Annotated in this window: 105 protein-coding genes, 2 tRNA genes and 2 pseudogenes (1 of these 109 running past the window's edge); 62 read left to right on the forward strand and 47 right to left on the reverse strand. The window is 67.0% G+C overall.

Annotation, left to right across the window (positions count from 1 at the left end; translation table 11 throughout):
• The 5 genes from sucD to recA form a co-directional block, all read right to left on the reverse strand.
• On the reverse strand, positions 1-882 hold the full coding sequence (gene sucD, locus HTY53_RS00255; RefSeq protein WP_174104405.1) for a succinate--CoA ligase subunit alpha: 882 nt from the start codon (positions 880-882) through the stop codon (positions 1-3).
• A gap of 73 nt (positions 883-955) precedes the next feature.
• Complete coding sequence (gene sucC / locus HTY53_RS00260) at positions 956-2122, reverse strand: ADP-forming succinate--CoA ligase subunit beta (RefSeq protein ID WP_149316813.1); 1167 nt, start codon at positions 2120-2122, stop codon at positions 956-958.
• 99 nt (positions 2123-2221) lie between these two features.
• Positions 2222-2893, reverse strand: a complete 672-nt coding sequence (locus tag HTY53_RS00265; RefSeq protein ID WP_174104406.1) for a DUF2889 domain-containing protein — start codon at positions 2891-2893, stop codon at positions 2222-2224.
• Between the two features lie 234 nt (positions 2894-3127).
• Entirely contained in the window at positions 3128-3595 is a 468-nt protein-coding gene (gene recX / locus HTY53_RS00270) for a recombination regulator RecX (RefSeq protein WP_174104407.1), read from the reverse strand.
• A gap of 215 nt (positions 3596-3810) precedes the next feature.
• Complete coding sequence (gene recA / locus HTY53_RS00275; RefSeq protein WP_174104408.1) at positions 3811-4863, reverse strand: recombinase RecA; 1053 nt, start codon at positions 4861-4863, stop codon at positions 3811-3813.
• Between the two features lie 427 nt (positions 4864-5290).
• On the opposite strand from recA, the gene HTY53_RS00280 reads away from it, so the two are divergent.
• The 5 genes from HTY53_RS00280 (at position 5291) to HTY53_RS00300 (ending at position 10354) form a co-directional block, all read left to right on the forward strand.
• On the forward strand, positions 5291-5983 hold the full coding sequence (locus tag HTY53_RS00280) for a response regulator (RefSeq protein WP_149316809.1): 693 nt from the start codon (positions 5291-5293) through the stop codon (positions 5981-5983).
• Positions 5984-6072: 89 nt separating this feature from the next.
• The gene (locus HTY53_RS00285) at positions 6073-7644 is read left to right on the forward strand and encodes a sensor histidine kinase (protein ID WP_174104409.1); all 1572 of its coding nucleotides are present in this window, start codon (positions 6073-6075) and stop codon (positions 7642-7644) included.
• A complete protein-coding gene (locus HTY53_RS00290; protein ID WP_174104410.1) occupies positions 7641-7985 on the forward strand; it encodes a DUF4212 domain-containing protein in 345 nt (114 codons plus the stop codon). The genes HTY53_RS00285 and HTY53_RS00290 overlap by 4 nt, the downstream gene beginning before the upstream one ends.
• 405 nt (positions 7986-8390) lie before the next feature.
• Positions 8391-10091, forward strand: coding sequence for an MFS transporter (locus tag HTY53_RS00295; RefSeq protein ID WP_174104411.1), 1701 nt, complete (start codon positions 8391-8393; stop codon positions 10089-10091).
• Positions 10092-10277: 186 nt separating this feature from the next.
• Positions 10278-10354, forward strand: a tRNA-Met gene (locus HTY53_RS00300).
• An 89-nt stretch (positions 10355-10443) separates the two neighbouring features.
• On the opposite strand, the gene HTY53_RS00305 is transcribed toward HTY53_RS00300, so the two are convergent.
• Entirely contained in the window at positions 10444-11400 is a 957-nt protein-coding gene (locus tag HTY53_RS00305; RefSeq protein ID WP_174104412.1) for a helix-turn-helix transcriptional regulator, read from the reverse strand.
• Positions 11401-11815: 415 nt separating this feature from the next.
• Between HTY53_RS00305 and HTY53_RS00310 the strand changes: the two genes are divergently transcribed.
• Positions 11816-11995, forward strand: coding sequence for a hypothetical protein (locus tag HTY53_RS00310; protein ID WP_174104413.1), 180 nt, complete (start codon positions 11816-11818; stop codon positions 11993-11995).
• A gap of 194 nt (positions 11996-12189) precedes the next feature.
• Entirely contained in the window at positions 12190-12627 is a 438-nt protein-coding gene (locus HTY53_RS00315; RefSeq protein WP_174104414.1) for a universal stress protein, read from the forward strand.
• A 73-nt stretch (positions 12628-12700) separates the two neighbouring features.
• Here HTY53_RS00315 and HTY53_RS00320 read toward each other — a convergent pair whose 3' ends face one another.
• The gene (locus tag HTY53_RS00320; RefSeq protein WP_438820911.1) at positions 12701-13732 is read right to left on the reverse strand and encodes a serine/threonine protein kinase; all 1032 of its coding nucleotides are present in this window, start codon (positions 13730-13732) and stop codon (positions 12701-12703) included.
• 31 nt (positions 13733-13763) lie between these two features.
• Complete coding sequence (locus HTY53_RS00325) at positions 13764-15287, reverse strand: DEAD/DEAH box helicase (RefSeq protein ID WP_174104416.1); 1524 nt, start codon at positions 15285-15287, stop codon at positions 13764-13766.
• A gap of 486 nt (positions 15288-15773) precedes the next feature.
• On the opposite strand from HTY53_RS00325, the gene miaB reads away from it, so the two are divergent.
• The 12 genes from miaB to gloA all read left to right on the forward strand — a co-directional run bounded on the left by miaB (position 15774) and on the right by gloA (position 28800).
• Positions 15774-17090: a tRNA (N6-isopentenyl adenosine(37)-C2)-methylthiotransferase MiaB gene (gene miaB / locus HTY53_RS00330; protein ID WP_254599739.1), complete on the forward strand. Its 1317-nt coding sequence runs from the start codon at positions 15774-15776 to the stop codon at positions 17088-17090.
• 66 nt (positions 17091-17156) lie between these two features.
• The gene (locus HTY53_RS00335; protein WP_174104418.1) at positions 17157-18152 is read left to right on the forward strand and encodes a PhoH family protein; all 996 of its coding nucleotides are present in this window, start codon (positions 17157-17159) and stop codon (positions 18150-18152) included.
• Between the two features lies 1 nt (position 18153).
• Positions 18154-18975, forward strand: coding sequence for an rRNA maturation RNase YbeY (ybeY, locus tag HTY53_RS00340; RefSeq protein ID WP_174104419.1), 822 nt, complete (start codon positions 18154-18156; stop codon positions 18973-18975).
• Positions 18976-19178: 203 nt separating this feature from the next.
• On the forward strand, positions 19179-20051 hold the full coding sequence (locus HTY53_RS00345) for an HlyC/CorC family transporter (protein WP_174104420.1): 873 nt from the start codon (positions 19179-19181) through the stop codon (positions 20049-20051).
• Complete coding sequence (lnt, locus tag HTY53_RS00350) at positions 20048-21700, forward strand: apolipoprotein N-acyltransferase (RefSeq protein WP_174104421.1); 1653 nt, start codon at positions 20048-20050, stop codon at positions 21698-21700. The genes HTY53_RS00345 and lnt overlap by 4 nt, the downstream gene beginning before the upstream one ends.
• Before the next feature lie 411 nt (positions 21701-22111).
• On the forward strand, positions 22112-23095 hold the full coding sequence (gene glyQ / locus HTY53_RS00355) for a glycine--tRNA ligase subunit alpha (RefSeq protein ID WP_174104422.1): 984 nt from the start codon (positions 22112-22114) through the stop codon (positions 23093-23095).
• Entirely contained in the window at positions 23092-23685 is a 594-nt protein-coding gene (locus HTY53_RS00360) for a hypothetical protein (protein ID WP_174104423.1), read from the forward strand. Before glyQ ends, HTY53_RS00360 begins: the two co-directional genes overlap by 4 nt.
• A gap of 64 nt (positions 23686-23749) precedes the next feature.
• Entirely contained in the window at positions 23750-25873 is a 2124-nt protein-coding gene (gene glyS, locus HTY53_RS00365; RefSeq protein ID WP_174104424.1) for a glycine--tRNA ligase subunit beta, read from the forward strand.
• 56 nt (positions 25874-25929) lie between these two features.
• Positions 25930-26598, forward strand: a complete 669-nt coding sequence (gene gmhB / locus HTY53_RS00370; protein ID WP_174104425.1) for a D-glycero-beta-D-manno-heptose 1,7-bisphosphate 7-phosphatase — start codon at positions 25930-25932, stop codon at positions 26596-26598.
• A complete protein-coding gene (locus HTY53_RS00375) occupies positions 26595-27347 on the forward strand; it encodes a lysophospholipid acyltransferase family protein (RefSeq protein ID WP_174104426.1) in 753 nt (250 codons plus the stop codon). The genes gmhB and HTY53_RS00375 overlap by 4 nt, the downstream gene beginning before the upstream one ends.
• On the forward strand, positions 27344-28225 hold the full coding sequence (locus HTY53_RS00380; protein ID WP_174104427.1) for a M48 family metallopeptidase: 882 nt from the start codon (positions 27344-27346) through the stop codon (positions 28223-28225). Before HTY53_RS00375 ends, HTY53_RS00380 begins: the two co-directional genes overlap by 4 nt.
• Before the next feature lie 167 nt (positions 28226-28392).
• Entirely contained in the window at positions 28393-28800 is a 408-nt protein-coding gene (gloA, locus tag HTY53_RS00385; RefSeq protein ID WP_174104428.1) for a lactoylglutathione lyase, read from the forward strand.
• Between the two features lie 18 nt (positions 28801-28818).
• On the opposite strand, the gene HTY53_RS00390 is transcribed toward gloA, so the two are convergent.
• From HTY53_RS00390 to HTY53_RS00410, 5 genes are all read right to left on the reverse strand, one after another.
• Positions 28819-29928: an ankyrin repeat domain-containing protein gene (locus HTY53_RS00390; protein ID WP_174104429.1), complete on the reverse strand. Its 1110-nt coding sequence runs from the start codon at positions 29926-29928 to the stop codon at positions 28819-28821.
• A gap of 120 nt (positions 29929-30048) precedes the next feature.
• On the reverse strand, positions 30049-30861 hold the full coding sequence (rsmA, locus tag HTY53_RS00395) for a 16S rRNA (adenine(1518)-N(6)/adenine(1519)-N(6))-dimethyltransferase RsmA (protein ID WP_174104430.1): 813 nt from the start codon (positions 30859-30861) through the stop codon (positions 30049-30051).
• Positions 30862-30870: 9 nt separating this feature from the next.
• Complete coding sequence (pdxA, locus tag HTY53_RS00400; protein WP_174104431.1) at positions 30871-31971, reverse strand: 4-hydroxythreonine-4-phosphate dehydrogenase PdxA; 1101 nt, start codon at positions 31969-31971, stop codon at positions 30871-30873.
• Between the two features lie 33 nt (positions 31972-32004).
• Positions 32005-33510, reverse strand: a complete 1506-nt coding sequence (locus tag HTY53_RS00405; protein WP_174104666.1) for a peptidylprolyl isomerase — start codon at positions 33508-33510, stop codon at positions 32005-32007.
• A 9-nt stretch (positions 33511-33519) separates the two neighbouring features.
• Complete coding sequence (locus tag HTY53_RS00410) at positions 33520-35943, reverse strand: LPS-assembly protein LptD (RefSeq protein ID WP_174104432.1); 2424 nt, start codon at positions 35941-35943, stop codon at positions 33520-33522.
• A 157-nt stretch (positions 35944-36100) separates the two neighbouring features.
• Between HTY53_RS00410 and HTY53_RS00415 the strand changes: the two genes are divergently transcribed.
• The 10 genes from HTY53_RS00415 to purH all read left to right on the forward strand — a co-directional run bounded on the left by HTY53_RS00415 (position 36101) and on the right by purH (position 45377).
• Positions 36101-37144: an aminoglycoside phosphotransferase family protein gene (locus HTY53_RS00415; RefSeq protein ID WP_174104433.1), complete on the forward strand. Its 1044-nt coding sequence runs from the start codon at positions 36101-36103 to the stop codon at positions 37142-37144.
• Positions 37144-37899: an AzlC family ABC transporter permease gene (locus HTY53_RS00420; protein WP_174104434.1), complete on the forward strand. Its 756-nt coding sequence runs from the start codon at positions 37144-37146 to the stop codon at positions 37897-37899. Before HTY53_RS00415 ends, HTY53_RS00420 begins: the two co-directional genes overlap by 1 nt.
• A complete protein-coding gene (locus tag HTY53_RS00425; RefSeq protein ID WP_174104435.1) occupies positions 37896-38219 on the forward strand; it encodes an AzlD domain-containing protein in 324 nt (107 codons plus the stop codon). Before HTY53_RS00420 ends, HTY53_RS00425 begins: the two co-directional genes overlap by 4 nt.
• Positions 38216-38977: an N-acetylmuramate alpha-1-phosphate uridylyltransferase MurU gene (gene murU / locus HTY53_RS00430; protein ID WP_174104436.1), complete on the forward strand. Its 762-nt coding sequence runs from the start codon at positions 38216-38218 to the stop codon at positions 38975-38977. The genes HTY53_RS00425 and murU overlap by 4 nt, the downstream gene beginning before the upstream one ends.
• 99 nt (positions 38978-39076) lie before the next feature.
• Positions 39077-40462: an aminopeptidase P N-terminal domain-containing protein gene (locus HTY53_RS00435; protein ID WP_174104437.1), complete on the forward strand. Its 1386-nt coding sequence runs from the start codon at positions 39077-39079 to the stop codon at positions 40460-40462.
• Positions 40462-40962 carry a hypothetical protein gene (locus HTY53_RS00440; RefSeq protein WP_174104438.1) on the forward strand — a complete coding sequence of 167 codons (501 nt, stop codon included), beginning with the start codon at positions 40462-40464 and terminating at the stop codon, positions 40960-40962. Before HTY53_RS00435 ends, HTY53_RS00440 begins: the two co-directional genes overlap by 1 nt.
• Entirely contained in the window at positions 40943-42226 is a 1284-nt protein-coding gene (locus HTY53_RS00445; RefSeq protein WP_174104439.1) for a UbiH/UbiF/VisC/COQ6 family ubiquinone biosynthesis hydroxylase, read from the forward strand. The genes HTY53_RS00440 and HTY53_RS00445 overlap by 20 nt, the downstream gene beginning before the upstream one ends.
• Before the next feature lie 271 nt (positions 42227-42497).
• Complete coding sequence (gene dusB / locus HTY53_RS00450) at positions 42498-43556, forward strand: tRNA dihydrouridine synthase DusB (RefSeq protein ID WP_174104440.1); 1059 nt, start codon at positions 42498-42500, stop codon at positions 43554-43556.
• Positions 43553-43786, forward strand: a complete 234-nt coding sequence (locus HTY53_RS00455) for a Fis family transcriptional regulator (RefSeq protein WP_006578759.1) — start codon at positions 43553-43555, stop codon at positions 43784-43786. The genes dusB and HTY53_RS00455 overlap by 4 nt, the downstream gene beginning before the upstream one ends.
• A 16-nt stretch (positions 43787-43802) precedes the next feature.
• Positions 43803-45377 (forward strand): bifunctional phosphoribosylaminoimidazolecarboxamide formyltransferase/IMP cyclohydrolase, encoded by a 1575-nt coding sequence (gene purH, locus HTY53_RS00460; RefSeq protein ID WP_174104441.1) that lies wholly within the window; start codon positions 43803-43805, stop codon positions 45375-45377.
• 148 nt (positions 45378-45525) lie between these two features.
• Here the strand turns inward: purH and HTY53_RS00465 are convergent, their stop codons facing one another.
• Together HTY53_RS00465 and HTY53_RS00470 are read right to left on the reverse strand one after the other, a co-directional pair.
• On the reverse strand, positions 45526-45816 hold the full coding sequence (locus HTY53_RS00465) for a HigA family addiction module antitoxin (RefSeq protein WP_174104442.1): 291 nt from the start codon (positions 45814-45816) through the stop codon (positions 45526-45528).
• Positions 45817-45836: 20 nt separating this feature from the next.
• Complete coding sequence (locus HTY53_RS00470; protein WP_174104443.1) at positions 45837-46115, reverse strand: type II toxin-antitoxin system RelE/ParE family toxin; 279 nt, start codon at positions 46113-46115, stop codon at positions 45837-45839.
• A 229-nt stretch (positions 46116-46344) separates the two neighbouring features.
• Between HTY53_RS00470 and ruvC the strand changes: the two genes are divergently transcribed.
• The 5 genes from ruvC (at position 46345) to HTY53_RS00495 (ending at position 50720) form a co-directional block, all read left to right on the forward strand.
• Positions 46345-46890 carry a crossover junction endodeoxyribonuclease RuvC gene (gene ruvC / locus HTY53_RS00475; protein ID WP_174104444.1) on the forward strand — a complete coding sequence of 182 codons (546 nt, stop codon included), beginning with the start codon at positions 46345-46347 and terminating at the stop codon, positions 46888-46890.
• Positions 46891-46978: 88 nt separating this feature from the next.
• Positions 46979-48175 (forward strand): glycerophosphodiester phosphodiesterase, encoded by a 1197-nt coding sequence (locus HTY53_RS00480; protein WP_174104445.1) that lies wholly within the window; start codon positions 46979-46981, stop codon positions 48173-48175.
• A gap of 105 nt (positions 48176-48280) precedes the next feature.
• Complete coding sequence (gene ruvA, locus HTY53_RS00485; RefSeq protein WP_174104446.1) at positions 48281-48862, forward strand: Holliday junction branch migration protein RuvA; 582 nt, start codon at positions 48281-48283, stop codon at positions 48860-48862.
• A gap of 165 nt (positions 48863-49027) precedes the next feature.
• Entirely contained in the window at positions 49028-50107 is a 1080-nt protein-coding gene (gene ruvB, locus HTY53_RS00490) for a Holliday junction branch migration DNA helicase RuvB (protein WP_174104447.1), read from the forward strand.
• Between the two features lie 25 nt (positions 50108-50132).
• On the forward strand, positions 50133-50720 hold the full coding sequence (locus HTY53_RS00495; RefSeq protein ID WP_174104448.1) for a hypothetical protein: 588 nt from the start codon (positions 50133-50135) through the stop codon (positions 50718-50720).
• 202 nt (positions 50721-50922) lie between these two features.
• On the opposite strand, the gene cobA is transcribed toward HTY53_RS00495, so the two are convergent.
• The 7 genes from cobA to HTY53_RS00530 all read right to left on the reverse strand — a co-directional run bounded on the left by cobA (position 50923) and on the right by HTY53_RS00530 (position 58126).
• Positions 50923-51687, reverse strand: a complete 765-nt coding sequence (cobA, locus tag HTY53_RS00500; RefSeq protein ID WP_174104667.1) for a uroporphyrinogen-III C-methyltransferase — start codon at positions 51685-51687, stop codon at positions 50923-50925.
• 48 nt (positions 51688-51735) lie between these two features.
• The gene (locus tag HTY53_RS00505) at positions 51736-53052 is read right to left on the reverse strand and encodes a sulfate adenylyltransferase subunit 1 (protein ID WP_174104449.1); all 1317 of its coding nucleotides are present in this window, start codon (positions 53050-53052) and stop codon (positions 51736-51738) included.
• A 91-nt stretch (positions 53053-53143) separates the two neighbouring features.
• Positions 53144-54130 carry a sulfate adenylyltransferase subunit CysD gene (cysD, locus tag HTY53_RS00510; RefSeq protein WP_174104450.1) on the reverse strand — a complete coding sequence of 329 codons (987 nt, stop codon included), beginning with the start codon at positions 54128-54130 and terminating at the stop codon, positions 53144-53146.
• Positions 54131-54138: 8 nt separating this feature from the next.
• Positions 54139-54984 carry a phosphoadenylyl-sulfate reductase gene (locus HTY53_RS00515; protein WP_254599727.1) on the reverse strand — a complete coding sequence of 282 codons (846 nt, stop codon included), beginning with the start codon at positions 54982-54984 and terminating at the stop codon, positions 54139-54141.
• The gene (locus tag HTY53_RS00520) at positions 54981-55559 is read right to left on the reverse strand and encodes a DUF934 domain-containing protein (protein ID WP_174104451.1); all 579 of its coding nucleotides are present in this window, start codon (positions 55557-55559) and stop codon (positions 54981-54983) included. The genes HTY53_RS00515 and HTY53_RS00520 overlap by 4 nt, the downstream gene beginning before the upstream one ends.
• Before the next feature lie 41 nt (positions 55560-55600).
• On the reverse strand, positions 55601-57280 hold the full coding sequence (locus HTY53_RS00525) for a nitrite/sulfite reductase (protein ID WP_174104452.1): 1680 nt from the start codon (positions 57278-57280) through the stop codon (positions 55601-55603).
• A gap of 72 nt (positions 57281-57352) precedes the next feature.
• Positions 57353-58126 (reverse strand): sulfite exporter TauE/SafE family protein, encoded by a 774-nt coding sequence (locus tag HTY53_RS00530; RefSeq protein ID WP_174104453.1) that lies wholly within the window; start codon positions 58124-58126, stop codon positions 57353-57355.
• Between the two features lie 153 nt (positions 58127-58279).
• Between HTY53_RS00530 and HTY53_RS00535 the strand changes: the two genes are divergently transcribed.
• From HTY53_RS00535 to denD, 16 genes and pseudogenes are all read left to right on the forward strand, one after another.
• Positions 58280-59221, forward strand: coding sequence for a CysB family HTH-type transcriptional regulator (locus tag HTY53_RS00535; protein WP_174104454.1), 942 nt, complete (start codon positions 58280-58282; stop codon positions 59219-59221).
• Complete coding sequence (locus HTY53_RS00540; RefSeq protein ID WP_438820912.1) at positions 59218-60435, forward strand: methyltransferase; 1218 nt, start codon at positions 59218-59220, stop codon at positions 60433-60435. The genes HTY53_RS00535 and HTY53_RS00540 overlap by 4 nt, the downstream gene beginning before the upstream one ends.
• 100 nt (positions 60436-60535) lie before the next feature.
• A complete protein-coding gene (locus tag HTY53_RS00545; RefSeq protein WP_174104455.1) occupies positions 60536-61735 on the forward strand; it encodes an ABC transporter substrate-binding protein in 1200 nt (399 codons plus the stop codon).
• 75 nt (positions 61736-61810) lie between these two features.
• Positions 61811-62680: an NAD(P)-dependent oxidoreductase gene (locus HTY53_RS00550; RefSeq protein ID WP_174104456.1), complete on the forward strand. Its 870-nt coding sequence runs from the start codon at positions 61811-61813 to the stop codon at positions 62678-62680.
• 144 nt (positions 62681-62824) lie between these two features.
• Positions 62825-62909: transfer RNA gene (locus tag HTY53_RS00555), tRNA-Leu, on the forward strand.
• A 281-nt stretch (positions 62910-63190) separates the two neighbouring features.
• Positions 63191-63397 carry a hypothetical protein gene (locus tag HTY53_RS00560; protein WP_174104457.1) on the forward strand — a complete coding sequence of 69 codons (207 nt, stop codon included), beginning with the start codon at positions 63191-63193 and terminating at the stop codon, positions 63395-63397.
• The gene (locus HTY53_RS00565) at positions 63390-64772 is read left to right on the forward strand and encodes a DNA cytosine methyltransferase (protein WP_174104458.1); all 1383 of its coding nucleotides are present in this window, start codon (positions 63390-63392) and stop codon (positions 64770-64772) included. Before HTY53_RS00560 ends, HTY53_RS00565 begins: the two co-directional genes overlap by 8 nt.
• Positions 64773-64774: 2 nt before the next feature.
• The gene (locus tag HTY53_RS00570; protein WP_174104459.1) at positions 64775-65881 is read left to right on the forward strand and encodes a PmeII family type II restriction endonuclease; all 1107 of its coding nucleotides are present in this window, start codon (positions 64775-64777) and stop codon (positions 65879-65881) included.
• Between the two features lie 947 nt (positions 65882-66828).
• Positions 66829-67575, forward strand: a complete 747-nt coding sequence (locus tag HTY53_RS00575; protein ID WP_174104460.1) for a nucleotide-binding protein — start codon at positions 66829-66831, stop codon at positions 67573-67575.
• 691 nt (positions 67576-68266) lie between these two features.
• Positions 68267-68971 (forward strand): FadR/GntR family transcriptional regulator, encoded by a 705-nt coding sequence (locus tag HTY53_RS00580; RefSeq protein WP_174104461.1) that lies wholly within the window; start codon positions 68267-68269, stop codon positions 68969-68971.
• A 33-nt stretch (positions 68972-69004) separates the two neighbouring features.
• Positions 69005-69901: pseudogene (ltnD, locus tag HTY53_RS00585) on the forward strand (L-threonate dehydrogenase); the annotation flags it as partial.
• A gap of 55 nt (positions 69902-69956) precedes the next feature.
• Positions 69957-71327, forward strand: coding sequence for a 3-oxo-tetronate kinase (gene otnK, locus HTY53_RS00590; RefSeq protein WP_174104463.1), 1371 nt, complete (start codon positions 69957-69959; stop codon positions 71325-71327).
• Entirely contained in the window at positions 71324-71962 is a 639-nt protein-coding gene (gene otnC / locus HTY53_RS00595) for a 3-oxo-tetronate 4-phosphate decarboxylase (protein WP_174104464.1), read from the forward strand. Before otnK ends, otnC begins: the two co-directional genes overlap by 4 nt.
• Positions 71963-72053: 91 nt before the next feature.
• Positions 72054-73375, forward strand: a pseudogene (locus HTY53_RS00600) (MFS transporter).
• Positions 73376-73429: 54 nt separating this feature from the next.
• Positions 73430-74212, forward strand: a complete 783-nt coding sequence (gene otnI, locus HTY53_RS00605) for a 2-oxo-tetronate isomerase (RefSeq protein WP_174104465.1) — start codon at positions 73430-73432, stop codon at positions 74210-74212.
• Between the two features lie 69 nt (positions 74213-74281).
• Positions 74282-75253 (forward strand): D-erythronate dehydrogenase, encoded by a 972-nt coding sequence (denD, locus tag HTY53_RS00610; protein WP_174104466.1) that lies wholly within the window; start codon positions 74282-74284, stop codon positions 75251-75253.
• 24 nt (positions 75254-75277) lie between these two features.
• Here the strand turns inward: denD and HTY53_RS00615 are convergent, their stop codons facing one another.
• A complete protein-coding gene (locus HTY53_RS00615; protein WP_174104467.1) occupies positions 75278-76078 on the reverse strand; it encodes an APH(3'') family aminoglycoside O-phosphotransferase in 801 nt (266 codons plus the stop codon).
• A gap of 179 nt (positions 76079-76257) precedes the next feature.
• On the opposite strand from HTY53_RS00615, the gene HTY53_RS00620 reads away from it, so the two are divergent.
• Entirely contained in the window at positions 76258-76830 is a 573-nt protein-coding gene (locus tag HTY53_RS00620; protein WP_174104670.1) for a GNAT family N-acetyltransferase, read from the forward strand.
• Positions 76831-76861: 31 nt separating this feature from the next.
• On the opposite strand, the gene HTY53_RS25115 is transcribed toward HTY53_RS00620, so the two are convergent.
• The 3 genes from HTY53_RS25115 to HTY53_RS00640 all read right to left on the reverse strand — a co-directional run bounded on the left by HTY53_RS25115 (position 76862) and on the right by HTY53_RS00640 (position 80671).
• The gene (locus tag HTY53_RS25115) at positions 76862-77608 is read right to left on the reverse strand and encodes a tripartite tricarboxylate transporter substrate-binding protein (RefSeq protein ID WP_238511202.1); all 747 of its coding nucleotides are present in this window, start codon (positions 77606-77608) and stop codon (positions 76862-76864) included.
• A 148-nt stretch (positions 77609-77756) separates the two neighbouring features.
• Entirely contained in the window at positions 77757-79871 is a 2115-nt protein-coding gene (locus tag HTY53_RS00635) for a TonB-dependent siderophore receptor (protein WP_174104468.1), read from the reverse strand.
• 149 nt (positions 79872-80020) lie between these two features.
• Positions 80021-80671, reverse strand: coding sequence for a LysE family translocator (locus HTY53_RS00640; RefSeq protein ID WP_174104469.1), 651 nt, complete (start codon positions 80669-80671; stop codon positions 80021-80023).
• 170 nt (positions 80672-80841) lie between these two features.
• On the opposite strand from HTY53_RS00640, the gene HTY53_RS00645 reads away from it, so the two are divergent.
• Positions 80842-81885 (forward strand): transporter, encoded by a 1044-nt coding sequence (locus tag HTY53_RS00645; RefSeq protein ID WP_174104470.1) that lies wholly within the window; start codon positions 80842-80844, stop codon positions 81883-81885.
• 42 nt (positions 81886-81927) lie between these two features.
• Here HTY53_RS00645 and HTY53_RS00650 read toward each other — a convergent pair whose 3' ends face one another.
• Positions 81928-82728, reverse strand: a complete 801-nt coding sequence (locus tag HTY53_RS00650) for an aminoglycoside adenylyltransferase family protein (RefSeq protein ID WP_174104471.1) — start codon at positions 82726-82728, stop codon at positions 81928-81930.
• A 199-nt stretch (positions 82729-82927) separates the two neighbouring features.
• On the opposite strand from HTY53_RS00650, the gene HTY53_RS00655 reads away from it, so the two are divergent.
• The gene (locus tag HTY53_RS00655) at positions 82928-84049 is read left to right on the forward strand and encodes a Fic family protein (protein WP_174104472.1); all 1122 of its coding nucleotides are present in this window, start codon (positions 82928-82930) and stop codon (positions 84047-84049) included.
• 35 nt (positions 84050-84084) lie between these two features.
• Here HTY53_RS00655 and HTY53_RS00660 read toward each other — a convergent pair whose 3' ends face one another.
• Positions 84085-85005 carry a LysR family transcriptional regulator gene (locus tag HTY53_RS00660; RefSeq protein ID WP_174104671.1) on the reverse strand — a complete coding sequence of 307 codons (921 nt, stop codon included), beginning with the start codon at positions 85003-85005 and terminating at the stop codon, positions 84085-84087.
• Between the two features lie 114 nt (positions 85006-85119).
• On the opposite strand from HTY53_RS00660, the gene HTY53_RS00665 reads away from it, so the two are divergent.
• Together HTY53_RS00665 and HTY53_RS00670 are read left to right on the forward strand one after the other, a co-directional pair.
• Positions 85120-86127, forward strand: a complete 1008-nt coding sequence (locus HTY53_RS00665) for a zinc-binding alcohol dehydrogenase family protein (RefSeq protein WP_174104473.1) — start codon at positions 85120-85122, stop codon at positions 86125-86127.
• Between the two features lie 393 nt (positions 86128-86520).
• Positions 86521-87198: a M48 family metallopeptidase gene (locus HTY53_RS00670; RefSeq protein ID WP_274383259.1), complete on the forward strand. Its 678-nt coding sequence runs from the start codon at positions 86521-86523 to the stop codon at positions 87196-87198.
• Between the two features lie 72 nt (positions 87199-87270).
• Here the strand turns inward: HTY53_RS00670 and hutG are convergent, their stop codons facing one another.
• The 11 genes from hutG to HTY53_RS00725 all read right to left on the reverse strand — a co-directional run bounded on the left by hutG (position 87271) and on the right by HTY53_RS00725 (position 100169).
• The gene (gene hutG / locus HTY53_RS00675; RefSeq protein WP_174104474.1) at positions 87271-88086 is read right to left on the reverse strand and encodes an N-formylglutamate deformylase; all 816 of its coding nucleotides are present in this window, start codon (positions 88084-88086) and stop codon (positions 87271-87273) included.
• A 196-nt stretch (positions 88087-88282) separates the two neighbouring features.
• Positions 88283-89674, reverse strand: a complete 1392-nt coding sequence (locus tag HTY53_RS00680) for a formimidoylglutamate deiminase (RefSeq protein ID WP_174104475.1) — start codon at positions 89672-89674, stop codon at positions 88283-88285.
• Positions 89671-90951: an imidazolonepropionase gene (hutI, locus tag HTY53_RS00685; RefSeq protein ID WP_174104476.1), complete on the reverse strand. Its 1281-nt coding sequence runs from the start codon at positions 90949-90951 to the stop codon at positions 89671-89673. The genes HTY53_RS00680 and hutI overlap by 4 nt, the downstream gene beginning before the upstream one ends.
• Positions 90951-91625 (reverse strand): HutD/Ves family protein, encoded by a 675-nt coding sequence (locus tag HTY53_RS00690; RefSeq protein WP_174104477.1) that lies wholly within the window; start codon positions 91623-91625, stop codon positions 90951-90953. Before HTY53_RS00690 ends, hutI begins: the two co-directional genes overlap by 1 nt.
• Positions 91622-93322 (reverse strand): urocanate hydratase, encoded by a 1701-nt coding sequence (hutU, locus tag HTY53_RS00695; RefSeq protein ID WP_174104478.1) that lies wholly within the window; start codon positions 93320-93322, stop codon positions 91622-91624. The genes HTY53_RS00690 and hutU overlap by 4 nt, the downstream gene beginning before the upstream one ends.
• 235 nt (positions 93323-93557) lie before the next feature.
• Positions 93558-95150 carry a histidine ammonia-lyase gene (gene hutH / locus HTY53_RS00700; protein ID WP_174104479.1) on the reverse strand — a complete coding sequence of 531 codons (1593 nt, stop codon included), beginning with the start codon at positions 95148-95150 and terminating at the stop codon, positions 93558-93560.
• A 116-nt stretch (positions 95151-95266) separates the two neighbouring features.
• Positions 95267-96064, reverse strand: coding sequence for a histidine utilization repressor (gene hutC / locus HTY53_RS00705; protein ID WP_254599729.1), 798 nt, complete (start codon positions 96062-96064; stop codon positions 95267-95269).
• Between the two features lie 64 nt (positions 96065-96128).
• Positions 96129-96908, reverse strand: a complete 780-nt coding sequence (locus HTY53_RS00710; RefSeq protein WP_174104480.1) for an ABC transporter ATP-binding protein — start codon at positions 96906-96908, stop codon at positions 96129-96131.
• A complete protein-coding gene (locus tag HTY53_RS00715) occupies positions 96905-97804 on the reverse strand; it encodes an ABC transporter permease (RefSeq protein ID WP_438820913.1) in 900 nt (299 codons plus the stop codon). The genes HTY53_RS00710 and HTY53_RS00715 overlap by 4 nt, the downstream gene beginning before the upstream one ends.
• Positions 97805-97819: 15 nt before the next feature.
• Positions 97820-98800 (reverse strand): ABC transporter substrate-binding protein, encoded by a 981-nt coding sequence (locus tag HTY53_RS00720; RefSeq protein ID WP_238511186.1) that lies wholly within the window; start codon positions 98798-98800, stop codon positions 97820-97822.
• Positions 98801-99203: 403 nt separating this feature from the next.
• Entirely contained in the window at positions 99204-100169 is a 966-nt protein-coding gene (locus tag HTY53_RS00725) for an NAD-dependent epimerase/dehydratase family protein (protein WP_174104481.1), read from the reverse strand.
• A gap of 9 nt (positions 100170-100178) precedes the next feature.
• Between HTY53_RS00725 and HTY53_RS00730 the strand changes: the two genes are divergently transcribed.
• The 3 genes from HTY53_RS00730 to HTY53_RS00740 all read left to right on the forward strand — a co-directional run bounded on the left by HTY53_RS00730 (position 100179) and on the right by HTY53_RS00740 (position 103391).
• Positions 100179-101234 carry a CDP-6-deoxy-delta-3,4-glucoseen reductase gene (locus HTY53_RS00730; protein WP_174104482.1) on the forward strand — a complete coding sequence of 352 codons (1056 nt, stop codon included), beginning with the start codon at positions 100179-100181 and terminating at the stop codon, positions 101232-101234.
• A 323-nt stretch (positions 101235-101557) separates the two neighbouring features.
• A complete protein-coding gene (locus HTY53_RS00735; RefSeq protein WP_174104483.1) occupies positions 101558-102745 on the forward strand; it encodes an acetylornithine transaminase in 1188 nt (395 codons plus the stop codon).
• A gap of 229 nt (positions 102746-102974) precedes the next feature.
• A complete protein-coding gene (locus tag HTY53_RS00740) occupies positions 102975-103391 on the forward strand; it encodes a nuclear transport factor 2 family protein (RefSeq protein ID WP_174104484.1) in 417 nt (138 codons plus the stop codon).
• A 25-nt stretch (positions 103392-103416) separates the two neighbouring features.
• On the opposite strand, the gene HTY53_RS00745 is transcribed toward HTY53_RS00740, so the two are convergent.
• From HTY53_RS00745 to HTY53_RS00780, 8 genes are all read right to left on the reverse strand, one after another.
• The gene (locus HTY53_RS00745; protein WP_174104485.1) at positions 103417-103818 is read right to left on the reverse strand and encodes a type II toxin-antitoxin system MqsA family antitoxin; all 402 of its coding nucleotides are present in this window, start codon (positions 103816-103818) and stop codon (positions 103417-103419) included.
• A 282-nt stretch (positions 103819-104100) separates the two neighbouring features.
• Positions 104101-104817, reverse strand: coding sequence for an ABC transporter ATP-binding protein (locus HTY53_RS00750; RefSeq protein ID WP_174104486.1), 717 nt, complete (start codon positions 104815-104817; stop codon positions 104101-104103).
• Positions 104818-104830: 13 nt separating this feature from the next.
• A complete protein-coding gene (locus HTY53_RS00755; protein ID WP_174104487.1) occupies positions 104831-105607 on the reverse strand; it encodes an ABC transporter ATP-binding protein in 777 nt (258 codons plus the stop codon).
• Positions 105608-105621: 14 nt separating this feature from the next.
• Positions 105622-106779, reverse strand: coding sequence for an ABC transporter permease subunit (locus HTY53_RS00760; RefSeq protein WP_174104488.1), 1158 nt, complete (start codon positions 106777-106779; stop codon positions 105622-105624).
• A gap of 13 nt (positions 106780-106792) precedes the next feature.
• The gene (locus tag HTY53_RS00765) at positions 106793-107728 is read right to left on the reverse strand and encodes a branched-chain amino acid ABC transporter permease (RefSeq protein WP_149316719.1); all 936 of its coding nucleotides are present in this window, start codon (positions 107726-107728) and stop codon (positions 106793-106795) included.
• A gap of 221 nt (positions 107729-107949) precedes the next feature.
• Positions 107950-109146, reverse strand: a complete 1197-nt coding sequence (locus HTY53_RS00770) for a branched-chain amino acid ABC transporter substrate-binding protein (protein WP_174104489.1) — start codon at positions 109144-109146, stop codon at positions 107950-107952.
• Positions 109147-109736: 590 nt separating this feature from the next.
• Positions 109737-110696: a 4-hydroxy-3-methylbut-2-enyl diphosphate reductase gene (gene ispH / locus HTY53_RS00775; protein WP_174104490.1), complete on the reverse strand. Its 960-nt coding sequence runs from the start codon at positions 110694-110696 to the stop codon at positions 109737-109739.
• 48 nt (positions 110697-110744) lie between these two features.
• Positions 110745-111230 carry an FKBP-type peptidyl-prolyl cis-trans isomerase gene (locus HTY53_RS00780; RefSeq protein ID WP_174104491.1) on the reverse strand — a complete coding sequence of 162 codons (486 nt, stop codon included), beginning with the start codon at positions 111228-111230 and terminating at the stop codon, positions 110745-110747.
• 112 nt (positions 111231-111342) lie between these two features.
• On the opposite strand from HTY53_RS00780, the gene radC reads away from it, so the two are divergent.
• The 4 genes from radC to nadB all read left to right on the forward strand — a co-directional run.
• Positions 111343-112017 carry a RadC family protein gene (gene radC / locus HTY53_RS00785; protein WP_174104492.1) on the forward strand — a complete coding sequence of 225 codons (675 nt, stop codon included), beginning with the start codon at positions 111343-111345 and terminating at the stop codon, positions 112015-112017.
• Positions 112018-112195: 178 nt separating this feature from the next.
• On the forward strand, positions 112196-112429 hold the full coding sequence (rpmB, locus tag HTY53_RS00790) for a 50S ribosomal protein L28 (protein ID WP_006575661.1): 234 nt from the start codon (positions 112196-112198) through the stop codon (positions 112427-112429).
• A 13-nt stretch (positions 112430-112442) separates the two neighbouring features.
• Entirely contained in the window at positions 112443-112613 is a 171-nt protein-coding gene (rpmG, locus tag HTY53_RS00795; protein WP_006575662.1) for a 50S ribosomal protein L33, read from the forward strand.
• 205 nt (positions 112614-112818) lie between these two features.
• On the forward strand, positions 112819-113578 hold the start of the coding sequence (gene nadB / locus HTY53_RS00800) for an L-aspartate oxidase (protein WP_174104493.1). Its footprint extends 839 nt past the window's final position; 760 of the gene's 1599 nt are visible here — the first part of the coding sequence; its start codon is at positions 112819-112821; its stop codon lies off the right edge, out of view.

Genomic DNA, 113578 nt, shown 5'->3' on the forward strand with positions numbered 1-113578 from the left:
TTACAGGATCGACTTCAGCAGACGGCCCATTTCCGACGGGTTCTTGGTGACCTTGATACCGCAGGACTCCATGATCTCCAGCTTGGCCTGCGCCGTGTCGGCACCGCCCGAGATCAGCGCGCCGGCGTGGCCCATGCGCTTGCCCGGAGGCGCGGTCACGCCCGCGATGAAGCCGACCACCGGCTTCTTCATGTTGTCCTTGATCCAGTAGGCGGCATTGGCCTCGTCCGGACCGCCGATCTCGCCGATCATCACGACGGCATCCGTGTCCGGATCGTCGTTGAACATCTTCATCACGTCGATGTGCTTCAGACCGTTGATCGGGTCGCCACCGATGCCGACGGCCGACGACTGGCCCAGGCCCAGCGCGGTCAGCTGGCCCACGGCTTCATAGGTCAGCGTGCCCGAGCGCGACACCACGCCGATGCGGCCCTTCTTGTGGATGTGGCCCGGCATGATGCCGATCTTGATTTCGTCCGGCGTGATCAGGCCCGGGCAGTTCGGTCCGAGCAGCAGCGTCTTCTTGTTTTCGCGGCGCATGCGGTCCTTGACTTCCATCATGTCGCGCACGGGGATGCCTTCGGTGATGCAGACCACCAGATCCAGGTCGGCGTCCACCGCTTCCCAGATCGCGGCAGCGGCGCCTGCGGGCGGGACGTAGATCACCGACACGGTGGCGCCGGTCTGTTCCTTCGCTTCCTTGACGCTGGCGTAGATGGGAATGCCCTCGAAGTCCTCGCCGGCCTTCTTCGGGTTCACGCCGGCAACGAACGCGTTCTTGCCGTTGGCATAGTCGCGGCAGCCACGGGTGTGGAACTGGCCGGTCTTGCCGGTAATACCTTGGGTGATGACCTTGGTGTCTTTGTTGATCAGAATCGACATGCTGTAATCCTTTGCTTGGCTGTCGCGGCGGGCGCACGGCGCCCCACCGCTCGCTTTCGGTTTCGCGTCTGGCTTACTTGCCCGCGGCCGCGGCCACCACCTTCTGGGCCGCTTCTTCCATGGTGTCGGCGGAGATGATCGGCAGGCCCGACTCGGCCAGCATCTTCTTGCCGAGGTCTTCGTTGGTGCCCTTCATGCGGACCACCAGCGGCACGCCCAGCTGCACGGCCTTCGAGGCCGAGATCACGCCTTCGGCGATCACGTCGCAGCGCATGATGCCGCCGAAGATGTTGACCAGGATGGCCTGCACGTTCGGGTTCTTCAGCATCAGCTTGAAGGCCTCGGTCACCTTCTCGGTGGTGGCGCCGCCGCCCACGTCGAGGAAGTTGGCCGGCTCGCCGCCGAACAGCTTGATGGTGTCCATGGTGGCCATCGCCAGGCCGGCGCCGTTGACCAGGCAGCCGATATTGCCGTCGAGCGAGATGTAGGCGAGGTCGAACTTCGAGGCTTCGATTTCAGCCGGATCTTCTTCGTCCAGGTCGCGGTAGGCGACGATTTCCGGGTGGCGGAACAGCGCGTTCGAATCGAAGTTGAACTTGGCGTCGAGCGCGATCACCTTGCCGTCGCCGGTCAGGATCATCGGGTTGATTTCGGCCAGCGAGGCGTCGGTGTCCCAGAACGCCTTGTACAGGCCCTGCAGCGCCTGGCGGGCTTGCGACAGGCTGGCGTCGGGCACGCCGATCTTGCGGGCGATGTCGTCGGCGTCCTTGTCGGTCAGGCCGATCGACGGCTCGATGATCAGCGTATGGATCTTCTCGGGGGTCTGGGCGGCGACTTCCTCGATATCCATGCCGCCTTCGCTCGAGGCCATCAGCGCGACCTTCTGCGACACGCGGTCCACGACCAGGCTGACGTACAGTTCCTTCTTGATGTCCGCGCCTTCTTCGATCAGCAGGCGGTTGACCTTCTTGCCTTCCGGACCGGTCTGGTGCGTGACCAGCTGCATGCCGAGGATGTTGCTGGCGTAGGTCTTGACCTCGTCCAGGCTCTTGGCCACCTTGACGCCGCCACCCTTGCCGCGACCGCCGGCGTGAATCTGCGCCTTGACGACCCACACCGGGCCGCCGAGCTGTTCGGCCGCCTTCAGCGCTTCTTCGACCGAGAATGCGGGGATACCGCGCGGAACCGGCACATTGTATTTGCGCAGGATTTCCTTGCCTTGGTACTCATGGATATTCATGCGTGTTTCCTTTCGGGTAGGCGTAAATGGGTAGAAAAGCCGGGTAGTAAAGCGTGGTGATAAAGCGGGAGAGATCGAGATCTCGGCGATCCCGGGACCTCACCCGGAGGTTCCGGTGGACCTGCGCGAGGCGACGCCGTCGTCGTCGGGGATCGCCTGCGGTGACTGCGGCGTCGAGGCCGGGGGCGCATCGGCCCTGGCTCTCGGTTTCGGCTGGTGTCCGTACCAGCGCGGATAAAACTGGCGAACCACTTCCCCTTCGAAGTGCAGCGCATGGCAGCCATGCAGCTGATAGGGGGGTTCGGGATTGCTGTCGTCGCTGGCGCCGTCGCGAATCTTGAAGACGTCGCCAGCAAAGGCCTGGATTGCCGTCGTCGGCAGGATTCCGGCCAGTTCGGTCAGATGGGTGCAGCCGGCCACGCCGCCCAGGCGCTCGCGCACGGCCTTGCGGAACCCCTTCATCAGGTTCAGGCCGATCAGCTTGCGGTAGGCGGGGCCGATGGTGTCGCAGTGGTCCGGATACGGAACCCAGTCGGAACAGGCTTCGGCGTCGACCACGTTCATGCGCAGGTCGATGGTCACGCGCAGCCACAGGTCGTGCAGCGGCTGGCCAACCGGCCGAACGCCGCCGCCGGCGAGCGGAATGTCGCGGGGCTTGGTGTCGGTGAGCCGGGCCTCGATGTCCCACAGGCCGTCTTCGCGGAGATACGCCTCGGCCGTGATGGCGCGACGATGACGCAGAGCGCGATTGACGGGGGCGGAAAGCGGCATGGCACCAGGCTGTGACAAGGGAAGGCGCGGCGGAACCGGCGCCTGAAGACGATTTGCTGCGGGCGCACGAATTCGCGCCGCGCTTGCGGAAAACTCGTGGAGTTTAACATGCCGAACCGCATTGGCCGGGAATACCCGGATGCGTGCAGTGTTGAGCCGGATTGTCGGCGCGGCTCGTCGGTCCGCCGCGGCGCCTGCATCACAACTCACGCGCCGACCGATTTCGCCAGGCGTTCACTCGGCCTCCTCGCCGGGCGGCAGATCGGCGTCGCGGATCACGCGGCTGATCGCCGCCTGGGAGAACCCGCGCGCCGTCAGGAAGCGCAGCTGTTTGGCCTTCTCCTCCGGCGTGGCCGGCGCGACGCCGAAGCGCTTACGCCAGACCTCGCGTGCTCGTTCCAGCTCGGTGGCGCGCAGCTGCTGCTGCAGGTCGGCCAGCTGTTCGCTGTCGAGCTGATGCGTGCGCGCTTCCTGCATGACGCGGGAAGCGCCGTAGCGGCTCGCGCGCCGGTGCACCAGGCTCTCGGCAAAGCGCGCGTTCGACAGCCAGTTCTCCCGCTCGAGCGCATCGAGCAGGCGCTCCAGTTCCTCGGGCGACTCGGCATGGGGCGCGAGCTTGCGGGCCAGCTCCGCGCGGCTATGCTCGCGGCGCGACAGATAGCCGACCGCGCGCGCTTTGAGGGATAGCGGGGGACGGGGCATGAAGAGGGCTTGAGGCTTAGCGCAGTGCGCGGGGCGCGCTCCCTCTCCCGCTCGCGGGAGAGGGGTTGGGGGAGAGGGCAAGCAGCGCCTGGCATGCCATCGCGCTTTGAAACCACCCCCTCTCCCCGGCCCTCTCCCCCGGAGGGGGCGAGGGACAACACCGCAGGGAGCGTCACGCAGCGGGAATGAGGCGACCTGCGGGGCAAACCCCCGGTTTACTCTTCCGCCAGCGCGGGCGTGCCGTTCATCGGCACCACGCCGAGGGCGGCGCGGACCTTGTTCTCGATCTCCTTGGCGATGTCGGGATTCTCGCGCAGGAATTCGCGCGCATTGTCCTTGCCCTGGCCGATCTTCTCGCCGTTGTAGCTGTACCATGCGCCCGACTTCTCGACGATCTTGGCGTCCACGCCGAGGTCGATGATCTCGCCCTGCCGCGAAATGCCCTGGCCGTACAGGATGTCGAAGAAGGCCTCGCGGAACGGCGGCGACACCTTGTTCTTGACCACCTTCACCTTGGTCTCGTTGCCGATCACGTCGTCGCCCTTCTTGATCGAGCCGATGCGGCGGATATCCAGGCGGACCGACGCGTAGAACTTCAGCGCGTTGCCGCCGGTCGTGGTTTCCGGCGAGCCGAACATCACGCCGATCTTCATGCGGATCTGGTTGATGAAGATCACCAGGCAGTTGGTGCGCTTGATGGTGCCGGTCAGCTTGCGCAGTGCCTGGCTCATCAGGCGGGCCTGCAGGCCCGGCAGCGCGTCGCCCATCTCGCCTTCGATTTCGGCCCGGGGCACCAGCGCCGCCACCGAGTCGATCACGATCAGGTCGACCGAGCCCGAGCGCACCAGCGCGTCGGTGATTTCCAGCGCCTGCTCGCCGGTGTCCGGCTGCGAGATCAGCAGATCGCTGACGCTGACGCCCAGCTTGCTGGCGTAATTGACGTCCAGCGCATGCTCCGCGTCGATAAATGCGCAGGTGCCGCCCAGCTTCTGCATCTCGGCGACCACCTGCAGCGTCAGCGTGGTCTTGCCCGACGATTCCGGGCCGTAGATCTCGACGACCCGGCCGCGCGGCAGCCCGCCGACGCCCAGCGCGATGTCCAGGCCCAGCGAGCCGGTCGACACCACCTGGATGTCCTGCTCGACCTCGCCATCGCCCATCCGCATGATCGAGCCCTTGCCGAACTGCTTCTCGATCTGGGCCAGCGCGGCGGCCAGCGCCTTCTGCTTCTCGGCGCTTACGCCAGCTGCCTTCTTGCCGTCATCCATGGTCGTCCTTCCGTCAATGGTGTATAAATAGGCCGCATGCGGCGCGCCGCCTGCTGTCCGATGCCGATATTGTGCGGCAACTCGTTGTGCAGACCCACGCGCCCGACCCGCGTCACCCCGGCGGTCTGCATCGTCGGAGCGCGCTGCGGCAACGCATTCTAGAGGCGGAGCATGGCAGCCGTGTATCAGCATCGGCTCAAAAATGCGGCCGAGTTGGGCAACGGTACTGCCTGACGAACCGGCGCGATCTCGAACGCGTGGCTCGGTTGCGATCCAGCCCCTTGCGCCCGCCTGGAATCAGCGGGTACTGTATAAAAAAACAGTATGCTTGGCAAGCCCCATTTCATCCCATAGTGCGCATGACTATCGGACGGACACGGGGAGCGGCGCGGGCCAGCACCCGCCTGCCAAGCCAGGGGAGACCACCATGCGCATTCTGATTGCCGAAGACGACGACGTGCTGGCCGACGGCCTGACCCGTTCGCTGCGCCATTCCGGCTATGCCGTCGATCATGTCGCCAATGGCATGGAAGCCGATTCGGCGCTGTCCACGCAGGCCTACGACCTGGTGATTCTCGATCTCGGCCTGCCCCGCATGCCGGGCCTCGAAGTCCTGAAGCGGCTGCGCGCCCGCGGCGCGATGGTGCCGGTGCTGATCCTGACCGCCGCCGACAGCGTCGACGAACGCGTCAAGGGCCTGGACCTCGGCGCCGACGACTATATGGCCAAGCCCTTTGCGCTGTCCGAACTGGAGGCGCGCGTGCGCGCGCTGGTGCGGCGCGGCACCGGCGGCGGCGCCACGCTGATGCGGCACGGACCGCTCGCGTTCGACCAGGTGGGCCGCATCGCCTATCTGAACGACCAGATGCTGGACCTGTCGGCCCGCGAGGTCGGCCTGCTGGAGATCCTGCTGACGCGCTCCGGCCGGCTGGTGTCGAAGGAGCAGCTGGTCGACCATCTGTGCGAATGGGGCGAGGAGGTCAGCAACAACGCGATCGAGGTCTACGTGCACCGGCTGCGCAAGAAGATCGAGGTCGGCGGCATCCGCATCGCCACCGTGCGCGGGCTCGGCTATTGCCTGGAGAAATTCCAGCCGGCCCCGGCCGCGGCGCACTCCTGATTGCTGCCGACGACAGCGCCGCCGCGGTTCGCCCTGCCCCCTGCCCGGCCCCCCGGCCGCCCTGACACCAAGCGCCCACGCCTTCTCGCATGTATTTGCTGCGCCTGCCCTGGAAACGCCCGTCGCCGGCGCTGACCGACGCACGCCGCCGCGCCGCCGCCGCGGCCAGCGCCGAGGACGAGGTCAGCGACGAGATGCTGGCCGACGCCCTGCCCCATCTCGAGGACGACGCCGCGCACACGTCGCCGCGCTCGCTGTTCGGCGAGATCCTCGACTGGATGCTGGCGCCGCTGCTGCTGCTGTGGCCGCTGAGCATCGCGGTGACCTATCTGGTCGCCAAGTCGATCGCCAACGGGCCCTACGATCGCGCGCTCGAATCGAGCGCGATCGTGCTGTCGCAGCAGGTGCGCGAGGTCAACGGCGGCGTGACGCTGCAGCTGCCGCTGTCGGCGCGCGAGATCCTGCGCGCCGACGAGACCGACGCGGTCTACTACCAGGTGGTCGGCACGCGCGGCGAGCTGGTGGCGGGCGACCGCGACCTGCCGCTGCCAGTCGAGGAGGACCGCGGCCACGCCGGGCTGGTGTCGCTGCGCGACGACCAGGTGGCCGGCAACGATGTACGCGTGGCGTACACCTATGTCGAGATGCCGGCTGTGCCGGGCGGCCACCCAGTGCTGGTGCAGGTCGCCGAGACGCTGGACAAGCGCGCGCGCCTGGCCAACGAGATCATCAAGGGCGTGATCCTGCCGCAGTTCGTGATCCTGCCGCTGGCGGTGCTGCTGGTGTGGTTCGGGCTATCGCGCGGGCTGGCCCCGCTGACCGCGATCCAGCAGCGCATTCGCGCGCGCAATCCCGGCGACACCAGCCCGATCGACGAACAGGCCGCGCCGCAGGAGATCACGCCGCTGGTCGCCTCGTTCAACGAACTGCTCGAGCGGCTCGATCAATCGGTGCAGACGCAGAAGCGCTTCATCGCCGATGCCGCGCATCAGATGAAGACGCCGCTGGCCGGGCTGCGCATGCAGGCCGAGCTCGCCCAGCGTGAGCAATCGCCCGAAGAACTGCGCAGGTCGCTGGCGCAGATCGCCGGCAGCTCGCAACGCACCGCGCATCTGGTCACGCAGCTGCTGTCGCTGGCACGCATGGAGAACTTTGCCGGCAGCGGCAATATGGCGCCGCTCGATCTGACCGCGCTCGCGCGCGAGGTGGTCAAGGACTGGCTGCCGCAGGCCTGGGCCAAGCGCATCGATCTGGGCCTCGATGCGTCGGACCACCCGGTGATGGTGCAGGGCAATCGCCTGATGCTGACCGAGATGCTGAACAATCTGCTCGACAACGCGATCCGCTATACGCCCGCCGGCGGCCACGCCACCGTGCGGGTCAGCGCCGATCCGTTCGAGCCGTTCGCCTATCTGGACGTCGAGGACACCGGCCCGGGAATTCCGCCGGCCGAGCGGCCGCGCGTGATGGAGCGCTTCTACCGCGTGCTGGGCACCAGTACCGAGGGCAGCGGCCTGGGCCTGGCGATCGTGCGCGAGATCGTGCAGCAGCATGGCGGCGACGTCGCCATCGAGGATCACGTCTACCAGCAGCAGCCGCGGCTGGCCGGCGCGCGGCTGCGCGTCACGTTGCGTCGTCCGTCGTCCGCGGAGGCGGCATGAGCGCCCCCGATCCCGTTCGGCTCGCCCGCCTGCAGCGCGCCGCGGCCGCCTGGCGCACCAATCTGCGCTGGACCGCGGTGCTGCTCGCGCTGTGGTTTGCCGGCACCTTCGGCGTCAGCTGGTTTGCGCGCGAGCTGCGCTTCGACTTCTTCGGCTGGCCCTTCTCGTTCTGGGCCGGCGCGCAGGGGCTGCTGATCCTGTACGTGCTGATGGCCGCGGCCTATGCCTGGCGCATGAACCGGGCCGATCGCGAGGTTGGCGAGCCGGCGGACGAGGCGGGGGACGAGCCGAGGAACGATGGCGGACATGCCGACGACGGCGATGCAGCGCGGCACCGCTGAACGCCGCGGCCGCGCTGGCCAGCCCGCTCACCAACCTGCTCACCAACCTGCTCACCAACCTGCTCGGCGCCCTGCTCGGCCCTGCGCACCGCCCGCAGCACCGCCTGCAGCATCGCCTGCAATCCGGCCTGCAACACCGCCTGCAGCCCTGCTCGCCGTGTCATCCCGCTCCGCGGCATCGTGCATCGCAGCATTGCCAGCGCCAACGAAAAGCGGGCTCCAGCGCCGCGCGACGCTAGCGTATACCCCGAGCAATATCGACCCCTGGGCACCCTGTCCTGTCAGAACGCCGTAAGTTTCGCCTCCCAGAATCCACACACATTCGACGGCCCGCGCCGGAACGCGGCGTGGCCGCCTGCCTTGCGCGGCCGTGCGAAGGACCCCTGAACAGTAGGAGGAGACAAAATGGCTAATGCCCCAAATGTCGCGGTGCCGGGAGGCAGCGCGCAGAACACCCCGATGACGGCCGAGGAGAGGAAAGTCATCATCGCCTCGTCGCTCGGCACGGTATTCGAGTGGTACGACTTTTATCTGTACGGTTCGCTGGCGGCGATCATCGCCAAGCAGTTCTTCGCCGGCCTGGATCCGACCTCGGCCTTCATCTTCGCTCTGCTCGCCTTCGCCGCCGGCTTCATCGTGCGGCCGTTCGGGGCGTTGGTGTTCGGTCGCCTCGGCGACATGATCGGACGTAAATACACGTTCCTCGTGACGATCCTGATCATGGGCGTCTCGACCTTCATCGTCGGCCTGCTGCCCAGTTATGCCACCATCGGCTGGGCCGCGCCGATCATCCTGATCGCGTTGCGGATGCTGCAAGGTCTTGCGCTCGGCGGCGAGTACGGCGGCGCGGCCACCTATGTGGCCGAGCACGCGCCACACGGCAAGCGCGGTTCGTACACCTCGTGGATCCAGACCACCGCCACGATGGGCCTGTTCATGTCGCTGATCGTGATCCTGATCTGCCGTCAGCTGACCGGCCCGGACTTCGAGGTCTGGGGCTGGCGCATCCCGTTCCTGCTGTCGATCGTGCTGCTCGGCGTCTCGGTCTACATCCGGCTGTCGATGGCCGAATCGCCGGCGTTCCAGCGCATGAAGTCGGAGGGCAAGACCTCGAAGGCACCGCTGACCGAATCGTTCGGCCAGTGGCGCAACCTGAAGATCGTGATCCTGGCGCTGGTCGGCCTGACCGCCGGCCAGGCGGTGGTCTGGTACACCGGCCAGTTCTATGCGCTGTTCTTCCTGACGCAGGTGCTGAAGGTCGACGCCAAGACCGCCAACCTGCTGATCGCCGGCGCGCTGGTGATCGGCACGCCGTTCTTCGTGTTCTTCGGCGTGCTGTCCGACAAGATCGGCCGCAAGTGGATCATCATGGCCGGCTGCGCGCTGGCGATGCTGACCTACTTCCCGCTGTTCAAGGCGCTGACCCACTACGCCAACCCGGCGCTCGAGCGCGCCCAGCAGTCGGCGCAGATCGTCGTCACCGCCGATCCCAACCAGTGCTCGTTCCAGGGCAGCCCGATCGCGCGCGAGATCGACTTCCGCAGTTCCTGCGACATCGCCAAGCGCACGCTGGCGCAGTCGTCGGCCAGCTACGAAGTCGTCGAGGCGCCGGCCGGGACCACCGCCACCGTCAAGATCGGCGACCGCGAGATCCAGTCCTTCAACGCCGCGCTGGTGCCGCAGGGCCATAGCTTCGAACCGGAAAGCAAGGCCAGGATCGACGCCTTCAAGAAGGAAGTCGCCGCGGCGATGTCCGCGGCCGGCTATCCGACCAAGGCCGATCCCGCCGAGATGAACACGGTGATGGTGCTGGTGATCCTGGTGATCCTGGTGATCTACGTGACCATGGTCTACGGTCCGATCGCCGCGATGCTGGTCGAGCTGTTCCCGACCCGCATCCGCTACACCTCGATGTCCCTGCCGTACCACATCGGCAACGGCTGGTTCGGCGGCATGCTGCCCACCATCTCGTTCGCGCTGGTCGCGCAGAACGGCAACATCTATTACGGCCTGTGGTACCCGATCGTGATTGCCGGCATCACGCTGGTGATCGGCTCGCTGTTCATCCGCGAGACCAAGGACGTGGATATCTACGCGAACGACTGATATCCGACCCGCGCCACGCCGGCTTCGGTGCCGGCGGCGCAACCGGCGGACCGCGAGGGCCGCGAGGGCCGCCGGTTTTTTTCGCTTCGCTGCCGGGACCGAGCAGCGGCCGGGCGAGCCGGATGCAAGGGGCCGCACAAAAGTGTTGACAGCGATCGAACGGCCCGTATAATGGCGGTCTTCGTCGGCGAATTAGCTCAGTCGGTTAGAGCGACGGAATCATAATCCGCAGGTCCGGGGTTCGAGTCCCTGATTCGCCACCAGTATTTCGAAGGGGTCAGCGCAAGCTGACCCCTTTTTGTTTTGGCGCCCCGGCTTGCCGCCGGGCGAGCGCCTCCCCTCGGTTCCGGCCTCAGTTGCGACAATAAGTCCGCGCCATCGTCTTGACCTCATGCGCGAGCAGGCGCCGCAGCGTGACCGGCTCCAGCACCTCGACCTGCGGGCCGAACGAGCGCAGCCAGCGCACCAGCCAATCGGCCATTTCCACCGTGCAGCGAACCACCAGCGAACCGTCCGGGCGGATCTCCTCGGTCTGATCGGCCGACATCGGCGCGTCGCGCACGATGTCGCCGCAGCCCTTGGCAAAGCGGACCGCCAGCTTGATATTCCCGTCCGAGTGCAGCCCGAATTCGGCCGCCTCTTCCACGTAGTCGCCCAGGCAGAAGTGGTCGGGATAGATGAAGCGTTCCTTCAGCGCGTGTGCCGCGTGGACCCGGTCCAGGCGCAGGCATTGCGGCACCAGCTCCTCGCCTTCCAACGCGACCAGGTAGACCAGCCCGGCCTTCTCGACCACGCCGAGCGGCATCAGCACGCGCTTGCGCTCGGGCTCGAAGCGCGGCCGATAAACGACCTCCACGCAGCGCTCCTCGAATACCGCAGTCAGTATCGGCAACAGGACGGTCTCGCGCAGCCGCGGCGGCACCAGCGGCGAACTGCGCTCGACCACCGACAGCTTGCGATGCCAGGCGATTCGCCCGGCGCCGCTCTCGCGGCCGCGCCGCCGCAATTGCGACTCGGCGGCGTCGAACAATGGCCGCAGCAGTGTCGCCATCACCGAAGTGATCTGGCGACCGGCGAAGCGCTTGAGCACCAGCAGCGCCAGTGCCTCCTCGTCGCTGAGCCAGGTGTCGGGGTTGTCCAGTACGCGGCCGGTGCATTCGGCGCGGCGCCACATCAGGCCGCGCCCTTCCGCGCGGCATTCCGCGGAGCCGTCGGCGACCAGCAGCACCAGGCGCTGCTGCAGCACATCGGCGGGCGGCACGGCCACGCCGAGGGCGGCAAGGCCGCGCGCGACCTCGTCGGCGCTCATCCACCGCCGGGGGCCACCGTCGTCAAGCAGGACGGAAAGAATGGAAACGTCGAGTTGCGAATCGAACTGGAGGGCCATAAAGCGCGATCAGAAGTTGGTCATGCGTGGGGAGAGCGAAGCCTATCAAGCGGAGCGTCCGGAAATGAAGGAAATGGACAGGGAACGACGGTTCCCGGCAAGCACTTCGGCCCTCCGATTCGAAAGTGCGAGCAACAGCCTATGCGATGCCCGCCGGCACGCGGAGTAGGCAGCGCCCACGCCGGGACCGCACAAGCGTCCGCATAGTTAAAAACTTTGAATAACTGATACGAGGCAGCGTCGCGTCGCCTCCGTGATGTGAGCCTATTCTTCTCACATCGGCTGACGACATCCCCGTGCAAAACGATTCTCAAAAATTCAACAACTGGAGAAAATCATGAAGATCACGACCGCCCGCCTCGTTCTAAGCGCCGCCATCGCCGGTACCGCGCTGCTGTCGCTGAACAGCGTGTTCGCCGCGCCGGTACGCGGATCGCATGCCGGCGACGACTATGGCTACAGCTTCCGCGCGGTGGACCGCTTCGGATCGGCGCCCGTGTCGGCAGTGGCTGGTTGACCACCTATACCGGACGACTGATGGCCCAGTAAGTGCCGCATCAGGCATGAATGCCTGCCGCGCGCCGCGTTTTTGACGTGAATCATGGCGAGATCGCCGCCTAGCTGCCATCATGAATTCAGTCAGGCACGGCGCCGCCGACCCGCCTGGCCGTCCACAACGCCTGCAAGGCCCGTGATAGGAGAACCCTCGCCATGACCCAACTCGTGCTCGCCACCGACGGCTCCGCCTTCAGCGACGCCGCCGCCCGCTTTATCGTCGATGGGAAGTTGCTGCAGGGCGACCTCACCGTGCACGTGGTGCACGTCGCGCCCGAGGTTACCGGCCAGGTGCGCGCCTTCGTCAGCAAGGACGCGATCGATGACTGGCACCGGGAAGAAAGTGAGAAGGCGATGCGCCCGGTTTGCGACATTCTGGCCGCGGCGCAAGTGCGCGTGGAAAAGCATGCGCTGAGCGGCTTTCCGCCCGACCGTATCGTCGGGCTGGCCAAATCGATCCATGCCGATGCGATCGTGATCGGCACCCATGGCCGCGGATCGTTCTTCGATGCGGTGCTCGGCTCGGTTGCAGGGCGCGTGGTGGCCCATGCGTCGTGCCCGGTGATTCTGGTGAAGGCGCCCGACAAGGCCTGATACCCGGCCGGTCAAAGCGCATGGCGGGACCGGAGCGCTGCGATCGCGCCCCGTCGACCCCGGCATCAGCCGTTCAGGTCGACCACAGCGGCGGTTCGTCCATCAGCGCGATCTGTTCGCGCAATTCGAGGATGCGGTCCTGCCAGTAGCGCGCCGTGCCGAACCACGGAAACGCCGCCGGGAATGCCGGATCGTTCCAGCGGCTCGCCAGCCAGGCGCTGTAGTGCAGCAGGCGCAGCGTACGCAGCGCCTCGACCAGATGCAGCTCGCGCGGCGAGAACTCGGCGAAATCCTCGTAGCCGGCCACGATATCGGCCAGCTGGCCCTGCATCGAGGCGCGGTCGCCCTCCAGCAGCATCCAGAGGTCCTGCACCGCGGGGCCGGTCCGGCTGTCGTCGAAATCGACGAAATGCGGCCCGGAGTCGCGGCCGCGGGCCTGATCCGGTTCGATCCACAGCAGATTGCCGCGATGGCAGTCGCCATGCAGCCGCAGCGTCGTCACGTCGCCGGCGCGCTCGTAGCAGCGGCGCACGCCGTCGATCGCCATGTCGGCCACGGCCTGCCAGGCCGGCCGCAGATCGGCCGGGATGCAGCCCTGCGCCAGCAGCCAATCGCGCGGCGCCACGCCGAAGGTCTCGACATCGAGCGCGGGCCGATGCACATAGGGTTGGGTCGCACCGACGGCATGGATGCGGCCGATGAAACGGCCCAGCCAGGTCAGCGTGTCCGTGCGGTTGAGCTCCGGCTCGCGGCCGCCGCAGCGCGGGAACACGGCAAACCGAAAGCCCCCATGCGACAGCAGCGTGCCGCCGCCGCACGCAAGCGGCGGCACGGCCGGAATCTCGGCCTCGGCAAGCTGTTGCACGAAGGCATGTTCTTCCAGGATGGCTGCGTCGCTCCAGCGCCCGGGGCGGTAAAACTTCATCACCATCGGCGCGCCGTCCTCGACCCCCACCTGCCAGACCCGATTCTCGTAGCTGTTCAGCGCCAGCAGCCGGCCGTCCGGCATGAAGCCGGCCGCCTCGAGCGCATCGAGGATCAGATCGGGAGTCAGCCCCGCGAACGGAATGTCCGGCGAGGCGACGGGATCGGGCGACATCACCATGGCTAAGCGCTAGCTTAGGACACCGCGCGCGTCAGGACCCCTGCCGCGTGCGCTGTCCGCCGAGCAGCGCGGCCTGCGCGCCGGGCCGGCGGTTGCGCGACGGACCCGGGGAGCCGGCGGCGCTGCGCGGGGCCGACTGGGGGCGCTCGCTCTTGTCCGCCGCACGCGCGCCGCCCTTGGGCTGGCCGCCGCGCGTGGCGTTGCTCTCCTGCGCCGCACGCGCGGGCCGCGGCGGGCGCGCTTCGGCGCGGCGCTCGCCGGAGGCGCCGACGGCCGGCTTCGGCGAGCCGTTGCCGCCGGCGCGGCCGGAGGATCCGTTCGAGCCGCCATTGGCCTGCGGACGCCCGCGTCCACCGCCACCATTCTGGCCGCGCGCCTGCCGGCCCTTCTGGATCGGTTCGGGTGCGATATTCGGATCGGGTTCGAAGCCCGGCAGCACGATCTGCTCGAGCTGGCGCTTGATCAGCCGCTCGATGTCGCGCAGCAGGCCATGCTCGTCGACGCAGACCAGCGACACCGCCTCGCCCTCGGCGCCGGCGCGGCCGGTTCGGCCGATACGGTGCACATAGTCTTCCGGCACGTTCGGCAGGTCGAAGTTGACCACGTGGGGCAGCTGATCGATATCGATGCCGCGCGCGGCGATGTCGGTGGCCACCAGCAGCCGCAGCGTGCCGGCCTTGAACTCGGACAACGCACGCGTGCGCGCCGACTGGCTCTTGTTGCCGTGGATCGCCAGCGCCGACAGGCCTTCCTTGCTCAGCTGCTCGGCCAGCCGGTTGGCGCCGTGCTTGGTGCGCGTGAACACCAGCACCTGGTGCCAGTCGTGTTCGCGCACCAGATGGGCCAGCAGTTCGCGCTTGCGCTCGCGATCGACCGCATAGACGCGCTGCGCCACGGTTTCGGCCGTGGTGTTGCGGCGCGCGACCTCGATCGAGGCCGGGTTGTCGAGCAGGCGGTCGGCCAGCGCGCGGATCTCGTCGGAGAAGGTCGCGGAAAACAGCAGGTTCTGCCGCTTGGGCGGCAGCACGTTCAGGATCTTGCGGATGTCATGGATGAAGCCCATGTCGAGCATGCGGTCGGCCTCGTCCAGCACCAGCATCTCGACATGTGACAGATCGATGGTGCGCTGCCCCACGTGGTCGAGCAGACGGCCCGGCGTGGCCACCACGATATCGACGCCGCGCTTGAGCTGGTCGATCTGCGGATGGATGCCGACGCCGCCGAACATCACCATCGAGCGCAGGCGCAGATATTTGCCGTAGTTGCGCACGCTCTCTTCGACCTGCGCGGCCAGTTCGCGCGTCGGCGTCAGCACCAGCGCGCGGATGCGGGGCCGTTCGCCGCGCGCCGGCGGCTCGGCACGCGACAGCAGTTGCAGCATCGGCAAAGTGAAACCGGCGGTCTTGCCGGTACCGGTCTGGGCGCCGGCGAGCAGGTCGCCGCCCTTCAGAATCGCGGGAATGGCTTGCGCCTGGATCGGCGTGGGCGTGGTATAGCCCTGCTCCGCCACGGCGCGTACAAGCTTGTCAGACAAGCCTAGTTCGGAAAAAGACATGGAATTCGTTTCGGCCGCCCCTTGCGCACGGATGCGCCAATCGTCGGGGCCGGCATGGATAGTGGCGACTGGCCGGCTGCCGCCGTCATGGCCTGCATGGGCTGGACGAAGGGCGCCGGGGAAGCGGAACGACTGCCTCCGCTTCCAGGTTCGGAAGGCCCGTAGTGTATCAGCCCCGGCGCATTCGCACCGGACGCGCCACGGGGCGAGCGGGTAGAATAGCGGGCTGTCCCGCCTGCGCCGCCCGACCGGCCCGCTCGACAGCTCGCCCGGCAGCCGGCCAGCTCGGCGCTGCCCCCTGCGGCGGGCAACCAGACACTCCCTGAAGCATCCGATGCCCCCAGGTCAACCACTGAGATCGGCACCATGAATCCACGCTCCGAGGCCGCCGAAGCGGCCCCAACCGCGGCCCCAACCGCGGCCCAACCCGCGGCCGCCCCCTCCGCGCCCACGAAGAAGGTCTTCGTCAAGACCTACGGCTGCCAGATGAACGAGTACGACTCCGACAAGATGGTCGACGTCTTGCACGCCAGCCAGGGCCTGGAGAAGACCGACAATCCCGAAGAGGCCGACGTGATCCTGTTCAACACCTGCTCGGTGCGCGAGAAAGCGCAGGAGAAGGTGTTCTCGGAACTGGGACGGATGAAGGCGCTCAAGGCCGTCAAACCCGATCTGGTGATCGGCGTCGGCGGCTGCGTGGCCAGCCAGGAAGGCGCGGCCATCGTCTCGCGCGCGCCGTATGTCGACGTCGTGTTCGGCCCGCAGACGCTGCACCGGCTGCCGGACATGATCGCGCGCCGCCGCCAGAGCGGCCATTCGCAGGTCGACATTTCCTTTCCGGAGATCGAGAAGTTCGATCATCTGCCGCCGGCGCGTGTCGAGGGCCCGAGCGCCTTCGTGTCGATCATGGAAGGCTGCTCGAAGTACTGCAGCTACTGCGTGGTGCCCTACACCCGCGGCGAGGAAGTCTCGCGTCCCTTCGACGACGTGCTGGCCGAGATCGCCGGCCTGGCCGACCAGGGCGTGCGCGAGGTCACGCTGCTGGGGCAGAACGTCAACGCGTACCGCGGCCGGATGGGCGACACCAGCGAGATCGCCGACTTCGCGCTGCTGATCGAATATGTGGCCGAGATCCCCGGCATCGAGCGGATCCGCTACACCACCAGCCATCCGAAGGAATTCACCGCGCGGCTGATCGACGTCTATGCGCGCGTGCCCAAGCTGGTCGACCATCTGCACCTGCCGGTGCAGCACGCCTCGGACCGCATCCTGATGGCGATGAAGCGCGGCTACAGCGTGCTCGAATACAAGAGCATCATCCGCAAGCTGCGCGCGATCCGCCCGACCATGTCGATGTCGTCGGACTTCATCGTCGGCTTTCCCGGCGAGACCGATGCGGACTTCGACAAGCTGATGGCGATGGTCGAGGAGATCGGCTACGACACCTCGTTCTCGTTCATCTTCAGCCCGCGTCCCGGCACGCCGGCGGCGAACCTGCATGACGACACGCCGCACGAGGTCAAGCTGCGCCGGCTGCAGCGGCTGCAGGCAACGATCGAAGATAACGTGCAGCGCATCAGCCGCGGCATGGTCGGCACGGTGCAGCGCATCCTGGTCGAAGGCCCGGCGCGCAAGGACCCGACCGAACTGCACGGCCGCACCGAGAACAACCGCGTGGTGAATTTCGCGCTGCCCGGTGTGCCGCAGGCCAGCCGCGACCGGCTGATCGGCCAGATGGTCGAGGTGACCATCACCGAGGCCTTCCCGCATTCGCTGCGCGGCGAGATCGTGGTGCGCCAGTAAGCGCAATCCCGGCACGCCGCGCGCATGCCGGCGGCCGACGACGAACAAGAACGGAGCGCTCTCCCGATGAAAATTCCTTCCGCAGAATTCGTGGCGCCCAAGGACGACAACGCCCGCCTGCAGAATCTGTGCGGACCGCTGGACGAAAACCTGCGCCAGGTCGAGCAGGCGCTGGACGTCACGATCCAGCGGCGCGGTCACAAGATGACGGTGCGCGGCGCCAACGCCAACGAGGCCGCGGCCGCGCTGGAGCGCTTCTACAACCAGGCCCGCTCGCCGCTGTCGATCGACGACGTGCAGCTCGGCCTGATCGAGACGCGCCAGTACGCCGCGCACGTTGCCGGCCCGCCCGGCGTGGAAAACGACACGGGCGGCGACGCCGACGATGAATCGCCGGTCTTGCATACGCGCCGTACCGGCCTGGTCGGCCGCACCGCCGCGCAGCGCGACTATCTGCGCAATATCGTCTCGCACGACCTGACCATGGGCATCGGCCCGGCGGGCACCGGCAAGACCTATCTGGCGGTCGCCTGCGCGGTCGATGCGCTCGAGCGCGACGCGGTCAAGCGCATCGTGCTGACCCGGCCCGCGGTCGAGGCCGGCGAGCGGCTGGGCTTCCTGCCCGGCGATCTGGCGCAGAAGGTCGACCCGTATCTGCGTCCGCTGTACGACGCGCTGTACGACCTGCTGGGCTTCGACCGCACGCAGAAGATGTTCGAGCGGCAGATGATCGAGATCGCGCCGCTGGCCTATATGCGCGGCCGCACGCTGAACCACGCCTTCATCATCCTGGACGAGGCTCAGAACACCACGCCGGAGCAGATGAAGATGTTCCTGACCCGGATCGGCTTCGGCTCCAAGGCGGTGATCACCGGCGACATCACGCAGATCGACCTGCCGCGCGGCCAGAAGAGCGGCCTGATCGAAGCGCAGCACGTGCTGCGCGACGTGCGCGGGGTCGCCGCGACGCGCTTTACCAGCATCGACGTGGTGCGGCACCCGCTGGTGGCGCGCATCGTCGAGGCCTACGACGAATACCACGCCCAGCACAAGGACACCTGATTTGACCAGCAAGACATCGGCAAGAAGCGCGGCAAAAAGCGCGGCAAAAAATGCGGCAAAGAACGCGGCCAACAGCGCGACCACCGGCAACGCCCCCAGCCTGATCCTGTTCGACGGCGAAGGCCGCGCCCGCAAGAGCGCCGCGCACGCGCTGCGCGTGCAGCTGCCCGATGGCCGCAGCCTGACCGTGGATCTGTCGCAAGCGGCCGACGGCGTGGTGTCGCTGCTGGCCGAGCACAGCGACCCGCACCAGCGCGCCGGCCTGCTGGCCCGTCCCGACAGCCACGACGCGCTGGCGGTGGCGGTCACCGCCACGCCGCAGCTGACCACCACCGGCACGCCGGCCACGCCGCCCGAACTGACGCTCGACGTGCAGTACGGCGACGGCATCCGCGGCCGCCGCGGCCTGCCGCCGCGCGCGCGTCTGCAGACCTGGCTGCGCTCGGCGCTGTTCGCCGACGCCCAGCTGACCGTGCGCTTCGTCGACGAGGAAGAAGGCCGTGCGCTGAACCGGGGCTTTCGCGGCAAGGACTACGCGACCAATGTGCTGACCTTCGCCTATGCCGAGCATGAGGACGATCCGGTCAGCGCCGACATCGTGCTGTGCTGCCCGGTGGTCGAGCGCGAGGCGCGCGAACAGGGCAAGCCGCTGGAAGCGCACTACGCCCATCTGCTGGTGCACGGCGCGCTGCACGCGCAGGGCTACGAGCACGAGGACGACGCCGAGGCCGAGGAGATGGAGGCGATCGAAACCGAGACGCTGCTGGCGCTGGGCTTTGCCGACCCGTACCGCGACGACCGCGGTCCGCGCCTGGGGCACTGAGGGATGAGCCTGCGGGGTGACGGGGGGCGACGCTTGCCCTCTCGCCCGGCCCCTCTGCCGCAAGCGGCGGGGAAAAAACCGGCCAGTGCGATCCCGGCGCCGCATCGAACCGGTCGGCGGCGCCAGCCCGCGGCCGCCGCCGCCTGAACCGAAAAACAATTGGTGTATGCTTGCTCCGGTATCCACCACGCGCAACTTGCGCCATGAACGACCCTTACCCTAGTTCGAAGGCGGTCGACCGGCCCCGGTCCCTGCTCGAACGACTGAGCGATCTGATTTCTCCCGAGCCCGAATCGCGGGCAGAATTGCTCGAAGTCCTCCAGGACGCCCACGCCCGCAATCTGATCGACGCCGAGTCGCTCTCGATGATCGAAGGCGTGTTCCAGGTCTCGGAATTGACGGCGCGCGACATCATGGTGCCCCGGGCCCAGATGGACGCGGTCAATATCGCCGACGCGCCGGAAACCTTCATCCCCTTCATGCAGGAAACCGCGCACTCGCGCTTTCCGGTCTACGAAGGCAGCCGCGACAACATCATCGGCGTCCTGCTCGCCAAGGACCTGCTGCGCTACTACACCGACAGCGACTTCGACCTGCGCGAGATGCTGCGGCCTGCGGTCTTCATCCCCGAGTCCAAGCGTCTGAACATCCTGCTGCGCGAATTCCGCAACAATCGCAACCACATCGCGATCGTGGTCGACGAGTACGGCGGTGTGGCCGGACTGGTCACGATCGAGGACGTGCTGGAACAGATCGTCGGCGACATCGAGGACGAATTCGATCTCGATGAGGACGACGACAATATCGTGCCGCTGCCCGACGGCAGCTGGCGCGTGCACGGGTTGACCGAGATCGAGCAGTTCAACGAGGCCTTCGGCACCCAGTTCCCCGACGACGACGTCGATACGGTCGGCGGCCTGCTGACCAACCACGTCGGCCACGTGCCGCACCGTGGGGAAATCATCACGCTGCCGCCGCTGCGTTTCGAGGTGCTGCGCGCCGACGCGCGCCAGCTGCATCTGCTGCTGGTCCGGCGCGACGCGACCGCGGTCACCGACGCCGTGGCCAACGCATGAAGCGGCTGGCGCAGGGCTGGAACGGCGCCGCCGCTGCCGAACTGGAACCACCGCTGAGCGAGGCGCGCCGCGCGCGTGCGCGCTGGGGCCGCCTGCTGCTGGCCGGCGTGCTGGGCGTCGCCCATACCCAGGCATTCGCGCCGCGCGACTGGTGGTGGCTGCAACTGCTGGCGCTGGCAGGCCTGGCCGCGCTGCTGTTCGACACGCGCCGCGCCCGCGATGCCGCCGCGCTCGGCTACGCCTTCGGACTGGGCTGGTTCCTGTCCGGGATCTGGTGGGTCTATATCAGCATGCACGTCTACGGCGAGATGCCGGCCTGGATGGCGGCGCTCGCGGTGCTGCTGTTCTCCGGCTACCTCGCGCTGTACCCCGCGCTGGCGGCCGCGGCCTGGCATCGCGCCACCGCGCCGCGGCGCTTCGATCCGGCCCGGCGCGCCGGCGCCTTCGGCCTGCTGGCCGCGCCGCTGGCGTTCGGCGCGGCCTGGGGCCTGTCCGAATGGCTGCGCGGCGTGATCTTCACCGGTTTCCCGTGGCTGGCCAGCGGCTACGCGCATACCGATGGTCCGCTGGCGGGCTACGCGCCGCTGCTCGGCGTCTACGGCATCAGCGCGCTGGCGGCAGTCTGTGCCGCCTGGCTGGCCGCGCTCGCGCGCGTCGCCCGCCCGACATCGGGGCACGATCGCCGTGCCGCCGCGCTGTCATCGAGGCTGGCGGTTCCGTTCGGGCTGGTGGTGCTGCTCGGTGCCGGCTGGCTGCTGGCCGGCCGTGCCTGGACCGAACCGGTGGGCGAGCCGCTGTCGGTGCGGCTGCTGCAGGGCAACGTGCCGCAGGACATCAAGTTCGAAGCGGCTGGCATCGCGCGCTCCAACGCGCTGTACCACGACATGATCACCGCGGCACCGGCCGACCTGGTGGTCACCCCCGAGACCGCGTTTCCGCTGATCCTGCAGGACATGCCGCCGGAGATCGCGCTGGCCCTGCGGCAGTTCAGCGTCGGCACCGGCACCGCGCTGCTGTTCGGCGCGGCCGGCGCCGACTCGCCGGTCGACTTCACCAACAGCGTGTTCGGCATCGGCCCCGAAATGCGGGGCCTGTACCGCTACGACAAACACCATCTGGTGCCCTTCGGCGAGTTCATTCCGTGGGGCTTCCGCTGGTTCGTCGACATGATGAAGATGCCGCTGGGCGACTTCCGCCGCGGTGGGCTGGCGCAGGCGCCGTTGCCGGTGCGCGGCGTCACGGTGGCGCCCAATATCTGCTACGAGGATCTGTTCGGCGAGGAAATCGCGCGCACGCTGCGCGGCCAGCCGCAACCGGCCAATGTGCTGGTCAACCTCACGAACCTGGCCTGGTTCGGCGACACCATCGCGCTGGACCAGCATCTGCAGATCTCGCGCATGCGGGCGCTGGAGACGCGCCGGCCGATGCTGCGCTCGACCAATACCGGCATGACGGCGGTGGTGGCGCCGGACGGCAGCGTGCAGGCGCGACTGGCGACCTTCACCACCGGCACGCTGAGCGCGCAGGTGCAGGGCACACGCGGGCTGACGCCCTATGTGCGGGTCGGCAACGTGCCGGCAGTGCTCGGCTGCCTGCTGGTGCTGCTGGTGGTGGCCTGGCGCGCAGGGCGCCCGACCACCGGCGCGTGAGCCTTACTGGATCACGCCCACCGCGATCGAAACCGCGGCAGCCGCCGCCATCACCGCCAGGGCGACCCGATAGGGCTTGTGCGAAAGAAACGACATGATGGTTGTCCCCGTTATCCTGGCGCCGACGGGCGCCTGCGCGGCGCCGTCCGCTGCCTCTGTCGAACAGCTTTTCAATAATGTATACAAAAATCGATAACGGCAGGCGCTTTGGAAACTTGAATGTCCTCGGGATTTACCCGAGGTCCTCGCCCACCTGCCCCGCCCTTCCCTTCGGCGGCTGCCGGGCAAAAACCCGCTAGAATTCTGGGTTTGGCAACGGCAGGACCGGCCGGCCCGGCCGCCCGTCCCATGCCCGCTTCCGCTTCGGTGGCCCGCCGCCGGGCCAACTCTCCGCGATCCGTCGTCTTCGTTATGCTGACCTTCCAACAAATGATCCTGACCTTGCAGTCCTACTGGGACCGGCAAGGATGCGCGCTGTTGCAACCCATCGATCTGGAGGTTGGCGCCGGTACCTCGCACGTGCATACCTTCCTGCGCGCGATCGGCCCCGAGCCGTGGCGCGCCGCCTATGTGCAACCGTCGCGCCGCCCGAAGGACGGCCGCTACGGCGAGAACCCCAACCGGTTGCAGCACTACTACCAGTACCAGGTGGTGCTCAAGCCCGCGCCCGAAAACATTCTCGAGCTGTACCTGGGCTCGCTCGAGGCGCTGGGCCTGGACCTGAAGCAGAACGACATCCGCTTCGTCGAGGACGACTGGGAAAATCCGACGCTGGGCGCCTGGGGCCTGGGCTGGGAGGTCTGGCTCAACGGCATGGAAGTGACCCAGTTCACCTACTTCCAGCAGGTCGGCGGCATCGACTGCAAGCCGATTACCGGCGAGATCACCTACGGCATCGAGCGGCTGGCGATGTATCTGCAGGGCGTCGAGAACGTCTACGACCTGGTCTGGACCGAGTGGGAGGAGAACGGCAAGACCCGCCGGCTGACCTACGGCGACGTCTATCACCAGAACGAGGTCGAGCAGTCGACCTACAACTTCGAGCAGAGCAATACCGAGATCCTGTTCCGCCATTTCGCCGAGCACGAGGGCGAGGCGAAGCGGCTGATGGGCGTCGGCGCCGACGGCGATGCCGCCCAGGCCACCAACGTCAAGCTGGCGCTGCCGGCCTACGAACAGGTGCTCAAGGCCGCCCACACCTTCAACCTGCTGGACGCGCGCGGTGCGATCTCGGTGACCGAGCGCGCCGCGTACATCGGCCGCATCCGCAATCTGTCGCGGCTGGTCGCCCAGGCCTACTACGAATCGCGCGAGGCGCTGGGCTTCCCGATGTGCGGGCCGGCCGGCGCGGACGCCACCGCCGCCGCCAAGCCTTCGATCGAGGCCGCCGCATGAATTCGATGGCACGCCGTGCGCTGTGCTGCGCGCTGGCGGTGGCCGCCGCGGGCGGCGCGCACGCCATCGTGCCGTCGGCCTATGCCCAGGCCTCGCAGGTGCTCTACCCCTCGGCCGAGCAGGCCAATGTCTGCGAAGGCGATTCGCAGGCGCTGCAGCAGGCCATCAACCGGCATCTGCAGCCGAACACCAATGCGATCGACCAGTGGACGCAACTGGTGCGCTCGATGTCATGCGATCTGTCCGGGTCGAAGGATCTGGGCTGGCGACGCGTGCCGCTGCGCGCCTACGAGAGCGCGATCCGCTATCCGCTGACCTGGGTAGAGACCGTACACCGCAACGGCCGGCAACGGCGCCTGGTGCGGACCTATCATTCGGCCTCGCAACTGCCGCCGCGGATCGACTTCTGGATCGGCGGCCGCATCGACGAGATCCGCTACGATCGCCGCCATCACCGCCTGTATGCGCGCTTCTCCGCTACCAGCGAGAAGCTGGCGGGCAACGCGCCGTCCGCGTGCCGCTCGACCACGCTGCAGTTCCGCCAGCAGCACGGGCTATGGCTGCTGTCCGGCGTCGAACCGCGCTGTTGAGCGCCGCTGAACCCTTTCGGCGCCGCCGATGCCGGCGTGCGCCACAAACCGTTGGAACCGATTCATGTCGCAACCCCTGACCGATTCGCTGCTGATCGAACTGTTCACCGAAGAGCTGCCGCCGAAGGCGCTGGCACGTCTGGGCGAGGCCTTCGCCCAAGGCCTGTTTGCCGGCCTGGCCGAGCGCGGCCTGCTCGACGACGGCAGCACGGTGACGCCGTATGCCACGCCGCGGCGCCTTGCCGCGCTGATCAGCGGCGTGCGCGCCAGTGCGCCGGACCGCGAGCAGCGTGAAAAGGTGCTGCCGGTGTCGGTGGCGCTGGACGCCGCCGGCGAGCCGACCGCGCCGCTGGCCAAGAAGCTGGCCGCGCTGGCCAAATCGGTCGGTGTCGAGGCAATCGACTGGCAGACGCTGGAGCGCGCCTCCGACGGCAAGGCCGAGGCGCTGTTCTACCGCTACACCGCGCGCGGCGCGGTGCTGGCCGACGGCCTGCAGGCCGCGCTGGACGAGACTATCGGCAAGCTGCCGATTCCGAAGGTGATGAGCTACCAGCGTCCGGACGGCAGCACGGTCCATTTTGTGCGCCCGGCCCACCGGCTGATCGCGCTGCATGGCGACAAGGTCGTGCCGGTCTCGGCGCTCGGGCTGGCCGCGGGCAACCGCACGCTGGGCCACCGCTTCCTGTCCGCGGGCGAGATCGAAATCCCGCACGCCGAGCGCTACGCCGCGCTGCTCGAGGACCAGGGCAAGGTGCTGGCCAGCTACGCGCAGCGGCGCGAGCGCATCCGTGACGGGCTGCTGGCCGCCGCCGGCGAAGATCGCGTGATCATGCCCGATGCGCTGCTCGACGAGGTCAACGCGCTGGTCGAATGGCCGGTCGTCTACGCCTGCCATTTCGAGGAGGCGTTCCTGGCAGTGCCGCAGGAATGCCTGATCCTGACGATGCAGACCAACCAGAAGTACTTCGCGCTGACCGACGCCAACGGCCAGTTGCGCAACCGCTTCCTGATCGTGTCGAACCTGGCCACCGACACGCCGCAGTCGATCATCGGCGGCAACGAGCGCGTGGTGCGCCCGCGCCTGGCCGACGCCAGGTTCTTCTTCGACCAGGACCGCAAGAAGACGCTGGCCTCGCGCGTGCCGCAGCTGGCCAACGTGGTCTATCACAACAAGATCGGCACCCAGCTCGACCGCGTGCAGCGGCTGCAGCAGATCGCCGGCCATATCGCCGATGCGATGGCCGCCGCCGGCGTGCCGGTCGACAAGGCGGCCGCGATGCGCGGCGCCGAACTGGCCAAGGCCGACCTGCTGACCGATATGGTCGGCGAATTCCCCGAACTGCAGGGCACGATGGGCACCTACTACGCCCGCCACGACGACGAGGCCGAAGAGGTCGCGCTGGCCTGCTCCGAACACTACCGCCCGCGCTTTGCCGGCGATGCGCTGCCGTCGAACTCGGTCAGCATCGCGGTCGCGCTGGCCGACAAGCTGGAGACGCTGGTCGGCATCTGGGGCATCGGCCTGCAGCCGACCGGCGAGAAAGATCCGTTCGCGCTGCGCCGCCACGCGCTGGGCATTCTGCGCATGCTGATCGAAACGCCGTTGCCGCTGGGCCTCGACGCGCTGCTGGCGCTGACCGAGCAGACCTTCGCCGGCGTGCCGGCGGTCAAGCCCGCGCGCGAGGACATCACCGATTTCCTGTACGACCGGGTGCGCGGCTACCTGAAGGACAAGGGCTACACCACCAACGAAGTCGAGGCGGTGGTCAGCCTGCGTCCGCAGCGGCTCGACGACATCCTCGGCCGCATGGAAGCCGTGCGCACCTTCGCCACGCTGCCCGAGGCGGCGGCGCTGGCAGCGGCCAACAAGCGGATCACCAATATCCTGCGCAAGAATACCGAGGCCGTGGGCGAGGTGGCGCCCGCGCTGTTCCAGGAAGAGGCCGAAGGCGCGCTGCATGCCGCCATCGACAACGTGCGGCCCGGCGTCGAGGCGGCCTTTGCCCGCGGCGACTTCACCGCCGCGCTGCGCGATCTGGCCCGGCTGCGCGACGCGGTCGACCGCTTCTTCGACGGCGTGATGGTGATGGCCGAGGACGCGCGGCTGCGCGCCAACCGCCTGGCCCTGCTGGCCTCGCTGCATGCGCTGGCCAACCGCGTTGCCGACATTTCGAAGCTGGCCGCTTGACCCGCGCATCGCACTTCGCCAGCCGCACCGACCGTACTCGTTACCGAAGCGCCGCCATGCCGCAGACACCGCCCAAATTCGTGATCCTGGACCGCGACGGGGTCATCAACCTCGACAGCGACCAGTTCATCAAGACGCCGGACGAATGGATTCCGATCCCCGGCAGCCTGGAAGCGATCGCCGCGCTGAACGAGGCCGGCTATCGCGTCGTGGTCGCCAGCAACCAGTCGGGCATCGGCCGCGGCCTGTTCGAAATGAGCGCGCTCAACGCGATGCACGAGAAGATGTACAAGGCGCTGGCCCGCCTCGGCGGCCGCGTCGAGGCGATCTTCTTCTGCCCGCACACCGCGGCCGACGCATGCGAATGCCGCAAGCCCAAACCCGGCCTGATCCAGCAGGCAGCGCAACGCTTCGGCATCGAACTGCGCGGCGTGCCGATCGTCGGCGATTCGCTGCGCGACCTGCAGGCCGGCGTCGCCTTCGGCTGCACGCCGCACCTGGTGCGCACCGGCAAGGGCGAAGCCACGCTGACCAAGGGCGGCCTGCCGCCCGGCACGCTGGTGCACGACGACCTGCGCGCGTTCTCGCGCTGGCTGCTGGAAGGCGAAGGCTCGCGGCACGGCGCCGCGGCGGCATCGCACGCCGGCGCAGCCGCTTCTGCTTCGGCCGCGGCCTCGGCCTCGGCCCCCGCTCCGTCACCGGTTGATCCGACGAACCCCCGATGATCTTTCTCCGCTCCCTGCTGTTCGCGCTGTACCTGCTGGTGCTGACGCCCCCTTATGCCTGCGCCTGCTTCCTGGCCTTCCCGTTCATGAGCGCCAACCGGCGCTATCGCTTCGTGCGCGGCTGGCCGAAGCTGGTGATCGGCGCCGCCTGGCTGATCTGCGGCATCCGCTACCGCATCGAAGGCGGCGAGCATCTGCAGGCCATGATCGACAAGCCGGTGGTGCTGCTGTCCAAGCATCAGTCCGCGTGGGAGACCGTGGCACTGGTGGCGACCATGCCCAAGCCGCTGTGCTTCGTCTTCAAGCGCGAGCTGCTGTTCGTGCCGTTCTTCGGCTGGGCGCTCGGCATGCTGAAGATGGTCCATATCAACCGCAAGGACGGTTCGCGGGCGTTCGCCTCGGCCGTACGCCAGGGCCGCGAGCGGCTCGCCGAGGGCGCCTGGATCATCATGTTCCCCGAAGGCACGCGCACGCCGGCCGGCATGGAAAACCCGCGCTACAAGAGCGGCGGTGCACGCCTGGCGGTCGAGACCGGCGCCTCGGTGATTCCGATCGCGATCAACTCGGGCCGCCTGTGGCCGCGCAACTCCTTCCTGAAGTATCCCGGCACCATCACGATCTCGATCGGCCCCCCGCTGTCGTCGGCTCACAAGACCGCCGACATGCTGAACCAGGAGGTTGAGCAATGGATCGAGCGCGACATGCGCCGCATCGATCCGGAGAGCTATCTGCGAGGACAGCCTGCATGAAGCCGGCCCGCCGCGCCCCGGAACCCGCAGACGGCCAGATGGAATTGCCGTTGATGGACTCCGGCGCCGGCACCGCCGGCGCCAAGCCGGCTGCCAGTGCGCTCGATGGCACCACGTCGGCCGGTCCTGCCACGGCGCCCTGGCCGGCGCCCCCGCCCAACGCCAGGCTGCTGCGGCTGGGCGAGCGAGCGCTCCACTACACGCTGAAGCGTTCGTCCCGGCGCACCATCGGCTTCGTCATCGACGACCGCGGGCTGTCGATCACCGCGCCGCGCTGGGTCACCATCGCCGACATCGAGGCGGCCATCGCCGAGAAGCAGCGCTGGATCTTCGGCAAGCTGGCCGAATGGCAGCAGCGCGATGCGCAGCGCGTGCTGCCAGCGGTGCAGTGGCGCGACGGCGCGACCCTGCCTTTTCTGGGCAAGCCGATCACGCTGCGGCTGGACTCGCCGACCGGCACGCTGCTGTTCGATGCCGAGGCGCGCGTATTGCACCTGGCGCTGTCCGAGCAGGCCGACGAGCAGCAGATCAAGGACCGCGTGCAGGCCTGGCTGCAGCAACAGGCCAGGCGCCTGCTGGCCGAGCGGCTGGACATCTACGCGGAAAAGCTCGGCGTGCGCCATCGCGCGTTCGCGCTGAGTTCGGCCAATACCCGCTGGGGCAGCTGCACCTCGGACGGCAAGATCCGGCTGAGCTGGCGGCTGATGCATTTCCCGCTGTCGGTGATCGACTATGTGGCCGCGCACGAGCTGGCGCACCTGAAGGAAATGAACCACAGCCCGCGCTTCTGGGACACCGTGGCGTCGATCTTCCCCGAATTCCGCGACGCGCGGGCGCAGTTGCGCAGCCATCCGCCGGAAGCCTTGCCGGCGTTCTGAGGCGGCAACCCGCCGTCGCTGCGGCGGGCGTTGCAGGTCCGCACGATCCCCGCCGCGGCGGATCGATCCGCCGATCCGTTCTACACTAACGCCTTTCCGGCAGTACCCCGCAGTACCGCGCGGTTACTCACAGGACGTTAAAAAACACACCCCAACAGAGGCTTACCATGCGACTTCTCCACGCCATGCTCCGTGTCGGCGACCTGCAACGCTCGATCGACTTCTACACCCGCGTGCTCGGCATGCAGCTGCTGCGCGAGAGCGACAACCCCGAGTACAAGTACAAGCTCGCCTTCGTCGGCTACGGTCCCGAGAGCGAAACCGCCGTGCTTGAACTGACCTACAACTACGGCGTCGACAAGTACGAGATGGGCACGGCCTACGGCCATATCGCGCTGGAAACGGACGACGCGGCGGCCGCCTGCGAGCGCATCCGCGCCGCCGGCGGCAAGGTCACGCGCGAGGCCGGTCCCGTGAAGGGCGGCACCACCGTGATCGCCTTCGTCGAAGACCCGGACGGCTACAAGATCGAGCTGATCGAGCGCAACTCCACGCGCGACGCCAGCCGGCCGTAAGCGTGCTCGCCGGCGTCCTCAAAGGATCGTGCAACGGCTCTCCTGCCTTGCCGGCCGGGGGACATGGCCCTGGAGCGGATGGTAGGCGCCGGCATCGCACAGCGCCTTGACGAGGTCCGGCCGGCGCGCCACCGCTGCCATCATCATCGGCGTGGTACCGAACTCGTCGGCAGGATCGGGCCAGGCACCGGCGGCCAGCAACTGCTGCACGAACGTCAGCTGGCCTGTCCCGACGGCCAGATGCAGCGCGGTGACGCCGAGCGGCCCCTGTACATCGAGCGGGACGCCGTGCAGCAGCAAGCGCGCAAACGGCGCGCCTGCTCGGAGCGCAACGGTGGTCATCAACGGCGTGAGGCCAAGCATGGCATCCGGCCGTTCGAGCACGATGCGATTGTCGACCGCCGCGGCCAGGTCGATGATGTTGCAAGCCATGCGCGGCGCGTTGTAGTGCAAGGCCATCTGCAGCAGATCCATGCCGTCCGCCAGCGGCATATCGAGACTCCAGCCGCCGGTGGTGACCAGATGCCGCGCCGCGGCCGCATCGTCGGCATCGATGGCGGCCAGCAGGCTTTTGCGGAATCCGTCCATCCAGTCGACCAGAGCCGCTTCGAGCTTCGGCAGGATTACCGCAAGCCCGGACGCCGGTGCGCCTCCCACATCCCTGCCCAGCTCCAGCGCGGTCCTGCCTTGCCGATTGGGCTTGCCCAGGGCGCCGATGCCGATGCCGTCGCCGAACCAGCGCCCGTGGTCGAGCAGCGACTCCACCACGGCCGGCATGGTCGGGCGCATGGACAGGGCCAGGTGCATGCAGGTATTGCCGTCGTCATTGGCGATGGCGGGATCGGCCCGGCGGGCGAGCAGCGTGTCGATCAGGCGGGGTTCGCAACGCGCCAGGATCGCGGCGTGCAAGGGCGTGTTGCCGAGTTCGTCGCGCCAGCGCACCGCGGTGGGGTCGCGCTCGAGCAACGCGTGCACCGCGGGGCCATCGTGGTGCCGCAGCGCCAGCGTCAGCTCTCGGCCAATCTCGCGGCCGCGGGGAGCACTTGCGCCCCAGAAGCCGTGGACGGCGTCAGGGACGGGGCCGAGGTGGAACAGCGGTGCGGGGGTCGTAGTGCGGCGTGCATGCATGCTTGCGCTCCTTGGCGGTTGAGAGATCGCGACGCGGCCTCGGCCCGTCGCGGCGCGATTCTCATCCGCGCCGGAAGGCGCGCTTTAGCATTCGGGTGGGGTTCTTTCGCAGGCGGTAGTTCAGGCGCCGATGCGATTGGCCAGTTCGACGTATTCGGCCACCGGCACCTCTTCGGCACGGCGGCCCAGATCGAAGCCGATCGCATCGAAGTCGACGTGATCGCGCAGCATCGACAGCGTGTTGCGCAACACCTTGCGGCGCTGCGAAAACGCGGCGGTGACCAGATCGCCGAGCACCGTCATGTCGCAGGCGGCGTACGGCGAGCGCAGCCGGCCGTCTTCCTGGCGCGGCCAGGGAATCATGCGGACCACGGCGGAATCGACCTTCGGCGGCGGATTGAATGATTCCGGCGGCACGTCGAGCACGTACTCCATGTGGTACCGCACCTGCAGCATGATCGACAGCCGGCCGAAGGCCTTGCTGCCCGGCTCGGCCACCATCCGCTCGACCACTTCCTTCTGCAGCATGAAATGCTGGTCGCGCACGTGGTCGGCGAACTCCATCAGATGGAACAGCAGCGGGCTGGAGATGTTGTACGGCAGATTGCCGACGATGCGCAGCGGCCGCCCCGGCTGCTTCAGTTCGTCGAAGTCGAAGGCAAGCGCATCGCCCGCGTGGATCGTCATGCGGTCGCCGTAGCGGCGCCGCAGCCGTTCGACCAGATCGCGGTCCAGTTCGACCACGTGCAGATGATCGAGCCGCTCCAGCAGCGGCTCGGTCAGGGCGCCCAGGCCCGGCCCGATTTCGACGACGAGGTCGCCGGCCTGCGGGTCGATGGCATTGACGATGCCATGAATGATGCTGTCGTCGACCAGGAAGTTCTGGCCGAATCGCTTGCGGGCCGTATGGCCCTGGTGCACATGGGAACGCATGATGTCTCTTCAGTGTCCGGCCGGCGGGGCGCCCTGCAGGCGTCCCTCGGCATGGCCGGCCATGCCGATCGCGCAGCGGATCGCCTCGATCATGCTGCCGTGCTCGGCGCGACCGCTGGCGGCCAGATCGAGCGCGGTGCCGTGGTCGACCGAGGTGCGGATGAACGGCAGGCCGAGCGTGATGTTGACACCATGGCCGAAGGTGCCGTATTTCAGCGGCGCCAGGCCTTGATCATGGTACATCGCCAGCACGCAGTCGGCATCGCGCAGCAGCCGGGGCTGGAACAGCGTGTCGGCCGGATAGGGACCGCGCGCGTCGATGCCGGCATCGCGCGCCTGCGCCAGCGCCGGCGCGATGACGTCGATCTCCTCGCGGCCAAGGTGCCCGCTCTCGCCCGCGTGGGGGTTCAGGCCGGTCACCAGGATGCGGGGTCGGGCCAGGCCGAAGCGGTGCCGCAGGTCGCGCTCGACGATGGTCAACGTCTCGACCAGCATCGGCACGTTCAGCGCATCGGGCACCGCGCGCAGCGGCAAGTGGGTGGTGGCCAGCGCCACCCGCAGCATCGCATTGCCGTGCGCGGGCTGCGGCCCGGCCAGCATCATCACGACGCGCGACACGCCGGCCCGTTCGGCCAGATATTCGGTATGGCCGGTGAACGGCACGCCGGCGTCATTGATCGTGCTCTTTTGCACCGGCGCGGTGACGACCGCCGCATAGCGGGCGGCCTGCCCCGGTTCGGCCAGCAGGCCGGCCAGCGCCGCGTCGAGCAGGCTCAGGACATAGCGGCCGTTGCGCGCGTCGAGCACGCCGGGCGCACACGAAGCCGCCAGGGGGATGTCCTCGACCACCGCCTCGCCCGCGTCGAGCTTGCGCTGCCACGCCTGCGCCAATCCGAGCGCGGCGGCGCGCTCGGCCAGCAGCCGCGCATCGCCCAGTACATGAAAGCTCGGACCCGCCTGCCCGCCGGCGAGCTCCAGCACCGCGCGGACCGTGATGTCCGGGCCGATGCCGGCCGGCTCGCCGGTCGTGATCGCGATCGGCAGCCGCAGCGGCAAGGCCGAAGGCGATGGCACGGGCTGGGCAGAGGATGTGGCAGACGGCGCGGTCATCGTGGTGGCGAAACGGTGCCCTTGGCGGGCCCCTTAGCGGGTGGCCTCGCGGTTGGTCCGGTATTCGACATAAGCGGCCTCGCGCAGCTGGCGCAGCCAGTCCTCGTAGGCCGCGCGCAGCTTCTGCTCGCGCACCTCGGCGCGGGCGAAGTCGCGCTGCTTCTCCGGCGAAACCTCGACCTCGCGGCGATTTTCGACCTGGATCAGATGCACGCCGAACTGGCTGGTGACCGGCTCGGATACTTCGCCCGGACGCAGCCGGTTCATCGCCTGCTCGAACTCGGGCACCAGCTCGCCCGGCGACACCCAGCCGAGCTCGCCGCCGTTCTGCGCCGAGCCATCCTGCGAATAACGCTTGGCGATATCGGCGAACTTGGTGCCGTGCTGGATGCGATCGCGCAGCGTCGACAGTTGGCGGCGCGCTTCGGCCTCGGGCATGTTGGGACCGGTGCGGATCAGGATATGGCGGACCTGGGTCTGCGTGATGCGGCTCGGCGCGACATCGCCGCCCGCGGGCGCGGTGCGCTTGCCGGCGAGCTTGAGCACATGGAAACCGGCCGGGCTCTCGACGACCTCGGGCACCACCTTGCCCGGCTGCAGGTCGAGCACCGCGTTGGCGAACTGCGCCGGCAGGCGGCCGATCTCGCGATAGCCGAGCGAGCCGCCCTTGGCACCCTCGGCGCCGTCGGAATTGTTCTGCGCCAGTTGCGCGAAGTCGGCGCCGCCCTGGGCCTGCTTCAGCAACCCTTCGGCCTTGGCGCGCAGCTGCGCCTTCTGCGCCTCGCTGGCGTCTTCGGGCACGCGCACGAAGATCTGGGCCACGTCGTACTGCGGCTCGCCGGTCGGCGCGGCGCCGCTGCGTGCCGCGCGCGCGGCCAGATAGTTGTCGATCTCGCCGTCGAACACCTGGACCTTGGAGTCGACCTCGCGCTCGCGCAGCCGGATCACCTGCACCTGCTTGCGCAGCTCGCTGCGGTACTTGTCCCAGGTCATGCCGCTGCGGTCGACCTGCGCCCGCAGATCGGCGACGCTGATGCGGTTCTGCTGCGCGACCGACTCGATCGCCCGGTCAACTTCCTGATCGGTCACGCGGATGCCGGCGTCCTGCGCGGCCTGGGTCTGCACGCGCTCCATCACCAGCCGTTCCAGCACTTCGCCGAGCAGCTCCTCGCGCGGCGGAATCGGCCGGCCGGCCCCGCGCAGCTGGTTCTCAATCTCGTCGGCGCTGTCGAGCAGCTCGCGCCGCGTGATCACGGTGTTGTTGACGATCGCCACCACTTCGTCGACCAGCTGCGAGCGGCCGGTACGCTGCCCCGAGCCGAGGCGCGGCTGGGTCGGCGCGGTCGGCGGCGTGGCCTGCGAACCTTGCGGCACAAAGATGCCGCTGGGGCGCTGCCCCGAACCGGCGTTACCGGGCGCCTTCAGCTGCGCGGCCGCCGGGACGGCCACGCAGGCGAGCAATGCCGACAGCACGATGCCGCGCGAACGCCGCGACGAAGCCGCGGCAACGGAAAATACAGAGACTGCTTGACGCTTCATCATGGTCCGTCATTCGTAATGGTCGAACTGGGTCTGAGGGATCGGCGCGGCCGAGACAGGCTCGTAGCCAGGCACGTTCAACCTCATGATATCCAGCGGATTGGAGCCGATCTTCGACAGGCCGCGGAACTCCACCTGCAGAAACACCCGGCCGGTGTAGCCCTGCGTGGTATTGCGAAAACGCTGGTAGGCGACCCGGCCGACCCAGCAGTCGGCGGCGTATTCGAGCCCCAGCAGCGTATCGACCAGCTGGTTGGCGCTCATGTCGTAGGCGACACGCCCGATGCCGTAGGTCCGCCGCGTGATCGGCCACTGGCTCGAGATCTCGAACTGGTCGATCGCGGTATTGTCGGTGACCGTGGTCGGACGCCGGTAGCGATAGCCGACGTTCAGCAGCTTGCGCGCCTCGGGCCGCCACGCGAACGCGATGTTCGACTGGATCACCCGGTCGTTTTCCGGGTTGTACTGCATCCCGGCATTGATGTAGTAGCCGCGGAACAGCTGGATCGTGGTGGCCGCCAGCAGATCGGAATAACCGCTCTCGGCGTCGTCCAGCGTGCCGGTCAGCTGCACGCGCTGGCCGCTGAAGTCGAAGCGCTGCGCCAGCGTACCACGGAAGCGTTCGATGCCCGTCTCGGACTCGATCAGGCGCGTGGTCACGCCCGCGGTCAGCTTGTTGTTGTCGGCGATGCGGTCGTAGCCGGTGAACGGGTTCTCGCTGAAGATCTGCCCGTAACCGAAGTCGGACTGCACCGTGTCGAACAGCGGGAACGCGCTCTGGTCGCGGAACGGCGTGTAGACATAGAACAGGCGCGGTTCCAGCGTCTGCAGGTACTTGGTGCCGAACAGCCGGCTGATGGTGGGCGCGTCGCGCTCGAACGTCATGCCGCCGTCGATGCTGAAGGTAGGCACCGAGCGCGTCAGCGTGTTGTTCGCGCCCGGCGTGTTGGTCGACGGCTCCATCTGGTACTGCGCCGCGTTGAACATGACCTTGGGCGTCACGAACCAGCCCGGGCGCACAATCGGATAGCTGATCGACGGCTGGATGAAAACGCGCTCGCCCTGCGGCTGCTGGAAGCCGGTGGTCGTCAGCGGGATGCGGAAGCGCGTGTAGTCGGCCTCGACCTGCACGTCGAAGCCGCCCCAGTTGTAGCGCGTGAACTTGCCGTTCAACTGCGGCACGCGCTCGTAGGTCGGCTGGCTCGGCGCCAGCGTCTGGAAGGTCTGCACGCGCGCCAGCAGCGAGAAGTCCTGCCAGTTGTAGGTGACCCCGCCCTCCTGCGTGTACTGACGCAGCGTCGACTGCGCGACCGTGCGCGTCAGGTCGTCCGGATAGCGGTCGTCCGATACCCGGTTCAGGTTCACATAGGCGTTCAGGCCCTTGGCCAGGTTCTGGCTATGCTGGATCGAGTACAGCCAGCGGTCCGAGTTGGTCTTCTGGTCGTTCGGCAGGAACTCGCCGCGGATGCGGCCCGCATAGCCGTTGCCGATATAGCGGAAGTCGCCGCCGAGCTGCACGCCGCGCTCGCTCATCACGCGCGGATACAGCGTCAGGTCGCGGTTCGGCGCGATATTGAAGTAGTACGGCACCGTCAGGTCGAAGCCCGAACGCGAGCTGTAGGCCATCAGCGGCGCCAGGAAGCCGCTGCGGCGCTCGTCGGTCAGCGGAAAGGTCACCGCCGGCGCGGCCAGGATCGGCACATCGAAGAAACGCAGCACGGCGCCGTGCGCGGTGCCGACCTGACGGTCGCTGTCCAGGTCGAGCTGGCGCGCGCTGAAGTACCAGTCAGCGTTATCGGGCGAACAGGTGGTGTAGGTGGCGCGCTGGATGGTGCTCTGGTTCTTGTTCAGGAAGTCGATGCGCTCGGCCGTGCCCGAACCGCCGGTCTGCTGGAAGTAGTAATCCGGCGACAGCATGTAGCCTTCGTTGGCTTCGACGCGCAGCTTCGCTTCGGGGCCGACCGCCAGCGTGCCTTCGCGCGAGAGCCGGACATTGCCGGTTGCCAGCGCTTCGTCGCTGTCCTGGTCGTAGGTCAGCCGGTCGGCCTTGATCACCGCGCCGTCGCTGCGCAGCTCGGCATTGCCCTGCAGTTCCAGGCCGCGCTCGTTGTAGCCGGTCATGGTGTCGCCGGACACATAGGTCGGCGCATTGGGATCGCTCGGCGCGCTGCGCCAGGTGGCCGGCTCCGACAGATAGGGAATCAGTTCGCCGGGGCGCGGCGGCTGGCGCGGGTCCGGTGCCTCGGCCGCCGGCTCCGCCGCCGGCAGCGCGGGAATCGCCGAGCCGACCGCCTGGCCTTGCGCGTGCGCGCCGAGCGACCAGCCGGCCATGGCCAGCACCAGCGGGCGCAGGGCCCGGGCTGGCCGGCGCGCGGGCTGGCGGCCCGTCGCCTGGATTGCGGTGTGATTCGGTGATCGTTGTTGTTCGGTCATGCGAGCGGGTCGTCGGTCGGACGGCGGGACGGTTGCGCAGAACCGCCGCAGCCACCGTCCAAACAGGCTGCCAGGCACAGGACGGCCCACCTGGGAGCCGCCCGGCGCCCGGGTCTGGTCGGGTATTATACGGGGCAACTTATCGACCCTTTCCGGCATGGCAGCACTTCCCCTCGACCCGCGCCAGGACCAGCTCAAAGCGTGGGTGTCCGGACTCGCTCCGGATTGGTCCATCGATCCCGAATCCTGCGCACCGGCATCGGCCGACGCCAGCTTCCGCCGCTACTTCCGGCTGCGCACCGACAATCCGGCGCATCCGACCGTGATCGCGATGGACGCGCCACCCGCGCACGAGGACTGCCGCCCCTTCATCCACGTCGCCGCGCTGTTCGGCGAGGCCGGCGTCACCGTGCCGACCGTGCTGGCGCAGGACCTGTCGCAAGGCTTCCTGCTGCTGGCCGATCTGGGCAACACCACCTATCTGTCGAAGCTGGACATCACCACCGCGCGCACGCTGTACGGCGACGCCGCCGCGGCGCTGGTCAAGATCCAGGCTGCGACGCGCCCGGGCACGCTGCCCGCCTACGACCGCGCACTGCTGCAGCGCGAGCTCGACCTGTTCCCGCAGTGGTACGTGACGCGCCATCTGGGCGTGGAGCTGGACGCAGGCCAGCAGGCGGACCTGAACGAGGTCATGGAAACGCTGCTGGCCAACAACCTGGCCCAGCCGCAGCTCTATGTGCACCGCGACTACCACTCGCGCAACCTGATGGTGCTCGATGGGGAGGACAAGCGCGGCAACCCCGGCATCCTGGACTTCCAGGACGCGGTGATCGGCCCGATCACCTACGACGCGGTCTCGCTGTGGCGCGACGCCTATATCGAATGGGACGAGGAGCTGCAGCTGGACTGGCTGATCCGCTACTGGGAGCGCGCCCGCAAGGCGGGGCTGCCGGTGGCCGGCGACTTCGGCGAGTTCTATCGCGACTTTGAGTGGATGGGTCTGCAGCGTCATCTGAAGGTGCTCGGCATCTTTGCGCGGCTCTACCATCGCGACGGCAAGGACGGCTATCTGGCCAACATGCCGCTGGTGCTCAAGTACGCGCGTGCGGTCGCCGGTCGCTATGGCGAGCTGCGCAAGCTGGTGCGGCTGTTCGATACGCTCGAAGGCGTCGAGCGCCCGGTCGGCTACACCTTCTGATGGACTCGGCAACGGATCCGGCGACAGACCCGGCCACCGGCGTCACGCGCCGCAGCGAATGGTGGGCCGGCGTACGTGCGCTGGCGCCGATGCTGCTCGGCGTGGTGCCGTTCGGCCTGATCTACGGCGTGCTTGCCGTCGGCGCCGGCATGCCGGCCTGGCTCGCCTGCGCGATGAGCGCGATCGTCTTCGGCGGCGCCTCGCAGATGATCCTGACCCAGCTGTGGGCAGCGGGCACGCCAGCGGCGATCGTGGCCACCACGGTGGCGATGGTCAATCTGCGCCACGCGCTCTATTCGGCCACCGTCGCGCCCGCGCTCGCGCATCTGCCGCGCCGCTGGAAGGCGCTGATCGCCTATCTGCTGACCGACGAGGCATTCGCCGCGATGACGCGGCGGCTCGGCGACGACCCGGCGCAACGGCGCTACCGGCATTGGTACTTCTTCGGCGCCGGCTTCGCGCTGTGGAGCAGCTGGCAGCTGTCGACGCTGGCCGGCGTACTGGTCGGCGCGCAGGTGCCGCGCCACTGGCCGCTGGACTTCTTCCTGCCGCTGACCTTCATCGCGATCATCGTGCCGGGCCTGAAGCACCGCTCGCACGTCGCCGCGGCGGTGACCGCCAGCGTGCTGGCGGTGCTGTGCTACGGCGTGCCGCACAAGCTCGGCCTAATGGTGGCCGCGCTCGGCGGCATCGCGGTCGGCATGCTGCTGCTGCCGCGCAAGAGCGGCCATGCCGGCAAGGAGCGCACCGCATGAGCCCGTGGATGCTGCTCGGCGTGATGGCGGCCGCGGGCCTGGCCACCTATCTGATCCGTCTGTCCTTTATCGCCGTCGAAGGCAAGGTGCGCCTGCCGGCCTGGTTCCGCACCGCGCTGCAGTTCGTGCCGGCGGCGATGCTGTCGGCGCTGATCGCGCCCGACCTGCTGATGCGCGACGGCCAGCTGGCCATCGGCCCCGACAATGCCCGCCTGATCGCCGGCGTGGTGGCCATCGCGATCGCCGCGCGCACGCGCAGCATCGGCTGGACCATCGCCGGCGGCATGGCCACCCTGCTCGTCCTGGAGAACCTGATTTGAAAGCGATGATCTTCGCCGCCGGACGCGGCGAGCGCATGCGCCCGCTGACCGATGGCTGCCCGAAGCCGCTGCTGCAGGTCGGAGGCAAGCCGCTGATCGTGTGGACCATCGAGGCGCTGGCCCGCGCCGGCCTGACCGAGATCGTCATCAACCACGCCTGGCTGGGCGAGCAGATCGAGGCGGCGCTCGGCGACGGCAGCCGCTTCGGCGTACGGCTGGCCTATTCGGCGGAAGCCGAAGCGCTGGAGACCGCCGGCGGCATCGCGCAGGCGCTGGCGCTGCTGCGTGAAGGGGCCTGCAACGATGGCACCGGCAATGAAGGCACCAGCGGCGATGGCAAGGGCGAGATCTTCGTCGCGGTGTCCGGCGACATCTATTGCGACTACGACTTCCGCGCGCTGTTGCCGCGCGCCGCCGCGATGGCGGGCTCGCCCGAGCCGCGCATGCATCTGGTGATGGTCCCCAATCCGCCGTTCCACCCCGAGGGCGACTTCGCGCTCGGCACCGACGGCAAGCTGTCGCTGCCGGGCGATGCGCCGCTGCCCGACGGCGCCGCGCGCCTGACCTTCGGCAATATCGGCCTGTACGACACGCGCACCTTTGCCGGCATCGGGCCCGGACAGAAGGTGCCGATGACGCCGTTCTACCGCGCTGCCATCGCGGCCGGCCTGGCCACCGGCGAGCGCTTCGCGGGCCGCTGGGAGAACGTCGGCACGCCCGCGCAGCTGGCCGCGCTGGACGCCGCGCTGTCGCGCTAGCCGCTCGCCGGGCGCAAGGCGCCGCTGGCGACGCCGGCAACGACCGGCGTTAGAATCGGGCCATTGCCCACTGCCTGCCCGATGCGAATCGGTCCCCTCATGTCCGCACCAGATTCCGCCCTTCTCCAGGCCTGTCGCGCGCGCCGCGCCCGCGTGCTCGACCACCTGCGCGCCGCCGGCGGCGGCGTGGCGATCCTGCCCACGGCACCGGAAGCGATGCGTAACCGCGACAGCGACTTCCCGTACCGGCACGACAGCTACTTCTACTATCTGAGCGGCTTCACCGAGCCCGAGTCGGTGCTGGTGCTGATCGCCGCGCCGGCCGGCGGCAGCGACCGCAGCATCCTGTTCTGCCGCCCCAAGCACGAAGAGCGCGAGATCTGGGACGGCTTTCGCTACGGTCCCGAAGCGGCGCGCGAGGTGTTCGGCTTCGACGAGGCCCATTCGATCGAGGAGATCGACGCGCAACTGCCGCCGCTGCTCGCCAACCAGAACCTGATCGCGTATCCGCTGGCCGCCTCGACCCGCATCGACATGCAGGTACGGCGCTGGCTCGATGCCGTGCGCACGCAGGGCCGCGCCGGCGTGGTGGCGCCGTCGAGCGCGATGGATATCCGCACGCTGCTCGACGAAATGCGGCTGTTCAAGGACGCCGGCGAGCTCGATATCATGCGCCGCGCCGCGCAGATCTCGGCGCAGGCCCATGTCCGCGCGATGCGCGCCAGCCGCGCCGGGCTGCGCGAATACCATCTGGAAGCCGAGCTGCTCTACGAATTCCGCCGCAACGGCGCGCAGAGCGTTGCCTACAATTCGATCGTCGCGGCCGGGCCCAATGCCTGCGTGCTGCACTATCGCGCCGGTCCCGCCGAGCTGCGCGACGGCGATCTGTGCCTGATCGACGCGGGCTGCGAGCTCGACGGCTACGCGTCCGATATCACGCGCACGTTCCCGGTGTCCGGCCGCTTCTCGCCGGCGCAGCGCGAGCTCTACGACCTGGTGCTGGCCGCGCAGCAGGCCGCGATCGACGAGACCCGCGTCGGCGTGCCGTACAACGTGCCACACGATGCGGCGGTGCGCGTGCTGGCGCAGGGCATGCTCGATACCGGCCTGCTGGACCGCGACAAGGAAGGCGGCGTCGACGACGTGATCGCCAGCGGCAGTTACCGCCGTTTCTATATGCATCGCACCGGCCATTGGCTCGGCATGGACGTGCACGACGTCGGCGAGTACCGCGTGCCCGGCCCGGCGCCGGCCGAAGGCGAGCGCCCGTGGCGTCCGCTGCAAGCCGGCATGGTGCTGACGATCGAGCCCGGCATCTACGTCCGGCCGGCCGAGGACGTGCCGGAGCGCTACTGGCATATCGGCATCCGCATCGAGGACGACGCGGTGGTCACGGCGGACGGGCCGTGCGAATTGATGACCCGCGGCGTCCCGGTCGACGCCGACGAGATCGAGGCGCTGATGCGCGAACGGAGTGAGGGGTAATGGTCAGCTGGTTGAAGAAACTGTTCGGCGGTGCCGATGACGACGCGACGGCGGCCCGGACGCAGGCAGAGCCGGAACAGCCGTTCATCGTCAATCTGTTCGACGACCGCCTGGTGGTCCATCGCCCCGACGGCCAACGGGAAGAGCTCGAATGGCAGGCGCTGGAGCGCGTGGTCGTGCGCGTGTCGCGGCGCGCGCCGTGGACCGGCAAGGCCTGGCTGATCCTGGTCGGCGAGGAGCGTCCGGACGGCCGCCAGCAAGGCTGCGTGACGCCGGTCGACGCGATCAACCACGAGGCGCTGCTGGCCCGGCTGCGCGCGCTGCCGGGCTTCGATCAGGCCATGCTGGACAACGCGCTGCGCGACGCGCGCAACGACCGGACACGCGACGATGCGCTGTGCTGGCAGCGCGGCGAGGGTGAGGACGCGGGCCCGGCCAACGCCGCCGATGCCGGACGAGCCGATGCCGGAGGTGCCAACGATGAACCAGCCCAGCCCTGAGCAGGCGAGCGCCGACCGTCACGACGACGTTTGCGATATCGCCATCGTCGGCGGCGGCCCGGTGGGCCTCGCGCTGGCCTGCCGGCTGCTGCAGACCAGCCCCTGGCGCATCGCGCTGATCGACGCCGCCACGCCGGCACGCGCCGCCCGCGATCCGCGCGCGATCGCGCTGTCGCACGGCAGCCGCGATCTGCTGGCCCAGCTCGATGCGTGGCCCGCCGCGGCGACGGCGATCGAGCATATCCATGTGTCGCAGCGCGGCCGCTTCGGCCACGTCAAGCTGCATCACGACGACTACGGCATCCCGGCGCTCGGCTACGTGGTTCGCTACGGCGACCTGTGCGCCGCGCTCGAACACGCGCTGGGACGCGCCGGCGGCCAGCAGCGGCTGGTGCGCGCGTTCGACACGCGCATCGACGCGATCGACCAGCCCGAGTCGTCGCGCGGTGCCGAACTGGCGACCGCGGCGGGCGCGCCGGTGCAGCTGCGCGGCGCCGGCCCCGACGGCCAGCCGGTGCGCTTCGGCGCGCGCCTGGCCGTGCAGGCGGAAGGCGGCCTGTTCCATCAGCAGGTGGCCCGCACCGCCGCGGCGGGCGCCACGGGCGCGCGCCGCCGGGACTACGGGCAGACCGCGATCGTCTCGCATGTCGCCTGCACCCATCCGCTGCCCGGCTGGGCCTGGGAACGCTTTACCGCGCAGGGCCCGCTGGCGCTGCTGCCGCACGATCTGGACGACGACCCGCATGGCGACGGCGGCTCCGGCTATGCGCTGGTCTGGTGCTGCTCCCCCGAGGAGGCCGCGCGGCGCCTGGCGCTGGATGACGCCCGCTTCCTGGCCGAGCTCGGCGAGGTGTTCGGTCCGCGCATGGGACGCTTTACCCGCGTCGGCAAGCGCCACGCCTTCCCGCTGGGCCTGAATGCCGCGCAGCTGACCGTCAAGGGACGGCTGGTGGCGATCGGCAACGCGGCCCAAACCCTGCATCCGGTCGCCGGCCAGGGGCTCAATCTCGGGCTGCGCGACGCCTTCGCGCTGGCCGACGAGCTGCGCACCGCCTGCACGCCGCAGGCGCTGGCCGCGTTCGGCGCGCGTCATCGGCTCGATCGCGCGGTGACCATCGGCGTCACCGACCTGCTGCCGCGCGTGTTCGGCATTCCCTATCCGCTGGCGGCGCACGCACGCGGCGCCTCCCTGGCGGCGCTGGCCTGCCTGTCGCCGCTGAAGCACGCGCTGGCGCATCAGATGATCTACGGCATGCGGCGCTGAGCCGGGCACGCTCAGCGGCTTCGGCACCGAAGCTGACCGACGTTGCGGCCCGAAACGCGCAGGTCCGGGCCGATGTCGCGTCGCAGCACAACCGCCCTGCTTATTTATTGGGCAGCCGGCCGGTTTAGCGGTAAAATCCCGCCCTCGCACATGCCCCCCGCTTCACCGCCGACGCCGCTTCGGCCGGGCATGCCTTCGCCATTCGATCCGTGACACCGCCCATCGGCGCCCGGTCACGGCCAGCTTTTCTGGACGTCGCCGGACCCTAGCCGTGCAAATCGGACCTCACCAACTTCGCAACAACCTGTTCGTCGCGCCGATGGCCGGCGTCACGGACCGCCCCTTCCGCCAGCTGTGCAAGAAGCTCGGTGCGGGCTATGCGGTCTCGGAGATGGTGGCCTCCAACGCGCAGCTGTGGAAGAGCGAAAAGACCATGCGCCGCGCCAACCACGACGGCGAGGTCGAGCCGATCGCGGTGCAGATCGCCGGCGCCGAGCCCGGCATGATGGCGGAGGCGGCCCGCTACAACGTCGACCGCGGCGCGCAGATCATCGACATCAATATGGGCTGCCCGGCCAAGAAGGTCTGCAATGTCGCGGCCGGGTCGGCGCTGCTGCAGAACGAGCCGCTGGTGGTGCGCATCGTCGAGGCAGTGGTCGGCGCGGTCGGCGACCGCGTGCCGGTCACGCTGAAGATCCGCACCGGCTGGGACCGGCAGAACCGCAACGCGGTGCGCGTCGCGCGCATGGCGGAAGCGGCGGGCATCAGCATGCTGACGGTGCATGGCCGCACGCGCGCCGACCTGTATCACGGCGAGGCCGAGTACGAGACGATCGCCGCGGTCAAGGACGCAATCCGCATTCCGGTGGTCGCCAACGGCGACATCACGACGCCGCAGAAGGCGCGCCACGTGCTGGCCGTCACCGGCGCCGATGCGATCATGATCGGCCGTGCCGCGCAGGGCCGCCCCTGGCTGTTCCGCGAGATCGAACATTTCCTGGCCACCGGCGAGCTGCTGCCGCCGCCGGAAGTGGCCGAGATCCGCGCGATCATGAACGCGCACCTGCAAGACCACTACGCCTTCTATGGCGAATTCACCGGCGTGCGTACCGCGCGCAAGCATATCGCCTGGTACACGCGCGGGCTCAAGGGTGCCAATCTGTTCCGGCACCGGATGAACACACTGGAAAGCACCGAGGCGCAGCTGGCCGCCGTCAACGCTTTCTTCGACGAGCAGGCCGCGCTGTCGGACCGGCTGATCTACGTCGAAGAGGGCGAAGCACAGACCGGCGCATCGAACAACAACAACAGGGAGTTGCTTGCCGCATGAGCCGCAATGTTATCGACCAATGCATCCGGGACAGCCTGAGCGCCTACTTCCGCGATCTGGACGGCGAGCAGCCGTCGAACATGTACAACATGGTGCTGGAGGCGGTGGAACGGCCGCTGCTGGAAACGGTGATGGCGCGTGCCGACCGCAACCAGTCGCTGGCCGCGGCCTATCTCGGCATCAATCGCAATACGCTGCGCAAGAAGCTGCAGCAGCACGGTTTACTTTGAAGCGTCCTCCATCACCATGATCAAGCAAGCCCTTCTCTCCGTTTCCGACAAGACCGGCATCGTCGATTTCGCGCGCGAACTGCATGCGCTCGGCGTGACGCTGCTGTCCACCGGCGGCACCGCCAAACTGCTCGCCGACGCCGGCCTGCCCGTTACGGAAGTGGCCGACTACACCGGCTTCCCCGAGATGCTCGACGGCCGCGTCAAGACGCTGCACCCGAAAGTGCACGGCGGCATCCTGGCGCGCCGCGACCTGCCCGAGCACATGGCCGCGCTGGCCCAGCACGACATTCCGACCATCGACCTGCTGGTGGTCAACCTGTATCCGTTCCAGCAGACCGTCGCCAAGGACGACTGCACGCTGCCCGACGCGATCGAGAACATCGACATCGGCGGGCCGACCATGCTGCGCTCGGCGGCGAAGAACCATCGCGACGTGACGGTGATCGTCGATCCGGCCGACTACGCGCCGGTGCTCGAGGAAATGCGCGCGAACAGCAACCAGGTCGGCTACGACACCAACTTCCGGCTGGCCACCAAGGTGTTCGCGCATACCGCGCAATACGATGGCGCCATCACCAACTACCTGACCAGCCTCGGCCCGGACAAGTCGCACCAGGCCCGCAGCGCCTATCCGCAGACGCTGAACCTGGCGTTCGAGAAGGTGCAGGAGATGCGCTACGGCGAGAACCCGCACCAGTCGGCGGCGTTCTACCGCGACCTGAAGGCGGTCGACGGCGCGCTGGCCAACTACATGCAGCTGCAGGGCAAGGAGCTGTCGTACAACAACATCGCCGACGCCGATGCGGCGTGGGAATGCGTCAAGTCCTTCGGCCCCGGCGATGGCGCGGCCTGCGTCATCATCAAGCACGCCAATCCGTGCGGCGTGGCGATCGGCGCCAATGCGCTGGAAGCCTACGAGAAGGCGTTCAAGACCGATTCGACCTCGGCCTTCGGCGGCATCATCGCCTTCAACGTCGAGCTCGACGGCACGGCCGCGCAGGCGGTCGCCAGGCAGTTCGTCGAGGTGCTGATCGCGCCGTCGTTCAGCGCGGCCGCGCGCGAGGTGTTCGCCGCCAAGCAGAACGTGCGGCTGCTGGAAATTCCGCTCGGCAAGGGTGTCAACCAGTATGACCTGAAGCGCGTCGGCGGCGGCCTGCTGCTGCAGAGCCCGGATGCCAAGAACGTGCAGCCGTCCGAGCTGCGCGTCGTCACCAAGCGCCATCCGACGCCGAAGGAAATGAGCGATCTGCTGTTCGCGTGGCGCGTCGCCAAGTTCGTCAAGTCGAACGCCATCGTGTTCTGCGGCGGCGGCATGACGCTCGGCGTCGGCGCCGGCCAGATGAGCCGCGTCGACTCGGCCCGCATCGCCAGCATCAAGGCGCAGAACGCCGGCCTGACGCTGGCCGGCTCGGCGGTGGCCTCCGATGCCTTCTTCCCGTTCCGCGACGGCCTGGACGTGGTGGTCGATGCGGGCGCGACCTGCGTGATCCAGCCGGGCGGCTCGATGCGCGACGACGAAGTGATCGCCGCCGCGGACGAACGCAATATCGCGATGGTGCTGACCGGCACCCGGCATTTCCGGCATTGAGGCCGGACCAAGGGGACCGAGCGGCAACGCGCCGCTCGCAGCCGGAGTAAGCAGTTCGAAGAGCAGTACGAACGAGCAGTTCGACGAGCACCGGCTGCCCTCTCCCCTGCCCCTCTCCCGCAAGCGGGAGAGGGAACCTCGGCGGCCCTCAACCCGCGCGCGCCAACCTTTGAATGCGCTTGCGCGGCTTTCGTGAGGCAGTCCAAAGATCATAGGCGGACTGCAAACCGATCCACATCTCGCTGCTGGTGCCCAGCGCGTCTTCCAGCCGCAGAGCGATATCGGGCGTGATCGCGGCGTGTCCGTTGACGATGCGCGATAGCGTCGCCCGCGTGACGCCGATATGTCGTGCGAAATCGGTCAGCGTCATGGCATCCAGGTCGCGCAGCCATTCGGCGAGCACCGTACCCGGATGCGGAGGGTTGTGCATCCTCGTCATGATTCGATCCCCTCGATAGCCTAGTGATAGTCCTGGTAGTCCACCAGCAGTACGTCGCAACCGTCGAACCGGAATGTCAGTCGCCAATTGCCGCTGACGGTGACCGACCAATGATCGGACAAGTCGCCTGTCAGTTTGTGCAGCCGCCAACTCGGTACGGCCATGTCCTGAGGACCCGTCGCCTGGTTCAGTACACCCAATTGCAACTGCAGACGGGTGGCGTGATGGGGCCGGATGCCGGCCTTGGACCCGGTCTCGAAGAAGCGCTTCAGACCAGCGTGTGCGAAGCTTCGGATCATTGGTTTGGTCGAGTGTATAGCGAGACTATACGGAAGACAAGCATGCCGTGGCGACCGAGAGGGGCTGACTGCGGCATGGACGAAGGGCGCCATTGCGGGAACCGACAAGGGCCGAAGCTTGCCAGCATCGAGCCTCTGAGAGCTTTGGCTTTACGCCCGGCGATTTGCGGGATTCGACGACCGTAACGAACGCGCTTACACTAGCGGCCAACCTAGAATCATTGATCCAATGCGCATCCTCGGCATCGACCCCGGCCTTCGTACCACCGGCTTCGGCGTGGTCGAAAAGCACGGCAACAAGCTTGCCTACATCGCCTCGGGCACCATCAAGAGCGATGGCAACGGCAGCCTGCCGGAGCGTTTGAAGACGCTGTATGACGGCATTGCCGAGGTCACGCGGACCTATGCGCCCGATTGCGCGGCGATCGAGAAGGTGTTCGTCAACGTCAATCCGCAATCGACGCTGCTGCTCGGGCAAGCCCGTGGCGCGGCGATCTGCGGACTGGTCGGCTACGGCTTGCCGGTGTTCGAATACACCGCGCTGCAGCTGAAGGTCGCTGTGGTCGGCTATGGCCGCGCGAACAAGGCGCAGGTGCAGGAGATGGTCGCGCGGCTGCTGGCGCTGCCGGGCCATCCCAGTTCCGATGCGGCCGACGCGCTGGGCGTGGCGATCTGCCATGCCAATGGCGGCGATACGCTGGCCACCTTGAGCGGCCTGGCCCCCGAACTCGCGCGCAAGGGCGTGCGGGTCCGGCGCGGCAGGCTGGTCGGCTAGCGGCGGCCGACTTCCGTCGCCACGCCCCGCAGCCCGGGCGACGCCTGCCTCACTTACAATCGGCCTCGTACTCGCTCGAGGAGGCCGCATGTCCCGATCCATCCCGCGCTCCATCCCGTTCTTCCGCCATGCCCTGCGGCCCGACGCCGCCGTCCGCGGCGCCTTGCTGACCATCACCGCGGCCGCGCTGCTGGCGGGCTGTGTCACTGCACCGCCTCCCGCCGCGCCCGCGCCGGAGCCGCCAAAGGCCGAACCGGCACCGCCCCGTCCCAAGCCGCTGGTGATCGGCCATCGCGGCGCCAGCGCACTTCGGCCGGAACACACGCTGGCCGCGTACACCAAGGCGATCGAGGACGGCGCCGATCTGATCGAACCGGATCTGGTCGTCACGCGCGACGGCGTGCTGGTGGCCCGGCACGAAAACGAGATCGGCGGCACCACCAACGTCGCCACGCTGCCGCAGTTCGCCGACCGCAAACGCATCAAGGTGATCGACGGCGAGCGGCTGGAGGGCTGGTTCACCGAGGACTTCACGCTGGCCGAACTGAAGACGCTGCGGGCGCGCGAGCGCATTCCGAAGCTGCGTCCGGCCAATACGCAGTACGACGACAAGTTCGAGATCCCGACGCTCGCCGAGATCATCGAGCTGGCCGCCAATGCCTCGCGCCGCAGCGGCAGGACCATCGGCCTCTATATCGAGACCAAGCATCCGAGCTATTTCCGCGGCATCAACCTGCCGATGGAAGAGAAGCTGGTCGACGCGCTGCGTGCCAACGCCCACACGCGCCGCGCGCCGGTCTATCTGCAATCGTTCGAGACCGCCAATCTGCGCGCGCTGCGCCAGCGGCTCGGCAAGTCGATGCCCAACGTCAAGCTGGTGCAGCTGATCGGCAATGCCGCGAAGGCGCCGGCCGACTGGCGCCTGGCCGGCGACACGCGTCGCTATGCGGACATGCTCACGCCGCTCGGCCTGCGCGAGGTTGCCACCTATGCCGACGGCATCGGCCCCGAGCGCACGCACGTGGTGCCGCGCGACAGCGCCGGCGCGCTGGGCGCGCCCACGGCGTTGGTGCGCGACGCGCATGCGGCCGGCCTGGTCGTGCATCCCTACACGCTGCGTTCCGAGAACACCTTTCTCCCCAAGAGCCTGCGCGGCCCGGGCGGCGATGCGGCGCGGCATCCGGCCGGCATGATCCGCGAGGCCCGGGCGCTGATCGACGCCGGCGTGGATGGCTTCTTCACCGACGATCCCGCGCTCGGCCGGCGCGCGGTGGACAACCCGTAGACGCGCGGACATTCCGGCGCGCTGCGCTACACTGGCGCCCTTCCAGACCGACCCATGCCGGCGCGCTCGACAGCGCGCCGGCAGCCAATCCCTCCGCAAGCCACCATGATCGGACGCATCGCCGGCACCCTCATCGAGAAGAATCCCCCGCATCTGCTGGTCGACTGCCACGGCGTCGGCTATGAGGTCGACGTGCCGATGAGCACCTTCTACAACCTGCCCGCGGTCGGCCAGCCGGTCACGCTGCTGACGCAGCTGATCGTCCGCGAGGACGCGCATCTGCTGTACGGCTTCGGCAGCGCCGAGGAACGCAATACCTTCCGCGAGCTGATCAAGATCAGCGGCATCGGCGCGCGCATGGCACTGGCGGTGCTGTCGGGCATGTCGGTGGCCGAACTGGCGCAGGCCATCACGCTGCAGGAGGCAGGCCGGCTGACGCGCATTCCGGGCATCGGCAAGAAGACCGCCGAACGGCTGCTGCTGGAACTGAAGGGCAAGCTCGGCGCCGAGCTCGGTCACGTGGCAGGCGCGGCCGCAGCGCACGACAGCGCCGCCGATATCCTGAACGCGCTGCTGGCGCTGGGCTATTCCGACAAGGAAGCCGCGGCGGCGACCAAGCAGGTGCCGGCCGGCACCGGCGTTTCCGAAGGGATCAAGCTCGCGCTGAAGGCGCTGTCGAAGGGCTGAGGCCGCGCGGCGGCACGGGCACGTGTACGGCCGGCGTGTGGGCGGTGCGCGAGCCGGTGTGCGGGCCGGTGTGCGGACCGACAAGCGGCTCGTGCTCGCTGAGACGGCGCACGGCGCCGAAGGTCCCGTGGGCTACAATCGAGCCAGTTTTCCCGCCTCCGCGCCATGATCCAAACCGACAAGTTCGCCCCGAGCCGCCCTGCCGACCCCAGCGGCGACCGCCTGATCGCCGCCACGCCGGCCTCCACCACCGAGGAGGCCTTCGAACGTGCGCTGCGGCCCAAGCTGCTCGACGAATACGTCGGCCAGCAGAAGGTGCGCGACCAGCTCGACATCTTCATGCATGCGGCGCGCAACCGCCGCGAGGCGCTGGACCACGTGCTGCTGTTCGGCCCGCCCGGGCTGGGCAAGACCACGCTGGCCCACATCATCGCGCGCGAGATGGGCGTCAATCTGCGCCAGACTTCGGGCCCGGTGCTCGAGCGGCCCGGTGACCTCGCGGCGCTGCTGACCAACCTCGAAGCCAACGACGTGCTGTTCATCGACGAGATTCACCGGCTGTCGCCGATCGTCGAGGAAATCCTGTACCCCGCGCTCGAGGACTACCAGATCGACATCATGATCGGCGAGGGCCCGGCCGCGCGCTCGGTGAAGCTCGATCTGCAACCCTTCACGCTGGTCGGCGCCACGACGCGCGCCGGCATGCTGACCAATCCGCTGCGCGACCGCTTCGGCATCGTCGCGCGGCTCGAGTTCTATACCGCCGACGAACTCGCCCGCATCGTCACGCGCTCGGCGCAACTGCTGCACGCGCGCATCGATCCGAAGGGCGCGCTGGAGATCGCGCGCCGCTCGCGCGGCACGCCGCGTATCGCCAACCGGCTGCTGCGACGCGTGCGCGACTATGCGGAGGTCAAGGGCGACGGCACCATTACCCGCGAGATGGCCGATGCCGCGCTGGCGATGCTCGACGTCGACCACGTCGGCTTCGATCTGATGGACCGCAAGCTGCTCGAGGCGATCCTGCACAAGTTCAGCGGCGGCCCGGTCGGTGTCGACAATCTGGCCGCGGCAATCGGCGAGGAGCGCGACACCATCGAGGACGTGCTCGAACCCTATCTGATCCAGCAGGGCTATCTGCAACGCACGCCGCGCGGACGCGTGGCGACCCCGGCGGCCTACCGGCATTTCGGGCTGGCGGCGCCGGGCGGCGCGCAGGGAAGCATCCTGCCGGATGAAGCATGATCGGATAAACCACCGGGAGGCGCCGATGCGGAACGATCGAGACAGCACGATACGACGCGGGGCGCGCGCGCTGGCGCTGACCGGCGCGCTGATCTGTGCGGTGACAGGGGCATCCATCGGCATTGCGACGGCACAGCCCGCGCCCGCCCCCACCGCGACGGAAGTAGTCCGCATCGATGCGTCGAACGCGGTGCTGGTGCAGGGACCGCAGGGTCAGCTGACCGAATTGATGACCGGCGACGAAGCGCATCATTTCGGTACGGTCAAGGCGGGAGACCGGCTGACGGTCACGCACGGCCCGGCGCGAATCACGAAGCTCGAGCCGCTGGCAAGCCGCAACGTCGCTACCGCGGAATCGGTCGATCGGTTGTCGCGCCGCCTCGACGACGGCCGGCCCGGCGTGCTCCGCGAGATCATCACCACGGCCACCGCCGAGATCGTCGCGGTCGATCCGATCGCCCGCACGGTGACGTTCCGCGGCCCGCGCAATGCGGAACACGCTGCGCGCGCGGACGACATCTCGATCGACGTGGCCGCGCTGCGGCCGGGCCAGATGGCCCGGATCGTTTATCGGGAGACGGTGGAGATTACGAGGGAAGCGCCAGCGCGCTGAGTGGATCGCTAACCGCTCGACTCAATCAGGGTGGGATTGGCGCCGAGGGGTTTTCTCCCCTCTCCCGCCCAGCGGGAGAGGGGTTGGGGGAGAGGGCAAGGGCGGTGGCTATCGCGAAGCGGTATCGCAGCGACCACCGTGGTTTGCCCTCTCCCCTGCCCCTCTCCCGCGAGCGGGAGAGGGGAAAAAACCTGCGCGCGCGTCAGGCCGCTCTCTGCTGGCGCTCGCCCTCCTGCTGCGCATCGCCGGCGGTCCCGCTCGCCCGCCCACCCAACGCCTCGCCAATCATCAGCAAGCTCGGATGCTGCGGATCGATCCACGCCGCGGCTTCGCCGGCCGCCATCTGCCGCAGCGTGAACTGGCGGCTGCGCTGGTGCGGGGTCGAGGCGGCCTCGACCACCCAGGCCGGCGTCGATGCCGGCTTGCCGTGCGCAATCAGCTGCGCGGCGATCGATGCGGCCTGATCGCGGCCCATGTAGTAGACCAGCGTATCGGCCTTGACGTCGGCTTCCACGTCGATGGTGTCCGGGGCCTTGGCCTGCGTGGCAAACGCAACGCTGCGCGACACGCCGCGCCTGGTCAGCGGGCGTGCGATCGCCGAGGCAGCTGCGAGCGCGGCGGTGATGCCCGGCACGATCTCGTACGCGATGCCGGCCTCTTCCAGCGCCTGCAATTCCTCGTCGGCGCGGCCGAACAGCATCGGGTCGCCGCCCTTCAGGCGCACCACGCGCTCGTACTTGCCGGCCAGGTCGACGATCTGCCGGTTGATGAACAGCTGGGCGGTCGAGCGCTTGCCGCAGCGCTTGCCCACCTCGACCAGCCTGGCCTGGGGACACCAGGCCAGCATCTCGGGCGACACCAGCGCATCGTGCAGCACCACGTCGGCTTCGCCCAATAGTCGTGCACCGCGCACCGTAATGAGGTCCGCCGCGCCGGGACCGGCGCCAATCAGGTAGACCTTGCCCATCATGCTGCTCCTCGTGATTCCTGGATCGACTTCGATCTCGCTGCGATGTCAGGAATATGCACGGATCATGCCCGCGGCGACCGTGTGATTGGTGGCCTCGTCGATCAGCACGAACGCGCCGGTAGCCGGGTTGTCGCTGTAGACGTCGCAGACCACCGGCTTCTGCAGCGTGATCTGCACCGAGCCGATATCGTTCAGGCGGATGTCGTGGCGCCCAGTCTCGTGCGACAGCGTATGCACGTCGAGCACGCGGTCCACCGCCGACACGCGCGCGAACACGCTGGCGGTGGTGTGCTTGAGCACGTATTTGCGCGCGGTGTTCAGCGCCGCATCGTCGAACCAGCACAGATCGGCCTGCAGCTTCTTCGCCGGCAGCGCCTGATGGCTTTCCGCGGCCGCTGCAGCGACGAACATGTCACCGCGCGATACATCGACGTCTTCGGCCAGCCGGATCGTAATGGTCTCGCCCGCGCTGGCCTCTTCGGCCGCGCCGTTAGGCGTCAGCACCTCGGCGACCACCGCCTCGCGGTTGGCCGGCAGCACGCGCACGGCCTGGCCGACGCGGACCGTGCCGGCCTCGACGCGGCCGGCATAGCCGCGGAAATCGTCGGACTGCGCACCGTCCTGGCGGATCACCAGCTGCACCGGGAAGCGCAGCGCGGCCTCGCCCTGCGGCGCGACTTCCTCGACCGGCAGCGCCTCGAGCAGCGGCAGCAGCGGCTCGCCCTGATACCAGGGCATCGCCTCGCTGGCGTGCACGATGTTGTCGCCGCGCAGCGCGGACACCGGCACATAGCGCACGTCCTTCAGCCCCAGCTGGCTGGCCAGCTCGGCATAGGCGGCGCGGATCTCGTTGAAGCGCTGCTCGCTGTAGTCGACCAGGTCCATCTTGTTGACCGCGACGATCACGTGCTGCAGTTCGAGCAGCTTGACGATCGCGGTATGGCGCTTGGTCTGCGCCAGCAGCTGCGCGCGGCCATCGGCCACGGTCACGCGGGTGGCGTCGATCAGCACGATCGCGGCGTGCGCGGTCGAGGCGCCGGTGACCATATTGCGGGTGTACTGCTCATGGCCAGGCGTATCGGCGATGATGAACTTGCGGCGCGCGGTCGAAAAATAGCGGTAGGCCACGTCGATCGTGATGCCCTGCTCGCGCTCGGCCTCGAGGCCGTCGGTCAACAGCGAGAAGTCGATGTCCTCGCCGGCGGTGCGCTTGTTCTTGGCATTGGCCAGCGCGGTCAGCTGATCCGACAGCACGGCCTTGCTGTCGTACAGCAGGCGGCCGATCAGCGTGCTTTTGCCGTCGTCGACCGAACCGGCGGTGATGAAACGCAGAAGGCCCTGGTGGGCGGCTTGGGTGGTCATGATGCAAATCCTGTCTCGGGGCGTCGCGGGTTGCGTCGATGGCGCGCGAAGGTGAGCGTGGTGCGCGTGAAGCTGCGCGTATCGCCGCACCTCAGAAGTAGCCTTCCTTCTTGCGACGCTCCATCGATGCTTCGCTGGTCTGGTCGTCCATGCGCGTGGCGCCGCGCTCGGTGATCTCGGTGACGGCGGTCTCGGCGATGATCTCGACCGGCGTCGCCGCGGTGCTGGCCACCGGGCAGGTGCAGCTGATATCGCCAACGGTGCGGAAGCGCACCGACAGCACCTCGCTGACGTCGCCGTCCTGCTTCGGCGTCAGCGGCGTCACCGGCACCAGCAGGCCGTTGCGGCGGACCACCTCGCGCTGGTGCGCGTAGTAGATCGGCGGCAGCGCCAGGTTCTCGCGCGCGATGTACTGCCACACGTCGAGCTCGGTCCAGTTCGAGATCGGGAACACGCGCATCTGCTCGCCCGGCGCCATGCGGGCGTTGTACAGGCTCCACAGCTCGGGCCGCTGCGCCTTCGGATCCCATTGGCCGAACTCGTCGCGGAAGGAGAAGATGCGCTCCTTGGCGCGCGCCTTCTCCTCGTCGCGGCGGGCGCCGCCCATCAGCGCGTCGAACTGGTGCTGCTCGATCGTTTCCAGCAGCGTGACGGCCTGGGCCGCGTTGCGCGAATCGGTTTCCTTGCGCAGGCGCACGGTGCCGCGCTTGATCGAGTCTTCGACGTGGCCGATCACCAGCCGCGCACCGATCTCGGCGACGCGCTGGTCGCGGAAGGCGATCACCTCGGGGTAGTTATGGCCCGTGTCGATATGCACCAGCGGGAACGGCAGCTCGATCTTGCGGTTGCCGAGCCGGAACGCCTTCAGCGCCAGATGCAGCATCACGATCGAGTCCTTGCCGCCGGAGAACAGCAGCGCCGGATTGCGGCACTCGGCAGCGACCTCGCGGATGATGTAGATCGACTCGGCCTCGAGCCGGTCCAGGTGGTCGTTCTGTACCTCGATCAGGTGCGCGATGTCGGGGTTGCCGTCGCGCGTGGTCGCGGCGCCGGCCTGGAGTTCGTTCATGATGCCCATCTGTGGCCTCAATGCTTGATGTTCTGTTCGTGCAGACCGCACTCTTTGGAGTCGCGGCTTTCCCACCACCAGCGCCCGGCGCGTACATCCTCGCCGGCGCGCACGGCGCGCGTACACGGTTCGCAGCCGATGCTGGGATATCCCTTGGCATGCAGCGCGTTGATCGGCACCGCATGGCGCTTCAGATAGGCCCACACCTCGGCCTCGGTCCAGTCCGCGAGCGGATTGAACTTCGGAATGCCGCGCGCCTCGTCCATCTCCTCGAACGGCAGGTCCGCACGCGTGACGGCCTGCTCGCGGCGCTGGCCGGTCAGCCACGCATCCGCATGCGACAGCGCACGGTTCAGCGGCTCGACCTTGCGGATGCCGCAGCATTCCTTGCGCAGCTCGACGCTGTCGTAGAAAGCGTTCAGGCCGTGCTTGCGCACATAGTTCTCGACCGCTTCGGCGTCGGGCGTGAAGCGTTCGATCTCGTAACCGTAGTGCGCCTTGACCTCGTCCAGCATCGCCAGCGTCTCGGCGTGCAGGCGGCCGGTGGCCAGCGTAAACACGCGGATGCCGGCGCGCAGCGCGGCCGAGCCGCGCAGGATCGCGTCGGTGATCACCATGTCCTCTGCGGCCAGGCTCGACGCAAAGCGGGCGCGGTAGAAGCGGCCCGCGATCGCTTCGAGCCGCTCGGCCAGCGCGGCTTCCTTGGCCTCGAGCCCAGCGACGGTGCCGGTGTATTCCGGTGCGGTCCACAGCGACGGGCGCAGCGGCGATGCGGCCGGGCTCTCCGAAGCGGTCCCGGAAGCGATCTCGGGCGCAATCTCCGAAGCGGTCGCCGGCAGTTCGACGATCGGAATCACGCTCATGCCGATTCCCGTTGTTCGGCGCGCGCCCGGCGGAACAGCGGCAGCGGCTCGTCCACCGAGGCCTGATAGGTCACGGTGAATTCGCTGAAGCCCTTCAGGGCGTCCTCGATGTTCTTGTCGGCGCGCACGGCGAAGGCGTCAAAGCCGCAGCGCTTCATGAAGTTCAGCTGGTCGCGCAGCACGTCGCCGATCGCGCGCAGCTGGCCCTTCCAGCCATAGCGGGTGCGCAGCAGATACGCGGTGGAAAAGCCGCGGCCGTCGCGGAACACCGGGAAGTCGACTGCGAGCAGCGACACGCGCTGCAGTTCGCCGGCGACATCGCCCGGCTCGTCGTCCGGTGCCAGCCAGATGCCGGTCTTTGCCGCGTCGCGGCCGGCCAGCAGGCCGTCCTTGTGCGCCAGCCAGACCGGCAGCGGGAACAGCACCGCGTCCTGGCTCGAGGCCGCCGCGGCGATCTGTTCGTCGGTCGGGGCCTGGCCCTCGGCGCCGCGCAGCACGGTCCACGCGTCGTCGACGATCGCCGGCACGGCAGCCTGGCCGCCGTCGGCGCGTTGCAGTTGGATGATCTTTGCCATATTCGTTCTCGATGCGTTTGCGTTCGTCGATGCCGTCGGGCTCAAGCTTCGGCGCGTTCGCGCTGCTTGTTCGCGTAGACGCGCTCCTTGAACGGCGCGACGCCGATGCGGGCGAAGGTGTCGATGAAGCGTTCGTCCTCGATGCGGTGCTCGACGAAGGTCTCGATGATGCGGCTGACCACGTCCGGCATTTCGTCTGCCTTGAACGAGGGGCCGATCACCTTGCCCAGCGCGGTCTGGTTGCCCTGCGCGCCGCCGAGCGTGACCTGGTACCACTCCTCGCCGTCCTTGTCGACGCCGAGCACGCCGATATTGCCGACGTGGTGGTGGCCGCAGGCGTTGATGCAGCCCGAGATGTTCAGCGAGACCTCGCCGAGGTCGTGCACGAAGTCCAGATCCTCGAAGCGCTGCTGGATGGCCTGCGCGATCGGAATCGACTTGGCATTGGCCAGCGAGCAGAAATCGCCGCCGGGGCACGCGATGATGTCGGTCAGCAGACCGATGTTCGGGGTGGCCAGCCCATTGGCCTTGGCCAGCTGCCACAGCTCGTACAGGTCGCGCTTGCGCACGTCCGGCAGCACCAGGTTCTGCTCGTGCGCGACGCGCAGTTCGCCGTAGCCGTAGCGGTCGGCCCAGTCGGCCACCAGTTCCATCTGCTCGGCGGTCACGTCGCCCGGGGGCGCAGCCACGCCGGGCTTGGTCGACAGCGTCACCGCGGCATAGCCCGGCACCTTGTGGCCGTGCACATTGCGGCGGACCCATCGGGCGAAAGCCTTGTCTTCCAGCAGATGCTTCTCGAAGCTCGTGTCGGTGTCGGGCAACTTGTCGTAGGCCGGCGGCGTGAAATGCCGTGCCACGCGGTCGAATTCCGCCTGCGTCAGCGTGCCGGGGCCGTCCTTGCTGTGCTGCCATTCGGCCTCGACTTCCTCGGCGAACTTCTCCACGCCCAGCGACTTGACCAGGATCTTGATGCGCGCCTTGTACTTGTTGTCGCGGCGGCCGTAGCGGTTGTAGACGCGGATCGCCGACTCGATGTAGGTCAGCATGTGCTGCCACGGCAGATCGTGCTTGATGATGGCGCCGAGGATCGGCGTGCGGCCCAGGCCGCCGCCGGCCAGAATGTTCAGGCGCAGCTCGCCGTCCGCATTGCGGTAGGCGTAGACGCCGATGTCGTGCATCTGCACCACGGCGCGGTCGTCCTTCGACGCCGAGATCGCGATCTTGAACTTGCGCGGCAGGAAGGCGAATTCCGGCTGGAACGTGCTCCACTGGCGCAGCAGCTCGGCCAGGGGGCGCGGGTCCACCGCCTCGTCCGGCGCGACGCCGGCGAAGTGGTCGGTGGTGATGTTGCGCACGCAGTTGCCCGAGGTCTGGATTGCGTGCATCTCGACCGAGGCCAGGTCGGCCAGCGCATCCGGCACGCGCTCGAGCTCCATCCAGTTGTACTGGATGTTCTGGCGCGTCGAGAAGTGGCCGTAGCCGCGGTCGTAGTGGCGCGCCAGATGCGCCAGCATGCGCAGCTGCTTCGACGCCAGCAGGCCATAGGGAATCGCCACGCGCAGCATGTAGGCGTGGCGCTGCATGTAGAGGCCGTTCTGCAGGCGCAGCGGCAGGAATTCTTCTTCGGTCAGCTCGCCCGACAGGCGGCGACGCACCTGGTCACGGAACTGCGCGACGCGCTCGGCAACGATGCGCTGGTCGTATTCATCGTACTGATACATGGTGTGGGTCCGTTCAGTATGCGTTCGTGTTCGTGTTCGTTCGTAGGGACGCGCGGGGCAATGGCACCGGCGCTAGGAAACCAGCTTGATCGCCACCAGCGTCAGCGTGGTGGCCAGCGCGCCGCGTACCAGCCGTTCGGGCAGCGCCCGCGACAGCTGCGCGCCGATCCAGATGCCGGGGATCGAGCCCACCAGCAGCGCCAGCAGCAGGTTCCAGTCGACCGTGCCGAGCCACACGTGGCCGAGCCCGGCCAGCGCGGTCAACGGCACTGCGTAGGCGATATCGGTGCCGGCCACCTCGGCCGGCTTCATGCGCGGATACAGCAGCAGGATCAGCGTCGCGCCGACCGCGCCGGCGCCGATCGACGACACCGTGACCAGCACGCCGATCACCACGCCGACGATCACGGTGGCCACCGCCTGGGCGCGGCCTTCCAGTTGAAAACGGGGATTGCGGGCGAGCCATGCGAGCAGCTGGCGGCGGAACAGCAGCGACAGCACGGTCAGGATCACCGAGATGCCGATCGACAGACGGATCGCGTGCAGCCAGCCGGCATCGAGCTCGCCGGCGCTCTTGAGCACCAGGATGGCCGCCAGCGCGGCCGGCAGGCTGCCGATGCACAGGCGCCGGACGACGTGCCACTGAATATGGCCGTGGGCGCGGTGCGCCAGCGTGCCGAAACCCTTGGTGATGGCCGCGAAGGCCAGGTCGGTGCCGACCGCGGTGGCCGGCGAGAAGCCGAACAGCAGGGTCAGCAGCGGCGTCATCAGCGAGCCCCCTCCCACGCCGGTCAACCCGACGAGGACGCCTACCAACAGACCGGAAACGGTAAAGGCCAGGGACATGGGGGCGCACCGAAGTGGGTCCCCGCCGGGCCGCGCCGGCTTGTAACGCCGGGCGCACGGGGACTAGCCGTTTAACAAAGTTCGCAAATCGTAATAAACTCGCCTCATATCTCAAACTAATAAGAAGTTGTTTGTTTATACGGACGACGATATATGAACCTGCACCAATTTCGCTTCGTGCGTGAGGCCGTCCGCCAGAATTTCAATCTGACTGAAGCCGCTAAAGCACTTTACACGTCACAACCCGGGGTCTCCAAGGCGATCATCGAGCTCGAAGAGGAGCTGGGGGTCGATATCTTCACCCGGCACGGCAAGCGGATCCGCAGCCTGACCGAGCCGGGCCGCCGCATCCTGACCTCGGTCGAAAAGATCCTGCAGGAAGTCGAGAGCCTGAAGCGGGTCGGCAAGGACTACGCGGCCCAGGACCAGGGCAATTTCACGATTGCCACAACGCACACCCAGGCGCGCTACGCGCTGCCCCGGGTCATCGGCGAGTTCACCAAGCGTTACCCGAAAGTGCGGCTGTCCATTCAGCAGGGCAACCCGGCGCAGATCGCCGACATGGTGCTGCACGACCAGGCCGACCTGGCCATCGCCACCGAAGGGATCTCGGGCGACAAGAATCTGGTGTCACTGCCCGGCTATCAATGGCAGCACACCATCGTGACTCCGCCCGACCACCCGCTGCTGGACAAACCCCATCTCGCCTTGGAAGACCTCGCCGGTTACCCGATCATCACTTATGACCCCCACTTCGCCGGGCGGTCCAAGATCGACAAGGCGTTCGAACTGCGCCAACTGCAGCCAGACATCGTGCTGGAGGCCATCGACGCCGACGTGATCAAGACCTATGTGGAGATCGGACTGGGCATCGGCATCGTCGCCGGGGTCGCCTTCGACCCCGAACGTGACCGCAATCTGCGCGGCATTCCGGCCGGCCACCTGTTCGGCACCAATGTGACGCATCTGGCCGTCAAGCAGGGCGCCTATCTGCGCAGCTTCGTCTATACCTTCATCGAACTGTTCTCGCCGACCCTGAACCGCAAGCTGGTCGAACAGGCGATGTCGGGCGACCACGAGGCCTACGAACTGTGAGCGCACACCAACCTGAACAGCGGCCTGGCAATGAGGCCGCGGCCGAACCCACCATCGAGTGGACCGAGGAAGGCCGCACGCAGCGTGCCCGCTGGCGCTCCGAGGCCGGCATGCCGCCGCCACGGCGCGTGGTGATCGCCGACGACCGCACCGACGCCGATACCGCCTACCGGCTCGCCTGCGAAGGCACCGCCCTGCTGTGGCGCGGCGACTTCCAGAATGCGCGCCAGCTGCTGCAGGCGATGGCCCGCCGGGTGGATCGCAAGCCGCGCCGCGCCCAGCGCCAAGCCAAGGTCAAACCCGCACCCGCCACACCCGCCGAGGCCTTCCATCTGCATCGCCAGGCCCAGGCCCAGCGCGCCCGCACGCTGGCCATGCTGCTGCTGCCGTTCGAGGCCGACCACAGCGTGCCGCTGCGCCGTGCGCCCGATGTACGGGAGGCCTGCACCGAGGCATACGGCGACGCCGCCGAACCTTATGTCGCCTCGATGCGCGAACTGCTGGGCCTGATCGGCGCGCACGAATGGCGCAAGAAAGGTGTGCCGGTGCCAGCGCTGGGCGACCGCATCCATCCCTGGTACGGCGTGTTCTCGCCAGTGCGCGGCGAGTATGTCGACCTTGTCGGACAGGCGCCGCTGCCGAAGGCGCTGGCGCGCGAATCGCTGGCCTTCGATATCGGCACCGGCACCGGCGTGCTGGCCGCGATGCTGGCGCGACGCGGCGTCAAGCGCGTCGTTGCCACTGACCAGGATCCGCGCGCGCTGGCCTGCGCCGCCGACAATATCGCCCGGCTGGCGCTCTCCCAACAGGTGGAGATCGTGCAGGCCGACCTGTTCCCGGACGGCCGCGCCCCGCTAGTGGTCTGCAATCCGCCGTGGGTACCGGCGCGGGCGAACGCGCCGATCGAACATGCGATCTACGATCCCGACAGCCGCATGTTGCGGGGCTTTCTGGCCGGGCTCGCCGCGCATCTGACCGACGACGGCGAAGGCTGGCTGATCCTGTCGGACCTCGCCGAGCATCTCGGCCTGCGTCCGCGCGAGACGCTGCTGGGCATGATCGACGACGCCGGCCTGCAGGTGCTGGGCCGCATCGACATCAAGCCGCGACATCCGCGCGCCGCCGATGCCGACGATCCGCTGCACGCGGCCCGCGCCGCGGAGACCACGTCGCTGTGGCGGCTCGCGCCCAAGGCCGCCGCCCAGGCAGGCTGACGCCCGGCCCCCGACTCGATGGAAGCCGGATGGAAGCCGGATAGAAGCCGGATGGAAGCGATATCCATATAGAAGCCAACAAGCCGAAGGAGGAGACCCCATGCCAAGATCTACCTTGCCCCGCCTGCGACGCTCGCTGCGTCCCGTCACGCTCGCGCTGGCTGCCGTCGGCGCCGCCAGTGCCCTGCTCAGCGGCGCTGCGCACGCCGACATCCGCGTCGGCATCGATGTCTCGACCACCGGGCCGGCCGCATCGATCGGCATCCCGTCGAAGAACACCATCCTGATGTGGCCAGCGACGCTGGGCGGCCAGAAGGCCGAGTACATCCTCCTCGACGACGCCTCGGACCCGTCTGCCGCAGTGCGCAACGTGCGCAAGCTGATCTCCGAAGAAAAGGTCGACGTGATCGTCGGCCCCAACATCACGCCGACCGCGCTGGCCGCGCTCGACGCGGTGTCGGAGGGCGAGACCCCGATGGTTGCGCTGGCCGCCTCGGCCGCGATCGTCGAGCCGCAGACCGACCCCAAGCGCCGCTGGGCCTTCAAGATGCCGCAGAACGACTCGCAGATGGCGACCGTGCTGACCGAGCACATGAGCAACCACGGCGTGCGCACGGTCGGCTTTATCGGCTTCAACGACGCCTACGGCGAGAGCTGGTGGCGCGAGTTCTCCAAGCTGGCCGAAGTCCGCAAGATCCGCGTGGTCGCCAGCGAGCGCTTCTCGCGCAACGACACCTCCGTCACCGGCCAGGTGCTCAAGCTGATGGCCGCCAATCCCGACGCGATCCTGATCGCCGGCGCCGGCACGCCGTCGGTGCTGCCGCAGAAGACGCTGGGCGAGCGCGGCTACAAGGGCAAGGTCTATCAGACGCACGGCATCGCCACCGGCGAATTCCTGCGCATGGGCGGCAAGGACGTTGAAGGCACGCTGTTCCCGACCGGCCCCGTGGTGGTCGCGCGCCAGCTGCCCGACACCCATCCGGTCAAGAAGGTCGCGCTCGACTTCGTGACTCGCTACGAGGCCAAGTACGGCGCGGATTCGATCACGCAGTTCGCCGGCGATGCCTGGGGCGCGTGGCAACTGCTCGACGATGCCGCCCGGCGGGCGCTGAAGACGGGCGCGCAGCCCGGCACGAAAGAGTTTCGCGTAGCGATGCGCAACGCGCTGGAAACCACCGCCAATCTGACCGTGCCGAACGGCGTGCTGAACCTGAGCCCGCGCGATCATCAGGGCTTCGATCAGCGCTCGCGCGTGATGGGCGTGATCCGCAACGGCAAGTTCAGTTACGCGGGACAATAAGCCGGCATTGCAGGGCGCGGCCTTCTGGCCGACGCCCCTGCCGAGCAACAACAAGATCAGCAAGGAGTTGTCGTCATGACTACGATCGCCTTTATCGGCCTGGGCGCGATGGGCTCGCAGATGGTGCGCCATCTGCTCGCAGCCGGCCACACTGTGCGCGCCTCCGTGCGCCGGCCCGAAGCCGCCGACGCGGCCCGCGAACTGGGCGCCGAACCGTTCTTCAGCCCGGCCGAGGCGGCGCGCGGCGCCGAGGTCGTGTTCACCAACGTGACCTCGTCCGAGGATGTCCGCATGGTGCTGCTCGGCGAAGGCGGCGTGATCGAAGGCGCCGCGCCGGGCACGATCTGCATCGACCACAGCACGATCTCGCCGGTGGTTACGCGCGAGATCGCCCAGGCGCTCGCCGAACGCGGCATCGAGGCGCTCGACTGCCCGGTGTCGGGCGGCACCGTCGCCGCCGAGGCCGGCACGCTGACCATCATGGTCGGCGGCAAGGCGGACGTGCTCGAGCGCGTGCAACCGCTGCTCGCGTGCTACGGCAAGACCATCACGCATATCGGCGACAACGGCGCGGGCCAGGTCGCCAAGCTGTGCAACCAGATCGCCCAGGTCGTCAATATCGAAGGGATCGCCGAGGCGATGCGCTTCGCGCAGTCGCAGCAGGTCGACATGCAGCGCGTGCTGCAGGCGATGTCGACCGGCATGGCCGGCAGCCGTATGCTGGACATGATGGGACCGAAGATGGTCGCCCGCGATTTCGCCGCCGGCATCCAGGCACGCCTGCACGACAAGGACTTCGGCCTCGCCGCCGACGTCGCCCGCGAAGCCGGCCTCGCCCTGCCCGCGATGCAGGCCACCGCGGCGCAGCTGCAGACGCTGATGCGCAACGGCTGGGGCAAGGACGACACCTCGTCGCTGCTGCGGGTGCTGGAGGATCAGGGCTGAGGTCTGCGGCCGGCAAATCGGCGCCCGGCCAGTCCGTGGCCGGCCCCCCTTGGTTGTCCGGCCCGTCAATTTGCGGCATAATCCGCTGCTCAGCGCAGTGCCTCCGCCGTTTCTCCGGCGACCCTCCGGCACGATCGCGCACCCGCCCGGGTGGTGAAACAGGTAGACGCAGGGGACTCAAAATCCCCCGCCGCAAGGCGTGTCGGTTCGAGTCCGACCCCGGGCACCAGCCACAGCACGTCTTGATTTCCAAAGGTTTAGGGAGAAGTGCGCCGGCCAATGCTGCTCGAGCGCAGTCAACTGCTACTTCGCGTTTTTCGCAGTTCCCCGCAGACCGGCCGGAAGCTGCATACCCTTGCCGCAAGAGCCGTCCAAGGACAACGGCAGACGAGCCCACCAACGGCTCTCATCCGTTCTTTGGTAAGGGCGTTTCTCTTCAGCCATTGTCGCCGTCGTTTCTCCACCCTCGTTGGATACACGATCGTGCATCCAACGAGGTAGAATGCTCAGATGGCTACTAAAGAAGTGGGCATTCGTATTCGCGTCGAAAAGGAGCTCAGGGACGAGTTCCAGTCCGCCTGCCTGGCGGAGAACCGCCGCGCATCGGAAGTGCTCCGCGAGTTCATGCGCGTCTATGCGCGCCACCGGATGGGAGGCCGACAAAGTGACCTCTTTCCGTCCGGCGACCATCACGCTCCCAAGGATTCAAATGAATAAGCGCGAGAGTGCTAAGGCGCCAAAAAAATACACGGTTATCTCTCTGTTTTCGGGGGCTATGGGTCTCGACGTAGGGCTGGACCGCACCGGTCGATTCGAGTTACTCGCGTGCGTCGAGAAGGTACCGTCATTCTGCGAGACTATTCGCGCGAATCGTTCAGAGGGACGGCTTCCTGCCGACCTAAAAGTGTTCGAGGGCGACATCTGTCATCTTGACCCTGCCGAAGTTCTGTCTGCATGCGGGCTCAAGCGAGGGGAATTGGACGTCTTGGTTGGAGGGCCTCCGTGCCAAGCGTTTAGTACAGCAGGACGCAGAATGTCGACTCAAGACCCGCGCGGAACGCTCTTGTGGCAATTTCTGCGTTTCGTGGAATACATGCAACCAAAGTTCTTTCTGATGGAGAACGTGAGGGGGCTGCTATCTGCCGCGCTAAAGCATCGGCCCATTGCAGAGCGACCCGAGCGTGGCGGACCACCGCTTGAGCCGGATGAACTCCCAGGCTCTGTGGTGCGGCTGTTCGCCGAGGACATGCAGAACATAGTCAGTGTTGATGGGGCCGGCTATCACATGGACTGTTTCGAGGTGAATGCGGTTAACTACGGCGCACCTCAGCTGCGCGAGCGCGCGCTGTTCATTGGCAATCGCTTTAATGCCATTGTGGATTTCCCTGACCCAACCCACGGACCCAATCACTCTATTTCCGCGCAAACCTCCCTTCTGGAGGAAGCAGGCTCACTCCGGCCATGGAAAACTCTGCGCGATGCCATTGGCGGATTGAGCGACCCGGGCCAAGTGATTATGGACTTCAGCCCGCGCAAGAAATCATTTCTAGCTCTGATTCCTCCGGGCTCGAATTGGCGCAGCCTGCCAGTCGAGCTCCAGCAAGAATCGATGGGGTCGGCATGGCACGCGAAGGGCGGCAGGTCGGGCTGGTGGCGCCGGCTAAGCTATGACCTTCCGTGCCCCACACTTGTAACAATGCCGAACCACGCTAGCACAGCGCTTTGCCATCCGACGGAGGTGCGAGCCCTTTCCCTGAAAGAGTACGCACTTATTCAGGAATTTCCTTCAGACTGGGTTTTCAAAGGGACGGTTAGTCAACAATATGCCCAGGTCGGGAATGCGGTTCCGGTTCGCCTTGGAACTGTTGCAGGAAATGTAATTGCGAGGGAATTGGATGCTCTTGCCAAGCAAAATTGGCTTGCAAGAGCAACAAAACCACAAGCGTACAGAGTGGTCTATGTGCAATCACACGTTCGCACTCGCCAGTGGTTTAAAGGGGGTAAGACGTATATTTGGGAAGACGGAGAGACGAATGAGTCGGCAACCTATGAAGCCCCGCAGACTCTACGTAAGGTAAGCACGATAGGATAGAAATGGCAATAACCACAAGAAAAAAAAGCGCAGTTCCGAACACGCTTTCAGAACTACTAAAGTCGCGTACACATCATTTCAGCCCCGAACAAATCGTTAGACTCTTCGGCTCTGTAACGGAGGAGCGGGTAGATTGCCTCGCCGATTCACTCGCGGCTTACATTGGCACAAATTTGCCCGCCGCCTTTGAACGTCGAGACGGTCTTTCGGACTACCGCACTAACCCGTATGTGCTGATGACGTCCGCAAGCGTCATGAGGTTGGACGACCCGCAAGCCTTCGGATCATTCCTATTCAATAGTAAACTTTACATGGCGCTGGAGACGTCATTCGGCAAGCAAATTGAGGCAGCTTTTGTTAGCCAGTACCCAATTGACTCAACGAACAAGTGGATTGAGCCGCCAGAGAAGCGTGCCGAGTTTGCCGCCCTCGTGGGGCTCAATCGAGAAGAGAAGGCACAGCGGCGGCTTAATTCGGTGTGGCGCGAGATTGATAAATCGGTAGTGGTCGGCAACCGGCGATATCTTACGTCGATTAAAAGCGGCCCTAATACAATCAATGACACGCAAGTGCAGGGCATGACCAGAGCCATCATCGATAACTATCGCGCTTGGGTTGAGCAGACGCGAGCAACCTATCCAGAGGTCACTGGCATAGATGTCGTCCTAGGGCTGACTTATGGCACGGACCGGACGACAAACAACAAAGAGAATCAGATTCTCGTGAAACTCTTGCAGAATGGCTTCGAAGAAGCAGACCGAGCGAACGAGCCTGGAGTTCTAGTGGACTCGGAAACCCGCTCGGTGCGTGTCTATCGGTGCATCGGCATGGATTTTTGGTCCTTTATTGGTAAACCGGACAATCGCCCAGCGGCGAACTTTGTTTTCCTAGAGGTTTTACTTGCTCTCGCAAAGGCGCTAGGCCGAGGCGTTCAGAATTCGGATATCGAGACGCGGATTAACCTCAAACTACAACAGCTCGCATTGGCGCTTTCTAGTTTAATGTTTCCCCGGCAAAGTCTCCCGGCGTGGGTCAGAGATGACTTCTCTGAAACCCAACTTTTCTGGTTCGCCACGGCGATAACAGCGTTCTACGACGAAGGAATCTGATGTCTGGGGACGTACGGCGAGTGCTTCGTGCCACATAGAGGCCTTACAGGGAAGTACACACCTCTGCTATCGCCGAGTGCGGAAATTGCGCGCCGGAGCCCCTCTCCGCAATAGACTTCGTGACGTAACATGCAGTCGTGCATGATCGTCACTTCCGAGTCAGAGCAATCCCGTGATTGCACGCCGCACCATGTGAGCCGCAGCTTACCGGTAGCATGCCCTCGAAAACATGGGCAAGCACTGCGGATAGGGTACAGACGGCACCGTTCAGGGCAGAGAACCTTGCACGCTAGCCCATTCACTACCCAGCCCTTGGCGACGTTTTTTCTGGAATGGCAAATCGCTCCGCGCTTCGCTTGGCAACCCCTTCGTTGCATCCCGCGTCCGTTTTGCCGGACTGACCGGAAGGTTGGCCTGGCTTCGCACGTTCCTCCCTTGACCGGCAGGCTACATGGCTTCAGGCGTGAACGGTGACGGCTCGCGCGGTTTCCTCGTTCCCTACGCTTTGCTCTGCCTGCGGCTTCCGTCCCCGTGACGCCTCTTCCAGACCACAGCCAACGCCCTCCCCGCAGGGATCCCCCGGGCAATGAGGGATCCAGAGAGGTAGAGGCCATTTGGAGGAGCAAAGGCGGCTTGCACACGAGTGATTTTACGGTCCATGGCCGGCAAAACAAGACTGTTTCAGCGCCAGCCTTTTTTTGCCGATCATACCAAACCCAAATATCTTATCTCTTGTAAAATCAGGTTACCTGACAGCAAGGAAGACACCATGACTGGCAAAGGCAGGTGTGGGTTACATAGAATCATATCGAATCCGAAGGCAGCCGACGCCAAGCGGCTGCCCGGTTCCGTGCTGGACAAAGGACGACTGCGATAGCAGATTCATCAAACTCGAAATTGATGTAAAAACCCGCGACACGCACGCTATATTAATAACGGAGATAGAAGTGAAGCCTAAAGTCTTTATAGGGTCTTCTCGAGAAGGCTTGGACATCGCAAATGCGATGCATGCAAACCTAACACGAGATGCAGAATGCACCGTGTGGGCAAATGGCGTCTTCCAGATTTCTGGGACAACTATTTACGACCTTATTCAAGCATTGCGAGAGTCAGACTTCGGTGTTTTTGTATTCAGTCCGGACGATTTGAGTTTGATGCGCGGCAATGAGAATCCTGTAGTCCGTGACAATGTGATTTTCGAGTTGGGCCTGTTCGTCGGTCGTCTAGGCATCGAAAGATGCTTCTTCATAACCCCGGATAATGTCGCGGATCTCCGGTTGCCCACGGATCTGATGGGTATCACGCCTGGCCAATATGAAGCAGGTCGCCGAGATAAAAACTGGCTAGCAGCGACCAATCCCGCTTGCATGCAGATCCGCGCAAAGTTACTTGAACTGAAGTCTTTTCAGGATGCGCCCCAATCCATCGCCTCACCGTGGACCGCATCAAATGCAACCGCTGTCCCTGGCGCTGCAGGCAGTGCTTCAGCGGCAAGCGCTACCACTGCGGATGAGCCACTTACGCTTGCAGCGCATGGAAAGGCGTTCGTCATAAACGGCAGTTCACGGAAGCATAAAGACGAGCTCAAAGCCGCCGGCGCTAGCTGGAACAAAGGCCTTCAAAAATGGGTGATTCGTGGCGTGGACAAGGCGAAGTTTGATGAACTTATTGGCCGGCTAAACAGCGAAGCCTAGTCCTTTGTGCGGTCGAATCTACTAGTAACCAAACGGCTTAACATCTTGCCATATCAATGTGCTCTTCTCTGAGTAGGCTGAGTGGCCTCTTAGCCGGACAGGCAGCCTAAGCGATTGCTCCTCGTGTGTTATCGCGACGCGTTCTGCGCCGCCTAACGGTGCGGCTGAATCGCCTCACTGCTGCTGAGCGGCCTCGACGGCTTTCGTCGTTGGCCGCTCCACGCATTATGTTGCAGCACCAACGTTGGAAGTCGAACGGTGGCGTTGGATCGATATAGGTCGTTGCTCGTGCTCCTTCATCTTCTGACTCTGCGCCGACACCTCTGTACTGTCCGGGTACAGCGGTCCACTTTCTTCAGCTTAGTTAAACTATCAAGAACTGGTTTTTTTGATTCGCCAAACCACATTCAGCTGCGCACATTCCCTATACAGATATTGTAAAAATCTCAACTCGGAATCCGCCGCACGGCGTTGCGGTTTGGGTCGCACCCAAGCGGATCGTCGGGAATATCCCGTCCGATTTCAATCCGTCGATCGGATCCTCGGATAGGCGAGAGGGGGTGCCGCCTCTGTCCCACCCATTCCACGCTTCGATGCCACGCCGGCCAAGGGTTGACCCCAATGGAACCCCCTCCGCCCAAATTTGTATGATGACCTTATTACCTGATAAGGCGTCACACCACCCAACGGCATGTTCGACAAGGTTTCCGCCCCCGCGATGAGCGATACGGTCGCTCAGCAACTGCTCAAGCAGATCGAGATCGGCAGTTTTGCGGGTACCGGCAAGCTGCCTACCGAGGCTGTGCTGGCCCAGCAGTTCGGCGTCAGCCGCACGGTGATTCGGGAGGCGATCTCCCGGCTGAAGAACGAAGGCGTAGTGGAGCCGCGCCAGGGCAGCGGCGTGTTCGTCAAGGAGCATGGCGCGATCCGGCCGCTGCGCATCGACTACGCCGAGGCGGTCGAGGCCAGCTCGATGCCGCATTTGCTGGCCGTGCGCCGCGCCATCGAGGCGGAGGTGGCGGCCGAGGCCGCGCGGCGCTGCACGGATCGGGATATCGCCGAGATCGACGCGGCGCTGGCCAACATCGACGAGGCGGCGGCCGCCGGGCGCGATGGCGTGGCCGAGGATGTGGCCTTCCACCGCAAGATCGCCGCGGTGACCGGCAACCCCTATTTCATCAAGACACTGAATTTCCTGAACCAGTACCTCGAGGCCGGCGTGGCGGTGACCCGCCGCAACGAGGCGACACGTGACGATTTCTCGCGCCAGGTGCGCGAAGAACATGCGGCCATCGTCGACGCGATCCGCGCGCGCGACCCCATGGCGGCGCGCAATGCCGCCCTCACCCACCTGTACAACGCCGAGCGCCGGCTGTCGCAAGCCGGCATCTGCTGAGCGGCCGCAGCGGCGGCGCGCGCCAACCAGAGACAGATCATGTCACGACATATTGGAGTCATCGGCCTCGGTGCCATGGGCCTCGGCGTTGCGCGCTCGCTGTTGCGCGCGGGCTTTCGTGTTCACGCCTGCGACGTGCGCGACGATGTGCTGCGCGCGTTCGCCGCCGAAGGTGGCATCGCGTGCGCCACGCCGGCCGAATTGGGCGCGCAGTGCGACGTGGTGGTGACGCTGGTGGTCAATGCCGCGCAGACCGAAGCGGTACTGCTCGGCGAGCACGGCGCGGCAGCCCGCATGAAGCCCGGCAGCGTCGTGATCGCCAGCGCCACGGTGGCCCCGGACTTCGCCGTGCAGCTGGGCGAGCGCCTGGAAGCGGCGGGACTGCTGATGCTCGACGCGCCGGTGTCGGGTGGCGCCGCGCGCGCGGCATCGGGCGAGATGACGATGATGACGTCGGGACCGGCGGCCGCCTATGCCGCCTGCGAGGATGTGCTCGAGGCCATGGCTGGCAAGGTCTACCGCCTCGGTGAGCAGTACGGCGCCGGCTCGAAGGTCAAGATCATCAATCAATTGCTGGCCGGCGTACATATCGCGGCCGCTGCCGAAGCGATGGCGCTAGGTCTGCGCGAGGGCGTCGATCCCGACGCGCTGTACGACGTGATCACCCATAGCGCCGGCAACTCGTGGATGTTCGAGAACCGCGTGCCGCATATCCTCAATGGCGATTACACGCCGCTGTCCGCCGTCGACATCTTCGTCAAGGATCTGGGCCTGGTGCTCGATACCGCGCGCCGCAGCAAGTTTCCTCTGCCGCTGTCGGCCACCGCCCACCAGATGTTCATGAGCGCGTCCAGCGCCGGCCATGGCGGCGAGGACGATTCCGCGGTGATCAAGACCTTCCCCGGCATCACGCTGCCGCCCGCACGCTGACTTCGAACACGCTGAGCGCCCTTCGTTGCCGCTATCCGTTCTTCCTCGTTCGTCCATGTCCCAGTCCAACACGCCCCGCCCGCTCCTGGGTTGTATCGCCGACGATTTCACCGGCGCCACCGATCTGGCCAATATGCTGGTCAAGAGCGGCATGCGCACCGTGCAGACCATCGGCGTACCGCCGTCCGCGGCGCCGCTGCAGGCGGACGCCATCGTGGTGGCGCTCAAATCGCGCACCATCCCGGCTGCCGACGCCATCGCGCAATCGCTGGCCGCGCTCGCCTGGCTGCGCGAACAGGGCTGCCGCCAGTTCTTCTTCAAGTACTGCTCGACCTTCGACTCCACCGACGCCGGCAATATCGGCCCGGTGGCCGAGGCCCTGCTCGATGCGCTGGGCCAACAGCCCGGCTTCTCGATCGCTTGCCCGGCCTTTCCGGAGAATGGCCGCACCGTCTTTCGGGGCCACCTGTTCGTCGGCGATGCGCTGCTTAACGAGTCCGGCATGCAGAACCACCCGCTGACGCCGATGCGCGATGCCAATCTGGTACGCGTGCTGCAACGGCAGACCACGGCCAAGGTCGGCCTGATCCGCTACGACACGATTGCCGCGGGCTCAGCCGCGGTGCGCGAGGCGATCGCGCAGCTGCGCGTCGATGGGGTACGGCTGGCGATTGCCGATGCGCTGTCGGACCGCGATCTCCATGTACTGGGCGAAGCCTGCGCCGACCTGCCGCTGGTCACCGGCGGCTCCGGCATGGCGCTCGGCCTGCCCGCCAACTTCCGCCGCGCGGGTCTGTTGGCCGAGCGCACCGATGCCGCGCAACTGCCGCGCATCGAGGGCTACGCCGCCGTGCTGGCAGGCAGCGCATCGCAGGCCACCAATGCGCAGGTAGCGGCATGGCGCGGGGTGGGGATGAATTCAGGGACGAATTCGGGAACGAGTTCCGGGACGAATCCCGGGCCGAACTCGCCGGCCCACGCCCGCCCGAGTTTCCGCATCGACCCGCTCGCGGTGGCACGCGGCGAAGCGGTGGTCGAACAGGCGCTGGCGTTTGCCCGATCGCATCTGCCCGAGCCGGTGCTGATCTACGCCACCGCCACGCCCGACGAAGTGCGTCACGTCCAGCAGGCGCTCGGCGTGACGGAGGCCGGGCAACTGGTGGAGGCGACGCTCGCCGCCATCGCGCGCGGTCTGCGTGAGATGGGCGTGCGCAAGTTCGTGGTCGCCGGCGGCGAAACGTCGGGCGCCGTCGTGCAGGCGCTCGAGGTGAAATCGCTGCAGATCGGCGCGCAGATCGATCCCGGCGTGCCGGCCACCGCCACCATCGACGCCGAGCCATTGGGGCTGGCACTCAAGTCTGGCAATTTCGGCGCGGTGGACTTCTTTTCCAAGGCGCTGCGCCAACTGGAAGGAGGCGTGCAATGAGCGAGGAAGCCCGACTGCGCGAGGAAATCTGCACGATCGGCGCCAACCTGTATGCGCGCGGGCACGCGGTAGGCAGCGCCGGCAATATCAGCGCCCGGCTCGATGACGGCTGGCTGATCACGCCAACCGACGCCTGCCTGGGCCGCCTGGACCCCGCGCGCATCGCCAAGGTCGATGCGAACGGCCAGCATGTGTCCGGGGACAAGCCATCGAAAACGCTGGCGTTGCATCGTGGCGTCTATGCCAACGACCCGAACGCGCACGGCGTGGTGCATACGCATTCGACGCATCTGGTCGCGCTGACGCTCGCAGGGGTCTGGAGCGAAGACGACGTGCTGCCGCCGATCACGCCCTACTACGTGATGAAGGTTGGCCATGTTCCGCTGCTGCGCTATCGGCGCCCTGGCCATGCGGAGGTGGCGGCGCAAGTGGCCGCGCTCGCCTCGCGCGTACGCGGCGTGTTGCTCGACCGGCTCGGCCCGGTGATGTGGGGCGCGTCGGTTTCGCAGGCGTCCTGGGCGCTCGAAGAACTCGAGGAAACCGCGCGCCTGTGGTTGATGACCGATCCCAAACCGGCGCCGCTCGACGCCGCGGCGCTCGACGAACTACGCCAGACCTTCGGCGCACGCTGGTAGCGAGCGCGCAGCCCGCGGTGTGCACGGGCTTTGATCACGCACACCGGCGCCGACACGATAGCCGGCCCGACACAATCCAAGGAGACAACGCATGACAGCCTACGACGCGGCAGTGCCCGCCTACGTCGACGCACCCGACAAAGCCGAACTCGACCTGACCTACCGCAAGGTGTTCTGGCGCATCGTGCCATTCCTGATGCTGTGCTACGTGGTGGCGTATCTGGACCGCGTCAATGTCGGCTTCGCCAAGCTGCAGATGTCGCAGGACCTGGCCTTCAGCGAGACCGTGTTCGGCCTGGGCGCCGGCATCTTCTTCCTCGGCTACTTCCTGTTCGAACTGCCGAGCAATATGCTGATGCACCGGCTCGGCGCCCGCATCTGGATCGCCCGCATCATGATCACCTGGGGCATCCTGTCGGCCATGTTCGCCTTCGTCACGACGCCGACGCAGTTCTATGTTCTGCGCTTTCTGCTGGGGCTGGCGGAGGCGGGTTTCTATCCCGGCGTGATCCTTTATCTGACCTACTGGTTCCCGTCGCACCGCCGCGCCAAGATCATCGCGGTATTCATGTCCGCGATTCCGGTATCGGGCATCTTCGGCAATCCGCTTTCCGGCTGGATCATGGAGAGCTTTCACGGCGGCGCGGGCTTCCACGGCTGGCAGTGGATGTTCGTACTGGAGGCCGTGCCCGCGGTGCTGATCGGCATCGCGACGATTCTCTATCTGGACAACAATATCCGCAGCGCCAAATGGCTGACCGAACGCGAAAAGCAGCTGCTGGCCGACGAAATCGCCGCGCAGCCGCAGGAACAGCAGAAGAACACGCACTCGTTGCGCGCGGTCTTCCGTGATCCGCGCCTGTGGTGGATGTCGCTGATCTACTTCGCCTTCGTGTCCGGGCAGTACGGCTGACGTTCTGGATGCCGACCTTCGTCAAATCGACCGGCATCAAGGGCACGCTGGAAATCGGGCTGCTGAGCGCGATTCCGTTCGTGGTGGCCATCGTCGCGATGAACCTGTTCGGCCATAGCGCTGACAAGCGCCGCGAGCGGCGCTGGCATCTGATCGTGCCGGCGCTGATGGGCACCGTCGGCTTTACCATTGCCGCATCCGCCACCGGCAACACCACGCTGTCGATCGTGGCGCTGTCGGTGGCCGCTGCGGGCGTGCTGACCTGCGCCCCGCTGTTCTGGTCCCTGCCAACCGCGTTTCTCGCCGGCAGCGCCGCCGCGGCCGGCATCGCCATCATCAATTCGATCGGCAATCTGGCCGGCTTCGCCAGCCCCTATCTGATCGGCTATCTGCGCGACGCCACCAACAGCACCGCCAGCGGCATGTATGTGCTGGCCGGCATGCTGGTGCTCGGTGCCGTCGCCGTGTGGCTGACGCCGGCCAGGCTGGTCAACCGCTAATATGAATGCGGCGCGCTTGCGCCGCTTCCTTCCACCTCATCACGACTTGCCGCCATGCCACGCTTTGCCGCCAATCTTTCGATGATGTACAACGAGCACGCGTTCCTGGACCGCTTTGCCGCGGCCGCGAACGATGGCTTCCGTGCCGTCGAGTATCTGTTCCCCTACGATTACCCCGCGGCCGACCTGAAGTCGCGGCTCGATGCCAATGGCCTGCAGCAGGCGCTGTTCAATGCGCCGCCCGGCGACTGGGCTGCCGGTGAACGCGGCATTGCGTCGCTGCCCGGCCGGGAAGACGAATTCCGGCGCAGCATCGATACGGCGCTCGACTACGCGCGCGTGCTGGGCAACGACAAGCTGCACGTGATGGCGGGCCTCACGGCGCCGGGCGTGTCGCGCGAACAGCAACGCGCGCTCTATCTGCGCAACCTGGAGTACGCCGCCCGCACCGCGCAAGCCGACGGCATCACCGTAGTGATCGAGCCGATCAACACGCGCGATATCCCGGGCTTCTTCCTGAACCGCCAGGACGAGGCGCAGGCGATCTGCGGCGAGATTGGTGCGCCCAACCTCAAGGTGCAGTTCGATTGCTATCACTGCCAGATCGTCGAAGGCGATGTGGCCACCAAGCTCAAGCGCGACATGGCGGGCATCGGGCATATCCAGATCGCCGGCGTGCCGGAGCGGCAGGAGCCGGATATCGGCGAGTTGAACTATCCCTATCTGTTCGACGTGATCGACGCGCTCGGATACCAGGGCTGGATCGGCTGCGAATATCGCCCCAGGGCCGGCACCAGCGAAGGGCTTGGCTGGCTGCGCGCCTGGCTGCAGCGGTAATCATCGCGGTAGCAGAGGCATTCACGGCGGGCCGCCCGCCGATCTCGCGATTCAACAAGGCAACGCATCATGAAAGTACTGATTACCGGCGGCGCCGGTTTCCTCGGCCAGCGTCTGGCCAAACAGCTGCTGGCGCGCGGCGAATTGACCGGCCCCGACGGCAAGCCGGCGTCCATCACCGAACTGGTGCTGGTCGATGTCGTGCAAGGCAGCGACCTGGGCGACAAGCGCGTGACCGCGCTCGTCGGCGATATCGCCGACCCTGCTCTGCTCGAACGCGCGATCGACGGCGATACCGCGGTGGTGTTCCATCTGGCCGCCATCGTCAGCGGACAGGCGGAGGCCGATTTCGATCTGGGCATGCGTATCAACCTCGACGCCTCGCGCACGCTGCTCGAAGTGTGCCGAGCCCGGGGCCATCGGCCGCGCGTCGTGTTCACCAGCTCGGTCGCCGTCTATGGCGGCACGCTGCCCGAGGTGGTGCGCGACGATACCGCGCTCAATCCGCAATCGTCCTACGGCACGCAGAAGGCGATCGCCGAATTGATGCTGGCCGATTACAGCCGGCGCGGCTTTGTCGACGGCATCGTGCTGCGGCTGCCGACGATCAGCGTGCGCCCCGGCCGGCCCAATGCCGCCGCATCGTCGTTTGCCAGCGGCATCATTCGCGAACCGCTGAACGGCGAGAAAGCGATCTGCCCGGTGCCGGGCGACACGCGGCTATGGCTGTTGTCGCCGCGCCGCGCGATCGAGGCGCTGATTGCGGGCAGCGAACTGCCCGGCGAACGGCTGGGCAACCGGCGCATCGTCAATCTGCCGGGCGTTTCCGTGACCGTGGATGAAATGATCGCATCGCTGCGCGAAGTGGCCGGCGACGAGGTAGCGAACCGCATTCGCCGCGAGCCCGACGCCCGCGTTCAGCAGATCGTCGGCAGCTGGCCGGGCCGATGGGACACGACGCGTGCCGAGCAACTGGGGCTGCGCGGCGACGCCAGCTTCGCCGATGTCGTGCGGGCTTATATCGAGGACGAGTTGCGCTAGGGCGAACGCGGACGGCAGCGCCGTTCACCCCCAGGTTAGCGGATCGAGCCGCAGGTAGAAGGTCAATCGTTCACGGTCGGCCGTCACTTCAAGCGTGTCGAACAGCATGGCGAATGCCTGTTCGGCCTGCTGCGTTGACTCCCAGCTTTCTTCCGCATTGGCCACCATCAGCGCAAGGTCGGCATAGCGGTCCGCCCTGCCGAGCCGACCCAGGTCGATCAGCCCCGTACATTGCAGCGTGTGCGGGTCGACCATGAAGTTCGGCAGGCACGGATCGCCGTGACAGACGACCGTCGACTGCGCCTCCTGCGCAAGACGGCCGGGCAGTTCGCGTTCCACGCGCGACAGCAGTTCGGGGCCCGACATACCCTTGTCCTCGTCGGGGAGAAAGTCTGGATTGACTGCATCTCGCGCCACCACGCCCACTGCGAGCTCGAACATCCTCGACAGACTCCGATCGAACGGGCAGTCTTGGGGCTGCAACGCGTGCAGGGCACCAAGCTGCCGCACCATCGACGGCCACGCCACGAGCAAATCCGTACCCGGCAAATCGGCCGCTGGCACGCCTGGTACGGCCGTCATTACGAGGCAGGCTCCACTCCCTGATTCATGCCAGTCGAGCACCCTGGGGCAGGCAAGGCCTTTGCCCTCCAGCCATGCCAGGCGATCGCGCTCCGCGGCGAGATCCGCCGAGCGCGAAGCCGGCGCAATCTTCGCAAAGGCCTGGCCGTCATCGCGCCGATAGACAAGATCGCCCGATTCCCCCGTTCGGACCGGAATCCAGCGAAAGCGGTCGTTATCGGCCAGGGCCGCCAGCAGCGTCATTTCCTTTCCCCCTCTGTCCTGTGCGGCATCTTGCCCGAAACAGGAATTCGCGCTGGTAGACCAGACCCGGAATCGAGGCCGGCGCGGCGTCGCCCTCGAACAAGCTGAACTGTTCCATCGCGTCCCCTGGCGTAGCATTGCACCTGGCCAGTCTACGCCGACGACGCCGTCGGGCAACCATGCATCCCATCCACCTCGAAACGCCCCGCCTGCTCGTGCGCCCGTGGCAGGCATCGGACAGCGAGCCGTTCGCCGCGCTCAACGCCGATTCCCATGTCATGCGCTACTTTCCGGCGCCCTTCGACCGCGCCGCCAGCGACGCGATGATCGCCCGCTGCAGCGCGCATATCGCCGAGCACGGGTTCGGGTTCTGGGCGGTGGAACGCAAGGGGGATGGCGCGTTTATCGGCATGGTCGGCCTCAATATCCCCAGCGCGCCATTGCCATTCGCGCCCTGCGTGGAAATCGGCTGGCGCCTTGCGGCCGAATACTGGGGTCAGGGCTACGCCAGCGAGGCGGCACGCGCCTGCTTGCGGGCCGGCTTCGAGGTGTTCGGCCTGAACGAGATCGTGTCGTTCACCGCCTTGCTGAACCGGCCATCGCAGGCGGTGATGGAACGGCTGGACATGCGCCGCTGCGCGGAAACCTTCGAACACCCGAACGTGCCCGAAGGTCATCCGCTGAAGCCGCATTGCGTGTATCGGCTGACGCGGGAACACTGGGAGGACCGGGAGCAAGTCACGGGCGGCTAGTGCGTTCGACCGAGTGCTGCGTGGACAAACCTCAGGCCATCTCGCTCTCGAGTCCGCGCATCCGCGCCTGTATCGTCGCGGCCAGCTGCATCAATGGCCCGGCCAGGTCGGCTTCGATGATCTCCATGTCTTGTTGCGTCGATACACTGACGTTCAAGACATGGACCCCATAGCCGCTGATCTGCAATGGCGTCGCCATGGCAACGACCTGTGGCTGCCATGACGCCACGCAATAGCCTTTCTCTCGCACCGAATGGACCGCGGCGTCGATCTCCCGAGACACGCGGCTCCAGCCGCGGCCCCGGTGTTTTTCGGCCATCGCCAGCAACATCGCCTCGAAGGCGTCGGGCGCAAGCGTCGCGAGGTAGGCCCGCCCCAGCGAGGTCAATGCCATCCTTATGCGCTGCCCGCTCACCACCGTCCGCAACGACTGTCGGCGGTTGTAGCGGAACGACTCGAGATAGACCATCTCGTCGCCATCGGCCTTCCCGACCACGCGGACGCTGACGGCCGGGACACCGGCGGGCACGGCCTTCTTCGCCGCCGCGTTCAGTCGCGCGATCACGGCCGGCGGCGTGCCGGCCGGCGCAAACAGGCCATACCAGCTGTCGGCCACGTAGTTGGGCACGCCGCTCTCGGCGATGGTCGGCACCTTGCTCAGCGCCGGCGCCTGGGAACGCTGCGCGGTCGTCACCGCCACCGCGCGCAGCTTGCCGCTCTCCAGGTGCGGCGCGACGGCAGCGGCGGTGGCGAACATCAGGCCTTGTCCGCTCGGCATACAGCCCCCTATTTCCATTGCGTGGAAATGCACGATATGCAGCGGGCACCGGATCGAACGGGCAAAAAAAAGCCCGGCAGAGCGATGCACGCTGCCGGGCGGGATGCCCTTTCCGGCCGGTCCCGGAATGTCGTCCGCCGGGGAACCCTCAGAACTGATACTTGACGCCCGCGACGAACTGCCGGCCCAGGCCCGGAATCACCGCGAGATTGCCCCACGATGCGGGGTAGTACTCCTTGTCGAACAGGTTGTGGACGTCGAAGAAGACGCGCGTCCTGCGGTCGATCTGCCAGTACGACACCAGCTTCACCGTGGCATAGGCAGGCAGCGAATACGTGTCGGTGGCATTCCCGGAGCGCGAGCCCACATAGACGATGCCGGTGCCGACGCCGTAGCGGCCGCCGAACCGCGGCATCGCATCTTCGCGGATTGCCAGCAGGCTGGCGCTGACCTTAGGGATATTGGTCACGCGCGTGCCGGGGGCGATGGCATTGTCTTCGGTGACCTTGGCGTTCGTCAGCGTGAAGCTGGCGCTGACACGCCAGTGCTGGTCGAGCTGGCCGAAGGCGTCCGCCTCGACGCCGCGGCTGGTGACCTCGCCGGCCGCGACGCTGAAGTTCGGATTGGTCGGGCTACGCGTCAGCACATTGGTCTTGCGGATATCGAAGACCGCCAGCGTCGCGCCCAGCTTCGCATCGGCCGCTTGCCATTTGACGCCCGCCTCCAGCGCACGCCCGCTCTGCGGATCGAAAGGATTGCCGGCTTCGTCGACGCCGCTGTTGGGACGGAACGACTTGCCCCACGACGCATAGACCGAGGTCTGGGCATTGGGCAGCCACGTCACGCCCAGGCGCGGCGAAACGGCATGCTGATTCTGGCTCGTGGACCGCCCGGTGATCAGATTGTCAAGACTCTGGTGATAGCTGTCGAAGCGCACGCCGGCCAGCACCTTCCATTGCTCGCTCAGCGAAATCTCGTCCTGCACGAAGGCGCCCACGTTGCGCTGGTTCTCGCGCGTCGAGGTCGTCATTACCAGCGGCGGCTTCGCCTGGCCATAGACCGGCTCGTAGATGTCGATCGCATAGGGGTTGCTCGCCAGCGTCGAGTACGCGATGTCCATGCCCATGTGCAGGCGCGACGCGTCGACGCCGAACAGCATGCGGTGCCCCAGGCCGCCGGTGTCGAAATTGCCCTCGACTTCGGCCTGCATCGAGGTGTCGCGCGACGGCAGCGTGCGCCAGCTGTGGCGACGGGTCAGCGTGCGGCCGTCGGGCAGCACGCTGCCGAGGTCGGCGGCATAGCCTTCGAAGCCCGATTCCTTGTAGCTCGCCCCGATGCGGGTGCGCCAGCCCGGCGCCAGCTCGCGGTCCAGCGTGAGCTGATGCGTGTCGCTCGACAGATGCAGATTCGGATCGTTGGGCTCGCCCAGATAGCGGTTGCGCGGCAGATCGATCCGGCCGTTGACGTTGACCAGGCCGCGGTCCAGCGGCGTGCGCGCGCGCATGAACTCGCCTTCGTACTGCAGCAGCGTCTTGTCGTCCAGCGCCCATGCCAGCGCCGGCGCGACGAGGTACTTGTTGTTGTCGATCAGCGAACTACGGCTCGCGCCGTCTTCGCCCATGACATTGAGGCGGTAGGCGAGCTTGTCGGTGATCGGACCGGTGCTGTCGACCGCCGCACGCCGAAAGCCGAGCGTGCCGACGCTGAGCTCGGCGCTCGTCGCCGGCGTGAACCTCGGCTTCTTGGTCACGATATTGATCGTGCCGCCCGGCTCGCTGCTGCCGTAGACGGCAGCGGCCGGGCCCTTGAGGAATTCGAAGCGCTCGACCGTGGCGGTGTCGCGCATCGGGTTGTAGCCGCGGGAGCCGGGGAAACCATTGACCAGATAACCCATGTCCGTGCTGCTGAAGCCGCGGATCGCATAGTTGTCCCAGGTGCCGCCGAAATCGTTCAGGCGCGAAATGCCGCTGACATAGTCGACCGTATCGGCCAGGCGCGTGGCGCCGAGGTCGTCGATCAGTTCGGTGGTGACCACGCGAACGGACTGCGGTATTTCGCGCAACGGCGTTTCGGTACGCGTCGCGCCACGGCTCTCGGTGGGCACGTAGCCGCCGGCGGCATTCGCGCTGACGCGGACTTCGGGAAGATCGGCCGGGGCCTCGTTGTTGGGGGTATCGGCGTGGGCCGTACCGAACCCGAACCCGGACAGGACAGCCAGCGTGACCGGCCAGGCGAAGCGGCGGGTCGACGGAATGATGGACATCGAAGGAACGAAAAGTCGGCGGAAAGCCGGCAATCATACCCGGAATCGAGAACGATTCGTATTTCGATTAAGCCGCGACCTAACACTGCCTCAATACCCGATCCTGCCACGCGGCCATTTCCATTCCGGTTCGATGCCGACCGCCGCCGCTATTTCTTGCCGTTCCCCGCAAATGCCGCCGTAATGCCCAGCCCGATCAGCAGCGTGCCGCCGACGTAGCGCTCGAATGTCAGATATCCGCGGCTATGCCGCAACCAGCGGCCGGCCGCGCTCGCGGCCAACGCATAGCACGCATCGCTGATCAGGCCGAGCAGCGTGAACAGCAATCCCAGGAACACGATCTGTGTCGCCACGTGGCCGCGGCCGACGTCGACGAACTGCGGCAGGAAGGCCAGGAAAAACAGCGCCGTCTTGGGATTGAGCAGATTGACGATAAAGCCGTCGCGGAACAGCCGTGCATAGCGGCGCTGCTGCGGCACGGCATCGACGGCGACGGGCGCCGGCCGGCCGAAGATCTTTTTCAGCCCGAGCCAGATCAGATAGGCGGCACCGGCATACTTCAGGATGCTGAACGCCACGGCGGACGAAGCCAGCAAGGCGGACAGGCCGAGCGCGGCGGCCAGCACGTGCACCAGCGTAGCCGTATGGATGCCGAGATCCGATACCAGCCCGGCCTTGCGGCCCTGCTCCACCGATTGCGCAATGATGTACAGCACCGCGGGGCCCGGAATCACCAGCAACACGAGCGCGGCGCTGATGAACAGGATCAGATTGGCGGTATTGGGGATGACGAATTCCATGGCTGATCTCCGGGTAGCCAGCATCGGTTGGAAGAGGAGCGGCTACTTTACCGCAGGATGGCCTCGGTCATGGACGCCCCCTGCTGCGCCCACTCCGGTGCGCGCTGCCCGACCGTCACTGCGTCGTCATCCTGGCCTGCTACGGTAGCGCGCTGCATAGCGGAGCGCGCATGACTGCAGAACGCGTCGAGCCGGGATACGGCTCGGATCCGGTCGGCTTGGTGGCCGGCTATCACTTCAAGCCGGGCCAACCCGGCATCCCCATCGATTCGAATGCCGCCGTAGCGTGGCTGACGCGCACGAACGCCGCAGACATCGGGGACGATGGCGGAGACGGCGAATTCGTCTGGCTGCATTTCAATCTGGCGCACAGCGCGTGCGAACGCTGGCTCAAGAGTCGACTGGCGTTGCCCGAGGACTTTTTCGAAGCCTTGCGGCAAGGGTCACGCTCGACCCGGATCGAACGACTCGACAATGCGCTGCTCGCGGTCGTCAACGACGTGATCTACAACTTCGGTGCCGGCTCCAATGACGTGTCGACGATGTGGGCCTGCGCCGACCGGCGCCTGCTGGTCACCGCGCGCCCGAAGCCGCTGCGCGCCGTGGACCGGCTGCGTGCGGCAGTACGGGCCGGCGAGGCATTCCTCTCGCCGTTCGCGCTGGTGGTGCATCTGCTGCGCGATCAGGCCGATGTGCTTGCGCAGATCGTGCGCGAAACCAGCGACGGAGTAGACCGCATCGAAGATCAGCTGCTGTCGCAGCGGCTGCGCGGCAACCGCGCCGAACTCGGCGCGATGCGGCGCGCGCTGGTACGGCTGCAGCGCCTGCTGGCACCCGAGCCCGGGGCCTTGTTCCGGCTGCTGAACAAGGCGCCATCCTGGCTGCAGGAAGCCGATCTGCAGGACCTGCGCGAGGCCACCGAGGAATTCTCGCTGGTGCTGGCCGATCTCGCCGGCCTGGTCGAACGGATCAAGCTGCTGCAGGAAGAGATTGCGGCAGCCGTCAACGAACAGACCAGCCGCACCCTTTTTACGTTGACGCTGGTCACGGTGCTGGCCCTTCCGATCAATATCATCGCCGGCTTCTTCGGCATGAACGTGGGCGGCATTCCGTTCGCCGACCACCCGCACGGGTTCTGGCTGCTGGTCGCGCTGGTGGCCAGCTTCACGATGCTGGCCGGACGCTGGGCTTTTCGCAAACGCGAGGACCGCTAGCGGGCCGTCCGTCATCGCCGCGTGGCACGTCGGCCGCCGTTGTCATTCACCGGCGCCCCGTCCAGCGAGTCGCTGGATGGCCTCGCCGGCATAGCGGGCGAAGGCGTTGACGTCATCGCGCCGCGTGCCCCAGTCTTCCTGCACCGCGTGCCCGCGATACGCGTCGCGCGCCGTCGCGAGCACGGCGCGATGCTCGACCGGAAGGCGAGGCAGCAGCCAGTCTGCGGCGACATCCTTGGGCACGATGCTGTCTGTGGCCAAGGTGACCCACATCCGCGCCAGCGTCAGCATGACATTGCGTTCGTCGCCGGAGAGGTTCGCCACCAGTGCCGGCAGGCTCTGCGCGATCGCGAGCCGAATATCGCCGGCCGGAATGTTCGGAAGGAATTGAGTGAGCGCCGGACCGAGCAATGCGCGGTGGCCTTGCAAGGCGGTTGCCAGCATCAGTGTCAAATCGGGATCGACGGTCGGCGCCGGCACCACGCCCGCTTCGAAATCGTCGCGCAGCCATTCTCCGTAGACGAAGTCGCTCCGTGCCGGGTGACGCCACGGGGCGATGTCGTCGAGCACCACGATCGTGACCTCGGCATTGCGGGCCGGGCCCCACTCCGCGCGCGCGCCGGAGACCTTCATCAACGCGGCCACCAGTTGCTCGCGGCTCGACTCCGATATCGTCCGATGCGTCAGCGCCAGCAGGTCGACATCGCTGTTCGGCCGCAGCCCGCCCCCGATGGCAGAGCCGAACAGGTAGGCGCCGGCGATGTTGTCGCCGAGCGCGCCGACTACGACATCGAGAATGCGCCGGACTTCGATCGGGACGGGCTCGTTGGCAAGCGGCGGCATGGGGCAGTGGCGTCGTGGCTTCGTTGGGGAGTCGATCGAACGCAATACTAGCGCGCTGTCGGCGCTCTCCCCGCACGTCCACGAGATCGCGCGTCCGTGGCTCTCCGTTGCAGCGCGTCATAAGGCCTCGGCATCCGGGTTGAAGTGACTTTTGGAGCATCAATTTGACCATGCGGGAAATACGGGCCATAATCTCCGCATGAATTACGGTGAATACGTCTGGCAATCGCCGCACTGGCCGCGGTGGCAGTACGATCTGGCCGCTCTGGCGACCGCCATGGCGGAGACCACCCGCGCGCAGGGCCTCCTGCTTGGCCGACTGGCCGATCTCGGCATGGGTTTCAAAAACGAAGCCTGCCTCGCCGTCCTGACCGAAGACGTCGTCAACACGAGCGCTATCGAAGGCGAGTCGTTGAATGTGGCGTCGGTCCGCTCTTCCGTGGCCCGCCGGCTGGGCGTCGATATCGGAGCACTGGCTCCGGCCGACCGACACGTCGACGGCGTCGTGGACATGATTCTGGATGCCACCAGCAATGCCCAGCAGCCGGTCAATGCCGATCGTCTTTTTGGTTGGCATGCCGCCCTTTTTCCAACCGGCTATTCGGGCATGAGCCGAATCCGCGTGGCTGCGTGGCGGGATGACCGCAACGGCCCGATGCAAGTCGTATCCGGGCCGATCGGCAGACAGCGCGTTCACTACGAAGCGCCGCCGGCCGACCGCCTCGAAGGCGAGACGGCACGCTTCCTGGACTGGCTGAACGGATCCGACGAGGACCCACCGCTACTCAAGGCCGGCATAGGCCATCTTTGGTTTGTCACCCTGCACCCGTTCGATGACGGCAACGGCCGTATCGCGCGCGCGATTGGCGACCTGTTGCTAGCGCGCGCCGACGGCACGCCGCAGCGCTTCTATAGCCTCTCCGCGCAAATCCAGCGAGAACGCACGGCCTACTACGAAATCCTTGAGCGGACCCAGAAAGGCACTCTCGATATCACGCAGTGGCTCGCCTGGTTTCTCGCGACGTTGCACACGGCCATGCTGCAGGCCAACAAGACACTGGATCGGGTACTGCTCAAGGCGCGCTTCTGGCAGCGGGCCGCGACGGTGCCGATGAACGAGCGGCAAATCAAGGTGCTGAACCGCTTGCTGGACGGCTTCGAGGGCAAGCTGACGAGCGCGAAATGGGCGGCCATCGGCAAATGTTCGAACGATACGGCGCTGCGCGACATCAATGAGTTGGTGCAACACGGCGTGCTGCAGAAGTCAGCGGCTGGTGGCCGCAGCACGAGCTACGAGCTAGCCGCGCCGGCAGAGACCTGACGCGACGGTTTTCGATCGCGGCAGCGACAAGCGGCTCAACGCACCGCCGCCGCATACAGCGCAGTCAACGCCGCGCACCGCTCCTTCAGCAGCGCCTGCAATTCGCGCACCGCCGGCGAGAACTGCTTGCGGTGCGGGCAGACCAGTTGCAGCGGGGTGCTCTCGCCCGGCTCTTGCGGCAGCAGCACGGTCAGGCGGCCGGCTTGCACGTCGCCGCAGACGTCGAGCCACGACTTGTAGGCGATGCCCTCGCCCTGCACCGCCCAGCGACGGACCACGTCGGCGTCGTCGGTGTACAGGCTGCCCTTGACCTCGATGAGCCGCCTGCCGCCGGCGGTCTCGAAGGGCCATTTGTCGTAGACCCGACCGCTCAGGTGGTACAGCAGGCAGCGATGCGAGGCCAGTTCGTCCAGCGATTGCGGGCGACCGTGCCGGGCCAGATAGGCCGGCGAGGCGATCAGCACGCGGCGGTTCTCCGGCGCCAGCGGCAGGGCGACATAGCTGGCCTCCTCGATGCGCCCGTAGCGGATCGCGACATCGATCGGATCGCGGAAGACGTCGGTGACGTGGTCGGACAGATAGAGCCGCAGCGTCAGGTCGGGATGGGCCCGGCGGAATTCGGTGATCCAGGGCAGCAGCACATTGCGGCCGAGATCCGACGGCGCCGTGACGCGCAGCAGGCCGCTCAGCGCGGCGCCATCGCCGCGCAGCCTGTCGCGGCCCTCGTTCAGCGTGGCCAGGACCTCCTGCGCGTAGGGCAGGTAGCGCTCGCCCTCGGCGGTCAGGCGCAGGCTGCGGGTCGAGCGCGCGAACAGGCGGATATCGAGATCGCGCTCCAGCCGCTTGACCGCGGCGCTGACCTGCCCCGGCAGCAGATCCGCCTCGCGCGCCGCGCTGGAAAAGCTGCCAAGGGCGGCGCTACGCACGAACAGGGACAGGTCTTCGAGGCGGATCATTTTCACGCGCAGAGAGAAAGTGCTGGCGGATTTTACCGCTTACCGGATAGGCCGCAGCGGCGCAAGATAGCGGCACCGTTCAGGCAAACCCTCCCCTCAAGTCACGGAGCCCACATGAAAGCCATCGCCTACCTCCAGCACGGCCTGCCGATCGACGACCCGGCCGCGCTGATCGACGTCGATCTGCCGACGCCCGAACCCGGTCCGCGCGACCTGCTGGTGCAGGTGCGCGCCATCGCAGTCAACCCGGTCGATACCAAGGTCCGGGCCTCGTCCGCGGTCGCGGCCATGCGCGTGCTGGGCTGGGACGCGGTCGGCAAGGTCGTCCGCGTCGGCAGTGCGGTCACGCTGTTCGCGCCGGGCGACGACGTCTACTTCGCCGGCTCGATCACGCGCGCCGGCAGCAATGCGGAGTACTGCCTCGTCGACGAACGCATCGCCGCACGCAAGCCAGCTTCGCTGTCGGACGCCGAAGCCGCGGCACTGCCGCTGACGACGATCACCGCGTGGGAACTGCTGTTCGACCGGCTGCGTGTTCCCGAGCACGGCGGCGCGGGCCAGCACCTGCTGATCGTTGGCGCCGGCGGCGGCGTCGGCTCGATCCTGACCCAGCTCGCGCGCCAGCTGACCGGCCTGACCGTGATCGGCACGGCGTCGCGTCCGGAGACGCGCGACTGGGTGAAGTCGCTCGGCGCCCATCACGTCATCGACCACACCAGGCCCTTGCGTGAAGAACTGGAGCGCATCGGCGTGCCGCAGGTCGAGCATGTCGCCAGCCTGACCCACACCGGACAGCACTACCCGCAATTGATCGACGTGCTGGCGCCGCAGGGTCAGCTCGCCGTGATCGACGATCCGGCCACGCTCGACGTGATGCCGATGAAGCGCAAGTCGCTGTCGCTGCATTGGGAATTCATGTTCGCGCGGCCGATGTTCGAGACGCCGGACATGATCCGCCAGCACGAACTGCTGACCCGCGTCGCGCAACTGATCGACGCCGGCACGATCCGCACCACGCTTGGCGAGCATTTCGGCACGATCAACGCCGCCAACCTGCGCCGCGCCCATGCGCTGATCGAGAGCGGCCGGGCGCGCGGCAAGGTGGTGCTCGAAGGGTTCTGAACGCGGCGGCGGCGCATTCGCGCTGGAGCCCTTTGGGTTGCGTCGCCCGGCGCGATATCGGTAAGGGTAAGAGGCTCATGTCGCCGAAACCGCAAAACGGCGACACGTCCGTCGCTCATGTCGTCGCCAGCGACATATGGCCGGAACGTGTCGTCAAAACGCGATTTTGTGCGACATGACACCCAAGGGAGAGGCGAATGACGCACACCACGTCAGACATCGCCCGCTACCGTCACGACGTTCCGCTGCCTATGCTGCTGGATTCTCCAGCACCACAGCACCGAAGGAATTGCCATGATCTCAGCCAAGCCCGCCCGTCCTGCCCTATGCCTGAAGGCATCCCTGCTCGCTACCCTCACCGCCGCCCTGCTGGCCGGTTGCGCCGGCGCGAACATGCAGGGACTGACGCAGGCCGGCGGCAGCCTGTTCACGGCCGCGACATTGACCGACGCCAACATCAAGACGCTGTCGGACCAGTCCTGTGCGGAGATGGACAAGAAGAACAAGATCGCGGATCCGTCGAGCACCTATGGGCAGCGTCTGAGCAAGATCATGGCGGGTCTGCAGAATACCGGCCTGCCGCTCGATGCCAAGGTCTACGAGACCAAGGAGATCAACGCCTGGGCGATGGCCAACGGCTGCGTGCGCGTCTACAGCGGGCTGATGGACATGATGACCGACGACGAAGTGCGCGGCGTGGTCGGACACGAGATTGGCCACGTCGCGCTCGGCCACACCAAGGCGGCAATGCAGGTGGCCTACGCGACCGCTGCCGCGCGCGGCGTGCTGGGGGCCGCAGGCAGCGCAACGCTGAATGCGCTGTCGTCGTCGCAGTTGGGCGAGCTGGCCGAGACGCTGGTCAACTCGCAGTTCTCGCAGCGGCAGGAGACCGCGGCGGACGACTACTCCTTCGATCTGCTGACGAAGAACAAGTCCAATCGGGAGGCGCTGGTGACGGCCTTCCGCAAGATGGCGGCGCTCGACGGCGGACAGTCGAGCATGCTGAGCACCCACCCCGGTTCGCTGCAGCGCGCCCAGCATATCGAGGAGCGGCTGCGCAGCGGGAAGTAATGTTGGCCTGCGATGAGAGACGGCATACGACGTCTCTCATCCGGCCGATGTCATCGCAGCTTCAGTGCGATCTCAGCGCTTCTCGACAAAGGCCAGCACGGCCTCGAGCATCTGCCGCAGCGTCGGCTGCAGCTTGCCCGCCAGCGCCTCGTCGTAGTCGAACGGATACTGCTCGCGCATATAGGTGCATTGCGACAGCTCGAGCTGGATCGCATGCACGCCCTGCGCGGGCTGTCCGTATTGGCGCGTGATATAGCCGCCCTTGAAGCGGCCGTTCAGCACCGAGGTATAGCCCTGCGCTTCAGCGGCGATCTTCGCGACCTGGTCGGCCAGCGCGGCATCGCAGCTCGCGCCGTTGGCGGTCCCGAGATTGAAGTCGGGCAGCTTGCCGTCGAAAAAGCGTGGCAGCACCGAGCGGATCGAATGCGCGTCCCACAGCGCGATCGTGCCGTGCTCGGCGCGCAGCCGCTGCAGTTCTCCGGTCAGGGCGTCGTGGTAAGGACGCCAGACCGCGTCGCGGCGCGCGAAGATTTCCGTCTCGTCCGGTCCTACGCCATTGGCGTACAGCGGCGTCTTGTCGAAGGTGTCGACCGGGCACAGCCCGGTGGTGTCCTGGCCGGGATAGAGATTGGCGTTGTCGGGCGGCCGATTCAGGTCCACGACATAGCGCGAATGCGTCGCCATCAGGACCGACGCGCCAAGCTCGCGCGCGAAGCCGTAGAGCCGGTCCATATGCCAGTCGGTGTCCGGCACAGTGCGCGCCTCGTCGGTCAGCCGGTCGGCGACCGACGGCGGCAGATAGGTGCCCACATGGGGCATCGAGATCAGCAGCGGGCGCGTGCCGCGCTGCAGCGTGAAGGCCGGGGTATCGGTGGAGAAGGAAGTCATATTGCTGCTACGAGTGGCATCGCCGCCGGCCGGTTGCTTGTTGCTTGTCGCTTGTCGCTTGTTGCGTGGTGCGCGTGGCCGGTGGCGATATCAAGGTTCGTGTGGAATGCGGTCCGCGGCGCCGGCGTGGCAGCCGTGTTGGTCGCCGTCATGGCCGCCGTTATGGTCGCCATAATGGCCGCCGTTATGGTCGCCGTCACGGCGCCAGGAGGCTGGCGCGCGCACGGGCGAACGCGGCGCCCGCTTCGGCCTGCAAGGCATGGGCGCCGCGCTGCACGCGGCAGCGTCCCGCGCTGCGGACTTCCGCTAGTGTCTCATGGCCGTGGTTGGCGAACACATGCACGGCCAGCGCCTGCTCGCCGCGCAGGCCGGCCAGCGTGGGATGGCTGCCGTCGAGCACGACGAAGTCCGCCTGCTGACCGACGGCCAGGCCCGCGACCGCGCGGCTCGCGGCACGCGCTCCCCCGGCGACCGCATCGAGGTAGAGCCGGTCGGCTACCTGCGGATGCTGGCTGGAAGCCAGCACGTTGCGCTTCTGCAGTGCGAGCCGCTGCCCGTATTCGAACAAACGCAGCTCCTCGCTGACGCTGACGCTGGCATGGCTGTCCGAGCCGATCCCCCACGCCCCGCCCTGCTCCAGATACGGCGCAGCATCGAACACGCCGTCGCCCAGATTCGCTTCGGTGGTCGGACAGATGCCGGCCACCGCGCCGCTGTGCGCGAGGCGCCGACGCTCGTCCCAGTCCAGATGGGTGGCATGCACCAGGCACCAGCGCGCATCGACGGGCGCATGGTCCAGCAGCCAATCGACCGGACGTTTGCCGCACCACGCCAGGCATTCGTCGACCTCGCGCTGCTGCTCGGCGATATGGATGTGCACCGGGGCGGTCGGGTCCATCGCATGCAGCCCGGCCACCGCCGCACGCAGGCTGTCGGGCGGCACCGCGCGCAGCGAATGTGGCGCGAGGCCAAGCCGTGCCGTTCCCGTGCAGGCAGGCGCCAGCCGCTGCAGCAGTGCCAGCATCGCGTCGGTCTCATGCAGGAAGCGGCGTTGCTCGGCCAGCGGCGGCTTCGGACCGAAGCCCGCGCTCTGGTACAGCACCGGCAGCAGCGTGATGCCGATGCCCGCGCGCTGCGCCGCGCGCAGCAGGCGCAGCGACATCTCGGCCGGATCGGCATACGGCGTGCCGTCGGCCTGGTGATGGACATACTGGAATTCGCAGACGCTCGTATAGCCCGCGCGCAGCATCTCGATATAGAGCTGCGTGGCGATCGCCTCCAGCGTCTCGGGCGCCAGCCGCAGCGCGAAGCGGTACATCAACTCCCGCCAGCTCCAGAACGAATCGTCGGCCGCCGAGCGGAATTCGGTCAGGCCGGCGAAGCCGCGCTGGAACGCGTGCGAATGCAGATTGGTCATGCCGGGCAGCACCGGGCCCGCAGCGCGCGGCGTATCGGCAGCCGGCGTGGCGTCCGGCGTCACAGCGCTCAGCTTGCCGTCGGCATCCCAGCTCAGCAGCACATTGCTGGCCCAGCCGTCTGGCAGCAGCGCCTCGGCGGCGAACAGCGCTTGATCGGGGTCAGGCTTCATTGCGAAACTCCTGCGGGTCCGGTGAACACGCGCCCCTGGCGTACCACCGCGGCCAGCGGGTTGCGGCCGAACCAGTAGGCCAGTTCGGCCGGCGAATCGATGCGCCACAGCGCGAAATCGGCGCCGCGTTCCGCTGCCAGCAGGCCGTGCCGATCGCTGGCGCCGAGGGCGCGCGCCGCGTGCGTCGTCACGCCGGCCAGCACCTCCGGGACCGTCATGCGGAACAGCGTGCAGGCCATATTCAGCATCAGCAGCAGCGAGGTCACGGGCGACGTGCCGGGATTATGGTCGGTCGACAGCGCGATCGGCACGCCGTACTGGCGCAGCAGCGCGATCGGGGGCAAATGCGTGTCGCGCAGGAAATAGTAGGCGCCGGGCAGCAGCACCGCCACCGTCCCCGCCTCGGCCATCGCGGCGACGCCGGCCTCGTCCAGATGCTCCAGATGATCGGCCGACAAGGCGCGATAGCGGGCCGCCAGCGCCGCGCCGCCGAGGTTGCTCAGTTGCTCGGCGTGCAGCTTCACTGGCAGGCCATGCCGGTGCGCGGCCTCGAACACGCGCTCGGTCTGCGCCGGCGAAAAGCCGATACCTTCGCAGAACGCGTCGACTGCATCGACCAGACCTTCCTGGGCCAGCGCCGACAGCATGGTGTCGCAGACCAGCGCGATGTAGTCGTCTGCGCGATTGGCGAATTCCGGCGGCAGCGCATGCGCGCCGAGGAACGTGGTATGGACCGCGACGCCGAAGGCCTTGCCGAGCCGGCGCGCGACGCGCAGCTGCTTGCGCTCCGTTTCCAGGTCGAGGCCGTAGCCCGACTTGATCTCGATGGCGGTGACGCCTTCCGCCAGCAGCGGCATCAGGCGCGTCACGGCCTGCGCGAACAGCGTGTCTTCGTCGGCGGCGCGCGTGGCCCGCACCGTCGATACGATGCCGCCGCCGGCGCGCGCGATCTCTTCGTAGCTGGCGCCGGCCAGCCGCATCGCGAACTCGTCGGCGCGCTGGCCGCCGTAGACCAGATGCGTGTGGCAATCGATCAGGCCCGGTGTGATCCACGCCCCGTTGGCATCGTGATGCGGCAGGCCGCGGTAAGCCTCGGGCAGATCGGCCTGCGTGCCAAGCCAGGCGATGCGGCCGCCCTCCACGACCAGTGCGGCATCGCGAATCGCGTTGGCCGGATCGGCGTCGGGCAACAGGTGGCAGCGATGCCAGACGCCGTCGGCCGACGGCGCGGCCGATACGCTGGCGTCGACAGCGAAGGCTTCAGCGGATTGCGTCATCACGTGGTTTCCCTATCGAAGGAGGACGGCTGCGGCGGTTGCGGTGGCTGCAACGACTGAGACGACTGCAGCTTGACGACGAGGCAGCGCGCGTCCTCGCCCTCGGCCCGCCAACGGAAGGCGCTGTCGGGCGGCAGCAGCATGCCGCTGCCGGCGGTCAGCACGTCGGCATCGGCCCTGCGCGCATCAGCGCATCGCCAGGTGCCGGCCAGCACGTACAGCACGACCGTCGTATCTGCGTGAATATCGGCGCTGTCGATGGCCGCGCCGGTGGAGGCCACACTCGCGTGGCAGCTGCCGCGACGCGTCATCACGTTGAAGTCGCGCGTCGGCCCGCCGAGCAGCGTGGCATCGACCGTTGTCTCGCCGGCAAACGCGAACGGCTCGCCGACCGCCGACAGGCGGTGGTCGAAGCTGCCGTCGCGCGCGCGCAGGCGCACGCCGTCGCCGTCGAGCAGCACGATCTGCCGGTCGATGCCCGGAAACGCCGAGAACGGGCCATCGGCCGCGATGTCGGCGATGCTCAGGCGCCAGTCGAACGTGTCGAGCCCGGCGGCGGGCGGCCACGCGGCGATCTCGCGCGTGGTGCCGCCGCCGTTCTTCCACGGCATCGGCGTGAGCTCGGTCAGCGCAAAGCGCCGTCGTTGCAAGGATAGCGATGGCGCCGCGCTCATGCGCGATCGACCATCGGCAGGTTCAGGCCCTTCTCGCGCGCGCAGTCGATCGCGATGTCGTAGCCCGCATCGGCGTGGCGCATCACGCCGGTGGCCGGGTCGTTCCACAGCACGCGCTCGATGCGGCGTGCGGCCTCGTCGGTGCCGTCGCAGACGATCACCACGCCGCTATGCTGCGAGAAGCCCATGCCGACGCCGCCGCCATGGTGCAGGCTGACCCAGGTCGCACCGCCCGCGGTATTGAGCAGTGCGTTGAGCAGCGGCCAGTCGGAGACGGCGTCCGAGCCGTCCTTCATCGCCTCGGTTTCGCGGTTGGGCGAAGCCACCGAGCCGCAGTCCAGATGATCGCGGCCGATCACCACCGGCGCCTTCAGCTCGCCCGACTTGACCATCTCGTTGAAGGCCAGGCCCGCGCGATGGCGCTCGTCCAGTCCGACCCAGCAGATGCGCGCCGGCAGGCCCTGGAAGGCGATGCGCTCGCGCGCCATGTCGAGCCAGCGGTGCAGGTGCTTGTCCTCGGGGAACAGCTCCTTCATCTTGGCGTCGGTCTTGTAGATGTCCTCGGGATCGCCGGACAGCGCAACCCAGCGGAACGGCCCCTTGCCGCGGCAGAACAGCGGGCGGATATACGCCGGCACGAAGCCCGGGAAGTCGAAGGCGTTCTTGACGCCCTCGTCGAACGCGACCTGGCGGATATTGTTGCCGTAGTCCAGCGTCGGCACGCCCATCTGCTGGAAGGCCAGCATCGCCTTGACGTGTTCGACGATCGACGGGCGCGCCGCGGCCTCGACGGATTTCGGATCGGCCTTGCGCGCGGCTTCCCACTGCTCGACGGTCCAGCCGGCCGGCAGATAGCCGTTGACCAGATCGTGCGCCGAGGTCTGGTCGGTGACGATATCGGGCCGCATGCCGCCCGCCTGCGCGCGCTTGACCAGCTCGGGCACGATCTCGGCGGCATTGCCCAAAAGGCCGACCGAGATCGCCTGCTTGTTGGCGGTGGCCTCGGCAATCATCGCCAGCGCCTCGTCCAGCGTGGTGGCCTTCTTGTCGAGATAGCGCGTACGGATGCGGAAATCGATGCGCGACTCCTGGCATTCGATCGCCAGCACGCAGGCGCCGGCCAGCACGCCGGCCAGCGGCTGGGCGCCGCCCATGCCGCCCAGGCCCGCGGTGAGGATCCACTTGCCGGACAGATCGCCGCCGTAGTGCTGGCGGCCCGCCTCGACGAAGGTCTCATAGGTGCCCTGCACGATGCCTTGGGTGCCAATGTAGATCCACGAGCCCGCAGTCATCTGACCGTACATCATCAGGCCGGCGCGATCGAGCTCGTTGAACTTGTCCCAGTTGGCCCAGTGCGGCACCAGGTTGGAGTTGGCGATCAGCACGCGCGGCGCATCGGCATGGGTGCGGAATACGCCGACCGGCTTGCCCGACTGCACCAGCAGCGATTCGTCTTCACCGAGACGGCGCAGGCTGTCGAGGATCGCGTCGAAGCATTCCCAGTTGCGCGCGGCCTTGCCGATGCCGCCGTAGACCACCAGGTCCTGCGGGCGCTCGGCGACGTCGGGGTCCAGGTTGTTCTGGATCATGCGATAGGCGGCTTCGATCAGCCAGTTCTTGCAGTGCAGCTCGGTGCCGCGCGGCGCACGGATTTCGCGCTGGCCGCGGGCGAGGAATTGCTGTTCGTTGGCGTTCATGTTTGGTTCTCCTGCTTTGGTGGTGTCTCGTTCAGTGGGATCGAGCGGCGTCGGTATGCGGGCGCCGTTATCCTCTCCCCTGCCCCTCTCCCGCCTGCGGGAGAGGGGCATCCGGTCTGCCGGTGGTGACGCATTTCCTTGCCTGTCCCGCCGGTTTGCTCCCCTCTCCCGCTCGCGGGAGAGGGGCCGGGGGAGAGGGCAGCAGCCGCGCAAACAGCCACCGGCATTTCCTTGATCACTGCGCTTCGCCCTGCGCGGGCAGCACCGCGCGCACGGCCTGCGGCCAGCCTGCGCCGGCGTCGCCCTGCAGCACCCACTGCTTCATCGCTTCGATATCGGGCGCCAGATAGCGGTCGACCTCGACGAAATCGACGCGCTCGCGGATGCGGGCCAGTTCGGTCTCGATCAGCGGCGAGGACTTCAGCGGGCGATGGAATTCGATGCCCTGCGCGGCGGCCATCGCTTCGATTCCGACGATGACGGCGGTGTTCTCCGCCATATCGCCGAGCCGGCGCGCACCGTAGGTGGCCATCGACACATGGTCTTCCTGGTTGGCCGAGGTCGGCAGGCTGTCGACGCTGGACGGATGCGCCAGCGACTTGTTCTCGGACGCCAGCGCCGCGGCGGTGACCTGCGCGATCATGAAGCCCGAATGCAGGCCGCCGTCGCGCACCAGGAAGGGCGGCAGGCCCGACAGGCCGGTGTCGAGCAGCAGCGCCAGGCGGCGCTCCGAGATCGCGCCGATCTCGGCCAGCGCCAGCGCGATGATGTCGGCGGCGAAGGCCACCGGCTCGGCGTGGAAGTTGCCGCCGGAAACCACGTCGCCCTGCTCGGAAAACACCAGCGGGTTGTCCGACGCGGCGTTGGCCTCGATCTGCAGCACGCGCGCGGCGTGGCGCAGATTGTCCAGGCAAGCGCCCATCACCTGCGGCTGGCACCGGATCGAATACGGGTCCTGCACGCGGCCGCATTCGCGATGCGAGTCGACGATCTCGCTGCCGGCCAGCAGCTCGCGCACCGCGCCGGCGACCGCGATCTGGCCGGCCTGGCCCCGCGCCGCGTGGATGCGGGCGTCGAACGGCTTGACCGAGCCCTTGATGGCTTCGAGCGACAGCGCGCCCGCCACCAGGCCGGCGGCGAACGCGTCCTCGGCGGCGAACAGGCCGGCCAGCGCCAGCGCGGTCGACACCTGGGTGCCGTTCAGCAGCGCGAGGCCTTCCTTGGGTCCGAGCTCGAACGGCTTCAGGCCGGCATGCGCCAGCGCTTCGATGGCCGGCAGACGGCGGCCATCGACGATCGCCTCGCCGACGCCGATCAGCGTGCACGACAGATGCGCCAGCGGTGCCAGGTCGCCCGACGCGCCCACCGAGCCCTTGGCCGGGATGCACGGCGTGACGCCGTGGTTGGCCAGCGCCAGCAGCGCCTCGATCAACTCGGGCCGCACACCGGAATGGCCGCGTGCGAGACTGACGGCCTTGGTCGCCAGGATCAGGCGCACCGTATCTTCAGGCAGATCGCGGCCGGTGCCCACGCTGTGCGAGAGCACCAGGTTGCGCTGCAGTTCGGCCAGCTTGTCGTGCGGGATGCGGGTGTTGGCCAGCTTGCCGAAACCGGTATTGATTCCGTAGACCACCGCGTTGGTGTCGACGATCTGCTGGACGGTGGCCTGCGCGGCGCGGACGTCGGCCCAGGCGGAATCCGCCATGGCCAGTTGCACCTCGCCGCGATAGATGCGACGCAGTTCGGCCAGGGTCACCTCGCCGGGATTCAGGGTCAGCGTCGGGCGGGATTGGGATGCGGCGTGTTGCGCGGTGTGTTGCGTTGTCATTGTATGGTCCTGTCTATACAGCTTGGTACGGCTTAAATCAGCTTAGGTCGAATCGCGGTCGAAGTCAGGTTCGGAAGCGTACGGTGGAATCAGCGGCCGGGCCGCAGGGCCCCGCGCTAGCCGAACGCGGGATTGCCATCGGCACGGAAACGGCTGCCGAGGCGATAGCGGTTGCCCGGATGCAGGCAGCGCACGAAGGTCACCGGCGTGCCGGCGGTCCAGGTGCGCCGGGTCAGCAGCAGGCACGGTTGGGCCACAGGCATCTCCAACTGGCTGGCCTGCTCGGGCGTCGCTGCGACCGCGTCGACCACATGCTCGACCTGGTCGTAGGGCACGTGCCGCAGCAGGTATTCGCCCGGCTTGACGCCGCTGAAGTCCTGGTTGATGAAGTCGGGCGCCACGCGCGGATTGACGTAGCGGTCCTCCAGCTGCACCGGCACGCCGTCCTCGCGATGCACGCACACCGAATGGAAGACCGACTCGCCGGTGCGCAGGTCCAGCGCCGCCGCCACCTCGATCGAGGCCGAGGCGCGCTCGACCAGGATCACGTCGCAGGCGTAGTCGTGCCCGCGCATGCGGATCTCGTCCTGCAGATTGACGACCGACAGCAGCGTCGACTGCGGCTTGTGCTCGGCGACGAACGTGCCAACGCCCGCCACGCGCACCACCCTGCCCTGCTCGGCCAGCTCGCGCAGCGCGCGGTTGACCGTCATGCGCGACACGGCGAAGCGGTTGACCAGCTCCTGCTCGGACGGCACACGGTCGCCCGGCTGCCAGGCACCGCTCTGGATCTGGCGCGCGATGTACTCCTTGACCTGCTGGTACAGCGCGGTCGGCGTCGCATCGGGCGACGGGCGGTGGCCGTTGGCGTCGGGGCGGGTGGTGGTGCGGCGGGTGCCGGCTTCTACGGTCATGGTCGGTGGATCGGTGGTTCGATGCGCGGATCGATGGACGAATCGGTCAGCTTCATTGGCCGGCTCAATGCTCGGCCGAGGCCATCGCCTCGGCACGGATCTCTTCGGTCAGCCGCGCCTTCAACGCCGAGAATTCCGGCGAGGTCTTGATCGTGTAGTGGCGCGGATGGGCAAAGTCGACCGCAATCTCTGTCTTGATCCGCCCGGGCCGCGCAGAGAATACCGCAACCCGGTTGGCCATGAAGATCGCCTCGTCGATATCGTGCGTGACGAACAGCACCGTCTTGCGCGCGCTCTCCCAGATGCCGAGCAGCAGCTCCTGCATCAGTACGCGGGTCTGGTTGTCCAGCGCGCCGAACGGCTCGTCCAGCAGCAGGATCTTCGGATCGTTGGCCAGCGCACGCGCGATCGCGGTGCGCTGCTGCATGCCGCCCGACAGCTGCTTCGGATAGTGATGCTCGAAGCCGCGCAGACCGACGCGGGCAATGAAGAAATCGCTGCGCTCGCGCTGCTCCGCCACGCTCATGCCGCGCTCGCGCAGGCCGAAGCGGACGTTCTGCTCGATCGTCAGCCACGGGAACAGCGTATAGGACTGGAACACCATGCCGCGGTCCGCGCCCGGTCCCGTGACCGGCTCGCCGTCGAGCAGCACGCGGCCCGAGGTCGGCGTATCGAGGCCGGCGACGATGCGCAGCAACGTCGATTTGCCGCAGCCGGACGGCCCGAGGATGGTGACGAAATCGTTCTCGCGGACCTCGAAGTCCACCGGCAGCAAGGCCTGGGTCTGGCCGCCGCGCGGATTGACGAAGGTACGCGACACCTGCTGGATCGACAGCGCGCTCATTGGATGGTGCTCCACGGAAACAGCCGCTGGTTGGCGAGCTTGAACAGCAGGTCCGAGACCAGGCCAATGCAGCCGATCACGATGATGCCGAAGATAATCTGGCCGGTGTTCAGCAGCGCCTGGCTGTCGGTGATCATGTGCCCGATGCCGGACGACGAGCCGATCAGCTCGGCGACGATCACATAGGTCCAGGCCCAGCCGAGCACCAGCCGCAGGATTTCGGCGATGCCGGGCGCGGCGCCGGGAATCAGCACGCGCTTGACGATGCCGGCGCTGTTGGCGCCCAGCGTGTAGGCGGCCTCGACCAAATCGCGGCGGGCGCTGCCGACCGTCACGGCGACCATCAGCACAATCTGGAAGAACGAGCCGATGAAGATCACCAGCAGCTTCTGCGTCTCGCCGATGCCGGCCCACAGGATCAGCAGCGGAATGAAGGCCGACGCCGGCAGGTAGCGGCAGAACGAGACGAACGGCTCGAAGAAGGCCTCGGCCGCCTTGTAGGCGCCCATCAGGATGCCCAGCGGCACCGCCAGCACGGCGGCCAGCACGAAGCCGCCCAGCACGCGCCAGACCGTCATGCCGATATCGCCGAGAAAGCCGTACTCGGTAAACAGCAGCCACGCTTCGCGCGCCATCGTCAGCGGGTCGGCGAGGAAGGTCGGCGGCACCAGCCCGCCCAGCGTCACCCCACCCCAGACCGCGAAGAACAGCACAAAGAAGCCCAGTCCCAGCAGCCAGCGCGTGCGCGACGAGACCGGCGTCAGCGGCGTGAGCCACGGATGCGTCCGGCGCGCGCGCGGCGCGGCCGGCATCGTCCGGGCGCCCGCCGGAAGCGGATTCGCCGGGCTGTCGGGCGCGACGGCCGGCAGCGAATCGGCGTGCAACGGTTGTGTCATCGCTGCTCCTGCGGTTTAGCGGATGAACCGCGGGTCGTACAGCGCCGTCACGTCCGGCACCTTGCGAATCACGCCGACGTCGAGCAGCACCGCGGCGGCTTCCTTGCTGAACTCGGCCAACTCGCCGGCGAAGAACTTGCGGTTGGCCTCGCGGTCCTGCCAGCGCAGATACGAGGCCGACTTGGCGAACTGCTCGGCGGTCTGCTTGACCGCGGCGCCCATGATCTCGTTGGACCTGGCCGGCTCCTTGCGGATCATCTCGAGCGCCTCGAAGTAGCCGTCGACCAGCGCCTGCGCGGCCTTCGGGTTCTCCTTCAACCATTTCGGCGAACAACCCAGCGTGTCCATCACCATCGGGTAGTCCAGCGTGGTGGCGAGGATCTTGCCCTTGTCGGGGTTCTGCCGCACGGTCGACAGATACGGCTCGTAGGTCATCGCCGCATCGTTCTGGCCCGAGACGAAGGCCTGCGCGGCCGCCTGCGGCGACAGCGTGGTCGTCTTGACGTCCTTGATGGTCATGCCGTTCTTCTTCAGCATCCACGCCAGACCGAAATACGGCGCGGTGCCCGGCGCATCGACGCCGATGGTCTTGCCCTTCAGATCCGCAAACGACTTGACGTCGCTGCGCACCGCCAGCCCGTCGGCGCCGTAGGACTTGTCCAGCTGCACGATCTGCGTGATGGGCACGCCGTTGGCATTCCAGGCCACGTGGGTTTCGACCGTGGTGGCGGCGCACTGGATCGCGCCCGAGGCCAGCGCCAGATGCCGATCCTTCTGCGGAATCATCTTGATGTCGACGTCGACGCCGTGCTTCTCGAAGATGCCGGCCTTGGCGGCCAGCGTCAGCGGCGCGAAGCCGGTCCAGCCGCTCATGCCGAGCGCCACCTTGGTGGTCTGGGCCTGAGCCGCGCCAGCACCGGCTGCGAGCGCCAGCGTGGCCAGCCAACCGAGCGCACGGCCGGCGCTCCTCCGATTCCCCAACTTCCGCTTCTGCATCTGCACTGTTTGGCTCCTTTGGTGTCGCGAACGGTGCCGCCGGCTGGCGGCTCGCCCGGGTCGTGCCGGCGTCCTCGGTCGGGGCGCCGGTCGGTTTCCGGGCAATGTAGCAATCCTGTATATACAAGTCAAGACAACGAAACGGCACGGCAGCATCCCGTTTCAGGCCGCCGCCAATGGTGGCTTGCGGCACGGGGCGCTGCTCGCAAACCCTGATAGGGAAAGCGATAACGGGAAGCCGACGGCGTCGGCTACGCCGCTCCGGGTTCGGTGGGAGCCGCTTCGCACCATGCTGGGGACGGCGCCGCACGGCCTGCGGGCATCGTGCCCCAAGTTGCTGTATAGACAGGATTGGCCGGCGTCATGACGCAATCGCCATGCCATCGCCCCGGCGCGCGAAGGATCAGGTCTCGAAGAAGTGGTGAACCGTGGGGTAGCGCAACCGCAGCCGCAGCTCGCGTTTGAGCCGCGCGTTGTCGAGCCGGCGCGACTCGCTCATGAAGCTCAGCAGCGCCGGCTCCACGGCCTCGCGGATCTGCTCGCGCGACAGCCGGGGCGGCCGTGGCAGCCCGCGTCGGTCGGCGACCAAATCGAAATAGTCGGCCATGCGCAGTTCGCTGTCGTCGCTGGCATGGACGACGCGCTGCGGCTTGCCGCGCAGCAGCGCGGCCATCATTGCGCGGGCCAGGTCGTCGGCGTGGATATGGTTGGTATAGACGTCGTCGTCGCGTACCAGCGCCGGCGTGCCCTTGAGCAGCCGTGCCACCGGCAAGCGGTCCGCGGCGTAGATGCCGGGGATTCGCACGATGCTGGTGCGCCAGCCGCTGGCGCGGCCGAACCCGCGCACGGCCCGCTCCGCCGCGACGCGCCGGCGTGCCCGCGCGTTCTGCGGCCGTACCGGCTGTGCCTCGCCGATACGCGCGCCACCGCGGTCGCCATAGACGCCGCTGGTGCTGGCATAGACCAGCGCCGGCACGTGGCCGACGCTGACCGCGCCGGTCCCCCGGCGGGGCCGCTCGGGTAGAATGCGGGGTTCCCGCGCGGGGCGGCGCCATGCGCCGCGTCGCAGCGCCCGGATCAGGGCCACGGTACGCGGATCGTCATCGCCGCGCGCCGGCGGTGGTGCCAGGTGCAATACGCGATCGGCCAGGCCATGCAGGCGCTTCAGCGTGGCCGGCTCGTCCAGGTTGGCCACCAGCGGCACCGCGCCCGCCGCCCGCAAGGCCGCCACGCGGCCGGGCTGCGAGGTCACGGCGAACAGGCGCCAGCGCGGGGCAAGCATTTGCAGGCAACGCATGCCTACGTCCCCACACCCGACGATCAGCAATCGCGGGCGGGCCAGACGGGGTGGCGACAGATCTTTGCTCATCGAGAGATTATGGCTTATCAAGTAACCGTGCTGCCGAGCGGCCGCCAATTCGAAGCGGACGCAAACGAAACCATCCTGTCGGCGGCGCTGCGTCAAGGCATCGGCCTGCCGTACGGCTGCAAGAACGGCGCCTGCGGTTCGTGCAAGGGCCGCGTCACCGCCGGCGAGATCGTCCAGGGCGACCACGCCGCCTCCGCGCTGACCGCCCAGGAAAAGACCGAGGGCCGCGCGTTGTTCTGCTGCGCCAATGCGGCCTCGGACGTGACCATCGAATGCCGCGAGGTCCATGGCGCCGGCGATATCCCGATCAAGAAGGTGCCGTGCCGCGTGCAATCGCTGGAACGGGTGGCCGAGGACGTCATCGTCGCCAGGCTGCAGTTGCCGGCCACCGAACGCCTGCAGTATCTGGCGGGCCAGTACGTCGAATTCCTGCTGCGCGACGGCAAGCGCCGCAGCTATTCGATCGCCACGCCGCCGCACGAGGAAGGCCCGATCGAACTGCATTTCCGCCATATGCCGGGCGGCGCCTTCACCGACTACGTGTTCGGCGCCCGCGAAGGCCAGCCGGCGATGAAGGAGCGCGACATCCTGCGCTTCGAAGGTCCGCTGGGCAGCTTCTTCCTGCGCGAGGACTCGGACAAGCCGATCATCCTGCTGGCCTCGGGCACCGGCTTCGCGCCGATCAAGGCCATCGTCGAGCACGCGGCCTACACCGGCATCACGCGGCCGATGACGCTGTACTGGGGCGGCCGCCGTCCGCGCGACCTCTATATGCATGCGCTGTGCGAGCAATGGGCGCGCGAGCTGCCGAACTTCCGCTATGTGCCGGTGATCTCGGACGCGCTGCCCGAGGACGAATGGGACGGCCGCACCGGCTTCGTCCACCAGGCGGTGATGGCCGACTATCCGGATCTGTCGGGCCACGAGGTCTACGCCTGCGGCGCGCCGGTGATGGTCAACTCGGCCCGGCGCGACTTCACGGCGCAATGCGCGCTGCACGAGGACGCGTTCTTCGCCGACTCGTTCACCTCGGAAGCCGACATGCATCCGGCCGGCGTCGCCTGAACCGGGCCTGAGGCGCGGCCTGGCTGGCCAGGATCGCGCCCTGCCGTATCCTGCGCCGCCACCGCGCCACCGTTTCGCGAGAACAACAATGCCGACCCGGACCGCCACCGTCGTCTTTGACACTGGGGCGACTGCGTCTTATAGTTGGCCGCATGAACCACGCCAACATCCGACGCAGCTTCCGTACGTCGCATCCCGCCAGGGTGCCGCGCGGCTGACCGTCGACAGCGTCTGTTCAGGTCATCAAGCCACGGGTCACCCCCGTGGCTTTTTTGTTTTGCCGCCCTTCCCTTTTCCTTGTTTGCCGATCTCTGGAGTCCGCCATGGCATTTGCTGAGTATCCCGTCCAATCGCTGATGTACATCACCAACCGGCCCGAGCTCGTCTTCACCGAGGGCAAGGGCTCGTGGCTGACGGACCATCAAGGCAAGCGCTATCTGGACTTCGTGCAGGGCTGGGCCGTCAACTGCCTGGGCCACTCCAACGAGGCCATGATCGCGGCGCTGAACGAGCAGGCGCGCAAGCTGATCAACCCGAGCCCGGCCTTCTACAACGAGCCGATGCTGCGACTGGCCAAGACGCTGACCGACCACAGCTGCTTCGACAAGGTGTTCTTCGCCAACAGCGGCGCGGAGGCCAACGAGGGCGCGATCAAGCTGGCGCGCAAATGGGGACGCAAGCACAAGAACGGCGCCTACGAGATCATCACGATGGACCACAGCTTCCATGGCCGCACGCTGGCGACCATGAGCGCGTCCGGCAAGGCCGGCTGGGACACCATCTTCGCGCCGCAGGTGCCGGGCTTCCCGAAGGCCCAGCTCAACGACCTGGCTTCGGTCGAGGCGCTGATCAACGACAAGACGGTCGGCATCATGCTCGAGCCGGTGCAGGGCGAAAGCGGCGTGGTGCCCGCCACGCGCGAATTCATGCAGGGACTGCGCGCGCTGGCCGACAAGCACAAGCTGCTGTTCATCGTCGACGAGGTACAGGCGGGCTGCGGCCGCTGCGGCACGCTGTTCGCCTATGAGCTGTCGAACGTCGAGCCCGACATCATGACGCTGGGCAAGGGCATCGGCGGCGGCGTGCCGCTGTCGGCCCTGCTGTGCAAGGCCGAGGTGGCGAGTTTCGAGGCCGGCGACCAGGGCGGTACCTACAACGGCAACCCGCTGATGTGTGCGGTCGGCAGCGCGGTGTTCGAACAGCTGCTCGCGCCGGGCTTCCTGCAGCAGGTGCAGGAGAAAGGCGCCTATCTGCGCGAACAGCTGCTGGCGCTGTCGAACGAATTCGGTCTGGCAGGCGAACGCGGCGAAGGTCTGCTGCGCGCGCTGATGCTCGGCAAGGACATCGGCCCGCAACTGGTCGAGCAGGCGCGCGACATGCAGCCCGACGGGCTGCTGCTCAATTCGCCGCGTCCGAACCTGCTGCGCTTCATGCCGGCACTGAACGTGACGCGCGAGGAAATCGATCAGATGATCGGCATGCTGCGGACGCTGCTGAAGGCGCTGGCCTGATTTTCCGACCTCGCCCGTCGGCGACGGCCGACGGGAAGACGGCCGCCCGGCGACGGCAGGGCGGCCGTTTCTTTGTCTCGAGTTTGTTTGACCGCCACCCGCCGCGCGTGGGGGCGACGGTAATATTCGCTTGCCTATACTGATGCCATCCAGGTCCAGGAGAACAACAATGGGCGGTCGCCTTCATTCCCACAGGCGCGGGCTGGCTACGACATTTGCCGTTGCGGCATTGGCGCTCGGCACCCTGGCCGCCGCACCGGCCGCGGCCGACGAGGCCGCCGACCACGCCGCCATCCTCAAGGCCGAGCAGGACTGGCTGGCCGCCACCGAGGCCGGCCACCGCGCCGCGCTCGAGCGGCTGCTCCATCCGACCTTCGTCAACATCTCGCCGCTGGGCGGCATGCGCAACCGCGCCGAATCGCTGTCCGCCGGCCCGCCGCCGCCTGGCTCCAGCCAGACGCTGACCGAGCTGAAGGTCCGCACCTTCCGCGACAGCGCGGTGGTCACCGGCGTCAATCGCTATCGGCCGAACGCGAAGTCCAAACCGACCGACGTCGTCTTCACCGATGTGTTCGTGCGCACGCCCCACGGATGGCAGGTGGTGTCGTCGCACAATTCGATCCGGCCGGCGGCGGCGGAACGGTGATCGTCCCGCTGCCCCGCCGAGGCCATCATGCGGCTCGAACCTCTTGAAGCAGTTCAGGATGCCGGTCCAAAACCTTCAGTAGCTTGACCAGCGCAAGGGGCGGTCGCGTCTTGCCGTTTTCGTATCGAGAGAACGCGTTCACGCCACCGCCGAAAATTTCGCCAGCCTCACGCTGATCCAATGACAGCTTCTTGCGCACGCGCACGATAAATTCCGGATCCACAATCGTGGCGTTGACCTGCCTATTGAAGTCCAGCATCGCCTTGCTCACGCGCGACGCTTCCGCTGGATCCAGAATCGCTTCCCCACATGCCGAACAAAAATCGCCCTGTACACCGGCGATCGACGTCTGTTCACCCTTGTAGGCATATGGTAGGTCGCGGGTGTCATGCACCAGGTCTCCTGCGGCACAGATCGGACACCTCATCATCACAACTCCTTGCAAGACACGATCAACACATCGTCGATCACGGTCAACTTGAGATAGAGAGATCCTGCCGGCGTACGAGCTGCTTCGGCCGCATAGGGCCGAGCGTTGCCAGCGAAGCCAAGCATTGTTTCGAAGGTCCCTGTGATCCACCGACGCGAATGCGCGCGGAATTGTCGATTACGGAAACGCTGGACCGAGTAAAAAAGCCCCGCGCATGCAGGCATGGCGGGGCTTGGTACGGCGCGGCGGCATGTGGCCGCCGTTCCTATCGCGACGGACTCATTCGCCCAAGTAGGCGGCGCGCACCTTCGGGTCGTCGAGCATGTCGGCGGCGTTGCCGCTCATCGTGATCAGGCCGGACTCCATCACGTAGCCGCGGTTCGCGGCCTGCAGCGCGAGGCGGGCGTTCTGCTCGACCAGCAGCACGGTGACGCCCTGGGCCGAGATATCGCGCACGACCTCGAAGATCTTCTCGACCATGATCGGCGACAGGCCCATCGACGGCTCGTCGAGCAGCAGCAGGCGCGGCTGGCTCATCAGCGCGCGGGCCATGGCGAGCATCTGCTGTTCGCCGCCGGACATGGTGCCGGCCAGCTGGTTGGCGCGTTCCTTCAGCCGCGGGAAGATGCCGAACATGCGGTCGATATCGTCCTTGATGCCGGCCTCGTCCTTGCGTGTGAAGGCCCCCATCAGCAGATTCTCGGTGATCGTCATGCGTGCGAACACGCCGCGTCCTTCCGGCACCATCGCCAGGCCCTGCTTCAGCAGCTCGTAGCTGGGCACGCCCTTGATCGAGCGGCCCAGATATTCGACGTCGCCGCCGACCCACGGCTGCAGGCCGGTGATGGCCTTCATCGTGGTGGTCTTGCCGGCGCCGTTGGCGCCGATCAGCGTCACCAGTTCGCCGTCGCGGATCTCCAGATCGATGCCCTTGACGGCCTGGATGCCGCCGTACGCGACCTTCAGTCCGGCAATCTTCAGTAGTGTGTCTTTCATTGCTGCTCCCCCGTCAGTGCGCCGAAGTGCCGAGGTAGGCCTCGATCACCGCCGGGTTGTTCTGGACATCGTACGGCAGGCCCTGCGCGATGACCTTGCCGTAATCGAGCACGGTCATGCGATCGCACAGGCCCATCACCAGCTTCACATCGTGCTCGATCAGCAGGATGGTCCGGCCGTCGCTGCGGATCTTGTCGAGCAAGCCGCGCAATTCGACCTTCTCGGTCGCGTTCATGCCGGCCGCCGGCTCGTCGAGCGCCAGCAGCTTGGGCTCGGTCGCCAGCGCGCGGGCGATCTCGAGACGGCGCTGATGGCCGTACGACAGATTGCGCGAGGTGAAGTTGGCGTACTTGCCGATGCCGACATATTCGAGCAGGTCGTGCGCCATGTCCTCGACACCCTCTTCTTCCTTGCGCACCGCCGGCGGCCGGAAGATCGCGCCGATCACGCCGGCCTTGGTCCGCACGTGGCGGCCGACCATCACGTTCTCCAGCGCGGTCATGTCGCCGAACAGGCGGATGTTCTGGAACGTGCGGGCGATGCCGGCCTTGGCCACTTCATGCACCGCGGTGGGCTGGTAAGGCTTGCCGTCCAGCACGAACTCGCCGGAGTCGGGCGTGTAGAGCCCGGTGATCACGTTGAAGAAGGTCGTCTTGCCGGCGCCGTTCGGCCCGATCAGGCCGTAGATCTCGCCAGCCCGGATTTCCAGGCCCACATCGGACAGCGCCTGCAGGCCGCCGAAGCGCTTGTTGACCCCCTTGACGGACAGGAGGATGTTTTCGTTGCTCATCAGGTCCTCCCGCTTCACAGACGTCCAACGCTACCGGGCCGGCGGATCACCGGCCGGTCTTCCTTGCGCGGCGAAGGCCACAGGCCCGCCGGGCGATACAGCATCACGCCGACCAGCGCCAGGCCGAACAGCAGCTGGCGCAGCACCTCGGCGTCGACGATCACGTGGCCGAACAGCATGTTCTGCACCGGCTCGGCCACCACGCGCAGCAGCTCCTGGAAGCCGATCAGCAGGATGCCGCCGAGGATCACGCCGGGAATATGGCCCATGCCGCCGAGCACCACGATCGCCAGCACGTAGATCGATTCCCACAGCGTGAACGATTCCGGCGAGACGAAGCCCTGGAAGGCGCCGAACACCGCGCCCGACACGCCGCCGAACGATGCCCCCATGGCGAAGGCCAGCAGCTTGATGTTGCGGGTGTTGATGCCCATCGCCTTGGCGGCGATCTCGTCCTCGCGGATCGCGACCCAGGCGCGGCCGATGCGCGAGTTCTGCAGACGCAGCGAGACGAACACGATCGCCACCACCAGCAGGATCAGCAGGTAGTAGTACATGAACACCGGCGTGAACTTCAGGCCGAGGAACTCGTGCGTCTTGGAAAAGTTGAAGCCGAAGATGGTGATCGGGTCGACCGCGGTGATGCCCTTCGGGCCGTTGGTGATATTGAGCGGCCGGTCCAGGTTGTTCATGAAGATGCGGATGATCTCGCCGAAACCGAGCGTGACGATCGCCAGATAGTCGCCGCGCAGCTTCAGCGTCGGCGCGCCCAGCAGCACGCCGAAGATGCCCGCGACCAGCGCCGCCAGCGGCAGCACCCACCAGACGCTGACATGGAAGCCGTTGGGGAACAGCTGCGCGATCGTCTCGAACTGATTGGCCAGATGCGGCGAGCCGAGCAGCGCCATCAGATAGGCGCCCACCGCGTAGAAGGCGATATAGCCCAGGTCCAGCAGGCCGGCGAAGCCGACCACGATGTTCAGGCCCAGCGCCAGCATGATGTACAGCAGCGCGAAATCGAGCACGCGCACCCAGTAGTTGCCGCCCAGGAACTGCACGGCGAACGGCGCGCACAGGCCGATCACCAGGAAGGCCGCCAGCGCGAACATGGTCTTGGCCGGCGTCTTGGTCAGCGGCGCGGCCTGCGCCGTCGTAGAAATCGGAGTGTTCATCGTTGCGATCTCCTTACGCGCGGTCGGCCACACGTTCGCCCATGATGCCGGACGGACGGAACACCAGCACGGTAATCAGCACGATGAAGGCAAACACGTCCTGATAGTTCGAGCCGAACACGCCGTTGGTCAGATCGCCGATGTAGCCGGCGCCCAGCGCCTCGATCAGGCCCAGCAGCATGCCGCCGACCATCGCCCCGGCGAGGTTGCCGATGCCGCCGAGCACGGCCGCGGTGAACGCCTTCAGGCCGGGAATGAAACCCATGTAGAAGTGCGCGTTGCCATAGTTGGTCGCCATCATCACGCCGGCCAGCGCCGCCAGGGTCGCGCCGATCATGAAGGTGGCCGAGATCACGAAGTTCGGGTTCACGCCCATCAGGCCCGCCACGCGCTGGTTCTCGGCGGTGGCGCGCATCGCGCGGCCGAGCTTGGTGCGGTTGACCAGCGTCAGCAGTCCGGCCATCACCATCACGGCCATGCCGATGATGACCATTTCCTTGCCGGTGATGGTGGCGCCGGTGTTGCCGATATCGATCGGGCTCGACGGCAGCAGCTGCGGGAAGGTCAGCGGATTGCGCGACCAGATCATCATCGCGATCGTCTGCAGCATGATGGACACGCCGATCGCGGTGATCAGCGGGGCCAGCCGGGGCGCGTTGCGCAGCGGCCGGTAGGCGATCCGTTCGATCGAATAGGACAGCATCGCGCAGACCGGCATCGCGATCAGCGTGGCGATCACGAGCGTCAGCCATTCCGGCAGACCGGGAGCGAATTGCTGGAGTGCGAGAATCGCCGACAGAGCGGTCAGCGCGCCGATCATCAGCACGTCGCCGTGGGCGAAGTTGATGATCCCGAGAATGCCGTAGACCATGGTGTAGCCGAGTGCAATCAGCGCATAGATGCTGCCGAGCACCAGACCATTCACGATCTGCTGGATAAGGATATCCATGAATACTCCTGGCTTGCCGCCCGCACTTCCGGCATGGATGGATGCCGACCGGGCAGCGGGGTGTGAGTGGTTTGGTAAGTGGTTTATGTGCTGGTAAGCGGGTAAAGCAACGGCCTGCCGCGTTCCACCCATGGTAAGGGCGCTGTCACAAAAGGCGAGGCTAAAAAGAACGGCACCGCAAAGTACTCACGGTGCCGTTCGGTGGACCGGGTAGGTCCGAATTACATCTTGACGACGTCAAGCACGGACTTCTTCTTGTCCTTGTAGTCGTACAGCGTGATGGTGCCTTCCTTCATGTCTCCCTTCTCGTCGAAGGCGATGTTGCCGATCACGCCCTGGTAGTTGGTCTTGGGCATCTCCGCCAGGATCGCCGCGGGCTCGGTCGAACCGGCGCGCTTCATCGCGTCGACGATCACCATCACGGCGTCGTAGGTGAACGGCGCGTAGATCTGCACCGGCGCGTTGAAGCGTTCCTGATAGCGCTTCTGGAACTCGGCGCCCTTCTCCATCCGGGACAGTGCCAGGCCCGCCTCCGAGCAGATGATGTTGCTGACCGCATCGCCGGCCAGTTCCGCTACCTTGTCGGTGCAGACGCCGTCGCCGCCGACGATCTTGGCCGGGATGCCCAGTTCCTTGGCCTGCTTGGCGAACGGGCCGCCGGTGGCGTCCATGCCGCCGTACATGATGACGTCCGGCTTCCTGCCCTTGATCTTGGTCAGGATGGCCTTGAAGTCGGTGGCCTTGTCGTTGGTCGCCTCGCGCGCCACGATATTGACGCCGGCCGCCTTGGCGGTCTTCTCGAACTCGTCGGCCAGGCCCTTGCCGTAGGCGGTGGCATCGTCGACGATCGCCACGCTCTTGGCGTTCAACGTCTTGGCGGCATAGTTGGCCAGTGCCGGGCCCTGCTGGGCGTCGGTGGCCACCACGCGGAAGGTCGTCTTGAAGCCCTGCTTGGTGTAGTCGGGGTTGGTCGACGACGGCGAGATCTGCACGATGCCGGCGTCGCTATAGATGCGGGAGGCGGGAATCGAAACACCCGAGTTCAGGTGTCCCACCACGGCGACGACCTTCTCGTCGACCAGCTTCTGGGCCACCGAGGTACCGGTCTTCGGATCGGCCGCATCGTCTTCGCCGACCAGTTCCAGGCGAACCTTCTTGCCGCCCAGTTCCAGACCGGCCTTGTTGACCTCTTCCACGGCCAGGCGCGCGCCGTTCTCGTTGTCCTTGCCAAGGTGGGCGATCCCACCGGTCAGCGGCGCCGCGTGGCCGATCTTTACCACCACCTCGCCGCCAGCCGGTGCTGCCGCGGCAGGTGCCGAGGCGGTCGCACCAGGCGCTGCCTCTTCTTTCTTGCCGCAGGCAGTAACCAGTGCCACTGCCGCTGCGATCGGCAGAATCTTGGCAAACGTGATTTGCATGAGTGATCTCCTAGGATTCACAAGATCAGGGTTACGCAACGCCTCCCGTCCGTTTCCCTGCACCGCCTTGGTTTAGTTTCAATTTGAAACGCGCGCATTGTATCCCCTTTTTTTGCGGATGCAATACGCGACGCAACAACCTGAGCCTTTCACCCTTCTATTGAGCTAGGTAATTTCCCCAATGCCTTGATTGGGGCAATTCCCATTCACAAGACGGGCTGTTCGAGATACCTAACAAGATCCGTGCCCACCACGTCACCAGGCGGCTTGGGCGACGCTGTAGCGTGGCTCCCTAGGCACTCACATATATAGAATTTAATTAGGCATTTCATAAAAGAAATATGCACCAATTTAGAATGTCGGCAATCCGCTTTCGCACCAATCGAGGGAAAACCCGGATTTAGGGGATTTACCCTAAAGTCCCGCGCAAAAGCCAAGCCATGCCGCGGCGCATATAACGTTGTGGCGATTAAGTTTCCTGGCGGGGTGGCAACGCGTCCGACGCGAACGCGCCGATGCGACACGCCGCCAAAACGACAACGCCCCGCACAAGGCGGGGCGCAGCGCAAAACGAGAGAACGCGGTCCGGCTCAGGCGGCGCTCGCCTGCAGCCCCTTCGGCAAAGGGAACGACATGTTCTCCTCGATGCCCTCGAGCGGACGTACGTGCCGCGCGCCCAGCGCGCGCAGCCGGTCAACGATCGACTGGGCCAGCGCCTCCGGTGCCGAGGCGCCGGCGGTCAGGCCGATGCGGCGCTTGCCCGCAATCCACTCGGGGCGAACCTGTTCCGGCGCGTCGACCATATAGGAGGGCACGCCCAGCCGCTCGGCCAGTTCGCGCAAGCGGTTCGAGTTCGAACTGTTGGGGCTGCCGACCACGATCACCACGTCGACCTGCGGCGCCATGAACTTGACGGCGTCCTGGCGGTTCTGCGTGGCATAGCAGATGTCCTGCTTCTTCGGCTCGCGGATCGCTGGAAACCGGGCCTTCAACGCGGCGACGATTTCGTCGGTCTCGTCGACCGAGAGCGTGGTCTGCGTGACATAGGCCAGGCGGGTGGGATCGGCCACCTGCAGGGTTTCGACGTCGGCAGGCGACTCGACCAGCAGCATGCCGCCGTCGGCCTGACCCATCGTGCCCTCGACCTCGGGGTGGCCCCGGTGGCCGATCATCACGATCTCGCAACCTTCTGCGCGCATCTTTGCGACCTCGACATGGACCTTGGTGACCAGCGGGCAGGTCGCGTCGAACACGTTCAGGCCGCGCGCCTGCGCCTCGGCCCGCACGCCCCGCGATACGCCGTGGGCGCTGAAGATCACCGTCGCGCCAGCCGGCACCTCGTCGAGCTCCTGCACAAAGACGGCGCCCTTGCGGCGCAGGTCTGCCACGACGTAGGCGTTGTGCACGATTTCATGGCGCACGTAGATCGGCGCGCCAAAGCGCTGGAGCGCGCGCTCCACGATTTCGATCGCGCGATCGACCCCGGCGCAGAAGCCACGCGGCTGGGCCAGCAGGATCTCGGCGTCGGGGGCGGGAGTCAGTTCGGACATGCGGGCAAGTAGCTGCGCTCCGGCGGCCGCGGCGGCCGGAGCAGGTCGTCAGAGAATGCCGATCAGCTGGACGTCGAACAGGATGGTCTGTCCGGCCAGCGGATGGTTGAAGTCGAACAGCGCGGAGGTCTCGCCGATTTCCTTGAGCACGCCGGCATATTTGCCGCCGCCGGGCGCGTTGAACTCGACCAGGTCGCCCGGGGTGTAATCCTCTTCGAAGGAGCTGTTCTCGCGCAGCGTGGCCAGCGACACTCGCTGCAGCAGGTCGGGATTGCGCGGGCCGAAGGCGTGCTCGGGCGCCAGGCGGTAGCTGGTGCGCTCGCCCTCGGCCATGCCGAGCAGCGCCTGTTCCAGCGTGGGCGCGAACTGTCCCTGCCCCAGCAGCAGCGTGGCCGGCTTGTCGTCGAAGGTGCTGACGACCTCGGTACCGTTCTCCAGCGAGATGCGGTAATGCAAGGTCAGGAAGGAATCGGCCTGCACGGTCTTGCGCGCGGTGGCGCCGCCGGGGTCCGACGCAAAAGTTTGCGAATTCATGAATGCTCAACCAGTCGAGAACCCGTATTGTAAGCGACTGAACCCGGCGCCGCCGATCCAGGTGCCGCCCCCCCTCCCAGCGCTTCCCCGGCGCTTCCCGACCGAGACCGCCATGCCCATCTCCGATTGGCCCGCGAGCGAACGTCCTCGCGAAAAACTGCTGCAAGCCGGTGCCGCCTCGTTGTCCGACGCCGAACTGCTGGCGGTATTCCTGCGCGTCGGCGTGCCGGGCAAGAGCGCGGTCGACGTGGCGCGCGAACTGATCGCGGCGTTCGGCTCGCTGACCGGCCTGCTGGCCGCGAGCCTGCCTGAGCTGAGCCAGGTGCGCGGCATCGGCACTGCCAAGTATGCCCAGCTGCAGGCCGTGGTCGAACTGACCCGCCGCGCCCTTGCCGAGCAGCTCGCGATGGCGCCCGGCCTGGAATCGCCCCAGGCGGTACGCGACTACCTCCGGCTGTCGCTGGCCCAGCGGCCTTACGAGGTCTTCCTGTGCCTGTTTCTGGATGCGCGCAACCGGCTGCTGGCCGCCGAGGAGCTGTTCCGCGGCACACTGACGCAAACCAGCGTCTATCCGCGCGAGGTGGCCAGGCAGGCATTGGCGCACAATGCGGCCTCGGTGATCGTCGCCCACAACCATCCGTCGGGCAATCCGGCGCCGAGTGCGGCCGACCTGGCGATGACCAGGGCGCTTGCGCATTCGCTCGCGCTGATCGACGTCCATGTGCTCGACCACTTCATCGTCGCCGGCAACACGACGTACTCGCTGGCCGAGCATCGGCAACTGTGATGCCGGCAGCACCGGCACGTCGCCGTGGCGTCAACGCACAGAAGGCATTGATCGAGCTGGGGATTTCGGTCTATAATGCCCGTTTTGCTGAAGTCTTAACCGCTGCAGTCCGGGCCCGCGCGCCTTTTGTTGATCTGTTGCGAACATTGTCCACGAATAGAAGATTTAGGAGTGCTTCATGGCACGCGTCTGTCAAGTGACCGGGAAAGCGCCGATGGTCGGCAACAACGTTTCCCACGCAAACAACAAGACCAAGCGCCGTTTTCTGCCCAACCTGCAGAACCGTCGTTTCTTTGTTGAATCGGAAAACCGCTGGGTGAGCCTGCGCGTCTCGAACGCCGGTCTGCGCCTGATCGACAAGAAAGGCATCGACTCCGTGCTCGCCGACCTGCGCGCACGCGGCGAAGTCTAATTAGGAGTTCATCATGGCCAGCAAAGGCGGACGCGACAAGATCAAACTGGAATCCACTGCGGGTACCGGTCACTTCTACACCACCGACAAGAACAAGCGCACCATGCCGGAAAAGATGTCGATCAAGAAATTTGATCCGGTCGCGCGCAAGCACGTCGAGTACAAGGAAACCAAGATCAAGTAATTGATCCTGCGTTCCAGCGAAGAACCCCGCCATGGCGGGGTTTTTTGTTGCCCGCTCGTTCTCGTTCCGCTTCCGGCGCCGCGGGCCCCACAGACCGGCCGGCATGCCGCGCAACCGGCGTGGGCAAGGCGCCGCCGCTCCGGCAGCGGTGTACACTTTCGAGCTTTCCCGCACCACCGGCGCCGTTGCCGCGCCACCACGCACCATGAACTTCGACGTCGCCATCGTCGGCAGCGGCCTGGCCGGCCTCACGGTCGCGCTGCAGCTGGCCGACAGCCACCGGGTTGTCATCGTGAGCAAGCGCGCCATGACGCAAGGCGCCAGCGACTGGGCCCAGGGCGGCATCGCGGCGGTGCTCGACTCCGGCGACAGTCACGACGAACACACCCAGGACACGCTGATCGCCGGTGCCGGGCTGTGCGATGAAGGCGCGACCCGCTTTATCGTCGAGCACGGGCGCGAAGCGATCCAATGGCTGATCGACCGCGGCGTGCCGTTCACGCGCGACGAACAGGCCGAGCTCGGCTATCACCTGACCCGCGAAGGCGGCCACAGCCATCGCCGCATCATCCACGCGGCCGACGCCACCGGCCATGCCGTGGTGACGACGCTGACCGAGCAGGTCCGCAGCCATCCGAATATCACGATCCTGGAAGATCATTTCGCGATCGATCTGATCACCTCGCGCAAGATGGGGCTGGGCGGCAACCGCTGCCTGGGGCTGTACGTGCTCGACGACGCCAACGGCCGCGTGCATACGCTGACCGCCAGCCATACCGTGCTGGCCACCGGCGGCGCGGGCAAGGTCTACCTCTATACGACCAATCCCGATACCGCCACCGGCGACGGCATCGCGATGGCCTGGCGTGCGGGCTGCCGGGTCGCGAACATGGAGTTCATCCAGTTCCATCCGACCTGCCTGTACCACCCGTACGCGAAGTCGTTCCTGATTTCCGAAGCGGTGC

This window comes from Cupriavidus gilardii (assembly GCF_013314895.1).
GTDB lineage: Bacteria > Pseudomonadota > Gammaproteobacteria > Burkholderiales > Burkholderiaceae > Cupriavidus > Cupriavidus gilardii_C.

Coding starts and splice junctions, on each gene's coding strand:
- sucD (WP_174104405.1), bottom strand. CDS start 882: ATGTCGATTCTGATCAACAAAGACACCAAGGTCATCACCCAAGGTATT.
- sucC (WP_149316813.1), bottom strand. CDS start 2,122: ATGAATATCCATGAGTACCAAGGCAAGGAAATCCTGCGCAAATACAAT.
- HTY53_RS00265 (WP_174104406.1), bottom strand. CDS start 2,893: ATGCCGCTTTCCGCCCCCGTCAATCGCGCTCTGCGTCATCGTCGCGCC.
- recX (WP_174104407.1), bottom strand. CDS start 3,595: ATGCCCCGTCCCCCGCTATCCCTCAAAGCGCGCGCGGTCGGCTATCTG.
- recA (WP_174104408.1), bottom strand. CDS start 4,863: ATGGATGACGGCAAGAAGGCAGCTGGCGTAAGCGCCGAGAAGCAGAAG.
- HTY53_RS00280 (WP_149316809.1), top strand. CDS start 5,291: ATGCGCATTCTGATTGCCGAAGACGACGACGTGCTGGCCGACGGCCTG.
- HTY53_RS00285 (WP_174104409.1), top strand. CDS start 6,073: ATGTATTTGCTGCGCCTGCCCTGGAAACGCCCGTCGCCGGCGCTGACC.
- HTY53_RS00290 (WP_174104410.1), top strand. CDS start 7,641: ATGAGCGCCCCCGATCCCGTTCGGCTCGCCCGCCTGCAGCGCGCCGCG.
- HTY53_RS00295 (WP_174104411.1), top strand. CDS start 8,391: ATGGCTAATGCCCCAAATGTCGCGGTGCCGGGAGGCAGCGCGCAGAAC.
- HTY53_RS00305 (WP_174104412.1), bottom strand. CDS start 11,400: ATGAGCGCCGACGAGGTCGCGCGCGGCCTTGCCGCCCTCGGCGTGGCC.
- HTY53_RS00310 (WP_174104413.1), top strand. CDS start 11,816: ATGAAGATCACGACCGCCCGCCTCGTTCTAAGCGCCGCCATCGCCGGT.
- HTY53_RS00315 (WP_174104414.1), top strand. CDS start 12,190: ATGACCCAACTCGTGCTCGCCACCGACGGCTCCGCCTTCAGCGACGCC.
- HTY53_RS00320 (WP_438820911.1), bottom strand. CDS start 13,732: ATGGTGATGTCGCCCGATCCCGTCGCCTCGCCGGACATTCCGTTCGCG.
- HTY53_RS00325 (WP_174104416.1), bottom strand. CDS start 15,287: ATGTCTTTTTCCGAACTAGGCTTGTCTGACAAGCTTGTACGCGCCGTG.
- miaB (WP_254599739.1), top strand. CDS start 15,774: ATGAACGAGTACGACTCCGACAAGATGGTCGACGTCTTGCACGCCAGC.
- HTY53_RS00335 (WP_174104418.1), top strand. CDS start 17,157: ATGAAAATTCCTTCCGCAGAATTCGTGGCGCCCAAGGACGACAACGCC.
- HTY53_RS00345 (WP_174104420.1), top strand. CDS start 19,179: ATGAACGACCCTTACCCTAGTTCGAAGGCGGTCGACCGGCCCCGGTCC.
- lnt (WP_174104421.1), top strand. CDS start 20,048: ATGAAGCGGCTGGCGCAGGGCTGGAACGGCGCCGCCGCTGCCGAACTG.
- glyQ (WP_174104422.1), top strand. CDS start 22,112: ATGCTGACCTTCCAACAAATGATCCTGACCTTGCAGTCCTACTGGGAC.
- HTY53_RS00360 (WP_174104423.1), top strand. CDS start 23,092: ATGAATTCGATGGCACGCCGTGCGCTGTGCTGCGCGCTGGCGGTGGCC.
- glyS (WP_174104424.1), top strand. CDS start 23,750: ATGTCGCAACCCCTGACCGATTCGCTGCTGATCGAACTGTTCACCGAA.
- gmhB (WP_174104425.1), top strand. CDS start 25,930: ATGCCGCAGACACCGCCCAAATTCGTGATCCTGGACCGCGACGGGGTC.
- HTY53_RS00375 (WP_174104426.1), top strand. CDS start 26,595: ATGATCTTTCTCCGCTCCCTGCTGTTCGCGCTGTACCTGCTGGTGCTG.
- HTY53_RS00380 (WP_174104427.1), top strand. CDS start 27,344: ATGAAGCCGGCCCGCCGCGCCCCGGAACCCGCAGACGGCCAGATGGAA.
- gloA (WP_174104428.1), top strand. CDS start 28,393: ATGCGACTTCTCCACGCCATGCTCCGTGTCGGCGACCTGCAACGCTCG.
- HTY53_RS00390 (WP_174104429.1), bottom strand. CDS start 29,928: ATGCATGCACGCCGCACTACGACCCCCGCACCGCTGTTCCACCTCGGC.
- rsmA (WP_174104430.1), bottom strand. CDS start 30,861: ATGCGTTCCCATGTGCACCAGGGCCATACGGCCCGCAAGCGATTCGGC.
- pdxA (WP_174104431.1), bottom strand. CDS start 31,971: ATGACCGCGCCGTCTGCCACATCCTCTGCCCAGCCCGTGCCATCGCCT.
- HTY53_RS00405 (WP_174104666.1), bottom strand. CDS start 33,510: ATGAAGCGTCAAGCAGTCTCTGTATTTTCCGTTGCCGCGGCTTCGTCG.
- HTY53_RS00410 (WP_174104432.1), bottom strand. CDS start 35,943: ATGACCGAACAACAACGATCACCGAATCACACCGCAATCCAGGCGACG.
- HTY53_RS00415 (WP_174104433.1), top strand. CDS start 36,101: ATGGCAGCACTTCCCCTCGACCCGCGCCAGGACCAGCTCAAAGCGTGG.
- HTY53_RS00420 (WP_174104434.1), top strand. CDS start 37,144: ATGGACTCGGCAACGGATCCGGCGACAGACCCGGCCACCGGCGTCACG.
- HTY53_RS00425 (WP_174104435.1), top strand. CDS start 37,896: ATGAGCCCGTGGATGCTGCTCGGCGTGATGGCGGCCGCGGGCCTGGCC.
- HTY53_RS00435 (WP_174104437.1), top strand. CDS start 39,077: ATGTCCGCACCAGATTCCGCCCTTCTCCAGGCCTGTCGCGCGCGCCGC.
- HTY53_RS00440 (WP_174104438.1), top strand. CDS start 40,462: ATGGTCAGCTGGTTGAAGAAACTGTTCGGCGGTGCCGATGACGACGCG.
- HTY53_RS00445 (WP_174104439.1), top strand. CDS start 40,943: ATGAACCAGCCCAGCCCTGAGCAGGCGAGCGCCGACCGTCACGACGAC.
- HTY53_RS00455 (WP_006578759.1), top strand. CDS start 43,553: ATGAGCCGCAATGTTATCGACCAATGCATCCGGGACAGCCTGAGCGCC.
- purH (WP_174104441.1), top strand. CDS start 43,803: ATGATCAAGCAAGCCCTTCTCTCCGTTTCCGACAAGACCGGCATCGTC.
- HTY53_RS00465 (WP_174104442.1), bottom strand. CDS start 45,816: ATGACGAGGATGCACAACCCTCCGCATCCGGGTACGGTGCTCGCCGAA.
- HTY53_RS00470 (WP_174104443.1), bottom strand. CDS start 46,115: ATGATCCGAAGCTTCGCACACGCTGGTCTGAAGCGCTTCTTCGAGACC.
- ruvC (WP_174104444.1), top strand. CDS start 46,345: ATGCGCATCCTCGGCATCGACCCCGGCCTTCGTACCACCGGCTTCGGC.
- HTY53_RS00480 (WP_174104445.1), top strand. CDS start 46,979: ATGTCCCGATCCATCCCGCGCTCCATCCCGTTCTTCCGCCATGCCCTG.
- ruvA (WP_174104446.1), top strand. CDS start 48,281: ATGATCGGACGCATCGCCGGCACCCTCATCGAGAAGAATCCCCCGCAT.
- ruvB (WP_174104447.1), top strand. CDS start 49,028: ATGATCCAAACCGACAAGTTCGCCCCGAGCCGCCCTGCCGACCCCAGC.
- HTY53_RS00495 (WP_174104448.1), top strand. CDS start 50,133: ATGCGGAACGATCGAGACAGCACGATACGACGCGGGGCGCGCGCGCTG.
- cobA (WP_174104667.1), bottom strand. CDS start 51,687: ATGGGCAAGGTCTACCTGATTGGCGCCGGTCCCGGCGCGGCGGACCTC.
- HTY53_RS00505 (WP_174104449.1), bottom strand. CDS start 53,052: ATGACCACCCAAGCCGCCCACCAGGGCCTTCTGCGTTTCATCACCGCC.
- cysD (WP_174104450.1), bottom strand. CDS start 54,130: ATGGGCATCATGAACGAACTCCAGGCCGGCGCCGCGACCACGCGCGAC.
- HTY53_RS00515 (WP_254599727.1), bottom strand. CDS start 54,984: ATGAGCGTGATTCCGATCGTCGAACTGCCGGCGACCGCTTCGGAGATT.
- HTY53_RS00520 (WP_174104451.1), bottom strand. CDS start 55,559: ATGGCAAAGATCATCCAACTGCAACGCGCCGACGGCGGCCAGGCTGCC.
- HTY53_RS00525 (WP_174104452.1), bottom strand. CDS start 57,280: ATGTATCAGTACGATGAATACGACCAGCGCATCGTTGCCGAGCGCGTC.
- HTY53_RS00530 (WP_174104453.1), bottom strand. CDS start 58,126: ATGTCCCTGGCCTTTACCGTTTCCGGTCTGTTGGTAGGCGTCCTCGTC.
- HTY53_RS00535 (WP_174104454.1), top strand. CDS start 58,280: ATGAACCTGCACCAATTTCGCTTCGTGCGTGAGGCCGTCCGCCAGAAT.
- HTY53_RS00545 (WP_174104455.1), top strand. CDS start 60,536: ATGCCAAGATCTACCTTGCCCCGCCTGCGACGCTCGCTGCGTCCCGTC.
- HTY53_RS00550 (WP_174104456.1), top strand. CDS start 61,811: ATGACTACGATCGCCTTTATCGGCCTGGGCGCGATGGGCTCGCAGATG.
- HTY53_RS00560 (WP_174104457.1), top strand. CDS start 63,191: ATGGCTACTAAAGAAGTGGGCATTCGTATTCGCGTCGAAAAGGAGCTC.
- HTY53_RS00565 (WP_174104458.1), top strand. CDS start 63,390: ATGAATAAGCGCGAGAGTGCTAAGGCGCCAAAAAAATACACGGTTATC.
- HTY53_RS00570 (WP_174104459.1), top strand. CDS start 64,775: ATGGCAATAACCACAAGAAAAAAAAGCGCAGTTCCGAACACGCTTTCA.
- HTY53_RS00580 (WP_174104461.1), top strand. CDS start 68,267: ATGTTCGACAAGGTTTCCGCCCCCGCGATGAGCGATACGGTCGCTCAG.
- otnK (WP_174104463.1), top strand. CDS start 69,957: ATGTCCCAGTCCAACACGCCCCGCCCGCTCCTGGGTTGTATCGCCGAC.
- otnC (WP_174104464.1), top strand. CDS start 71,324: ATGAGCGAGGAAGCCCGACTGCGCGAGGAAATCTGCACGATCGGCGCC.
- otnI (WP_174104465.1), top strand. CDS start 73,430: ATGCCACGCTTTGCCGCCAATCTTTCGATGATGTACAACGAGCACGCG.
- denD (WP_174104466.1), top strand. CDS start 74,282: ATGAAAGTACTGATTACCGGCGGCGCCGGTTTCCTCGGCCAGCGTCTG.
- HTY53_RS00615 (WP_174104467.1), bottom strand. CDS start 76,078: ATGACGCTGCTGGCGGCCCTGGCCGATAACGACCGCTTTCGCTGGATT.
- HTY53_RS00620 (WP_174104670.1), top strand. CDS start 76,258: ATGCATCCCATCCACCTCGAAACGCCCCGCCTGCTCGTGCGCCCGTGG.
- HTY53_RS25115 (WP_238511202.1), bottom strand. CDS start 77,608: ATGCCGAGCGGACAAGGCCTGATGTTCGCCACCGCCGCTGCCGTCGCG.
- HTY53_RS00635 (WP_174104468.1), bottom strand. CDS start 79,871: ATGTCCATCATTCCGTCGACCCGCCGCTTCGCCTGGCCGGTCACGCTG.
- HTY53_RS00640 (WP_174104469.1), bottom strand. CDS start 80,671: ATGGAATTCGTCATCCCCAATACCGCCAATCTGATCCTGTTCATCAGC.
- HTY53_RS00645 (WP_174104470.1), top strand. CDS start 80,842: ATGACTGCAGAACGCGTCGAGCCGGGATACGGCTCGGATCCGGTCGGC.
- HTY53_RS00650 (WP_174104471.1), bottom strand. CDS start 82,728: ATGCCGCCGCTTGCCAACGAGCCCGTCCCGATCGAAGTCCGGCGCATT.
- HTY53_RS00655 (WP_174104472.1), top strand. CDS start 82,928: ATGAATTACGGTGAATACGTCTGGCAATCGCCGCACTGGCCGCGGTGG.
- HTY53_RS00660 (WP_174104671.1), bottom strand. CDS start 85,005: ATGATCCGCCTCGAAGACCTGTCCCTGTTCGTGCGTAGCGCCGCCCTT.
- HTY53_RS00665 (WP_174104473.1), top strand. CDS start 85,120: ATGAAAGCCATCGCCTACCTCCAGCACGGCCTGCCGATCGACGACCCG.
- HTY53_RS00670 (WP_274383259.1), top strand. CDS start 86,521: ATGCAGGGACTGACGCAGGCCGGCGGCAGCCTGTTCACGGCCGCGACA.
- hutG (WP_174104474.1), bottom strand. CDS start 88,086: ATGACTTCCTTCTCCACCGATACCCCGGCCTTCACGCTGCAGCGCGGC.
- HTY53_RS00680 (WP_174104475.1), bottom strand. CDS start 89,674: ATGAAGCCTGACCCCGATCAAGCGCTGTTCGCCGCCGAGGCGCTGCTG.
- hutI (WP_174104476.1), bottom strand. CDS start 90,951: ATGACGCAATCCGCTGAAGCCTTCGCTGTCGACGCCAGCGTATCGGCC.
- HTY53_RS00690 (WP_174104477.1), bottom strand. CDS start 91,625: ATGAGCGCGGCGCCATCGCTATCCTTGCAACGACGGCGCTTTGCGCTG.
- hutU (WP_174104478.1), bottom strand. CDS start 93,322: ATGAACGCCAACGAACAGCAATTCCTCGCCCGCGGCCAGCGCGAAATC.
- hutH (WP_174104479.1), bottom strand. CDS start 95,150: ATGACAACGCAACACACCGCGCAACACGCCGCATCCCAATCCCGCCCG.
- hutC (WP_254599729.1), bottom strand. CDS start 96,064: ATGACCGTAGAAGCCGGCACCCGCCGCACCACCACCCGCCCCGACGCC.
- HTY53_RS00710 (WP_174104480.1), bottom strand. CDS start 96,908: ATGAGCGCGCTGTCGATCCAGCAGGTGTCGCGTACCTTCGTCAATCCG.
- HTY53_RS00715 (WP_438820913.1), bottom strand. CDS start 97,804: ATGACACAACCGTTGCACGCCGATTCGCTGCCGGCCGTCGCGCCCGAC.
- HTY53_RS00720 (WP_238511186.1), bottom strand. CDS start 98,800: ATGCAGAAGCGGAAGTTGGGGAATCGGAGGAGCGCCGGCCGTGCGCTC.
- HTY53_RS00725 (WP_174104481.1), bottom strand. CDS start 100,169: ATGAGCAAAGATCTGTCGCCACCCCGTCTGGCCCGCCCGCGATTGCTG.
- HTY53_RS00730 (WP_174104482.1), top strand. CDS start 100,179: ATGGCTTATCAAGTAACCGTGCTGCCGAGCGGCCGCCAATTCGAAGCG.
- HTY53_RS00735 (WP_174104483.1), top strand. CDS start 101,558: ATGGCATTTGCTGAGTATCCCGTCCAATCGCTGATGTACATCACCAAC.
- HTY53_RS00745 (WP_174104485.1), bottom strand. CDS start 103,818: ATGAGGTGTCCGATCTGTGCCGCAGGAGACCTGGTGCATGACACCCGC.
- HTY53_RS00750 (WP_174104486.1), bottom strand. CDS start 104,817: ATGAAAGACACACTACTGAAGATTGCCGGACTGAAGGTCGCGTACGGC.
- HTY53_RS00755 (WP_174104487.1), bottom strand. CDS start 105,607: ATGAGCAACGAAAACATCCTCCTGTCCGTCAAGGGGGTCAACAAGCGC.
- HTY53_RS00760 (WP_174104488.1), bottom strand. CDS start 106,779: ATGAACACTCCGATTTCTACGACGGCGCAGGCCGCGCCGCTGACCAAG.
- HTY53_RS00765 (WP_149316719.1), bottom strand. CDS start 107,728: ATGGATATCCTTATCCAGCAGATCGTGAATGGTCTGGTGCTCGGCAGC.
- HTY53_RS00770 (WP_174104489.1), bottom strand. CDS start 109,146: ATGCAAATCACGTTTGCCAAGATTCTGCCGATCGCAGCGGCAGTGGCA.
- ispH (WP_174104490.1), bottom strand. CDS start 110,696: ATGTCCGAACTGACTCCCGCCCCCGACGCCGAGATCCTGCTGGCCCAG.
- HTY53_RS00780 (WP_174104491.1), bottom strand. CDS start 111,230: ATGAATTCGCAAACTTTTGCGTCGGACCCCGGCGGCGCCACCGCGCGC.
- radC (WP_174104492.1), top strand. CDS start 111,343: ATGCCCATCTCCGATTGGCCCGCGAGCGAACGTCCTCGCGAAAAACTG.
- rpmB (WP_006575661.1), top strand. CDS start 112,196: ATGGCACGCGTCTGTCAAGTGACCGGGAAAGCGCCGATGGTCGGCAAC.
- rpmG (WP_006575662.1), top strand. CDS start 112,443: ATGGCCAGCAAAGGCGGACGCGACAAGATCAAACTGGAATCCACTGCG.